This is a genomic window from Streptomyces sp. NPDC101132 (assembly GCF_044759225.1).
In the GTDB taxonomy this organism is placed as follows: Bacteria; Actinomycetota; Actinomycetes; order Streptomycetales; family Streptomycetaceae; genus Streptomyces.
Genome location: NZ_JBIVYX010000008.1, coordinates 1 through 114,005, shown reverse-complemented (window position 1 = coordinate 114,005; position 114,005 = coordinate 1). Strand labels below are relative to the sequence as shown.

Below are 114,005 nucleotides of genomic sequence, written 5' to 3'. Positions count from 1 at the left end.
ACCGGGAGCTGGGCCTCGCCGACTGGTCGTACGACCGGTACGAGGTCGACGAGGCCGGGCTCCCGGCGTTCGTGGCGGGGCTCGACGGCCGCTGGGCCGGGCTCTCGCTGACCATGCCCCTCAAGCGGGCGGTCATGCCGCTGCTGGACGAGGTCAGCGAGACGGCCGCCTCCGTCGAGGCCGTCAACACGGTGGTCTTCACGGAGGACGGACGCCGGGTGGGCGACAACACCGACATCCCCGGCATCATCGCCGCGCTGCACGAGCGCGGCGTCGACGAGGTGCCCTCGGCCGCCGTCCTCGGTGCCGGGGCCACCGCCTCCTCGGCCCTCGCGGCCCTGTCCCGGATATGCACCGGCGAGGTCACCGCGTACGTCCGCAGCCAGGCCCGCGCGGCCGAGATGCGGCACTGGGGGGAGCGGCTCGGCGTGGCCGTGCGCACCGCCGACTGGGCCGACGCGGCCGCGGCGCTCAGCGCCCCCCTGGTCGTCGCCACCACCCCCGCCGGGACCACCGACGCCCTCGCGGCGCGCGTCCCCGACGCCCCCGGCACCCTCTTCGACGTGCTGTACGAGCCCTGGCCCACCGCCCTCGCGGCCGCCTGGGACCGGCACGGCGGCCAGGTCGTCGGAGGCCTGGACCTCCTCGTCCACCAGGCCGTGCTCCAGGTGGAACAGATGACCGGCCGCCCCGGCCCGCTCGCCGCCATGCGGGCCGCCGGAGAGCGGGCTCTGGCCGCCCGATAGGCTCCTCACCTGCGACGACGCAGGTGAACCCGAGGGGGAGCGGTCATGGACGGGACGGCGGGCACGGTGCTGGCGGGCAGGTTCGAATTCCTGTGGGACCTCGGAGCCTGGATCCCGGCCCTCCTCAGACTGGCCTTCGGCAACGCCCCGGACTGGGCCAGGTACACCGTGCTCGCCGTCATCGGCGGCTGCCTCCTGTGGGCCGGCATGCGGTGGATCCAGCGCCGCGGCGCCGTGGTCAGGACGCCCCGGGCCGGTTCCACGGATGAGACGGGCGTCCGATAGCTGGACCAGAGATCGGTCCGGCACGCTGGACGTGGGAGGATTCGGGTACGGCGGGCCAGGGCCGCGCACCCGGACCGACCGTGGCAGTTCCAGGCGCGAGCATGAGGAGCATCGTTGAGCAGGTTGCGTTGGCTGACCGCTGGGGAGTCGCACGGACCCGCGCTGGTCGCGACGCTGGAGGGGCTTCCCGCCGGCGTTCCGGTCACCACTGAGCTGGTGGCCGACCACCTCGCGCGGCGACGCCTGGGCTATGGCCGCGGTGCGCGGATGAAGTTCGAGCAGGACGAGGTGACCTTCCTCGGTGGTGTCCGGCACGGGCTGTCGCTGGGTTCGCCGGTGGCGGTGATGGTCGGCAACACCGAGTGGCCCAAGTGGGAGAAGGTCATGTCCGCCGATCCGGTGGACCCGGCGGAGCTGAAGGAGACCGGTCGCAACGCGCCGCTGACCCGTCCGCGTCCCGGTCACGCCGACCTGGCCGGCATGCAGAAGTACGGCTTCGACGAGGCCCGCCCGGTCCTGGAGCGGGCCAGCGCCCGTGAGACCGCCGCGCGCGTCGCCCTCGGCGCGGTGGCCCGGTCGTTCCTGAAGGAGGCCGCGGGCATCGAGATCGTCTCCCACGTCGTGGAACTGGCCGCCGCCAAGGCGCCGTACGGCGTGTACCCCACCCCGGCCGACGTGGAGAAGCTCGACGCCGACCCGGTGCGCTGCCTCGACGCCGACGCGAGCAAGGCGATGGTGGCCGAGATCGACCAGGCCCACAAGGACGGCGACACCCTCGGCGGCGTGGTGGAGGTGCTGGCGTACGGCGTTCCCGTCGGTCTCGGCTCCCACGTCCACTGGGACCGGCGGCTGGACGCCCGTCTGGCCGCGGCGCTGATGGGCATCCAGGCCATCAAGGGCGTCGAGGTCGGCGACGGCTTCGACCTGGCCCGGGTCCCCGGCTCGAAGGCCCACGACGAGATCGTCGCCACCCCCGAGGGCATCAAGCGCACCTCCGGGCGCGCCGGCGGCACCGAGGGCGGGCTGAGCACCGGCGAACTGCTGCGCGTGCGCGCCGCGATGAAGCCGATCGCGACGGTGCCGCGGGCGCTCGCCACCGTCGACGTGGCGACCGGCGAGGCCGCCGCGGCCCACCACCAGCGGTCCGACGTGTGCGCGGTGCCCGCCGCGGGCATCGTCGCCGAGGCCATGGTGGCGCTGGTCCTCGCCGACGCGGTGCTGGAGAAGTTCGGCGGCGACTCGGTCGCCGAGACCCGCCGCAACGTCACGTCGTACCTCGAGAACCTCCAGATCCGGTGACCGGCGGACCCCTGGTCGTCCTCGTCGGACCCATGGGATCCGGCAAGTCCACGGTGGGCGCGCTGCTGGCCGAGCGGCTGGGCGCGCCCTACCGGGACACCGACGCGGACATCGTCGCCGCGCAGGGCCGGGAGATCTCCGAGATCTTCGTGGACGAGGGCGAGCCCTACTTCCGCGCGCTGGAGAAGGCGGCCGTCGCGGCCGCCGTCGCCGAGCACCGGGGCGTCCTGGCGCTCGGCGGCGGTGCCGTCCTCGACGCGGACACCCGAGAGCTGCTGGCCGGGCAGCCGGTGGTCTACCTGTCGATGGACGTCGAGGAGGCCGTGCGCCGGGTCGGCCTCGGCGCCGCCCGCCCGCTGCTCGCCGTCAACCCGCGCCGGCAGTGGCGCGAGCTGATGGAGGCCCGCCGCCACCTGTACACCGATGTCGCGCGCGTCGAGGTGGCCACCGACAACCGCACCCCCGAAGAGGTCGCCGAGGCGATCCTCGACGCACTGGAGTTGAAGGACGTATGACGGACGTGACGCGGATCCAGGTCGGCGCGAGCGCAGGCCACGACCCGTACGAGGTCCTGGTCGGCGAGCAGCTGCTCGGCGAGCTCGCCGGTCTCATCGGCACGAAGGCCAAGCGCGTGGCGGTGATCCACCCGGAGGCGCTCTCGTCCACCGGCGAGGCGCTCCGCGACGACCTGGCCGAGCAGGGCTACGAGGCCATCGCCATCCAGGTGCCCAACGCCGAGGAGGCGAAGACCGCCGAGGTCGCGGCGTACTGCTGGAAGGCGCTGGGCCAGTCCGGCTTCACCCGCACCGACGTGATCGTCGGCGTGGGCGGCGGCGCCACCACGGACCTGGCGGGCTTCGTCGCGGCCACCTGGCTGCGCGGGGTGCGCTGGATCGCCGTACCGACCACCGTCCTCGGCATGGTCGACGCGGCCGTCGGCGGCAAGACCGGCATCAACACCGCCGAGGGCAAGAACCTCGTCGGCGCCTTCCACCCGCCGGCCGGTGTGCTCTGCGACCTGGCGGCGCTGGAGTCGCTGCCGGTCCACGACTACGTGAGCGGCCTGGCGGAGATCATCAAGGCCGGCTTCATCGCCGACCCGGTGATCCTGGACCTCGTCGAGGCCGACCCGGAGGCCGCCCGCACCCCGGCCGGCCCGCACACCGCCGAGCTGATCGTCCGCTCCATCCGGGTCAAGGCCGACGTGGTCTCCAGCGACCTGAAGGAGTCCGGCCTGCGGGAGATCCTCAACTACGGCCACACGCTCGCCCACGCGATCGAGAAGAACGAGCGCTACAAGTGGCGGCACGGCGCGGCCGTCTCCGTCGGCATGGTCTTCGCCGCCGAGCTGGGCCGCCTCGCCGGCCGCCTGGACGACGCGACCGCCGACCGGCACAAGTCGGTGCTGGCCTCCGTCGGCCTGCCGCTGACCTACCGCGGCGACCAGTGGCCCAAGCTGCTGGAGACCATGAAGGTCGACAAGAAGTCCCGCGGCGACCTGCTGCGGTTCATCGTCCTCGACGGGCTGGCCAAGCCCACCGTCCTGGAGGGCCCCGACCCGGCCGTCCTGGTGGCGGCGTACGGCGAGGTCTCCGCGTGAGCCGGCGGGTGCTGGTCCTCAACGGGCCGAACCTCGGCCGCCTCGGCTCCCGCGAGCCCGACGTGTACGGGGCCACCTCGTACGCCGGGCTGGTGGACACCTGCCGGAAGCTCGGCGCCGAACTGGGCTTCGACGTCGAGGTCCGCGAGACCAACGACGAGGGCCAGATGATCCGCTGGCTGCACGAGGCCGCCGACGGCCGGCTGCCCGTGGTCATCAACCCCGGCGCCTTCACGCACTACTCGTACGGGATGCGCGACGCGGCGGCCCAGCGCACCGCGCCGCTCATCGAGGTGCACATCTCCAACCCGTACGCCCGGGAGGAATTCCGGCACACCTCGGTCATCGCGGCCGTGGCGACCGGGACCGTGGCCGGCTTCGGCATCGGCTCCTACCGGCTGGCCCTGCGGGCGCTCGCCGACGAGCTGGCCGACCAGCTGGGCGATTGACCGGCCGATTCCGGACGAATCCCGGACAAGGGGCACTCCCGGCCGTCCCCGGCCGTTCTTCGCAGGACGGCCGGGGACGGTAACGTTTCCGCATCAGTGGCGCGGTACGGACGGAGTGGCAACGGATGCAGCACGCAGTGGGGGGCTGGGGCCAGCCGGGACAGCACCCGGCGGCGCAGGTTCCGCCGGGGGGCCCGGCGGCCCTGGGCCGGACCGACCCCACGGGGCACCTGGCACTGCCGCCGGGAGGCCCCGTACCGCACCCGGCGCCGCCCGCGCAGGGCACCGGCCACGCCACCCTCGCCGTCCTGCTCATAGGCCCGGCGGGCGCGGGCAAGACCACCGTGGCCCGCCACTGGGCCGCCACCCGGCCCGTGCCCACCGCCCACATCAGCCTCGACGACGTGCGCGAATGGGTCTGCTCGGGCTTCGCCGACCCGCAGGCCGGCTGGAACGAGCACTCCGAGGCGCAGTACCGGCTGGCCCGCCGCACCTGCGGCTTCGCCGCCCGCAACTTCCTGGCCAACGGCATCTCCTGCATCGTGGACGACGCCGTCTTCCCCGACCGGCCCGTGGTGGGCCTCGGCGGCTGGAAGCGGCACGTGGGCCCGGGCCTGCTGCCCGTGGTCCTGCTCCCGGGGCTGGAGATCGTCCTGGAGCGCAACGCGGAGCGCAGCGGCAACCGGCGGCTGTCCGACGAGGAGGTCGCCCGGATCCACGGGCGGATGGCCGGCTGGTACGGCTCCGGCCTGCCGATCATCGACAACTCGCAGTACGACGTGGAGACCACCGCCCGCGCCCTGGACGAGGTGCTGGCCCGCGCGATCGCGGCCCCGCCCGGCTGGTAGCCGCCCGGCCGGCAGCCCGCCCGGCTGGTGGCGCCCCGCCGGCAGCAGCCCGCCCCGCACCCCCGTCCGGACGCGCTCGGCAGGCCGGTCGGCCCGCACGCTCGTACGCTCGGAAACATGTCAGAGGTGTACGCGGTCCGCCGCGGCCTGCTGCGCGACCGGTTCACCGCCGCCGGCAGCCAGGCCGCCCTGATCTCCCGTCCGGCCAACGTCCGCTATCTCGCCGGCGCGGCCCCCCGGGGCGCCGTGCTGCTGCTCGGCCCCGGCGAGGACCTGCTGTTCTGCCCCGACAGTCCGACCGGCGAGCCCGAGGAGGGCCGCCTGGACGAACTGCTCAAGGTCTCCGTCCTGGCGCGGCCGGGCGGTGATCCCGCCGTCGCCGCCGCCGACCTCGCGGCCGGCGCCCGGGCCGACGGCCTGGCGGTCGAGGAGCACCACCTGACCGTGGCCCGGCACCGGGCCCTCGGCTCCGTCGCCCCCCGCCTCCGGCTGGCCGACCTCGGCCTCGCCGTCGAGCAGCAGCGGCTGGTCAAGGACGAGGAGGAGATCGCCTGCCTGCGGATCGCCGCCGAGATCGCCGACCAGGCCCTCGGCGAGCTGCTGGAGTCGATCCTCGTCGGCCGCACCGAGCGGCACCTCGCCCTGGAGCTGGAGCGCCGGCTGGTCGACCACGGGGCCGACGGCCCCGCCTTCCGCACCTCCGTGGCCACCGGACCGCACTCCGGCCGCTCCGGCCACCGCCCCACCGACCGGCGGGTCGAGGAGGGCGACTTCCTCTCCGTCTGCCTCGGCGCCAACTACCGGGGCTACCGCTGCGAGATCGGCCGCACCTTCGTCATCGGCACCACGCCCGCCGACTGGCAGATCGAGCTCTACGACCTGGTCTTCGCCGCCCAGCGGGCGGGCCGCGAGGCCCTCACCCCGGGCGCCGCGTACCGCGACGTCGACCGCGCCGCACGCCAGGTGATCGACTCCGCGGGCCACGGCGAGGCCCTCGCGCCCTGGACCGGACACGGGGTCGGACTCGAAATCGACGAGGACCCGCAGCTCGCACCCGACGCAATGGGTAAACTGGACGCTTGCGTGCCGGTCACCGTCGAACCGGGGGTCCACCTCCCGGGCCGGGGCGGCGTCCGGATCGATGACACGCTCGTCGTACGCCCCGAGGCGGACGGCGGACCCGAGCTACTCACCATTACGACCAAGGAGCTGCTCGCGCTGTAGCCGCTCGTGCGGCACGGGCGCGCGCCCGTGGTCTTTCAGTCCAGGAGATTTGGCAACCGTGGCTTCCACGAACGACCTCAAGAACGGCATGGTGCTCAAGCTCGACGGGGGCCAGCTCTGGTCCGTCGTCGAGTTCCAGCACGTCAAGCCCGGCAAGGGCCCGGCCTTCGTGCGCACCAAGCTCAAGAACGTGCTGTCCGGCAAGGTCGTCGACAAGACCTTCAACGCGGGCGTGAAGGTCGACACGGCCACGATCGACCGCCGCGACATGCAGTTCTCCTACATGGACGGCGAGTACTTCGTCTTCATGGACCTGGAGACCTACGACCAGCTGCACATCGACCGGAAGGTCGTCGGCGACGCCGCGAACTTCCTGATCGAGGGCTTCGAGGCCTCGGTCGCCCGCCACGAGGGCGAGGTGCTGTACGTCGAGCTCCCGGCCGCCGTCGAGCTGACCATCCAGCACACCGACCCGGGCGTCCAGGGCGACCGCTCCACCGGCGGCACCAAGCCCGCCACCCTGGAGACCGGCCACGAGATCCAGGTGCCGCTCTTCGTCACCACCGGTGAGAAGGTCAAGGTCGACACCCGCAACAGCTCCTACCTCGGCCGGGTGAACGACTAACCGTGGCTGCCCGCAGCAAGGCCCGCAAGCGCGCCTTCCAGATCCTCTTCGAGGCCGATCAGCGCGGCGAGTCCGTGCAGACCGTCCTCGCGGACTGGATCCGCCACTCGCGGTCGGACGACCGGCAGCCGCCGGTCGCGGAGTACACGATGCAGCTCGTCGAGGGGTACGCCGACAAGGTGGCCCGGATCGACGACCTGATCGTCACCTACGCGAAGGACTGGGACCTCGACCGCATGCCGGTCGTGGACCGGAACATCGTCCGGCTCGCCACGTACGAGCTGGTGTGGGAGGACGACACCCCCGACGCCGTCGTGATCGACGAGGCCGTGCAGCTCGCCCGGGAGTTCTCCACCGACGACTCCCCGGCCTTCGTGAACGGCCTGCTCGGCCGCTTCAAGGAGCTGAAGCCGAACCTGCGTCGCGAGGCCTGAGCGCCTCCCGACGGTTCCGCGGACACGGAAGGGGCCCGCAGCATCCGCTGCGGGCCCCTTCCGTGCGTCCGGGACGGCTCCCGCCCTCAGGCTCCCGCCCTCAGGCTCCGCGCTTCCGGCCGTTGGTCCGGACCGGGCGCGCCTTCCGGCCAAAGGCGCTGGGGCCCCTTGAGGCCCACACGTCACCGGTGACATATTCGGGGCGCACTCTCCCGGTGGAAATCCGACAGGCACACACGGGGTGACAGCGATGCCGGACACGGTTCCGAGGGCCCTCCAGGACGACGTACCGACCGCCCTCCACGACGACTTCCTCAGCCGGCCCGCCGCGCGGGCCGCCGACACCGCGTGGCTGGAGCGCCGGCGCCGCGGCATCCACGCCCGGGCCAGGGACCGGTGTACCGGCCCGCCCGGGGAGACGGCGGAGGCGGAGGCCCTCTGGGCCGCCCGCTCCTACCCCGTCCTCGCTGTCCTCGCGCCCGTGATGAGCACGCACGAGGAGAAGATCGAGTTCCCCGGCGACCCCATGTGCCTCTACACGGCACTGAGCCACGCCATCGCCCGCATCGCCGAGGTGCGCGCCTCGGGCGCGCTGACCGTCGACGGGTACAACGACTTCTGTCCGGCGCTGGGCCGATTACCCTCGCCCGACTACCGATTACGGGCCCCGGAGGGAGCCGTCCGCTTCACTCCGGAAGACCTCGCCGCCGGCGAGCTCACCACCGACCAGTGCGTGTTCGACCCGCGCGTGTGGAACGCCGGGGCCGAGGCCTGCTTCCGCGAGCGGGTCCTGCGGGTCCTGCGCCCCCGCGCCGTCCTCATCAGCACCGTCTCCCCGGGCCACCGCTACGCCCTCGCCATGGCGCGCGTGGTCAAGGAGGAACTCCCCGACTGCCTCGTCGTCCTCGGCGGCCGCCACGTCGACGAGACCGTCCGCTACGACGCCCGCGCCCGCCGGGTCCGCCTCGCTCCCAGCAGCCCCCTCGTCGCCGACCGGCCCCGCGGCTCCCTGCCGGTCGACCTGCTGTGCGCCGGCGAGGGCTCGTACGCGCTGGACCTGCTGCTCCGCGCCGTCTCCCTGGCCTGCGACCCCGTCACCGGCGTGCCCACCACGGACCGCACGGTGGCCGCACTGGAGCTGCTCGCCCGGCACGAGAAGGAGGTCAGGGGCACCGCCCTGATCCTCGCCCTCGGCACCGCGGACGGCCGCCGGCACGCCTTCCCCCTGGACGGCGAGCGCATCGCGCTGGAGAGCCTGCCCGCCCCGTACGCCGCCTTCGCCGTCCGGGCCCGCTTCCCCGTCTTCACGCGCCCCGACGGCGGCACCATGCTGACCGCGCACCTGATGGTGACCAACGCCTGCCCGTACCACTGCAACTTCTGCTCCGAGGGCGCCCTGGTCGTCGGCGGTCTCCGGCGCTTCCCGCGGCACGCCGTGGCCGCGGCCGTCGAGCGGGTCGCCGAGTACGTGTCGTACGGCGCCGAGTCCCTCTTCTTCGACGACTCGATCCTGTGGGCCGGGGACCTCACGGCCGTGCGGGCCTTCTGCGCGGAGCTGTCCGCCCTGCGCGCGGCCGCACCCGGGGACGCGCTCCCCGGCAGCCGGCTGCTGCGCACCCCCGCCGACCGGGACCGGCTGCGGGCCCTGAAGTGGGGCGCCCAGTTCACCGTCGACTCCCTCACCGGTCTGCGCTCGCCGGAGGAGGTGCGGGAGACCCTCGCGGCGCTGCGGGCCGCCGGGTGCACGTACGCCTACGTCGGCATCGAGAGCCTCGCGCCCGAGGTGATGCGGCACATCCACAAGAACCTCCGCCGGGACGACCCGGAGAGCTGGGAGGAACGCGTCCGCGCCGCCCTCGGCCTGCTCCGCGGGGCCGGCATCGAGGTGGGCAGCTCGGTGCTGTTCGGCCTCGAAGGGGAGACCCGCGCGACCATCGACCACACCATCGCCGGGGTGTCCCGGCTGATCCGCGACGGGCTGCTGTCCATCGCCAGCCCCAACATCCTCACCTACCACCCCGGGACGCCGCTGACCCGGCAGCACGGGATGGCGGACCGGCTCGACTACCACAGCCCGGACGTGGAGAGCCGCCCTCCGTACACCTACTTCGAGGAGGCCTTCCCCGGTGTCGTCTCGCGCGCCCTGACCGAGGAGGACATCTGGCACATCCACCGGGCCGCCCAGGCCGCCTGGGGCGCGCACCGCAACTCCCAGGCGATGGCCGACACCCTGCTCCGGCCCTGACCCCCGCTCCCGACCCCCGTCCCTCACCACCGACGCATCGCGAGGACCTGCCGTGATCTCCTTCCTGACCGACTACGGGCTGTACGACGGCTTCGTCGCCGCCTGCCACGGGGTGATCGCGCGGATCGCCCCGGACCAGCGGATCACCGACATCACGCACCTGGTGCCCGCGCGCGACGTGCGGCGCGGGGCGGCCGTGCTGGCCGAGACCGTTCCGTACCTGCCCGACGGCACCGTGCACGTCGCGGTGGTCGACCCGGGCGTGGGCACCGGCCGCCGGGCGGTGGCACTGGTCTCCGCGCGGGGCGACCTGCTGGTGGGGCCCGACAACGGCCTGCTGCCGGAGGCCGCCGGGGCGCTGGGCGGAACGGCGGCCGCGTACGAGATCAAGAGCCCGGCGGTGCTGGCCGCACGGGTCTCGCACACCTTCCACGGGCGGGACGTGTTCTGCCCCGCGGCCGCCCGTCTCGCGGCCGGCACCCCGGTCGCGGAGGTGGGGCCGGAACTGGACCCGGCCTCGCTGGTCCGGCTGCACGCCCCGGTCTGCCGGCGCGATCCGGCGACCGGGGAGGTGGTGGGGGAGGTGCGCACGGTCGACCACTTCGGGAACGTGCAGACCGCGATCGGGCCCGGGCCGCTGGCGGAGTCGGGGCTGGAGCCGGGGCGCGGGGCGGCCGTGCTGCTGCGGCTGACCGGCCGGGCCCAGCCGCTGCGGGTGCCGTTCGGGCGGACGCTCGGCGACGTGCCGCCGGGGGAGCTGGTCGCGTTCCTCGACTCCGCCGGGCTGTTCACGGTGGCGGTGAACTGCGGCGACGGCGCGTCCCGGCTGGGCGTGCGGCCCGGCAGCACGGTGGTGGTGAGCCCGGCCCGCTGAGCCGGGTCCGGCGTTGTGGCGTACGACGAGATCCCGGCCAGGAGGGCCCGATGGACTTCGGCATCAACTTCTTCCCCGCCGTCAGCCCGGCCGAGAAGGCCGCCTCCCGGTACTTCGCCGAGGCGCTGGCCCTGGTGGAGCTGACGGAGGACCTCGGCTTCGGCCATGTGAAGGCGGTGGAGCACTACTTCTTCCCGTACGGCGGCTACAGCCCCGACCCGGTGGCCTTCCTGGCCGCCGCCGCGGCCCGGACCAGCCGCATCCGGCTGGTCACCGGGGCCGTGATCCCCGCCTTCAGCCATCCCGTGCAGCTGGCCGGAAAGCTGGCGATGCTGGACAACCTCGCGCACGGCCGGCTCGACGTGGGCGTGGGGCGGGGCTTCCTGCCGGGGGAGTTCGAGGCCTTCGGCATCCCGATGGAGGAGAGCCGGGACCGGTTCACCGCCGGGGTCGACGCCGTGCGGCGGCTCTGGAGCGAGGAGGAGGTGCGGGTCGACGGACCCTGGTTCAGCTTCGGCCCGGTCACGCTGCTGCCCCGCCCGTACCAGCGCCCGCACCCGCCGCTGCTGGTGGCCGCGGCGGTGTCGGCGGAGTCGTGCCGGGCGGCGGGCGCGGCGGGACACGGGCTGATGCTGGTCCCCTCGGTGGCGCCGCGGGAGACGGTCCGGTCGATGATCGACGTGCACCGGGAGGCCTGGCGGGCCGCCGGCCACCCGACGGGCGGGGAGCGGGTGCACCTGACGTACGACTGCTTCGTCCACGAGGACGGGGCCGCGGCCAGGGCGGCGGCGCGCGCCTACGCGGGCCGCTACCAGGAGCGCTTCCGGGCGGCCCTGACCGGCTGGGGCGGCGCCGACCGGCCGGGCTACGAGGGCTACCGGCGGCTGGTCGAGCAGGTCGGTACGGGCGACCCGGACGCGGCGGTGCGCGAGGACCGGGTGCTGGCGGGCACCCCGGACGAGGTGCTGGCGCAGCTGACCCGGATCCGCGACTGGTTCGGCGACGTCGCGGTGAGCCTGAACCTGGGGACCGGCCGAACCCCCGGCGGAGGCCGAGCGGACGGTCCGGCTGCTGGGCAAGCACGTGCTGCCCGCCTTCCCCGAGCCGGCCTGAGCCCGGCCCGGGCCCCCTGGGCCCCGCCCGCCCAGGGCCCCGGGAACGCCGAAGGGCCGGCGGGAAGCCCGAACGGGCTCCCGCCGGCCCCGGCGGTACGTTTCTGCTGGGTCCTGCGAGGGGTTACGCGTCCTCGTGGGTGACCGCGCGGCGCGCGTCGGCGTCGAGCACGCCCCAGCTGATCAGCTGCTCGGTCAGGACCGAGGGGGACTGGTCGTAGATCACGGCCAGGGTGCGGAGGTCGTCCTGGCGGATCGACAGCACCTTGCCGTTGTAGTCGCCCCGCTGGCTCTGGATGGTGGCGGCGTAGCGCTGCAGCGGGCCGGCCTTCTCGGCGGGCACGTGCGCCAGACGCTCCAGGTCGAGACGCAGCTTCGGCGGCGGCTCGGCGGCGCCGCCCGGGGTCGTACCCGGCAGCAGCTCCTGGACCGGCACCCCGTAGAAGTCCGCGAGCTCGGCGAGCCGCTGGACGGTCACGGCGCGGTCCCCGCGCTCGTAGGAACCGACCACGACCGCCTTCCAGCGGCCCTGGGACTTCTCCTCGACACCGTGGAGGGAAAGCCCCTGCTGGGTGCGGATCGCGCGGAGCTTGGCCCCGAGCTGTTTGGCGTATTCGCTGGACATAAGGCTCCCGGACGCTGTGACGACGTGCGGCTCCGCCGCGCGGCTGGTAACTCACTGTGAGGTTACGCAGCGTTACGTGGATGCGTCAAGCCGAATGGTCGCCGCCGCCCCCTTACGAGCCGGCTGCGGACCGGTGTCCGAAAAGCCTGGCGGGGGGCCTGATCGACTTCACACCCCGGTTCACCCCCCAGCGTGCCGGGACCCCGCGGCGCGGCCGCCCTCCGCGTGCTGGTACGGTGGACGACGTACATCAGACGTCCTTTAAATGCCGTCCCGTGAGGCGGAGAAGGAGGTCCGCTTTCATGGACACCAGCACGACCGATGCGGCCCGGCCCGTTCTCGAGGGCCCGGACATCGCGCGGGTTCTGACCCGCATCGCCCACGAGATCGTCGAGCGCGCCAAGGGCGCGGACGACGTGGTGCTCCTCGGCATCCCGACGCGCGGCGTCTTCCTCGCCCGCCGGATCGCCGCCAAGCTCGAAGAGATCACCGGTGCCAGGATCCCGGTCGGCTCCCTCGACATCACGATGTACCGCGACGACCTGCGCATGAAGCCGGCGCGCGCCATCGGCCGCACCGAGATCCCCGGCGACGACATCGACGGCCGCCTCGTGGTCCTCGTCGACGACGTGCTCTTCTCCGGCCGCACCATCCGCGCCGCCCTCGACGCCCTGGGCGACATCGGCCGGCCCCGCGCCGTCCAGCTCGCGGTCCTCGTCGACCGCGGCCACCGCGAACTCCCGATCCGAGCCGACTACGTCGGCAAGAACCTCCCCACGTCGCTGCGGGAGACGGTCAAGGTCCAGCTCCAGGAGGAGGACGGCCGTGACGCCGTCCTGCTCGGCCAGCGGACCGACACGGCAGACCAGCGCTAGCCCGTCCGGGTGATGGACCCTTCCCCGCGCCCGACGGCCGGAGGAACCGGGTCCACGCCGAGGCCTGCCCGCCCGCATTCCCGAGCCACCCTCCTCCACACCCACGGAGCACCCAGATGAAGCGCCACCTCATCTCGGCCGCCGACCTCACGCGCGACGACGCCGTCCTGATCCTCGACACCGCCGAGGAGATGGCCCGGATCGCGGACCGGCCGATCAAGAAGCTGCCCACCCTGCGCGGCCGCACGATCTGCAACCTCTTCTTCGAGGACTCCACCCGCACCCGGATCTCGTTCGAGGCCGCGGAGAAGCGCCTGTCGGCCGACGTCATCAACTTCGCCGCGAAGGGCTCCAGCGTCTCGAAGGGCGAGTCCCTCAAGGACACCGCCCAGACCCTGGAGGCCATGGGCGTCGACGCGGTCGTCATCCGGCACAGCGCGTCCGGAGCCCCGTACCGCCTGGCCACCTCGGGCTGGATCGACGCCCCCGTGATCAACGCGGGCGACGGCACCCACCAGCACCCCACCCAGGCCCTGCTGGACGCCTTCACCATGCGCCGCCGCCTGGTCGGCAAGGACGCGCTCGGCCAGGACCTGGCCGGCAAGCGGATCACGATCGTCGGCGACGTGCTGCACAGCCGCGTGGCCCGCTCCAACGTCGACCTGCTGCACACCCTCGGCGCCGAGGTCACCCTGGTGGCCCCGCCCACCCTGGTCCCGGTCGGCGTGGAGAACTGGCCCTGCCAGGTCAGCTACGGCCTCGACGAGGTGCTGCCGAAGTCGGACGCGGTCATGATGCTGCGTGTGCAGCGCGAACGCATGAACGCCGCCTTCTTCCCGACCGAGCGCGAGTACAGCCGCCGCTACGGCCTCGACGCCGTGCGCATGGGGAAGATGCCGGAGCACGCGATCGTGATGCACCCGGGCCCGATGGTCCGCGGCATGGAGATCACCGCCGAGGTCGCCGACTCCGACCGCTGCACGGTCGTCGAGCAGGTCGCCAACGGCGTCTCGATCCGCATGGCCGTCCTGTACCTGCTGCTCGGGGGCTCCGAGCCCGCCGTCACCACCCCCGCCGCCCCCACCGCCACCGCCACCGAGGAGACGAAGTAACCATGAGCAAGATCCTGATCCGCGGCGCGAAGGTCCTCGGCGGCGAGCAGCAGGACGTCCTGATCGACGGCGAGACCATCGCCGAGGTGGGACAGAACCTCCCGGCGGAGGGCGCGCAGGTGATCGAGGCCGAGGGCCGGATCCTCCTGCCGGGCCTGGTCGACCTCCACACCCACCTCCGCGAGCCCGGCCGCGAGGACTCCGAGACCGTCCTCACCGGCACCCGCGCCGCCGCCTCCGGCGGCTACACCGCGGTGTTCGCCATGGCCAACACCTTCCCCGTCGCCGACACCGCCGGCGTGGTCGAGCAGGTCTACCGCCTCGGCCAGGAGCACGGCTACTGCGACGTGCAGCCCATCGGCGCCGTCACCGTGGGCCTGGAGGGCAAGCAGCTCGCCGAGCTGGGCGCCATGCACGAGTCCGCCGCCGGCGTGAAGGTCTTCTCCGACGACGGCAAGTGCGTGGACGACGCGGTGATCATGCGCCGCGCCCTGGAGTACGTGAAGGCCTTCGGCGGCGTCGTCGCCCAGCACGCCCAGGAGCCCCGCCTCACCGAGGGCGCCCAGATGAACGAGGGCACCGTCTCCGCGGAGCTGGGCCTGGGCGGGTGGCCGGCCGTCGCCGAGGAGTCGATCATCGCCCGCGACGTCCTCCTCGCCGAGCACGTCGGCTCCCGCGTGCACATCTGCCACCTCTCGACCGCCGGCTCCGTCGAGATCGTCCGCTGGGCCAAGTCCCGCGGGATCGACGTCACCGCCGAGGTCACCCCGCACCACCTGCTCCTCACCGACGAGCTGGTCCGCACGTACAACCCGGTCTACAAGGTGAACCCGCCGCTGCGCACCGAGGCCGACGTGCTCGCCCTGCGCGAGGCCCTGGCCGACGGCACGATCGACATCGTCGCCACCGACCACGCCCCGCACCCGCACGAGGACAAGGACTGCGAGTGGGCCGCGGCCGCCATGGGCATGGTGGGCCTGGAGACCGCGCTGAGCGTCGTCCAGCAGACCATGGTCGACACCGGACTGCTCGACTGGGCCGGCGTCGCCGACCGGATGTCCTTCGCCCCCGCGCGCATCGGGCGCCTCGACGGACACGGACGTCCCGTCTCGGCAGGTGAACCCGCCAACATCACGCTGGTCGATCCTGCGTACCGTGGTGTCGTGGACCCCGCAGACTTCGCCTCCCGCAGCCGCAACACGCCCTACGAGGGCCGCGAGCTGCCGGGTCGTGTCACCCACACCTTCCTGCGGGGCCGGGCAACGGTCGTGGACGGGAATCTCGCGTGACACCTGAAGCAATCCTTCTGGCCGCAGGGGCCGCCGAACGTGAGTCGGCGCAGGTGACGGACTGGGGCGCACGCATCGCGTGGGTCATCGGCCTGGTCGTCTTCATCGCGTTCGTGTACTGGCTGATGCGCCAGGGCTGGAAGTGGCGCGGCGCGCTCCAGGGCGACCTGCCCGAGCTGCCCACCGCTCCCGACGGGCTGCCGGCCCACCGGCTCGCCCTCACCGGCCGGTACCACGGGTCCACCACGGCAGGTCAGTGGCTGGACCGGATCGTGGCCCACGGCCTCGGGGTCCGCAGCCGCGTCGAGCTCACCCTCACCGACGCGGGCCTGGACGTGGTCCGTCCGGGTGCCACCGACTTCTTCGTACCGGCCGCCCAGCTGCGCGGCGCCCGCCTCGACAAGGGAATCGCGGGCAAGGTACTGACCGAGGGCGGACTGCTCGTCGTCACCTGGGCGCATGGCGACAAGCTGATCGACTCCGGTTTCCGCTCCGACCGCGCGGCCGAGCACGCCGCCTGGGTCGAAGCCATCAACTCCATGAACCAATCCATCACGACGGAAGGCGCCGAACGATGACGACCTCCACCAGGGGAGCTGTGAAAACTCCCGCCGTACTCGTCCTGGAGGACGGCCGCATCTTCCGCGGACGCGCCTACGGGGCCGTGGGGGAGACCTTCGGCGAGGCCGTGTTCTCCACCGGCATGACCGGATACCAGGAGACCCTGACCGACCCCTCGTACCACCGCCAGGTCGTCGTCATGACCGCCCCGCACGTGGGCAACACCGGCGTCAACGACGAGGACCCCGAGTCCTCCCGCATCTGGGTCTCCGGCTACGTCGTCCGCGACCCCGCCCGCATGCCCTCCAACTGGCGCTCGCGGCGCTCGCTGGACGAGGAGCTCGCCGCGCAGGGCGTGGTCGGCATCTCCGGCGTGGACACCCGCGCCCTCACCCGCCACCTGCGCGAGCGCGGCGCCATGCGCGTCGGCATCTTCTCCGGCGAGGCGGTCGCGGACGACGCGGTGCTGCTGGCGAAGGTCCAGGAGCAGCCCCAGATGAAGGGGGCCGACCTCTCCGCCGAGGTGGCCACCAAGGAGGCGTACGTCGTCCCCGCGATCGGTGAGAAGAAGTTCACCGTTGCCGCGGTCGACCTGGGCATCAAGGGCATGACCCCGCACCGGATGGCCGAGCGCGGCATCGAGGTCCACGTGCTGCCCGCCACCGCCACGGCCGAGGACGTCTACGCGGTCGACCCGGACGGCGTGTTCTTCTCCAACGGCCCGGGCGACCCGGCCACCGCCGACCACCCGGTCTCCGTCATGCAGGCCGTGCTGGAGCGCAGGACGCCGCTCTTCGGCATCTGCTTCGGCAACCAGATCCTGGGCCGCGCCCTCGGCTTCGGCACGTACAAGCTGAAGTACGGCCACCGCGGCATCAACCAGCCGGTGCAGGACCGCACCACCGGCAAGGTCGAGGTCACCGCGCACAACCACGGCTTCGCCGTGGACGCGCCGCTCGACAAGGTCTCCGAGACCCCCTACGGCCGCGCCGAGGTCTCCCACGTCTGCCTGAACGACAACGTGGTGGAGGGCCTCCAGCTGCTCGACCAGCCGGCCTTCAGCGTCCAGTACCACCCCGAGGCGGCCGCGGGCCCGCACGACGCCGCGTACCTCTTCGACCGCTTCGTTTCTCTGATGGAGGCCGAGCGTGCCTAAGCGCACCGATATCCAGTCCGTCCTGGTCATCGGCTCCGGCCCGATCGTCATCGGCCAGGCCGCCGAGTTCGACTACTCCGGCACCCAGGCCTGCCGCGTCCTCAAGTCCGAGGGCCTGCGGGTCATCCTGGTGAACTCCAACCCCGCGACGATCATGACCGACCCGGAGATCGCCGACGCCACGTACGTCGAGCCGATCACCCCCGAGTTCGTCGAGAAGATCATCGCGAAGGAGCGCCCCGACGCGCTCCTGCCCACCCTCGGCGGCCAGACCGCGCTCAACACCGCCATCTCCATGCACGAGCAGGGTGTGCTGGAGAAGTACAACGTCGAGCTGATCGGCGCCAACGTCGAGGCGATCAACAAGGGCGAGGACCGCGACCTCTTCAAGGAGGTCGTCGAGGAGGTCCGCCGGAAGATCGGCCACGGCGAGTCCGCCCGCTCGGTCATCTGCCACTCGATGGACGACGTCATCAAGGGTGTGGACACCCTCGGCGGCTACCCCGTCGTCGTCCGCCCCTCCTTCACCATGGGCGGCGCCGGTTCCGGCTTCGCGCACGACGAGGAGGAGCTGCGCCGCATCGCCGGCCAGGGCCTGACGCTCTCCCCGACCACCGAGGTGCTCCTGGAGGAGTCCATCCTCGGCTGGAAGGAGTACGAGCTGGAGCTGATGCGCGACAAGGCCGACAACGTCGTGGTCGTCTGTTCCATCGAGAACTTCGACCCGATGGGCGTGCACACCGGTGACTCGATCACCGTCGCCCCGTCGATGACCCTCACCGACCGCGAGTACCAGCGCCTGCGCGACATCGGCATCGCGATCATCCGCGAGGTCGGCGTCGACACCGGCGGCTGCAACATCCAGTTCGCGATCAACCCGGACGACGGCCGCGTCATCGTCATCGAGATGAACCCGCGCGTCTCCCGCTCCTCGGCGCTCGCGTCGAAGGCCACCGGCTTCCCGATCGCCAAGATCGCCGCCAAGCTGGCCATCGGGTACACCCTCGACGAGGTCCCGAACGACATCACCGAGAAGACCCCGGCCTCCTTCGAGCCCACGCTCGACTACGTCGTGGTCAAGGCCCCGCGCTTCGCCTTCGAGAAGTTCCCGCTCGCCGACGCCACCCTCACCACCACCATGAAGTCGGTGGGCGAGGCCATGGCCATCGGCCGCAACTTCACCGAGGCCCTCCAGAAGGCCCTGCGCTCCCTGGAGAAGAAGGGCTCGCAGTTCACCTTCACCGGCGAGCCCGGCGACAAGGACGAGCTGCTGCGCGTCGCGGTCCGCCCGACCGACGGCCGCATCAACACCGTCATGCAGGCGATCCGCGCCGGTGCCACCCCCGAGGAGGTCTTCGACGCCACGAAGATCGACCCGTGGTTCGTGGACCAGCTCTTCCTGATCAAGGAGATCGCCGACGACCTGGCCGACGCCGAGAAGCTCGGCCCCGAGCTGCTCGCCGAGGCCAAGCGCCACGGCTTCTCCGACGCCCAGATCGCCGAGATCCGCGGCCTGCGCGAGGACGTCGTCCGCGAGGTCCGGCACGCCCTCGGGGTCCGTCCGGTCTACAAGACGGTCGACACCTGCGCCGCCGAGTTCGCCGCCAAGACCCCGTACTTCTACTCGTCCTACGACGAGGAGACGGAGGTCGCGCCCCGCGAGAAGCCCGCGGTGATCATCCTGGGCTCCGGCCCGAACCGCATCGGCCAGGGCATCGAGTTCGACTACTCCTGCGTCCACGCCTCCTTCGCGCTCAGCGACGCGGGCTACGAGACCGTGATGGTCAACTGCAACCCGGAGACCGTCTCGACGGACTACGACACCTCCGACCGCCTGTACTTCGAGCCGCTCACGCTCGAGGACGTGCTGGAGATCGTGCACGCCGAGTCCCTCGCGGGCCCGATCGCCGGCGTCGTCGTCCAGCTCGGCGGCCAGACCCCGCTGGGTCTCGCCCAGGCGCTCAAGGACAACGGCGTGCCGGTCGTCGGCACCTCCCCGGAGGCCATCCACGCCGCCGAGGACCGCGGCGCCTTCGGCCAGGTCCTGCTGGAGGCCGGCCTGCCGGCCCCGAAGCACGGCACCGCCACCACCTTCGCCGGAGCCAAGGCCATCGCCGACGAGATCGGCTACCCCGTCCTCGTACGCCCCTCGTACGTGCTCGGCGGCCGCGGCATGGAGATCGTCTACGACGAGGCGCGCCTGGAGGCGTACATCGCCGAGTCCACGGAGATCTCCCCGACCCGCCCGGTGCTGGTCGACCGCTTCCTCGACGACGCGATCGAGATCGACGTCGACGCGCTGTACGACGGCCACGAGCTCTACCTCGGCGGCGTCATGGAGCACATCGAGGAGGCCGGCATCCACTCCGGCGACTCGGCCTGCGCCCTGCCCCCGATCACCCTCGGCGGCTTCGACATCAAGCGCCTGCGCGCCTCCACCGAGGCGATCGCCAAGGGCGTCGGCGTCCGCGGCCTGATCAACATCCAGTTCGCGATGGCCGGCGACATCCTCTACGTGCTGGAGGCCAACCCGCGCGCCTCCCGGACCGTCCCCTTCACCTCGAAGGCGACCGCGGTCCCGCTGGCGAAGGCCGCCGCCCGCATCTCGCTGGGCGCGACCATCGCCGAGCTGCGCGCCGAGGGCCTGCTGCCGAAGACCGGCGACGGCGGCACCCTGCCGCTCGACGCGCCGATCTCCGTCAAGGAGGCCGTGATGCCGTGGAGCCGCTTCCGCGACATCCACGGCCGCGGCGTGGACACCGTCCTCGGCCCGGAGATGCGCTCGACCGGCGAGGTCATGGGCATCGACTCCGTCTTCGGCACGGCGTACGCCAAGTCGCAGGCGGGCGCCTACGGCCCGCTGCCGACCAAGGGCCGCGCGTTCATCTCCGTCGCCAACCGCGACAAGCGTTCGATGATCTTCCCGGCCCGTGAGCTGGTCGCCCACGGCTTCGAGCTGATGGCCACCTCCGGCACCGCCGAGGTGCTGCGCCGCAACGGCATCAACGCCACCGTGGTGCGCAAGCTCAGCGAGGGCGAGGGCCCGAACGGCGAGAAGACCATCGTCCAGCTGATCCACGACGGCCAGGTCGACCTGATCGTCAACACCCCGTACGGCACCGGCGGCCGCCTCGACGGCTACGAGATCCGCACGGCGGCCGTGGCCCGCAGCGTCCCGTGCCTGACGACGGTCCAGGCGCTGGCCGCCGCCGTCCAGGGCATCGACGCGCTCAACCACGGCGACGTGGGCGTGCGCTCCCTCCAGGAGCACGCGGAGCACCTGATCGCGGCCCGCGACTAGCAGCCCGTACGAAAGGGGGGCACCGGCGAGAGCGACCGGTGTCCCCCCTTTCATGAGGTCTTTCCGAGCGCACAACGGACTCAAGGGATAAACCGGACGATGTACAAGCTGTTCTTCAACCTGGTCTTCAAGCGGATGGACCCCGAGCAGGCCCACTACATGGCCTTCCGCTGGATCCGCCTGGCAGCCCGCACCCCCGTGCTGCGCACCTTCGTGGCCGCCTACCTCGCCCCCCGCACCAGGGAACTGCGCACCGAGACCCTGGGCCTGCGCTTCCACAGCCCCTTCGGCCTCGCCGCCGGCTTCGACAAGAACGCCGTCGCCATCGACGGCATGGCGATGCTCGGCTTCGACCACGTCGAGATCGGCACCGTCACCGGCCAGGCCCAGCCGGGCAACCCCAAGAAGCGGCTGTTCCGCCTGGTGCCGGACCGCGCCCTGATCAACCGCATGGGCTTCAACAACGAGGGCTCCGCCGCCGTGGCCGCCCGCCTCGGCGCCCGCCGCCCCGTCTTCAAGCCCGTGGTCGGCGTCAACATCGGCAAGACCAAGGTCGTCCCCGAGGCCGAGGCCGCCGCCGACTACGTGGTCTCCACCGAGCACCTCGCCCGGCACGCCGACTACCTGGTCGTCAACGTCTCCTCGCCCAACACCCCCGGCCTGCGCAACCTCCAGGCCACCGAGTCGCTCCGGCCGCTGCTGACCGCCGTGCGCGAGGCCGCCGACCGCACCGTCACCGACCGCCGCGTCCCGCTGCTGGTCAAGATCGCCCCCGACCTCGCCGACGAGGACGTGGACGCCGTCGCCGACCTCGCCGTGGAGCTGGGCCTGGACGGCATCATCGCCACCAACACCACGATCGCCCGCGAGGGCCTCGGCCTGAAGTCCGACCCGGCCCTGGTCAAGGAGACCGGCGGCCTCTCCGGCGCCCCGGTCAAGGAGCGCTCCCTGGAGGTCCTGCGCCGCCTCTACGCGCGCGTGGGCGACCGGATCGTCCTGGTGGGCGTCGGCGGCATCGAGAACGCCGAGGACGCCTGGCAGCGGATCCTCGCCGGCGCCACCCTGGTCCAGGGCTACAGCGCCTTCATCTACGAGGGCCCCTGCTACGCCCGCGCCATCCACAAGGGCCTCGCCGCGCGCCTGGCCGCCAGCCCGTACGCCACGCTCGCCGACGCCGTCGGCGCCGAGACCCGGAAGGCCTCCCTGTGACGCTCCCCTTCGGAACCCGCCTCCGCCAGGCCATGGACGCCCGTGGCCCGCTCTGCGTCGGCATCGACCCGCACGCCTCGCTGCTCGCCTCCTGGGGCCTGAGCGACGACGTGGCCGGCCTGGAGCGGTTCTCCCGCACGGTGGTCGAGGCGCTGGCCGACTCCGTGGCGGTCTTCAAGCCGCAGGCGGCCTTCTTCGAGCGCTTCGGCTCCCGGGGCATCGCCGTGCTGGAGCGCACGGTGGCCGACGCCCGCGCCGCCGGCACCCTGGTGCTGATGGACGCCAAGCGCGGCGACATCGGCTCGACCATGGCCGCGTACGCGGAGACCTTCCTGCGCAAGGACTCCCCGCTCTTCTCCGACGCCCTGACCGTCTCCCCGTACCTCGGCTACGGCTCGCTCAAGCCGGCCGTGGACCTGGCCCGGGAGTCCGGATCCGGCCTGTTCGTGCTGGCCCTGACCTCCAACCCGGAGGGGGCCGAGGTCCAGCGCGCGGTGCGCGAGGACGGCCGGACCATCGGCGCCACCATGCTGGCCCACCTGGCCGACGAGAACGCCGGCGCCGAGCCGATGGGCTCCTTCGGCGCGGTGGTCGGCGCCACCCTCGGCGACCTGTCCTCCTTCGACCTGGACATCAACGGACCGCTGCTGGCCCCCGGCATCGGCGCGCAGGGCGCCACCGCGGCCGACCTGCCGGCCGTCTTCGGCCCGGCCGTCCGCAACGTGGTCCCGAACGTCTCGCGCGGCGTCCTCGCACAGGGCCCCGACGCGGCCGCGCTGCGCTCCGCCTCCGACCGGTTCGCGGACGAGATCCGCGCGGCCGTCGCCGGGTAGCGCCCACCCCGGGAAGGGGGGTGCGGGGAAGGCTCCCGCACCCCCCTTCCGTGCGTCCGCCCCCGGGCCGGAGCGGCCGGGGCGGCCCGTTCGAGCGGCGGTCGATGATGGCCGGAAACACACCCCCGGGACCGGCCCGTGCGGCGCCCGGATTCGACACGGCGCGCGACGGTCCGGCGTTCGGACCGGCCCGGGCCCCGGCGCACCGGGGCGCTCCGGTGGCGCTCCGTGGCCCCGCCGCCGCGCTCCGGAGCCGCGGCGACCTGCGCGGGAGCGCCGGCAGGCACCGAATTTCGTCATTCCGCGTGTCGCTCGCGCCCGGCTCCCGGCCGTCTTGACGAAATCCTCACCCAAAACCGGGGTGTTTTGTCTGTGATGTACGGTTCAGTGGAGGCTGACCAGGACTTTTCGTCTGTTCTCGCTGACTGGAGCGGCCTTGGCCGCTAGTCTCCGACCAGAGCGAACGCACACGAGCGTTGTGTGCAGCTCGCCTGGTGGGGTGCCCTGTGGTGCTCCGCCGGTCCGTATCCGACAGTTCGACATCCGAGGTGACGTAGGCGTGGCTCTTCCGCCCCTTACCCCTGAACAGCGCGCAGCCGCGCTCGAAAAGGCCGCCGCGGCTCGCCGGGAGCGGGCCGAGGTGAAGAATCGACTCAAGCACTCCGGCGCCTCCCTGCACGAGGTCATCAAGCAGGGCCAGGAGAACGACGTCATCGGCAAGATGAAGGTCTCCGCCCTCCTCGAGTCCCTTCCCGGCGTGGGCAAGGTCCGCGCCAAGCAGATCATGGAGCGCCTCGGCATCTCCGAGAGCCGTCGTGTCCGCGGTCTCGGTTCCAACCAGATCGCCTCCCTGGAGCGCGAGTTCGGCGGCAGCGGCGCCTGAGGCGTCGCCCCGAGTTGTCCGAGTGTTCTCAGGCAGTCCTGAGAACCGGGATAATCGCTCCATGGCAGCAGAGGTTCGTCCGCGGCTGACCGTGCTCTCCGGCCCCTCCGGGGTCGGCAAGAGCACGGTCGTCGCGCATATGCGCAAGGTTCACCCCGAGGTGTGGCTCTCGGTGTCGGCCACCACCCGCAAGCCGCGACCCGGCGAGCGGCACGGAGTCCACTACTTCTTCGTCTCCGACGACGAGTTCGACAAGCTGATCGCCAACGGCGAGCTGCTGGAGTGGGCCGAGTTCGCGGGCAACCGCTACGGCACCCCGCGGGCCGCCGTCGGCGAGCGCCTCGACGCGGGCGAGCCCGTGCTGCTGGAGATCGATCTCCAGGGTGCCCGGCTGGTCCGGGAGTCGATGCCGGAGGCCCAGCTGGTCTTCCTCGCCCCGCCGAGCTGGGACGAGCTGGTCCGCCGCCTCACCGGGCGCGGCACCGAGGCCCCCGAGGTCATCGAGCGCCGGCTGGAGGCCGCGAAGGTCGAGCTCGCGGCCGAATCCGAGTTCGACACGACCCTGGTCAACACCTCCGTCGAGGACGTAGCACGTGAGCTGCTAGCCTTGATGGAAGTTGTTTGATCGTTGTTTGATCTTTTACCCATCTTCGGAAGGTAGAGCGTGTCCTCTTCCATCACCGCGCCCGAGGGCATCATCAACCCGCCGATCGACGAGCTGCTCGAGGCCACGGACTCGAAGTACAGCCTCGTGATCTACGCGGCCAAGCGCGCGCGTCAGATCAACGCGTACTACTCGCAGCTCGGTGAGGGCCTGCTGGAGTACGTCGGCCCGCTGGTGGACACCCACGTCCACGAGAAGCCGCTGTCGATCGCCCTGCGCGAGATCAACGCGGGTCTGCTGACCTCCGAGGCCATCGAGGCCCCGGCCCAGTAAGGCGCGAGCAATACCTTCACCACAGGCCCGGCGGCGCAGCTGCCGGGCCTGTGGTGTGTCATGGGTGGGAACAGGGAGAACCGATGCCGGGGAGCGGAGTCGCAGTGGACAAGCCGAAGGTCGTCCTGGGGGTCAGCGGCGGGATCGCCGCCTACAAGGCGTGCGAGCTGCTGCGGCGGCTGACCGAGTCCGGGCACCACGTCCGCGTGGTGCCGACCGCCTCGGCGCTGCACTTCGTGGGCGAGGCCACCTGGTCGGCGCTGTCCGGCAACCCGGTCTCCACCGAGGTCTGGGACGCCGTCCACGAGGTGCCGCACGTCCGCATCGGCCAGGGCGCCGACCTGGTGGTCGTGGCCCCGGCCACCGCCGACATGCTGGCCAAGGCCGCCCACGGGCTCGCCGACGACCTGCTGACCAACACCCTCCTGACCGCCCGCTGCCCCGTGGTCTTTGCCCCCGCGATGCACACCGAGATGTGGGAGCACCCGGCCACCCGGGAGAACGTGGCCACCCTGCGCCGCCGCGGCGCCGTGGTCATCGAGCCGGCCGTGGGCCGCCTCACCGGCGTCGACACCGGCAAGGGGCGGCTGCCCGATCCCGAGGAGATCTTCGAGGTCTGCAAGCGCGTCCTGGCCCGGGGCACCGCCGAGCCCGACCTGCTCGGCCGGCACGTCGTGATCAGCGCCGGCGGCACCCGCGAGCCGCTGGACCCGGTGCGCTTCCTCGGCAACCGGTCCTCCGGCAAGCAGGGCTACGCGCTGGCCCGCACCGCCGTCGCCCGGGGCGCCCGGGTCACGCTGGTCGCCGCCAACACCGCGCTGCCCGACCCCGCCGGCGTGGACGTCGTACGCGTCGGCACGGCCGTCCAGCTGCGCGAGGCGGTCCTGAAGGCGGCGGCCGACGCCGACGCCGTGGTGATGGCCGCCGCGGTGGCGGACTTCCGCCCGGCCGCGTACGCCGAGGGCAAGATCAAGAAGAAGGACGGCGAGGAGCCGGCGCCGGTCGCCCTGGTCCGCAATCCGGACGTGCTGGCGGAGATCTCCGCAGACCGTGCCCGGCCGGGGCAGATCATCGTGGGCTTCGCCGCCGAGACCGACGACGTTCTGGCCAATGGATGGGCGAAACTCCGCCGGAAGCAGTGTGATCTTCTCGTCGTGAACGAGGTCGGCGAGAGCAAGACCTTCGGTTCCGAGGAGAACGAAGCGGTCATCCTGGCATCCGATGGCGTCGAGACGGCTGTGCCTTATGGCCCCAAGGAGGCGCTCGCGGACCGGATTTGGGACCTCGTGACCCCGCGACTCGCCTGACCGAGGGACCTTGTTCCGTGCGTTCGGCGTGGGCCACAATGGAGTGCCGCAGGTCACAGCCCTTCCATTAGGCGAGACGCGTGGTCCGGCGCACGGGAGCGCCCGATAAACTAAACCCGGAACCGGCCGGGCGCAGCCTCCGGGCGGCTCCGCCAAATGATCAGCCAGCAGCCGCTGCAACCCCAGGGAGCGATGTGTCCCGCCGCCTGTTCACCTCGGAGTCCGTGACCGAGGGCCACCCCGACAAGATCGCTGACCAGATCAGCGACACGATCCTCGACGCCCTGCTCGCCGAGGACCCGACCTCCCGCGTCGCCGTGGAGACGCTCATCACCACCGGCCTGGTCCACATCGCGGGCGAGGTGACGACGAAGGCGTACGCGCCGATCGCCTCCCTGGTCCGCGACAAGATCCTGGAGATCGGCTACGACTCCTCGAAGAAGGGCTTCGACGGCGCCTCCTGCGGCGTCTCGACGTCCATCGGCGCGCAGTCCCCGGACATCGCGCAGGGTGTCGACACGGCGTACGAGCAGCGGGTCGAGGGCGACGAGGACGAGCTCGACAAGCAGGGCGCGGGCGACCAGGGCCTGATGTTCGGCTACGCCACCGACGAGACCCCGAACCTCATGCCGCTGCCGATCGAGCTGGCCCACCGGCTCTCGCGGCGCCTGTCCGAGGTGCGCAAGAACGGGACCATCCCGTACCTGCGCCCCGACGGCAAGACCCAGGTCACCATCGAGTACGACGGCGACAAGCCGGTCCGCCTCGACACGGTGGTCGTCTCCTCGCAGCACGCCTCCGACATCGACCTGGACTCGCTGCTCGCGCCCGACATCCGCGAGTTCGTCGTCGAGCACGTGCTCAAGGAGCTCGTCGAGGACGGCATCAGCCTGGAGACCGACGGCTACCGCCTGCTGGTCAACCCGACCGGCCGCTTCGAGATCGGCGGCCCGATGGGCGACGCCGGCCTCACCGGCCGCAAGATCATCATCGACACGTACGGCGGCATGGCCCGCCACGGCGGCGGCGCCTTCTCCGGCAAGGACCCGTCGAAGGTCGACCGCTCCGCCGCGTACGCGATGCGCTGGGTCGCCAAGAACGTCGTGGCCGCCGGCCTCGCGGAGCGCTGCGAGGTCCAGGTCGCGTACGCGATCGGCAAGGCCGAGCCCGTCGGTCTCTTCGTCGAGACCTTCGGCACCGCCAAGGTGGACGTCGCCAGGATCGAGCAGGCCATCTCCGAGGTCTTCGACCTCCGCCCGGCCGCGATCATCCGCGACCTCGACCTGCTGCGCCCGATCTACGCCCAGACCGCCGCGTACGGCCACTTCGGCCGTGAGCTGCCGGACTTCACCTGGGAGCGCACCGACCGCGTCGACGCGCTGAAGGCCGCCGCCGGCCTGTAGCCCGCGCGGACGTCGTGACGACGGCCCCGGACCCCTGTGGTCCGGGGCCGTCGGCGTTCCTCCGCTGTCGGTGTCCTTTGGTAAGAATGCTGGTGTGAGCAGCGAGAACGAATCAGGCGAGCAGGCCGGGGGGCCGCCCGAGCAGCTCGCGCTCATCCGGGAGACCGTCCGCGCCGCGAAGGCCGCCGCGCCCAAGGCCAAGCCGCGCACCTGGCGGGGCGCGGCCCTGGCCAAGGAGCTGCCGGTGGCGCGGATCCTGGTCAACAAGGGGGTGCTCCACCTCGACCAGCTCTGGGACTACGCCGTCCCCGCCGAGCTGGACGAGGCCGCGCAGCCGGGCGTGCGCGTCCGGGTGCGGTTCGGCGCGGGCGCCCACCACGTCCGGGAGGGGCGCCGCGAGGGCGGCGGCCTCATCGACGGCTTCCTGGTCGAGCGCCGGGCCGAGTCGGACTACAACGGACCGCTGGCCGCGCTCGCGCACGTGGTCTCCCCGGAGCGGGTGCTCACCCCCCGGATGCTGGCCCTGACCCGGGCCGTCGCCGACCGCTACGCCGGCAGCCTGGCCGACGTGCTCCAGCTCGCCCTCCCGCCGCGGAACGCCCGGGCCGAGTCCCGGCCCTCGCCCGAGCCGCTGCCGGCCCCGCCCGCGCCCGAGCCGGGCGGCTGGGAGCGCTACCCGGCGGGGCCCGCCTTCCTGCGGGCGCTGGCCGCCGGGCACAACCCGCGCGCCGTCTGGACGGCCCTGCCCGGCCCCGGCTGGCCCGACGAGCTGGCCCGCGCGATGGCCGCCGCCCTGGCGTCGGGGCGGGGTGCGCTGGCGGTGCTGCCCGACGGCCGGTCGGTGGCCCGGCTGGACGCGGCGCTCACGGACGTGCTGGGGCAGGGGCGGCACGCGGTGCTCACGGCCGAGTCCGGTCCCGAGAAGCGGTACGGCCAGTGGCTGGCCGTGCACCGGGGCTCGGTGAAGGCGGTGATCGGCACGCGGGCGGCGATGTTCGCGCCGGTACGGGACCTGGGGCTGGTGGCCGTCTGGGACGACGGCGACTCCAGCCACAGCGACGACAACGCGCCCTTCCCGCACGTGCGCGAGGTGCTGGAGCTGCGCTCCGCGCACGACGACTGCGGCTTCCTGCTGGGCGGCACGAGCTGCACGGTGGAGGCCGCCCAGCTGGTCGAGTCCGGCTGGGCGCGGCCGCTGGCGGCGGACCGCGAGCGGGTGCGGGAGGCCGCGCCGCTGGTGCGGACCGTGGGCGAGGAGGACCTGGCCCGGGACGAGGCCGCGCGGGCGGCCCGGCTACCGAGCCTGGCCTGGCAGGCGGTGCGGGAGGGCCTGAAGACCGGGCCGGTGCTCGTCCAGGTGCCCCGGCGCGGCTACGTGCCCCGGCTGGCCTGCGAGCGCTGCCGTACGCCGGCCCGCTGCACGGCGTGCGCCGGTCCCCTGGAGGCGCCGGACCAGCGGGCGCTGCGGTGCGGGTGGTGCGGGCGGGACGAACCGTCCTGGCAGTGCGGGGAGTGCGGCTCGGTGCGGCTGCGGGCGAGTGTGATCGGCGCGCGGCGGACGGCCGAGGAGCTGGGGCGAGCGTTTCCGGCGGTGCCGGTGCGGACTTCGGGGCGGGACCACGTGCTGGACGGCGTACCGGACCGGCCGGCGCTGGTGGTGAGCACGCCGGGTGCCGAGCCGGTGGCCGAGGGCCCGGGGTACGCGGCCGCGCTGCTGCTGGACGGCTGGGCGATGCTGGGGCGGCCCGACCTGCGCGCGGGCGAGGAGGCGCTGCGGCGCTGGATCGGCGCGGCCTCGCTGGTGCGGGGGAGCGGGACGGTGGTGGTGGTCGCGGAGCCGACGCTGCGGCCGGTGCAGGCCCTGGTGCGGTGGGATCCCGTGGGGCACGCGGTGCGGGAGCTCGCGGAGCGGGCCGAGCTGGGCTTCCCCCCGGTGTCGCGGATGGCCGAGGTGACGGGCCGGCCGGAGCCGCTGGCCGAGTTCCTGGCGGGGGCGGCGCTGCCGGGGGACGCGGTGGTGCTGGGGCCGGTGCCGGTGGCCGCGCGGGGCGGTGCACGGGTGGAGGAGGCGTACGAGAGGGCGCTGGTGCGGGTGCCGCCGGGGTCGGGGGCCGCGTTGGCTGCCGCGCTGAAGTCCGCCCAGGCTGCGCGGCTGGCCGCCCGCGGCACGGCCGACCCGGTCCGGGTCCGCATCGACCCGCCGTCCATCGGCTGACGCCGCGCCGACCGCGTCCGCCCGTCCCGTGTTGCCTCGTGCTGGCCCCTCGGTACGGGCCGCGACCCGTGTCCCGCCCGCCAGGTGCGGGCCGTGTGGTGTGGGCCGCGCCCGCGGTGCCGGGCTCGGGCCTGCGGCTCGGGTGGTACCGGGTGCGGTGCCGCCTGCGTGGGGGCGCGGCCAGGGCGCGGGACGGGTTCCCTGCGGGGCAGTTCCCCTACCCGCCCTTCTCCCGTTCACCGGGGCTGCGCCCCGGACCCGCCGGGCTCACGGGGCTGCGCCCTGGGCCCGCGTGGGGCTGCGCCCCGGAACCGGCGGGCTCACGGGGCTGGCGCCCCGGGCCCGGGGCTCACGGGGCTGTGCCCCGGGCCCGCGGGGCTGCGCCCCGTATCCGGCGTGCTGACGGGGCTGTGCCCTGGGCCCGCGTGGGGCTGCGCCGCGGATCCGGCGGGCCCACGGCTCGGTTCCGCGGGGTTCCGCCCCGGGTCCTCGTGGGGGTGGGGGAACCGGCCCGCGGGGGTCCGGGCGGTTCACCACCGCCCGGCACCTCCGCCGGAGCGTCGCTGCCCACGGGGCGGACCCGGGACCCCGTGGGGGCGGGTCCCGGGGTGTCGTGCCGGCACCCGCGTCGTCCGGGGCGGATGCCGGGTGGGGTCAGCCGGTGCGGGGGCCCGGGAAGGCCGGGGAGCGGGGGGTGGTGTCCTCGCGGAGGGACTGCGAGGCAGGAGTCGGCTGGGGCGGCATCGAGCGGGCCGCCGGGATGCCCAGCGTGCGCGGTGCGGCCGTGCCCTCGGCCAGCGGCTCCGCGGCCTCCGCCGGGGCCGCCGTCACGGCGCCCGCCCGGCGCGCCCCGTACCGGCGGTGCACCGCCTGCTTCGTCACCCCGAGGGCGGAGCCCACCGCGTCCCACGAGAAGCCGAGCGAGCGGTCGAAGTCCACCGCGGCGGTCACCAGCGTCTCCACGCTGTCCCGCAGCTCCTGCGCGAGACGGACGGTCGGCGCGGGTGCCCGGCCGTAGACGACGAAGCCCGTGGAGGGGCCGGAGCGACGCGGGCGGTAGACGTTGCCGAGCTGGGCGGTGAGGGTACGCAGGGCATCCACCTGTCGGCGGACCCGCTCGATGTCCCGCACCAGGAGATGCAGGCTGGCCCTCGCTTGGGCGTCGTGGGTGGCGTGGTCGGCCATGAACAAGCCTCTCGAACCGGGGGGTTGAAACGGATCGGGCCGGCTGCACAATGCGGCCCGTTTCGGTCAATCTCTCTTGACCAACGCTCCATGCGGCACGGAGGTCACGCCCCAGGGGCGTGTCGGCATATGCGAGAGGCGCGCGTGTGTGCGTACGCCCCCCGCCCCGGCCGGGCGGGCCGGGCGCCGCGGCCCATAGACTGGGCCGTTGCTCCTCATTCGTCTCATCCGTCGTCTCCAACGGCCCGCCGCAAAGCGAGGTATGACCCAAGTGAAGCTCGTCTTCGCAGGAACCCCCGAGGTGGCCGTGCCCGCCCTCGACGCCCTCATCGCCTCCGGCCGCCACGAGGTCGCCGCCGTCGTCACCCGGCCCGACGCCCCCGCCGGCCGCGGCCGGCGCCTGGTCGCCAGCCCGGTCGCCCAGCGCGCCGAGGAGGCGGGCATCGAGGTGCTCAAGCCGGTCCGCCCCCGCGACCCGGACTTCCTCGCCCGGCTCGCCGAGATCGCCCCGGACTGCTGCCCGGTCGTCGCGTACGGCGCCCTGCTGCCCAAGGCGGCCCTCGACATCCCGGCCCGCGGCTGGGTCAACCTGCACTTCTCCCTGCTGCCGGCGTGGCGCGGCGCCGCCCCCGTCCAGCACGCGGTCATGGCCGGCGACCAGGTCACCGGCGCCTCCACCTTCCTCATCGAGGAGGGCCTGGACTCCGGCCCGGTCTACGGCGTGCTCACCGAGGAGGTCCGCCCCACCGACACCAGCGGCGACCTGCTCACCCGCCTGGCCTTCGCCGGCGCCGGACTGCTCGCCGCCACCATGGACGGCATCGAGGACGGCACCCTGCGCGCCGTGCCCCAGCCCGCGGACGGCATCACCCTCGCGCCCAAGATCACCGTCGAGGACGCGCAGGTGAACTGGGCCGACCCGGCGCTGCGCGCCGACCGCGTCGTACGGGGCTGCACCCCCGCGCCCGGCGCCTGGACCCTCTTCCGCGGCGAGCGGCTCAAGCTGGTCTCCGTCGCGCTGGTGCCCGAGCGCACCGACCTCGCGCCCGGCGAGCTGGCCCCCGCCAAGAACAACGTGTACGTCGGCACCGGCTCGCACGCCGTCGAGCTGCTCTGGGTGCAGCCCCAGGGCAAGAAGCCGATGAAGGGCGCCGACTGGGCCCGCGGCGTGCGCATCGCCCCCGGCGAGCGGCTCGGCGCGTAGCCCCCGCGCACCCCGACGTACGCTGAAGACGCGCCCGCCGGCGCCTTCAGGCCTCCCCGTTCCACCACCCCTCAGCGGAGCACCTTTCACGTGACCGACCAGCCCCGTCGCCGTCCCGCCCAGCAGCACAAGCCCTACCGGCGTCCCCAGAAGGACCCCGTCCGCATCCTCGCCTTCGAGGCCCTGCGGGCCGTGGACGAGCGCGACGCGTACGCCAACCTCGTCCTGCCGCCCCTGCTCCGCAAGGCGCGGGAGGCCGCGGCGGCCAAGGGCGGCTCCTTCGACGCGCGCGACGCGGCCCTCGCGACGGAGCTGGTGTACGGCACGCTGCGGCGCCAGGGCACGTACGACGCGATCATCGCGGCCTGCGTGGACCGGCCCCTGCGCGAGGTCGACCCGCCGGTGCTCGACGTGCTCTCGCTCGGCGCGCACCAGCTGCTCGGCACCCGCATCCCCACCCACGCCGCGGTCTCCGCGAGCGTGGAGCTGGCCCGCGTGGTGCTCGGCGACGGCCGGGCGAAGTTCGTGAACGCCGTGCTGCGCCGGATCGCCGCGGAGGACCTGGACGGCTGGCTCGCCAAGGTCGCCCCGCCGTACGACGAGGACGCCGAGGAGCACCTCGCCGTGGTCCACTCCCACCCGCGCTGGGTGGTGTCGGCCCTGTGGGACGCCCTCGGCGGCGGCCGGGCCGGCATCGAGGACCTGCTGGAGGCGGACAACGAGCGGCCCGAGGTGACGCTGGTCGCCCGGCCCGGCCGCGTGGAGCCCGGCGAGCTGGTCGAGGCGCTGGGCGAGGACTCGGTGCTGCCGGGCCGCTGGTCCCCGTACGCCGTCCGGCTGGCCGAGGGCGGCGAACCGGGCGCCATCGAGGCCGTCCGCGAGGGCCGCGCCGGCGTCCAGGACGAGGGCAGCCAGCTGGTCGCCATCGCCCTCGCCAACGCCCCGGTCGAGGGCCGGGACGAGCGCTGGCTGGACGGCTGCGCCGGCCCCGGCGGCAAGGCCGCCCTGCTGGGCGCGCTGGCGGCCGGCCGGGGTGCCGCGCTGCTCGCGTCCGAGAAGCAGCCGCACCGGGCCCGGCTGGTCGAGCGGGCCCTCGCCGGCAACCCCGGCCCGTACCAGGTCATCGCCGCCGACGGCACCCGGCCGCCGTGGCGGCCGGGCTCCTTCGACCGGGTGCTGATGGACGTGCCCTGCTCGGGCCTGGGCGCGCTCCGCCGCCGCCCGGAGGCCCGCTGGCGGCGCCGGCCCGCGGACCTGGAGGGCTTCGCCCCGCTCCAGCGCGCGCTGCTGCGGGAGGCGCTCGGCGCGGTCCGCGTGGGCGGCGTCGTCGGGTACGCGACCTGCTCCCCGCACCTCGCGGAGACCCGGGTCGTCGTGGACGACGTGCTCAAGGGCCGGGGCGGCGCGGCCCCCTTCGAGGCGGAGTGGATCGACGCGCGTCCGCTGCTGCCCGGCGTCCCCGCGCTCGGCGACGGCCCGGACGTCCAGCTCTGGCCGCACCTGCACGGCACGGACGCGATGTACCTGGCGCTGCTGCGCCGCACGGCCTGAGCCGCGGCCCCGGCTCCCTCCCCGGGGGCCGGGGCGACGGCCGCGTCCGGGTCCCCGGGGCCGGTTTCGGGGGTGCCACCTGCGGAGGCCCGGCGGCATGGCACGCTTGGGGGCATGGCCGTTCAGATCAATCCCAGCATCCTGTCCGCGGACTTCGCCCGACTAGCCGACGAGGCGAAGGCGGTCGAGGGTGCCGACTGGCTCCACGTCGACGTCATGGACAACCACTTCGTCCCGAACCTCACGCTCGGCATGCCGATCGTGGAGTCCCTCAGCCGCGCCACGGACATTCCGCTGGACCTGCATCTGATGATCGCCGACCCGGACCGCTGGGCCCCGCAGTACGTCGAGGCCGGCGCCGGGTCGATCACCTTCCACGCCGAGGCCGCGGGCGCGCCCGTCCGGCTGGCGCGGGAGATCCGGGCCAAGGGCGCCCGCGCCTCCATGGCGCTCAAGCCCGCCACGCCGATCGAGCAGTACGAGGACATCCTCCCCGAGCTCGACATGGTGCTGATCATGACGGTCGAGCCGGGCTTCGGCGGGCAGCCCTTCCTCGACGTGATGCTGCCGAAGATCCGCCGTACCCGGGAGCTGATCGCCAAGCACGGCCTGGAGGTGTGGCTGCAGGTCGACGGCGGCGTTTCGGCGTCCACCATCGAGCGCTGCGCCGAGGCCGGCGCGGACGTGTTCGTGGCCGGTTCCGCCGTGTACGGCGCCGTGGACCCGGCCGCCGCGGTACGGACGCTGCGCGAGCAGGCGGGGGCCGCGATCGCGGCCGCGCCCTGGGCCTGCGAGCACTGAGGGGCGCCTGGGGCGCCGCGGAAGAAGGCTCGGTGAACAGCTCGATGAACGGGAGCTGTCCGGGCTGATCAACGGCCGCCGGATCTGACAGGATGAACGGCGAGTCGAGAGTGTGAACAGCAGTGAGGAGATCGCGGTGTCTGGTGTGTCGGCGGGACGCTCAGCCCTGCGGATGGGACCCGCGGAGCTGGTGCAGGCGGCGGCCATGGCCCGTCGCTTCTACCTGGAGGGCAAGTCCAAGATCCAGATCGCCGAGGAGTTCGGCGTGAGCCGCTTCAAGGTGGCCCGGGTCCTGGAGACCGCCCTGGAGCGCGACCTCGTCCGGATCGAGATCCGGGTGCCGGCCGAGCTGGACGCGGAGCGCTCCGACGCGCTGCGCGCCCGGTACGGACTGCGCCACGCGGTCGTCGTGGAGTCCCCGGCCGACACGGCCGAGGACGCCCCCGACCCGGAGAACCTCGGCGCTGTCGCGGCCGACCTGCTGGGCGAGCTGGTCAGCGAGGGCGACGTGCTCGGACTGGCGTGGGGCCGGTCGACCATCCACATGGCGGCCGCCCTGCACCGCCTGCCGCCGTGCACCGTCGTCCAGCTGACCGGCGTGTACGACGCCGGGACCGCGGAGCGCGGCTCGGTCGAGGCCGTACGCCGGGCCGCCCAGGTCTCGGGCGGCGACGCCCACCCGATCTACGCGCCGATGCTGCTGCCGGACCCCGCCACCGCGGCCGCACTGCGCAACCAGACCGGCATCGCCCGGGCCTTCGAGTACTTCGACAAGGTCACTGTCGCCGCGGTGTCCATCGGCTCCTGGGAGCCGGGCATCTCGACCGTGCACGACATGCTCTCCGACGAGGAGCGGGCGCACTACGCGTCGCTCGGCGTCGCCGCCGAGATGTCCGCGCACCTCTTCGACAAGGACGGCCGCCGGGTCGGCCGGGACCTGGGCGAGCGGTGCATCACCGTCGAGGCCGACCGGCTGCGCCGGATCCCGGAGGTGGTGGCCATCGCCGGCGGCCTGCGCAAGGCGGCGGCGATCGGCGCGGTGCTGCGGTCCGGGCTGGTGACGAGCCTGGTGACGGACACCGCCGTCGCCGACTACCTGCTGACCGAGTCGGTGCCGGGGGCGCGGCCGGCGCTGGAGCGGGCCGACCCGGACGACGGGGCCATCGCGTCGGGCCGCTGAGCGGTGGGGCCGGGGCCCTGATCGGTCCTGCCGGACCGCTGGTCCGCGAGCCGGTCGGCAGGGGCGGGTCCCCGCAGGGTGGTACGGGCGGCCGGGGCCGTGGGTCGGGCCGGGCCGGGTGACCGGGGCGCCCCGGCGCGTGGCCGGCTCGCCGGTGCGCCGGTTGTTTGGCAGCATCGGTGCATGATCTTGCGGAGCGTGCCCCGGCTCCTGGGGGCCGTGTTCCTGGCGGTGCTGCTGGGGACCGTCGCGGCGTGCGGCGGGGGCGGTGGCGGCTCCGGCGGGGCCGACCGGGCCGCCGCTCCGGTCACCCCGGGCGCGGGCGCCCCGAGCACGCCCGGGTGGGCGCGGGGGATGACCGTCGTACGGGCCGCCGACCTGCCCGTACAGGCGCGGGAGACGCTGGCCCTGATCGATGCCGGCGGGCCGTACCCGTACCGTCAGGACGGCACGGTCTTCGGGAACTTCGAGCGGGCGCTGCCCCGGCAGAAGCGGGGCTATTACCACGAGTACACGGTACGGACGCCGGGGGAGCGGGACCGGGGCGCGCGGCGCATCGTGACCGGGCGGGGCGGCGAGTTCTACTACACGGACGACCACTACCAGAGCTTCCGGGCGGTGCTGCGATGACCCTCGACGCGTTGTCCGGGCCGCCGGGCCCGCGGGTGTGGCCCGCGGACGAGCCGCTGGAGCCGGCGCTGGCCGCCGCGCGGGGGGCCGGGTGGACCACGGTGGTGCTGGAGCTGGACGGCGTACGGTCCAAGACGGCGCTGATGGACCGGTGCGAGCGGGCGTTCGGGCTGCCGGGGTGGTTCGGGCGGAACTGGGACGCGCTCGCGGACTGTCTGACGGACCTGTCCTGGGCGGGGCCGGCGGGGGGCGCGGGGTGGCTGGTCGCCGTCACGGGGTGGGGCGGTTTCGCGCGGGCGCGGGCGCGTGATGCCGGGGTGCTGCGTGAGGTGCTGGAGGGGGCGGTGGAGTTCTGGGCGGAGTCGGATGCGGGGCCCGGGTTCCGGGTGCTGCTGGTCGAGGGGCGGGGCTGAGACCGGGCCCTCGCCGGGCGGAGGTCCGGGTCCTGCGGGTGCCGGTCCCTGCGGGGCGGAGGTCCGGGTCCTGCGGGTGCCGGGTCCCTGCGGGGCTGTCTCCCCGCCCCACCCTTCTCCCGTTCACCGGGGCTGTGCCCCGGACCCCCTCGGGCTGCGCACGGGCCCCCTCGGGGCTGTGCCCGGACCCCCTCGGGCTGCGCCCGGACCCCCTCGGGGCTGTGCCCCGGATCCCCTCGGGCTGTGCCCGGGCCCCCCTCGGGCTGTGCCCCGGGGCTTCCCCCCGGACTTCGTCCGGGGGGGGGATCTCCTGGGCTGCCGTGGCGGAGGGGCTAGGAGCCCGTCCACGGTGGGGTCTGGCCCCAGGACCAGACGGGGACCTTGGCCGCGTCCACCGGTGGCGGGTCGTCGCCCGAGTAGATCAGGGCCATCCGGGTGCCCCACTCGATGTAGTAGACGAACACCGCGCGGAACTCCGGGTCCGTCGGGAGACCGACCTCGTCCGCGGTGTCGAGGAGGAGGTCCACCCAGCGGCGGCGCTGCTGTTCGGTGATGCCGCGGCCCAGGTGCTTGGTGGCCATGTGCTGGTGGCCGCCGTGGTGGGCGGTGTAGTCCGCCGGGCCGCCGAAGACCTCCGACAGCCAGGCCGCCACGTGCTGCGGGTGCCCGGGGTCCATGCCCGCGAACACCGGGGCGAGGACCTCGTCCCGCAGTGCGTGGCCGTAGAAGGCGTCGGTGAGGCGGTTCATCGCCTCGCTCCCGCCCATCCACTCGTAGATCGTGGGGGTGCTCATCGTGCCTGCCTCACTGTCCCGCGGCCTTGCCCGTGCCGACGACCTCGGTGACCTGGTAGTGCTGCATCTCCTCGATCGCGGTCACGTAGGGCCGGATCGCGCTGAAGAAGGCCGGGAAGTGCTCGCCCCGCCGGAAGCCCTGGAGGTGCGCCTCGGTCGAGGTCCAGCGGATCCGGAGGATGTAGCGCTCCCGCTCCTCCTCGCAGTGCGCCAGCTCGTAGTCCACGCACTCGGGAGCGGCGGCCAGCGACTCCGCCGCCTTGCGGTACGCGTCCTCGAAGGACTGCTGCTCGTCTAACGCGATGCGGTAGCGGATGTACTCGACGGTGGTGGCCATGATGGTCTGCCTCTCCGTGGTGATCAGCTGCTGCGGCTACCCTGACGCGATCATCGGTGCCCGTCAGCCGAATGCGTCATTCCTGGTCGGACTCCATGGAGTCGGGGCCCTGGGCCCGGACCCGGCCGACCTCCTCCAGGGAGGCCCGCAGGTCCGCCAGCCACGTGTCGGTGTTGCGGCCCACCAGCCGTACGCACCAGGCCAGGGCGTCCGCCCGGCTGCGTGCGACCCCGCCGGCCACCAGCGTGTCCAGCACCTGCCGCTCGGACTGGCGCAGCCGGGTCATCACCGGGACGGCCAGATGGGTGAAGAGCGTCCGCTCGCCGCCCTCGCCCTCCACGCCCCAGGCCACCTTGCGGCGGTAGAGCTCCTCCGCCTCGCGGGCGACCGCGATCCGCTGCTCGCGGGTGCGGGCCCGGAACTCCGCGGCCGTCTCACCCGCCGGGACGCGGCCGATCACGGTGATCTCCTCGCGGTCGACCACGACGTCGGCCACGCTCTCGTAGACGTCCTCCGGCAGGCGGTCGGCGAACCAGCCGCGGAGCTGCTCTCTCTGCTCGGCTGTAATCATGTAATCAACGTTGCATCCGTTCGCGCGTTGATCGCAAGGGTGCGCTCCGCCTTCCGCCGCCGGCGAACGCTCAGCCCATCGCGCGGTACCGGTGGACGAGGGAGACGGCCATCGCGCCCTCGCCGACGCCGGAGGCCACCCGCTTGACCGAGTGGGCGCGGACGTCACCCGCCGCGAAGACGCCCGGCACGCTCGTCTCCAGGGGGTACGGGGCCCGCTCCAGGCTCCACTCGGCCGGCAGCTCCCCGCCGTTGGCGATCAGGTCGGAGCCGGTCAGGACGAAGCCGAACTCGTCGCGTTCCACCACGCCGGCCAGCCAGTCGGTGTGCGGGCGGGCGCCGATGAAGGTGAACATGAACCGGCACGGGGTCTCGGTGTCCTCGCCCGTCTCCGCGTCGTGCAGGGTGATGCGCTCCAGGTGTTCGCCGCCGTCGAGCGCGACCACGGTGGTGCGGACCTTCACCTCGATGTTCGGGGTGCGGCCGATCTCGTCGATCAGGTAGCGGGACATGCTGGCGTCCAGCGACTCCGCGCGGACCAGGATCGTGACCCGGGCGGCGTACTTCGCGAAGTGCACGGCGGCCTGGCCCGCCGAGTTGGCGCCGCCCACGATGAAGACGTGCTGGGAGATGCAGGCGGAGCTCTCCGTGGTGGCCGCGCCGTAGTAGAGGCCCGCGCCCTCGAAGCGGTCCGCGCCGGGGGCCTGGAGGCGGTTGTACGCGACGCCCGTGGACAGCAGCACCGTCTCGGCGCTGATCTCCGTGCCGTCGGCCAGCGTGAGGATCTTCGCCGGGTCGTCGCGGGTGAGCGAGACGACCTCCACCGGGTGCAGGATCTCCGCGCCGAAGCGGGACGCCTGGATGGTGGCCCGGCGGGTCAGGTCGCCGCCGGACAGGCCCGAGGGGAAGCCGAGGTAGTTCTCGATGAGGCTGGAGGTGCCGGCCTGGCCGCCGGGCGCCCGCGAGTCCAGCATCAGCGTCGACAGGCCCTCGGAGGCCGCGTACACCCCGGCCGCGAGGCCCGCCGGGCCCGCGCCCACGATCACGCACTCGTAGTGCGGGCGGGAGGCCGTGGTGGCCAGGCCCAGCCGCTCCGCGAGCTCGGCGTCCGTGGGGGCCGAGAGCACCTCGCCGCCCGGGAAGCGCACCAGCGGCAGGGGCGCGTCCGGCCGTTCGGCGATCAGGGTCAGGGCCTCGGGGTCCCGCTCGACGTTCAGGAAGCGGAAGGGCTGGCCGTTGCGGGTGAAGAAGTCCCGCACGGCGTGCGTGCCGGGGGCCACCAGGTGGCCGGCGACGATGATCCCGTCGTACGCGGGCCGGTAGGCGGCCAGCCAGTCCGACAGCAGGTCGTCCAGGACCGGGAAGAGCCGCTCGTGGGGCGGGTCCCAGGGCTTGAGCAGGTAGTAGTCCAGCCGCACCCGGTTGATCGCGGTGATGGCCGCGTCGGTCTCCGCGTACGCCGTCAGCAGCACCCGGCGCGCGTCCGGGAAGCGGCTGACCGCCTCCAGCAGGAACTCCACCCCGGTCACGTCCGGCATGCGCTGGTCGACCAGGAAGAGGGCCGGGTCGTGGCCCCGCTCGTCCAGGGAGTCCAGGATCTTGAGCGCGTCCGCGGCCGAGGAGGCGCCGAGCACGCGGTACCGGTCCCCGTAGGCGCTGCGCAGGTCCCGGCGCACGGCGCGGAGCACCTGGGGGTCGTCGTCCACGGCCAGGATCACCGGCTTGCGGCCCTCGCGCTCCTCACGGGCCGGGGCGCTCTCGCGCGCGGTGCTCATGCGCGCTCCAGCATCAGCTTGTCGGCGTAGCACCACGCCCAGTCCTCGCCCGGCTCGTGCGAGGCGGCGATGGGGTGCGCCGTGGTGCGGAAGTGCGAGGTGGCGTGCCGGTTCCGGGAGGAGTCGCAGCAGCCCACGTGACCGCAGCTCAGGCACATCCGCAGATGCACCCAGGAATCACCCGACGCAAGGCATTCCGCGCAGCCCTCGGTTCCCGCCGACACCGGGCGTATCTGATCGACGTGCAAACACCTGCTGTCCATCGGACCCCGTCCTTCTCTTGTGCCGCACGGAGCTCCCGAGCCCTCGCGGCGACCCGTCCCGGAGAATCTCCACGACCATAGATCGGGGATTTCCCGGCGGTTCACTTATTCGGCCGAGGTCAGGAAGTCCCCCGGGTACTTCCTGACCTCGGCCGCCGACTTCCTGAGGTGCCCGGAACACCTGGTCCGCTACCTCACGAAGTCGTGTGTGCGGCCTTTGACGCCGCCCCGGCCGACCAGCAGTGTGGGGTGCGCCAACGACAACAGGCGGCGCCAGGAGGAATACGTGAGCAGAAAGATTCTGGTCATTGTCTCCGAACACGGTTACTGGGCCGAAGAACTCATCGGTCCGGTTTCCGAGTTCGATGCGCGTGGCTACGAGGTCGTCTTCGCGACGCCCACCGGAAAGCGGGCGCACGCCCTTCCGCCGAGCCTCGACGCGAACTACGTCGACCCTCCGCTGGGCCGCTCGGTGACCACCGAGGAGAACGCGCGGCTGGGCCGCGAGTTCGAGCGCTCCAGCCGGCTGGACGCGCCGCTCGACATCGAGGCGTGGGTGCCCGAGCGCCCGTACACCAGCGACGACGGGTACCTGTGCAAGCTGGAGCAGTACCACCGCGACCTCGACCGGCTCGACGCCGACATCGCCTCCTACGACGCGGTCCTGATCGTCGGCGGCAGCGGCCCGATCGCCGACCTCGCCAACAACGAGCGCGTGCACGCGCTGATCCTCGCCTTCCGGAAGGCCGGCAAGGTGGTGGCCGCGGAATGCTACGGAGTGGCCTGCCTGGCCTTCGCCCGCGACTGGGACGACCGGCGCAGCATCATCTGGGGCAAGCACGTGACCGGGCACTGCAAGGAGTACGACTACAAGGACGGCACCGGGTTCCTCGGCACCGACTTCAACATGGGCCCGCCGCCGTATCCGCTGGAGTACATCCTGCGCGACGCCACCGGGCCGGACGGCGCCTATCACGGGAACTTCGGAAAGCCGGTGTCGGTGATCGTCGACTACCCGTTCGTCACCGGCCGGTCCACCCCCGACTCGTACCTCACCGGACAGAAGATCGTGGAAGTCCTGGAAGAGGGGCTCACCCGCTGGGGATGGTGATCCTGAATTCGGCGGGAGCGTCCGTCCGGTAAACCAGCCGGGAACGAGGGGGAATTCATGAAAGCGACTCCGGGCCGGGAAAGGCTCATCGAGCAATTCAAGGCCGACGGCCTCGACGTGATGTTCGGAAATCCCGGCACGGTCGAGCAGGGGTTCCTCGACGCGGCCGACGCCGCCGAGGGCTTCCAGTACGTCCTCAGCCTCCAGGAGACCGTGGCCGCGGGCATCGCCGACGGCTACGCGCGGGCCACCGGCGGCGCCGCGCTGCTCCAGCTGCACTCCGGCGTCGGTCTGGGGAACGGCATCGGCATGCTGTACCAGTCCCTGCGCGGCCACACGCCCCTGGTGGTGGTCGCCGGAGACGCCGGGGTGCGGTACGACGCCATGGACGCGCAGATGGCCGCCGACCTGGTCGCGATGGCGCGGCCGGTCACCAAGTACGCCACCCGCGTCACCGATCCCGCCTCCGTGCTGCGCACGGTGCGCCGCGCGGTGAAGATCGCGCTCACCCCGCCCCGCGGGCCGGTCTTCGTGGCCCTGCCGATGGACGTGCTGGACGAGCTCAACGCCGAGCCCGTGCTGCCGGCCGTCGTGCCCGACACCGACGTGGCGCCCTCGGACGCCGCCGTCGGCCGGGCCGCCCGGCTGCTGGCCGCGGCGGAGCGCCCGCTGGTCCTGGTCGGCGACGGGGTGGCCCTCTCCGGGGCGCAGGCCGAACTGGCCGCCGTCGCCGAGCTGCTGGGCGCGGACGTGTACGAGGTGGACTCGTCCGAGGTGAACATCCGGGCCTCCCACCCGCTGCGCCGCGGCCAGCTCGGCCACATGTTCGGCGCGCACAGCGCGGAACTGGTGCGGGACGCGGACGCGGTGCTGATCGTCGGCACGTACGTCTTCCCGGAGGTCTTCCCGGAGCTGGTGAGCCCCTTCGCGGAGGGCGCGCGGATCGTCCACGTCGACCTCAACACGTACGAGATCGCCAAGAACCACCCGGTGGACCTGGCCCTGGCCGCCGACCCCCGGCGGACGCTGCGCGCCCTGGCGCCCGTACTGGAGCGGGAGCTGAGCCCCGTACGGCGGGCCGCCGCGGCCGCCCGCCTCGACGTCCGCACGCGGGAGCGCGCGGTCGCCGACCGGACGGGGGAGCGGGACCGGGACGGCACGCCGATGGCCGTCTTCCTGCGCACCCTGGCCGAGCGGACCGGGGGCGACCTGATCGTCTTCGACGAGGCGCTCACGACCTCCCCGCTGGTCACCGCCCACCTGCCGGCCGAGCGGCCGGGTGACTACCACCTGACGCGCGGCGGTTCGCTGGGCGTCGGCTTCCCGGGCGCGGTCGGCGCGAAGCTGGCCCACCCCGACCGGCTGGTCGTCGGCTTCGCCGGCGACGGCGGGGCGATGTACACGTACCAGGCGCTGTGGACCGCGGCCCGGCACGGCATCGCCGCGAAGTTCGTGGTCTGCAACAACCGCAAGTACCGGCTGCTGGACGACAACATCGCCCAGTACTGGCGGGAGCGGGACATCCCGGAGCACGCCTTCCCCGGTTCCTTCGACCTGTCCCACCCGGAGATCGACTTCGCCGGGCTGGCGCGCTCCCTCGGCGCGGGCGGCACCCGGGTGGAGAAGCCGGAGGAGGCCGCGGCCGCGGTGCGGCTGATGCTCGATCACCCCGGCCCGTTCCTCGTGGACATCCAGATCTGACACCACATCACAGGGAGGCGCGCATGCCCGCCGAGCGGCTGACCGAGGACGCGATCCGCACCTTCGCGGGGGCCTGGTACACGGCCCTCGACCAGCACGTACCGCTCACCGACGTGCTGGACTTCATCACCGGCGACCTGGAGTTCAAGGTCCCCGAGGACACCTTCCTCGGCCACGAGGGCTTCGGCCGCTGGTACGAGGCCGTCACCCACCGCTTCTTCGACGAGGTGCACACCGTCACCAAGGTCGAGCCGGTGATCGACGGCGACCGGGCCGAGGTCCGGGTGCTCGTCAACTGGCAGGCCAAGGTCTGGGACCCGCCGGCCGCCCGCAGCGTCTGGCTCGGCTTCGACGCCGACCAGACCTGGACGGTCGTACCCGGTCCGTCCGGCCCGCGGATCAAGACGTACACCGTCAACGAACTGGCCCCGATGCCCGGTTCGGCCTCCCTCTGACCTCGCGACAGGAGAAGCGGACCATGACCCACGTGACGCGCCAGCGCGTCGAGGCGGCCTACCGCGCGCTCGGCTGCGGCGACCGGGCCAGGATCCTGGAGTACTACTCCGAGGACCTGCGCTGGCTGGTGCCCGGCAACCACCCGCTCGCCGGCTGGTACGAGAGCCTGGACGCCTTCCTGGAGCTGATGGGCCGGACCCACCGGCTCACCGACGGCACCTTCCGGATGGACATCGAGTACGTCCTGACCGGCCCGGACGTCTCGGCCGACGTGTGCCGCAACACCGGCCTGCGGGCCGGCGCCAAGGAGGACGCGCAGTCCCCGTACGAGCGCATGGACTACCAGGTCTTCCACTTCATGCGCTGGCGGGACGGGCGGATCGTCGAGGGCCGCGACGGCCTCTTCGGCGACACCGCCAGCGCGTTCAGCAGCTTCTGGGCGCCCTTCGCGCCGGACGGCATCCGCAGGGACCGATAGAGGGGGGACGACCGCGATGGACGCACACCAGATCCTGACCAGGTACTACGAGTACGCCAACGCCGGCGACTGGGACCGCTGGTGCGACCTGTTCGCCGACGACCAGGTCATGGACGAGCAGCTCGCCGGGCACATCGAGGGGCTCGACACGCTCCGCTCGATGATGAAGGGCATGGGCACGATGTACCGGGTCTTCCGGAACGAGCCCCTGCACCTCCTCGTCGACCGGCCCGCGCCCGGCTCCGGGACGCCCGGCACCGTCAAGGCGGCCGCCGTCTCGCACCTGACCGCGGTCAGCGCCTCGGGCGAGGAGATCACCGCCGAGGTGATGAACTTCTTCAAGATCGTCGACGGGAAGATCGCCTACATGGCGAACTTCCACGACACGGTCCCCTTCCAGGTCCTGGCCCAGGACTGAGGGGGCGGCCGTGACGGAGTACGACTACGTCGTCGTGGGATCCGGTACGGCGGGCAGCGTCCTGGCGAACCGGCTCTCGGAGGACCCGGACGTCTCGGTGCTCGTCCTGGAGGCCGGCGGCGGCCGCATACCGCCCGAGGTCGACGACCCCTCGTCCTGGTACAAGCTGCTCGGCGGCCCCGTCGACTGGGGCTACCAGAGCGTCCCGCAGCCCGGCCTCGACGGCCGCCGCACCTACGAACCGCGCGGCAAGGCCCCCGGCGGCAGCAGCAACCTCTACATCATGATGCACATCCGGGGCCACGCCTCGGACTTCGACAACTGGGCCTACCAGGGCGCCGCGGGCTGGTCCCACCAGGACGTCCTGCCGTACTTCGCCCTGCTGGAGGCCCAGGAGGACCGGACCGCCGCCACCACCGGCACCACCGGCCCGCAGCGGATCACGAACGCGGGCCGGCACGGCCCCAACCCGGTCTCCCGCGCCTTCATCGACGCGGCCGTCGAGCTGGGCCACGAGGAGATCGCCGACTTCAACACCGACGGCCCCCGCCGCGGCCTCTTCGGCACCGGCTGGCACCACATCGACGTGGCCGACGGCAGACGGCAGGGCACCCTCGCCGCCTACCTGGAACCGGCGCTCGGCCGGCCCAACCTCACCCTGCGCACCGGCGCCCAGTCCACCCGGCTGCTGGTGGAGAACGGCACCTGCACCGGCGTCGAGTACGTCCAGACCGCGCCGCCCGCGGACTTCCCGGGCCGGGACGTCCCCGCGGCGGCCCCCCGGGAGCCGGGCCTGCACACGGTCCGGGCCCGCCGCGAGGTGATCGTGGCGGCCGGGGCCATCGAGTCCCCGAAGCTGCTGCTGCTCTCCGGCATCGGCCACCCGGAGCAGCTCGGCCGGCACGGCATCGAGGTCACCGCGCCGCTGCCCGGCGTCGGCGAGAACTTCCACAACCACGTGCTCACCGGCCTGATGGCCGAGGTCACCCAGGAGCTCCCGCCGCCCGCGCAGAACCTCTCCGAGAGCGCGCTCTTCCTGGCCTCGCGGCCCGGACTGCCCGCCCCCGACCTCCAGATCGCCTTCGTCCACGTCCCGTTCGACGTGATCGTCGGCCAGTCGCACCCCAACACCGTCAGCATCCTGCCCGGCGTGGTCCGGCCGGTCTCCCGGGGCTGGATCCGGCTGGCGAGCGCCGACCCGCTGGCCCACCCGCTGATCCACCCCAACTACCTGGGCGACCGCTGGGACCTCGACCGCATGGTCCAGGGCGTGCGGCTGGCCCGCGAGATCTTCGGCACCTCCGCCTTCTCGCCCTGGTACAAGCAGGAGCTCCAGCCCGGCCCCGGCACCGTCACCGACGACGAGCTGCGCGCCTTCGTGAAGCGGAAGTCCGAGAGCTACCACCACCAGGCCGGCTCCTGCCGGATGGGCGTGGACGACCTCGCCGTCGTCGACCCCGAACTGCGCGTCCACGGCGTACGGAACCTCCGCGTCGCCGACGCCAGCGTCATGCCCGCGGTCCCGTCGGGCAACTGCCACGCCGCCATCGCGATGATCGCGGAACGGGCGGCCGACTTCCTCAAGGGGGTGTCCCGTGCCGGGTGACGTGGTGCTGCGCGAGGGAGCGCTGACCGGGACGCGGATCGCCGTACTCGTCGAGAGCGACTTCTACGAGCCGGAGATCTTCTACTACCAGCGCCGGTTCGCCGAGGAGGGCGCGCGCGTCGACTTCCTCACCCGGCTCTGGGGCCAGGAGTCGATCACCTTCACCGGCCACGAGTACCGGGCCCCGTTCACCGCGGACCAGAGCCTCGAAGGCCTCTCCGACGAGGAGCTGCGCGGGTACGCCGCCCTGATCGTGCCCTCCGGCATGGTCGCCGACCGGCTGCGCTACACCGAGGACGTGGACGTCCTGGCCCCGGCCACGGAGCTGCTGCGCCGCGCCTTCGAGGAGCCGGCCGTCCTGAAGGGGATCATCTGCCACGGCACGTGGCTGGCCTCCTCCATCCCGGACAAGGTGGCCGGCCGCAAGGTCGTCTGCCACAACAACCTCATCGGCGACGTGCGGAACATGGGCGCCCAGTACGTGGACGAGGACGTGGTCGTCGACGGCGACCTGGTCACCGGCCGCACCGGCGCCCACCACCACCTCTTCGCCCGCCGGATCATCGAGCTGCTGACGGCCGGCCGGGGCCGGAGGGCCGACTGATGCGCTGGTCGCACGTGGGCCTGAACTGCGCCGACCAGAAGGTCACCGAGGAGTTCTACACCCGCTGGTTCGGCTTCGCCCGGGCCCGGGTCGTCGACCTCGGGGACACGCAGATCGTGTTCCTGCGCAAGGGGGACGCGTACCTGGAGCTGTTCCCGGCCGGCACCGGGCCGGCGAGTCCCGGGCAGGACGACGGGCCGCAGGAGCCGGGCCGGATGCGCCACCTGGCCTTCCAGACCGACAGCGTCGACGCGTTCCTCGCCGACCTCGGGGACGCGGCCGACGTGACCCTGGGCCCGCTGGACTTCGACGACTTCATCTGCGGCTGGCGGACCGTCTGGCTGCGCGACCCCGACGGCGTGGTCGTCGAGGTCAGCCAGGGCTTCGCGGACGAAGCCGACACCCACGACAAGGAAGGTGCCCGACATGGCTGACGCCGTGAGCTTCTCCTTCTCCGACACCATCGCCGGATACGTCGGACACTTCGACTCCGAGGCCCGGCTGCTGCGGCTGACCACCGCCGACGGCCGCGCCTTCGACGTGTCGCTGGCCGGCGGCCCGAGCGCCGAGCTGGTCCGCAACCTCGACGAGCCGTACATCGACGCCTCGGGCCACATCGACGAGATGCTGTCCCCGGGCCGGTTCCTCTTCGCCTACGGGGTGCACTACCCCGAGCGGGGCGGCCGCTTCGAGGCCAAGCGCCTGGTGTTCCTGGGCCGCGGAGCCGAGGACTACCGCTTCGAGGAGGCCGGCTGGTGGGTCAAGCAGATCGAGTCCCTCGCCGCCTTCTACAAGCGCGCCCAGTTCGGTGACGGCCCGGTCGACTTCACCGAGTACCGCACCGAGATCCGCCTCGGCGGCGACAAGACCGCCAGCCACGTCCAGGAGACGGACACGATCTCCCGGCTGGTCTACGGCATGGCCTCCGCGTACCTGCTGACCGGCAAGGACGAGTACCTGGAGGTCGCCGAGCGCGGCACCGAGTACCTCCGGGCGCACATGCGGGTCGTGGACACCGAGGAGGACGTCGTCTACTGGTACCACGGCATCAGCGTGGACGGGGACGCCGAACGCAAGCTCTTCACCTCGGAGTTCTACGACGACTTCGACGCGATCCCGATGTACGAGCAGATCTACGCGCTGGCCGGCCCGGTCCAGACGTACCGCGTCACCGGCGACCGGCGGATCAAGGACGACGCCGACGGCACCATCCGGCTCTTCGACAAGTTCTTCTTCGACCGCGAGCAGGGCGGCTACTACTCGCACGTCGACCCGATCCTGTTCAGCGCGGACCACGAGTCCCTCGGGGAGAACCGCGAGCGGAAGAACTGGAACTCGGTCGGCGACCACGCGCCCGCGTACCTCATCAACCTGTACCTGGCGACCGGTGACCAGAAGTACGCCGACTTCCTGGAGTACACCTTCGACACCATCGCCGAGCGCTTCCCGGACTACGGGAACAGCCCCTTCGTCCAGGAGCGCTTCTTCCGCGACTGGTCGCACGACACCGCGCACAGCTGGCAGCAGAACCGCGCCGTGGTCGGCCACAACCTGAAGATCGCCTGGAACCTCCTGCGGATGAACTCCCTGAAGGCCAAGCCGGCCTACGAGGAGCTCGCGAAGAAGATCGGCGAGCTGATGCCCGAGGTCGGCAGCGACCTCCAGCGCGGCGGCTGGTACGACGTGGTCGAGCGCCTCAAGGAGGGCGACCAGGAGACGTATCGTTTCGCCTGGCACGACCGCAAGGCCTGGTGGCAGCAGGAGCAGGCGATCCTCGCCTACCTCATCCTGAACGGCACGGTCGGCGGGGAGCACTTCCGCAAGGAGGCCCGCCAGGCGGAGGCCTTCTACAACACCTTCTTCCTCGACCACGACGAGGGAGCGGTCTACTTCAACGTGCTCGCCAGCGGCACGCCGTACCTGCTCGGCACCGAGCGGCTCAAGGGCAGCCACTCGATGTCCATGTACCACTCGGCGGAGCTGTGCTACCTCGCCGCCGTCTACAACAACCTGCTCATCAACGGCCGGGAGATGGACTTCCACTTCAAGCCCGACCCGACCGACCTGCCCGGGCGCGTGCTGCGGGTCTCGCCCGACCTGCTGCCCGCCGGCGCAGTGCGCATCGCCTCCGTCGAGATCGACGAGAAGCCGTACGACGACTTCGACGCCGAGGCCCTCACCGTCACGCTCCCTGACGTCCAGGGGCGGGTCAAGGTCAAGGTCCGGCTGCGGCCGGTGGCCAAGTAGCGCTCAACGGGGGCGCCCCACAGCAAGGGGATGGGAAATGACTCTGACCATCAAGGAACGCCGGACCAAGGCCGCGACGGTGCTCGCCGCCTCCGGTGAGATCAACAGCGAGACCTCCGGACAGCTGCTCGACAAGCTGCTCCCGCTGGTCCGCGACGGCCAGACCCTGCGCATCGACCTCAAGGCCGTCACGTACGTCTCCAGCGCGGGCCTGCGCACCCTCCTCGTGGTCTACCGCGAGGCCCAGCACGCCGGCGTCGCCGTCACCCTGTCCGGGGTGAGCGACGAGGTCCGGTTCGTGATGTCGGCGACCGGCTTCCTCGACTTCTTCGAGACCGGCGAGGCCGCCGAGGCCGAGGCCGCCCGCAAGGAGCGGCTCGCCGCGAGGACCACCCGGTGAGCCCCGAGGCCGCCGCCCGCGCCGACCAGGTCCGCATCGACGCCTACCCGACCCACGACGTGGCCGGGTACGGCGTCCGGGCCGGCAAGCCCTATCCCTTCGGGGCCTGGGTCGTCCCCGGGGGCGTGAACTTCTCCGTCTTCTCCGACCAGGCCACCTCCATGACCCTGGTCCTCTACAAGCGGGGCGAACCGGAGCCCTTCGCCGAACTGGAGTTCCCCCAGGAGTTCCGGACCGGCAGCGTCTTCGCGATGACGGTCTTCGGGCTCGACCACGAGAACATCGAGTTCGGCTACCGGGCCGACGGACCCTTCGACCCCGTCACCGGGCACCGCTTCGACGCCCGGCAGGTGCTCTCCGACCCGTACGCCCGGCTCATCGCGGGCCGGGACGTGTGGGGCACCGAGCCCGACTACAGCCGCGGCTACCAGTACCGCTCCCGGGTCTGCCTCCAGGACTTCGACTGGGGCGACGACGCCCCGCTGCGGATCCCCGCCGAGGACCTGGTGGTGTACGAGACCCACGTGCGCGGCTTCACCCGGCACCCCTCCTCCGGGGTCACCGCCCCCGGCACCTTCGCCGGCCTGCGGGAGAAGATCCCGTACCTGAAGGAGCTCGGGGTCAACGCGATCGAGCTGCTGCCGATCTTCGAGTTCGACGAGACCGACAACCCGCGCACCAACCCGCTGACCGGCGAGAAGCTGTACGACTACTGGGGCTACAACACCGTGGCCTTCTTCGCGCCCAAGGCCGGCTACGCGGCCACCGGACGCTACGGCATGCAGGGCGACGAACTGCGCACCCTGGTCAAGGACCTGCACGCGGCCGGCATCGAGGTCATCCTCGACGTGGTCTTCAACCACACGGCCGAGGGCAACGAGATGGGCCCGACCATCTCCTTCAAGGGCCTCGACAACGCCACGTACTACATGCTCACGCCCGAGGGGTACTACTTCAACTTCAGCGGCACCGGGAACACCGTCAACTGCAACCACCCCGTGGTGCGCAACTACGTCCTCGACTGCCTGCGCCACTGGGTCGCGGACTACCACATCGACGGCTTCCGCTTCGACCTCGCCGCGATCCTCGGCCGGGCCCTGGACGGCACCCCGCTGCCCAACCCGCCGCTGCTCGAATCGCTCGCCTTCGACCCGGTCCTGCGGCACACCAAGCTCATCGCCGAGGCCTGGGACGCCGCCGGACTGTACGAGGTCGGCAACTTCCCCGCCTACGGCCGCTGGGCCGAGTGGAACGGGAAGTACCGCGACACCGTGCGCCGCTTCCTCAAGGGCGACCCGGGCGTCACCGGCGAACTGGCCACCCGCCTCGCCGGCTCCCCGGACCTGTACTCCACCCGCGGGACCGCCGCCTCCGTCAACTTCCTGACGGCGCACGACGGTTTCACCCTGGCCGACCTGGTCTCGTACAACGACAAGCACAACGAGGCCAACGGCGAGGGCAACAACGACGGCGCCAACGACAACAACAGCTGGAACTGCGGCGCCGAGGGCCCCACGGACGACCCGGAGATCAACGCCCTCCGGCTGCGGCAGATGAAGAACGCCGTCGCGATCCTGCTCACCAGCCAGGGCATCCCGATGCTGCTGTCCGGCGACGAGGTGGGCCGCACCCAGCAGGGCAACAACAACACCTACTGCCAGGACAACGAGCTCTCCTGGTTCGACTGGGACCAGGTCGACGACAACGCCGAACTGCTCCGCTTCGTCCGGCAGATGATCGCCTTCCGCAAGCGCCACCGCGAACTGCGCTCCACCACCCACCCCACCGGAGCCATCCGCGAGGGCCTGGGCCTGCCGGACATCAGCTGGCACGGCGCCCGCGCCTGGCTCCCCGACTGGTCGCCCGAGTCCCGGCTGCTGGCCGTGGCCCGCTGCGGCGCCGGCGACGACGACGTGGTCTACGTCGCGATGAACTCCCACTGGGAGGCGCACGACCTGGAGCTGCCGGCGCTGCCCGGCGGCCGCAGCTGGCACCTGTTCGCCGACACCGGAGCCGAGGCGCCGTACGACATCCGCACCCCGGGCGCGGAGAGCGAACTGGACAACGCAGGCAAGTACCTGATCGGACCGCGCTCGGTCGTGATCCTGGTGGGCCGCGTGCCCACCGAGGACTGACCGGCGCGCCCTGGACCCCGTACGCCCGAAGGAGCCTGACATGCCGCTTTCCGTGTCCCTGAGCATCGCCGGCGACACCACCGTCATCGAGCTCAGCGGAGAACTGGACGCCAGCACCGCGCCGGACTTCCACCAGACCATCGAGAAGGCCGCGGGGCACGGCACCAACACCGTGGAGATCCGGATGGCCGGCGTCGGCTACATGGCCAGCGCCGGACTGCGCTCCCTGGTCTTCGCGCAGCAGAAGGTCGCCCCGAACGTCACGATCAAGGTGGTCGGCGCGATCGACCCGGTGGCCCGGACCATCAGGACCGCCGGTCTCCACCACAGCATCGTCCTCTCCGATGGGTGACGGGGTACGGCTGGCCCGGCGGGCCGCGGAGCTGGAGGTGCCGGCCACCCTGGCGGCACTGGCGGACATCGCCGCCTTCGTCCGGGACCTGGCCCGCCGGGCCGGGCTCGGCAAGGGGGCCGCGTACCGGCTCCGGCTGGCGGTGGACGAACTGGCCACCAACGTGGTGACCCACGGCTACCGGGGCGGCGACGGGCGGATCACCGTCCGGGGCCGCGCCGGGGCCGGCCGGGTCAGCGTCGTCATCGAGGACACCGCACCGCCCTTCGACCCGGTCGCCGGGTGCCTGCCGCCCGCGACCGGGGTCCCCCCGGAGCGGCGGCGGGTCGGCGGGCTCGGCATCCACCTCGCGCTGACCAGCGTCGACGAGTTCAGCTACGTACGCAGTGAGGGCCGCAACACCAGCACCCTGACGGTCCTCGCCGATGAGGCAGACGGGATGCGGCCATGCCCTCCACCACCGTGATCATCCTGGACGAGTACCCTCCACCGCCCCAGTCCCTGCTGGACGCCCTGACCGGGATGGACGCGGCCTGCTCGGCCCGGACGCTGAGCCAGCTGCTGCACGGCCCCGTGGCCGGCCTGCCGGAGGCGGACGTGCTGCTGGCGCCGGCGCGGGTTCCGGGGGAGGGGGTCCGCAGCGCGGTGCGCAGGCTCCGGCTGCGGGCCGGGGCGCCGACCGCGGTGGTGTGGACCGTGGACGACTTCGAGGCCCTGGAGGCCCACGTACGACTGGGCCACGACTACCTCGTACCGCCCTTCCTGCCGGCCCTGGTCGGCGCCCGGCTGCAGAGCTGCTCGGAACGCGCCGAACTCGGCCGCACCCTGCGGGAGGCCGACGCCCGGGCGGAACTCATGAGCTACGAGAAGGAACTGGAGATCGGCCGGGAGATCCAGGCGGGCTTCCTGCCGGAGGCACTGCCCGTCCCCGAGGGATGGGAGATCGACGTGTGCTTCCGCCCCGCCCGGCAGGTCGCCGGCGACTTCTACGACGTCTTCGAGCTGGTCCACCGGCGCCGGCTCGCCCTGGTCGTCGCCGACGTGTGCGACAAGGGCGTGGGATCGGCCCTCTTCATGGCGCTGATCCGCTCCCTGCTGCGGCACACCGCCGAGAACAGCGGGCTCCAGCACCTGGTCGCCGCCGGCCGCTCCGGCGGGGCGATCCCGGTGGTCGGCGCCACCCCGCTGCTCAACGCGGTGACCGCCACGAACGGCTACCTGACCCGCAACCACCTGCGCCAGGGCTACTTCGCCACGCTCTTCTTCGCGGTGCTCGACCCGCTCACCGGCAGCCTCGTCTACATCAACGGCGGCCACAACCCGCCGCTGCTGCTGCGCGGCGACGGGTCCGCGCCGGTCCCGCTGGAGCCCACCGGCCCGGCCGTCGGCGTCCTGCCCGACTGCAGCTACGCGCTCGCCCACACCCGGCTGGAGCCCGGCGACACCCTCTTCGTCTACACCGACGGCGTGCCCGAGGCGCGCTGCCCGGACGGCCGCTTCCTGGGCGACGACCGGATGCTCGACCTGCTCTCACGGCACACCGGGAGCGGCCGCGCCGTACTGGACCGGGTGGACCTGGCCGTGCGCGAGCACACCGGGGAGGCCGAACAGCACGACGACGTGACCATGCTGGCCCTGCACCGGCCACGTGCGGCGCGGGGGCCGCACGCGACGGGGAAGGCGGTGGCCTGATGGCCCGCACCATCGTGATGCACTCGCACCGCGGCGGCACCGGCAAGTCCACGGTGCTCGCCAACCTCGCCCTGCTCATCGCGGCCGAGGGCCGCCGGGTGGCCCTCGTCGACACGGACATCCAGTCGCCGACGCTCGACGTGCTCTTCCGTACCGGCCCGCGGGTCTTCTCGCTCACCGACTACCTGCTCGGCCGTTGCGAGATCGAGGCCGCCGCGCACCCGGTGGGTCCGCCCGGCCTGTGGCTCGTGCCGGCCAGGACCACCACCGACTCGCTGCCGGAGATCATGGCCACCGGGTACGACGTGGGGCTGCTGCCGGAGGCCTTCGGGCGCCTGATCGACCGCTACGCCCTGGACGTGCTGCTGCTCGACACGCACGCCGGGCTGAACAACGAGACCGTCACCGCGATGGCCAGCGCCGACGTGCTGGTGATCATGGCGAGGGCGGACCGGATCGACCTGTCGGGGGTCGAGGAGACCCTCGCCCTGGTCGGCCGGCTCGCCTGCCGGCGCACGCTGATCATGAGCATGGCGCCGGCGGGAATCGACCGCGAACTCGTACGGGACCGGGCCGAGCGCGTCTACGGCGCACCCCTGGCCGGAATTCTTCCGTACGTGCCGGAAATGGCCGCCCTCTGCGGTGAACGCATATTCGCGGAAGCCCGTCCCGACCACCCCCTGGTCGATGAATTCCGGCACATCATCGCGGTACTCGACGCACGTGACGAAGTATCGCGGGCCTGACCGCAGACCCTCGCGCGCCCCAGAACCGGCGTGTTGAATCGGCACCACTCCAGAAAGAGGAGAAAGAGTCATGAAGATTCTCGTCGTCATGACGGCCAAGGCCACGCTCCACCTCCTGGACGGGGAACTCCACCCCTCCGGATTCTGGGCCGAGGAATTCGTCGTTCCGTACCAGCTCTTCCGCGCCGCCGGCCACAGCGTCGACGTGGCGACGATCGGGGGCCGGGCCCCCACGGTCGACCAGACCAGCATCGACCCGAACTTCCTGAAATGGGTGCGGCCCGAGGGCTCCGCGGACGACGACGCGGCCAACGCGGCCGAGTACGTCCGGGTCATCGAGAGCACCCCGCAGCTCAAGGCGCCGCTCGCCCTGGAGGACCTCGGCGAGAAGGACGTCGCCGGCTACGACGGGATCTACGTGAGCGGCGGCCACGGAGCCATCGGCGACCTGCCCAAGTCCGACGAGCTGGCGCAGATCCTGCGCTGGGCCATCGCCCAGGACAAGCCGCTGGCCACGGTCTGCCACGGCCACACCTCGCTGCTCGCCCTGCGCGACGGCGAGGGGCGCTGGCCCTTCGAGGGCTACCGGATGACGGCCTTCTCGCACAGCGAGGAACTGGTCACCAACATGGCCGGCCGGCTGCCCTTCATCCTCGAGGCGGAGCTCACCCGGCTCGGCGCCCGCTACGAGAAGGCCGACCTCATCTGGGACTCCCACGTGGTCGTGGACCGCAACCTGACCACCGGTCAGAACCCGTACTCCTCCAAGGCCCTGGCCGAGACGTTCTTACGGCAGCTCGGCAACTGAGGCCCGTGGGGGCCTCCCGAACCCCCCACCCACACCGGAAGGCAGCCATGACGAAGCTCGCGCTCAGCGACCAGCCCCTGGCGAACCCGGGGAAGCTGTTCATCGGCGGCGAATGGCGTGCGGCCCAGGACGGCCGCACGGAGCCCGACCTCAGCCCCGTCGACGGACAGGAGATCGTGCCGGTGGCCCAGGCCACCGCCGCGGACGCCGACGCCGCCGTGGCCGCCGCCCGGGCGGCCTACGAGGAAGGCCCCTGGAGCAGACTCTCCGCCCAGGAGCGCGCGCTGCGGCTCAACCGGGTCGGTGAGCTCATCGAGCGCGACCTGGAGGAGATCGCCCTGCTGGAGACCGTGGACATGGGCAAGCCGTTCGCGTTCTCCAGCACGGTCGACGCCCCCATGGCCGCCCAGCTGATGCACTACTACGCCGGCGCGGTCACCCGCGTCGACGGCTCCTCCCGCAACCCCGCGGGCGGACAGCTCGCCTACACCCTGCGGGAACCCCTGGGCGTGGTCTGCGCGATCACCCCCTTCAACTTCCCGCTCCTGCTGTCGATGACGAAGATCGCCCCGGCGCTCGCGGCCGGCAACACGGTGGTGCACAAGCCCTCCCCGGCCACCCCGCTGACCGCGCTGAAGATCGCCGAGCTGTTCCAGGAGGCCGAGATCCCCGACGGGGTGCTCAACGTGGTCACCGGGCCCGGTGTCGAACTGGGCGAGACCCTCACCGGCCACCCCGGCATCGACAAGATCGCCTTCACCGGCTCCACGGCGGTGGGCCAGAGCATCATCCGCCGCTCCGCCGGCACCCTGAAGAAGGTCACGATGGAACTCGGCGGCAAGTCCGCCAACATCGTCTTCGCCGACGCGGACCTCGACCTCGCCGAGGAACTGGCCTTCTTCGGCATCTACTACAACAAGGGCGAGATCTGCACGGCCGGCTCCCGGCTGCTGCTCCAGCGCCCGATCCACGACGAACTGGTCGAGCGCCTGGTCGCCCGGGCCGCCGCGCTCCGTCCCGGCGACCCCCGCGACCCGGCCACCCTCTTCGGGCCGCTGGCCCACCGGGGCCAGTTCGAGAAGGTCAGCTCGTACATCGAGACCGGCCAGAAGGAGGGCGCCACCCTCCGCACCGGGGGCACCGGCTGGACCCCCGAGGGCGCGTCCTCCGAGGGCCTGTACTTCCTCCCCACGGTCTTCACCGGGGTCGACAACTCCATGCGGATCGCCCAGGAGGAGATCTTCGGCCCGGTCCTGTCCGTCATCCCCTTCGACACGGAGGAGGACGCGGTACGGATCGCCAACGACAGCGCGTACGGGCTGGCCGCCGGCGTCCACACCCAGGACCTGCGCCGCGCCCACCGGGTCGCCTCGCAGATCAAGGCCGGCACCGTCTGGGTCAACTGCTACAACCAGTACGACCCGGCGGTGCCCTACGGCGGCTACAAGGCCTCCGGCTTCGGCCGCGAGTGCGGCCCCGAATCCCTCGAAAGCTACACCCAGACCAAGTCGGTCTGGATCGGCATGAGCTGAGGAGACATGGACACTGGCGTCATCGGCACCGGGCGGATCGGATCCACCCTGGCCCGCATCCTCGTCGCGGCAGGCCACCGCGTCGCCCTGGCCAACGCGAGCGGCCCGCGGTCGCTGGGCCCGCTTCTCGCGGAACTGGGCCCCGCCGCCACCGCCGGCACCCCGGCCGAGGTGGCCGAGGCGGCCGAACTCCTGGTGCTGATGGTGCCGTTCGACAGCGCGCGGGGGCTGCTGCCCGCCGCCGCGGTCCGCGGCAAGGTCCTGGTGGACGCGATGAACGCGTTCACCGGACCCGGCCGGCCGCGCGACCTCGGTGGCCGGGGCTCCAGCGAGCTCACCGCCGACTGGTACCCCGGCGCGCGGCTGGTGAAGTCGCTCAACACCATGCACTTCGTCACGCTCGGCTCGGCCGGCACCACCGGAAAGCCCGAGGAGGAACGCCTCGCGCACCACGTCGCGGGCGACGACCCGGAGGCCAAGGAAATCGTGGCGGGAACCGTCAGGGGACTGGGATTCGCGGTCCTCGACACCGGCTCGCTGCACACGGGCGGAATCCTCCAGCAGCCCGGCGGTCCGCTCTTCAACCGGACGCTCACGGCGGAGCAGGCGCTCGCCGCAATCGGCGCGCGGTGACAGCGCACGCGGCCGGCGGAACACGCGCGCGCGAAAGCGCCCGCGCCCACGACGGCACGCGGTCAACGGAGCACAGCGAAGGGGCGTGGTCATGAATGTCGAACTGAACGTCAACGGCGTGCCGGAACGCTTCCCGGCCGAACCGAACGAGCTGCTCGTCGAGCGGCTGCGCGACGGACTCGGCCTCACCGGCACCAAGGTCGGCTGCGACACCGGCCAGTGCGGCACCTGCGTCGTCCGCCTCGACGGCAGGTCCGTCAAGAGCTGCCTCCTGCTGACCGTGCAGGCCGACGGCAGCGAGGTCACCACCATCGAGGGCGTCGCCGCCGGCGACGAGCTCACCGGCCTCCAGGAGGCCCTGCGCCAGGAGCACGGCACCCAGTGCGGCTTCTGCACACCCGGCATGGTCATGTCCCTCGGCGAGCTGCTCGACGTCAGCCAGGACGGACCCGCGCCCACCGAGCCCGAGATCCGCGAGTGGCTCACGGGCAACCTGTGCCGCTGCACCGGCTACCACAGCGTGGTGCGCGGCGTGCAGCGCGCCTGCGCCGCGGCGGCCGCGGAGCCCGCGGCCGCCGCCCCCAGACCGGCCGCCACGACGGAGGGATGACCGCGATGACCACCGTGGTGGGGGACCACAACCGACCGCTCGGCGCGCCGCTCGACAGCCGCGAGGACCCGCAGCTGCTGCGCGGCCGGGCCACGTACGTCGCCGACATCGAACTGCCCCGCATGGCCCACATGGCCATCCTCGGCAGCGACCGCGCCCACGCGCGCATCCTGGGCATCGACACCAAGGCCGCCGAACAGCTGCCCGGCGTCCTGAAGGTGGCCACGGCCGCCGACTTCCAGGACGTCATGCCGCTGCCCTGCATCTGGATACCCGGCGGGGTGGAGAGCCACTTCCCGCCCCACCCGTACGGACTGCCCGGCGCCCGCCCGGTGCTCACCGGCGACACCGTCCGCCACGTCGGCGACCCCATCGCCGTCGTGGTCGCCGAGACCCCGAAGCAGGCGCACGCCGCGCTGCGCGCCATCACCGTCGAGTACGAGCCGCTGCCCGTGGTCACCCGCGCCGACCACGCCCTCGAAGAGGGCGCCCCGCAGCTCCACGAGGCCGTCCCCGGCAACCTCAACGCCTACTGGACCTGTGGCGACCGGGAGCGCACCGACCGCGCCATCGCCGAGGCCGAGGTCGTCGTGGAGCTCGACCTCGTCAACCAGCGCACCATCAACAGCCCCATCGAGCCCCGCGGCGCGGTCGGCGAGTACGACGCGGCCACCGGCGAGTACACCCTGCACGCCTCCACCCAGGGCCCGCACAACCACCGCTTCCTGCTGTCCGCGCTGGTCCTCGGCATCCCGTTCAACAAGCTCCGGGTCGTCGCCCCCACCGTCGGCGGCAGCTTCGGCACCAAGGGCTACCTCTACCCGGACATGGCCCTCGTGCTGAAGCTCGCCAAGGCCCTGGGCCGCCCGGTCAAATGGGTCGACACCCGCACCGGCCTGATGAACTCCACCGTCCAGGGCCGCGACCACCGCCAGCACGTCACCCTGGCCGGCACCCGCGACGGCCGGATCACCGCCGTGCGCTGCACCAGCCACGCCAACCTCGGCGCGTACCCGTCCACCATCGGGCCCGGGGTGGCCACCGCCCTGATGGGCCGCTCCATCACCGGCATGTACGACGTCGACGCCGCCTTCTGCGAGGTGTACGCGGCCTTCACCAACACCGTGCCGCTCGGCGCCCAGCGCGGCAGCGGCCGCGCCGAGGCCGCCTTCCTCATGGAGCGCCTGGTGGACCGGTACGCCGCCGAGATCGGCCAGGACCCCGCGGCCGTGCGCCGCAAGAACCTGGTCCCGGCCGAGAAGTTCCCGTACGACAACGGCCTCGGCTGGACCTACGACTCCGGCAGCTACCAGGAGAACTTCGACAAGGCCCTGGCCCTGGCCGGCTACGCCGACATGCCCGCCCGCAAGGCCGAGGCCCGCACCCGCGGCCGGCGGCTCGGCGTCGGCCTGGCCACCTACGTCGCCATCTGCGGGGTCGGCCCCTCCACCCGGATGTCCCAGGAGGGCATGCTGGGCGGTACCTGGGAGAGCGCCAACATCCGCGTCCACCCCACCGGCGAGGTCACCGTGACCGTCGGCTCCGCCTCCACCGGCCAGAGCCACGGCACCGTCTTTGCCCAGGTCGCCGCCGACGTGCTCGGCATCGACCCGGAGCTGGTCCAGGTGTACGAGGGCGACACGCTCAAGGCCCCCTACGGCCAGGGCACGTACGGCAGCCGCTCCTTCAGCATGGCCGGCCCCTCGGTCGCCCTCACCGCCGGCAAGGTGAAGGAGAAGATGCGCCGGGCCGGAGCCGCGCTGCTGCAACTCCCCGAGGACCAGGTCGTGTACGAGGGCGGCCGCGTCTTCGAGCGCGCCAACCCGGAGAACGGCAAGGCCTTCGCCGACCTCGCCATGGCCTGCTGGTACGGCTGGAACCTCCCGCCGGAGATCGAGCCCGCCATCGACGAGACCACCCACTTCGACCCGCCGGGCTTCAACTACCCCTTCGGCACCCACGTCGCGGTCGTCGAGGTCGACGAACTCACCGGCGAGACCGAGGTGGTGGCGTACACCGCCGTCGACGACGCCGGCAACATCGGCAACCCCAAGATCGTCGAGGGCCAGATCGAGGGCAGCATCCTGCACGGCCTCGGCCAGGCCCTGATGGAGGCCGCCGTCTACGACGACGAGGGCGTCCTGATCAGCAGCGACCTGCGCAGCTACGCCCTGCCGCGCGCCGCCGACGCGCCGTTCTTCGCCCTGGACAAGACCGTCACCCCCACCCCGCACAACGTCCTGGGGGCCAAGGGCGCCGGCGAGATCGCCACCGTGCCGCCCGCCGCCGCGGTCGTGAACGCCGTCGTCGACGCCCTGTCCGACCTCGGGGTCACCCACATCGACATGCCCCTCACGCCGGAGAAGGTCTGGCGCCGCCTGCGAGGAGAGGCCCAGTGATCCTCACCGAGTTCGACTACGCGCGCCCCGCGACCCTGACCGAGGCGCTGGCGCTGCTCGGTTCGGCCGAGGGCGCACGGGTCCTGGCCGGCGGCCAGAGCCTGCTCGCCGACCTGCGCACCGGGGACGCCGTCTTCCCCGGCCGCGGCTCCCGGCTCCTGGTGGACGTCCGCCGGCTCGACGAACTGCGGGGCATCCGCCGGACCGACGGCGGGGGCCTGCGGATCGGCGCGGCCACCACCCTGGCCGAACTCGCCGCCGACCGGCGGGTACGGCAGGCCGCTCCGGCCCTGGCGGCCGCGGCCCGCGCCAACGGCGACCCGCAGGTGCGCAACCTCGGCACCGTCGGCGGCAACCTGGCCGCCGCGGGCCGGCCCACCGACCTGCCGGTCGCCGCCCTGGCGGCCGACGCCCGGGTGCTGCTGGCCGGGCCCGGCGGGCGGCGGTCCGTACCGGCCGAGGAGTTCGCGCTGGCGGGCCCGCCCGCCGGGTCCGTGGTCACCGCGATCACCGTGCCGCCCGCGCCCGCCACGGCCTTCGAGAAGACCGCCGACCGCGCCACCCGCTACCCGGTCTGCGCGGTCGCGGTACGGGTGGGGCCCGACGGCCTCCGTGTCGCGGTCACCGGCGCCACCGCCCGGCCGGTCCGGCTGCGCGGCGTCGAGGACCGGCTGCGGGGCGGCGGCCTGGACACCGCGACCGTGCTGGCCGCCTTCCGCGAGGAGCCGCCGGACCGCTTCGTACCGGGCCGCGGCGTGTCGGCGGAGTACCTGGGCCACCTGGCGGGGGTCCTGACCGCCCGGGCCCTCGCCCGTGCGGCGGCCGCCCCGCGGGGTTAGCACCCGCCGTCGTACCGGTCCCGGGGACGCCCCCGGGACCGCTTTCCCGGGGGCGCCGCCCCCAGCCGCCCCCGGCCGCCGCCGGGGGAACCCCGCCCCTCGAACGCCGCCAGGGGCCGGGAGCAACCACAGTCGGGGGAGTAGCCGTGCTGAGCGAGACGTCCAAACGGCAGACCGGCGGTGCCCACCGGGCCCGCCGGGAGGCACGGGCGGGCAACGGGTTCCGGGTGGTCGGGGCGGTCCTGGTGCTGCTCATGCTGTCCTCGTCCGTGCCCTCCGCGCTCTACGTGCTGTACCAGCAGAAGTGGGGCCTGTCCTCCGGTGCGGTCACCGTGGTCTTCGCCGTCTACGCGGTGACCGTGCTGGCCGGGCTGCTCGGCTTCGGCTCGCTCTCCGACACCCTCGGCAGACGGCCGGTGCTCGGCGCGGGACTGGTGCTCGCCATCGTCTCCATGCTGCTGTTCGCCGGGGCCCAGGGCCTCGGCTGGCTGCTGGCCGCCCGCGCCGTGCAGGGCCTGGCGGTCGGGCTGGCCACCGGCGCGATGGGCGCCGCCCTGCTGGAACTGGCCCCGCCCGCCCGGCCCGCCCTCGGGGCGCAGGTCAACAGCGCCGGCCCCACGGTGGGCATCGGGCTCGGCGGGCTCGGAGCGGGCCTGCTCGTCCAGTACGCCCCGGCCCCCACCGCCCTCAGCTACCTGCTGCTCGTCGGCGCGTTCGCCCTGGCCCTGGCCGGGGTGGTCCGGATGCCGGAGAGCGCGCCGGGTGCCGGCGGCGGGATGCGGATCGTGCCGCACCGGATCCGGGTGCCCGCGGGCGTACGGGGCCGGTTCGCCGTACTCGTCCTCACCATCGTCGCGGTCTGGTCGGTCGGCGGCTTCTACCTCTCCCTCGGCCCGCACCTCGCGCTCTCCCTGCTGGAGAGCACCGACTACCTGGTCGGCGGGGCGACCGTGGCGCTGCTCGCCGGGGCCGCCACCGCCGCGCAGCTGCTGCTCGGACGGGTGGCCCCGCTGCGCACCGCCCTGCTCGGGCTGGCGCTGATGGTCGCCGGCCTCGGCCTGGTGCTGCTCGCCCTCTCGCTGCGGTCGCCCGCCGTGTTCCTGGGCGCCACCGCCGTGCTGGGCAGCGGCTGGGGTGCCGCCTTCCTGGGCTCGTTCCGCGCGCTGAGCGCCCTGGCCGAGCCGGCCCACCGGGGTGAACTCACCGCTGCCGTCTACGTCTTCGCGTACCTCGCCATGAGCGTCCCGGCGGTGCTGGCCGGGCTGCTGACCAACATCCACGGACTGCACCGCACCTCGGTCGGCTTCATGGCCGCCGTGGCCGGGGTCTGCCTGGTCGCCCTCGTGGCGACGCTGCGGCTGGCCGCCCGGGTGCGGCGCGAGGAGGCGGCCGGATGAGCGACCTGCGCGCGACCCTGCGCTCCCTCGAACTCTTCGAGCGGCTCACCGAGGAACAGCTCGACTGGCTGGTGTCCGTCTCCCGGCCGCGCACCCTCGCCGACGGCGAGGTGCTGTTCCACGACGGGGACCCGGACGCCGAGTTCCACGTCCTGCTCTCCGGCGGGCTGGTCGTCACCAAGGTGGTCGACGGCCGCGAGGAGGTCCTCACCCGGCACTCCACGGAGGAGGAGGGCGCCGACGGGCACGACGGGAAGCCGTCCGCCGCCCACCGCTTCACCGGCGAGCTGCCGCTGCTCACCGAGGGCGGCTACGTCGCCACCGCGGCCGCCTCGGGACCGGCGACCAGCGTGGTCACGTACCCCCGGCAGGTCTTCTTCGAGATGCTGGGCCGCTGCCACGGCGTGGCGGCCGTGCTGCTGCCCGTCCTCGCCTGGCGGATCAAGTCCTCCGAGGTCCAGGCCCGCAAGCGGGCCACCGTGGAGGCCCTCGGCACGCTCGCCGCCGGCCTGGCCCACGAGCTGAACAACCCCGCCGCCGCGGTGGCCCGGGCCGCCCAGGAACTCGGGCCCGCCGTCGAGCGGCTCGTCCGCACCGCGCACAGCTGGGGCGCGGTCGCGGACGGCGCCCAGCGCGCCGTGCTCGACCGGCTCGCCGCCGCCCTCGACACGCTTCCGCCGCCGGCCACCAGCGACCCGCTCGCCCAGGCCGACGCCGAGGAGGAGCTGGCGGACTGGGCCGAGGAGACCGGCGCGGAGAGCGCCGGTCTCCTCGCGGCGGGCCTCGCCGACCTCGGCCTGGAGCTGGGCTGGCTGCTGGAGCGGCTGGAGGGCGTCACCGAGCCGGCCCTCCCCGCCGCCCTGGACCACCTGGCCGCCCTCCTGGAGACCCGGGCGCTCACCGCCGAGCTGCGCGCGGCCGGCCCCCGGATCTCCCAGCTGGTCGCCGCCACCCGGGACTACGCCAACCTCGACCGGGCGCCGGAGCAGCGGTTCGCCGTCACCGACGGCCTGGAGAACACCCTCGTCGTGCTGCGGGCCAAGCTCACGGGTATCACCGTCGTCCGTGCGTACGAAGAGAACCTGCCCGAACTGACGGGCTATCCCAGTGAGCTCAACCAGGTGTGGACCAACCTCGTCGACAACGCCGCCGAGGCCATGGAGGGCTCCGGGACGCTCACGCTCCGCGTCCGCGCCGAGGGCGGCTGCATGGTCGTGGAGGTCGCCGACACCGGCCGCGGCATCCCGGAGGAGTCCCTGCCGCGGGTCTTCGAGCCCTTCTACACGACCAAGGACGTGGGCAAGGGCACCGGTCTGGGGCTCCACCTCTCGTACCGGATCGTCACCCAGCGCCACCGCGGCTCGCTCACCGCCCGGTCCGTGCCGGGCGACACCCGGATGACCGTGCGCCTGCCCCTCGCACCGGGGCGGTCCGCGGGTCCGTCCATCCAGTCCAGCCAGTCCAGCCCGTCCAGTGAGTCCCGTCAGTCCAGTCCGTCCAGAGGGAGTTGACATGCCCAAGTACGAGATCGAGAAGCTGCACCCGGTGTTCGTTCGCCAGATGGAGGCCCTGGCCGCCCTCGACATCGACGCCGTCATGAAGAACTACACGGACGACGCCGTGCTGCTGCGCTTCGAGGGCGTCTCCACCGGCATCGACGCCGTACGCGAGACGTTCACCGGCTATCTCACCCTGAAGCCGGCGCTGGTCGAACTCCAGGAGTACATCGAGACCGACGACACCATCTTCTACCGCGCGATCATGAACCTCAACGGCGAGCCCGAGCACGCGTTCGGGACGCTCGTCGTCCGCGATGGCCGGATCTGGCGGCAGACCGCCGGCTTCGGAAGCTGAACCGGTTCCGTGGGTAGGCGTGTGCGGGGAGGGACCGGGAAACCCTCCCCTCCCCGCACACCACGACAAACGAATCCAGGGACGGTCATGGAGCAGGAGACCAACCGCGTCGAGGCGTTCAGCGACGGCGTGTTCGCCATCGTCATCACGATCCTGGTGCTGGAGATCAAGGTGCCCGAGGAAGGCGGGCACGAACTCTGGCACGCCCTGTGGGAGCAGTGGCCGCACTACGCCGCGTACGTCGTGAGCTTCCTCATCATCGGCGTCATGTGGGTCAACCACCACACGATCTTCAGTCACCTCAAGCGGGTCGACCGGCCGCTGCTGTACCTCAACCTGCTGGTCCTGATGGTCGTCTCGGTGATCCCGTGGACGACCTCGGTACTGGCCGAGAACCTGAACGACCCCGAATCGGACAATGCCGCGGCCATCCTCTACAGCGCGTGGACGGTCGTATACGCCCTGGCCTTCCTCGGCTTCTGGTGGTACGTGACCCGCGTGGGGCACCTGTTCCACGAAACGGTGGACAAGGAGGGGGCGCGCGCCACCCGGATGCGGTTCGGACTGGGCGCCGTGGCGTACCCCTTGACCGTCATCCTGTCCTTCTTCTCCGCTCCCGCCACACTGGTCGCACACGGGCTCATCGCCGTCTACTACGCGGCGAACCAGATCCCCGTTCCGCTCGTGGTGGGGGAAGAGCGGCTCGAAAGCGCCAGCGACCTCAGGAAGTAACCTCGGTGGCCTACGGGCGTTCGAAACGGTCAAGTAGGGTATTGGATCTAGAAGTTGGCGGGGGAGGCGCAGATGGCTCGCGGAGTCCTGCCGGAGGAATCCACGAAGGAGCTCTCCGAATTAATCGACGTACTGATTCCATTGTTCTTCGAATCATTACCCAGGCGGGACCAGCGGAACTGGGCCCGCGTCTATCTCAACGGCCTGGTTTCCACCGAGGGTAAGAAGACCATCCGCAATATCGCGGGCGCGGGGGCCAGTTCCGTGGAACAGAGCCTCCAGCAGTTCATCAGCAAATCCCCGTGGGACTGGACCCCGGTACGCCGGTCCCTCGCCCAGCACCTCGAACGCACCGCGCAGCGGCCCCTGGCCTGGGTGGTCCGCCCCATGGTGATCGAGAAGGCGGGCGACCGGTCCGTCGGCGTCGGCCGGCAGTTCGTACCGCAGCTCGGACGCACGGCCAACTGCCAGCAGGCGGGCGGCATCTGGCTCGCCTCCAGCGAGGCCAGCTTCCCGGTCGAATGGACCCTCACCCTCCCGGGTCCCTGGACCAGCGAGCTCCTGCGCAGACGGCGCGCCGGCATCCCGGACACCGCCCGCTCCCTGACCCCCTCCCAGGACGCCGTGCACGCCGTCCAGCGGATGGCCGCCACCTGGCAGCTCCAGCGCCGCCCGGTGGTCATGGAGGTCGGCAACTCCGAACTCCCCGGCACCATCGACGCCCTGGGCGTCCAGGACATCCCCTTCGTCCTCAAGGTCGACGGCTCCCTGCCGGTGGCCTTCGGCGGCGCGGGCCGCCACAAACCGGGCTTCCACCTGGCCCCCGCCCGCGAGCTGATCGACTCCCTGCGCTCCCAGCGCCGGGTGGTCGAATGGACCAGGCACGGCCGCACCGAGGGCGCGGTGACCCTGCTGACCTCGGCGACGATCCTGGGCACCCACTGCGAGGAGCGCAGCGGCCCGCCCCACCCGCCGCTGCTGCTGATCGGCGCGTGGACCGAGGCGACGCTGCTGCCCAGCGAGTTCTGGATCACCAACATCGGGGACCGGCCGCTGGCCCAGCTCTTCCTGCTGGCCAAGCTCACCGACCGGGTCCAGCTCGACTTCGCCGAGGTCTGCGAACCCGTCGGCATCCGCGACTTCGAGGGCCGCTCCTTCCGTGGCTGGCACCACCACGCCACCCTCGCCAGTGTCGCCCACGCCGCGACGCTGCTGTCGGCCCGCCGCCGGAGCGAGAGCTCCTTACGGGCCGGCACCGGCACCCTCGACCCGGGGGCGTACGGGTCCCGGCGGACCGGACCGGTCCTGCCGCCCCGCCCCCTGATCCCCGGCCAGAGCGCGCGCCGCGCCTCCATCCGCTGACGGCCGCCGTGCTGGACATCGCATCGGAACTGCACGCGTGGTGTGTGGCCCCGCGGGAGTTCGCGCTGGCCACCGTGGTCGCGGTCAGCGGCAGCGCGCCCCGCGGGCCCGGGTCCTCCCTGGCCGTCGACGACCGGGGCACCGCCCTCGGGAGCGTCTCGGGGGGCTGCGTCGAGGGAGCCGTGCACGAGCTGTGCCTGGAGGCCATCCGCACCGGCACTCCCGGTGTGCACCGCTTCGGGTACAGCGACGACGACGCCTTCGCCGTGGGGCTGACCTGCGGGGGAGTGCTGGACGTGCTGGTCGCCCCGGTGCGGACCGGGGACCCCGTGCGGCCGGTGCTCGGGTCGGTGCTGGCGACCGCCGCGCGGGGGGACCGGGCCGCGCTGGCCCGGGTGGTGGCCGGCCCGCCGGAGCGGCTGGGGCGGGCACTGGCCGTGCGGGACGACGGCTCGTACGAGGGCGGGCTCGGCGGAGGTGCGGCACTCGACCGCGCCGCCGCCGGGCGGGCCCGTGCGCTGCTGCTGGCCGGCCGGACCGGCACCGCCGAGCTGGGGCAGGCCGGGGGCCTGTGCGGGGAGCCGCTCACGCTGCTGGTCGAGTCCGCCGCCGCTCCGCCCCGGATGCTGGTGTTCGGGGCCGTCGACTTCGCGGGCGCGCTGGCCCGGGCCGGGTCCTTCCTCGGGTACCGGGTGACCGTCTGCGACGCCCGGCCCGTCTTCGCGACGCCCGAGCGGTTCCCGGGCGCCGACGAGGTGGTCGTGGACTGGCCGCACCGGTACCTGGCCGCCGAGGCGGAGGCCGGCCGGCTGGACGCCCGTACCGCCGTCTGCGTGCTCACGCACGACGCCAAGTTCGACGTACCGCTGCTCGCCCTGGCCCTGCGCCTGCCGGTCGGCTACGTCGGTGCCCTGGGCTCCCGGCTCACGCACGACCACCGGCTGGCCCGGCTGCGCGAGGAGGGCCTCCCCGAGGAGGCCCTCACCCGGCTGCGCTCGCCCATCGGACTGGACCTGGGCGGCCACACCGCGGAGGAGACCGCCCTGTCCGTCGCCGCCGAGATCGTCGCCCTCCGGCACGGCGCCCCGGGCACCCCCCTGACCGGCGCCACGGGCCCCGTCCACCGCCGCCCCACCCTCCCCACGAGCCCCGCCAGGACCAAGGTCCCGTAGGAAACGACCAGCCGGCCCGGTATGTCCTGGACGATCGTCCCGGGAGTCGCAATGGTCCGGACATGGGAGAATGAAGTACGTGCGTTTTGCCTCGGCTGCCGCCCTGTCGAGGTACCTCCGAACGACTGGGATGTCTGCACGTGCGTTTCCTCAATGACCTCAAGCCGCCGTACGACCTGACGTACGACGACGTATTCATGGTGCCGAGCCGCTCCGCGGTCGGCTCCCGCCAGGGCGTCGACCTCTCCTCGCCCGACGGCACCGGTACGACCATCCCGCTGGTGGTCGCCAACATGACCGCGATCGCGGGCCGCCGCATGGCCGAGACCGTCGCGCGCCGAGGTGGCCTCGTGGTCATCCCGCAGGACATCCCGATCGAGGTCGTCACCGACGTCATCTCCTGGGTCAAGACCCGGCACCTGGTGCTGGACACCCCGATCGTGCTGGCCCCCACCCAGACGGTGGCCGATGCCCTCTCGCTGCTGCCGAAGCGCGCCCACGGCGCCGGCGTGGTCGTGGACGAGGAGCAGCGCCCGGTCGGCGTCGTCACCGAGCACGACCTGACCGGTGTCGACCGCTTCACCCAGCTCTCCGAGGTCATGTCGAGGGAGCTGCTGCTCATCGACGCCGACATCGACCCGCGCGAGGCCTTCAACAAGCTCGACGCCGGCCACCGCAAGCTGGCCCCCGCGGTCGACGCGGACGGCCGCCTGGTCGGCATCCTGACCCGCAAGGGCGCGCTGCGCGCGACCCTGTACAGCCCGGCGGTCGACGCCGACGGCAAGCTGCGCATCGCCGCCGCCGTCGGCATCAACGGCGACGTGGCGGGCAAGGCCAAGCAGCTGCTCGACGCGGGCGCGGACGTGCTCGTGATCGACACCGCGCACGGCCACCAGGAGAAGATGATCGAGGCGATCAAGCTGGTCCGCGCGCTGGACCCGCAGGTCCCGATCGTGGCCGGCAACATCGTCGCCGCCGAGGGCGTCAAGGACCTCATCGACGCCGGCGCGGACATCATCAAGGTCGGCGTGGGCCCCGGCGCCATGTGCACCACCCGCATGATGACCGGCGTCGGCCGGCCGCAGTTCTCCGCGGTGCTGGAGTGCGCCGCCGAGGCGAAGAAGTACGGCAAGCACGTGTGGGCCGACGGCGGCGTCCGCCACCCGCGCGACGTGGCGATGGCCCTGGCCGCCGGTGCGTCGAACGTGATGATCGGCTCCTGGTTCGCGGGCACGTACGAGTCCCCCGGCGACCTCCAGCAGGCCGCCGACGGCCGCCTGTACAAGGAGTCGTTCGGCATGGCCTCCGCGCGCGCCGTCCGGAACCGCACCTCGGACGAGTCCTCGTACGACCGCGCCCGCAAGGCGCTGTTCGAGGAGGGCATCTCCACCTCGCGGATGTTCCTCGACCCGTCCCGTCCGGGCGTCGAGGACCTGATCGACTCGATCATCGCGGGCGTCCGCTCCTCCTGCACCTACGCCGGTGCCGGCTCGCTGGCCGAGTTCGAGGAGAAGGCCGTCGTGGGCATCCAGTCCGCGGCCGGCTACGCCGAGGGCAAGCCGCTGCACGCCTCCTGGAGCTGACCGCTCGCTCCGTGACGACGGACCCGCAGCCGGGGCCGGAACCGCACCCCGCGGCTCCGGCCCCGACGCGTTCCGCCACCGGCCCCGCCGCCCCGGGCCGGTGACCGGATCCAGGCGTTCGACACCGGCTACGCGACGAAGCCCTCCTCGCGCAGGGCGCGGGCCACGGCGGTGCCCAGGCGGGCGTGGCCCTCGTCGTTCGGGTGGAGGCCGTCGGCCAGGTGCTCCGGGGCCAGCAGCGGCAGCCCCGGCAGCACCGCCAGCCGTCGGTCGCCGGCCAGGATGCGCTCCCGGGCGGCCCGTTCCATCGCGGCCCGCAGCTCGGCCAGCGTGGCGCCCAGCTTGTTCGGCACCCGCTCGGCGTCCGGCCGCAGCACCGGGGAGACCAGCAGCAGGGGGGTCTCCGGGTGGCCCTGCCGGATCAGGTCGAGGAAGGCCCGCGTGGTCTCGTACAGCAGCGGGGCCGAGAACGGCACGCGGGACCAGCAGTTGGTGCCAAAGGCGAGGGTCAGCAGGTCCGCGGGGAGGCCGGCCAGCTGCTCCGCGGTGGGGAGTTCGCCGCGCGCCGCCCCCGCGTACCCGAGGTTCACCGTGTCGAGGCCGAGGGCGCGCCCGGCCACCGCCGGCCAGCCGTGGGCGGGACGGGTGGACCACCAGCCCTCCGTGATGGAGTCGCCGTGCACCACCCAGCGCGGGGCGCGCGGGGCGGGCCGCAGCTCCCCGCCGATGCCCCGCAGTGCGAGGATCAGCGGGGACTGGGTCTCCGGGGGATGGATGGTGAACGGGCCCAGCCCGGTGGGGAGTTCTATCCGCACCACCGCCTCCGCGGCCGGCTCGGTGAACACCTCCAGGAGGGGGCCCTCCCGGTTCCACAGCGCGAAGCCGTGCGCCAGGTCCCGGAGCGAGTCGGTGGGCCCCGGCACGGTCGCCCGGTACCGGATCTCCACCGCCTCCGCGGACGGCGCGGCGAACTCCAGCCGAACGCCGATGGGCAGGGTGGCCCGCTCGCCGGTGTCCCAGGGCAGCCGGGCGGCGTCGGCCGGGTCGGCCCGCACCGCCCGGCCGCCGTCCAGCCAGGCCACGCCGCGCAGGAAGGGGACAGGGTCCAGCCATGCGCTCACCGGTCGCCTCCGATCGTCGGGTTCGGGAAGGTCGCGCCCACGCCGCCGTCCACCCCCAACGTCTGCCCCGTCGGGGACCCCGCCATGGGCGGGGGCGGCGAATTCCGGCGCCGCGGCGACGCCGGGGCGGGCGCACCTTCCGCCATATCTGACGAAGTGTCAAGCATGATCGCTGAGCGTTACCGCGCAGTGATCTTTCACTCGCGTGCAACAAACACCCATCCTGGACAGATGTGCGCAATGATCGTGCGCCAATATGCAAGGATGGTGCATTACGGGCGGTTACCGGCTGCTCGTAGGCTCACTCGCTGTACGTGGAGTGGCGCGACCGCCTGCTCGGCGGTCCCCATGCTCCTGCCTGCCCAGGCACTGCTCTGCTCCGGACCGCCGCGGTCGATGCCTTTCCCGATCCGCGACGACAAGGAGTCCCCCCGTGCTGGACCACGGCCAGGCACCCCCCGCCACCGGGCACCCGCAGCCCGCCGGCAACCCGCTCTTCCGGCGCAAGCCGGTCGAGCGGCTGGTCGCCGAAGGCGGCCAGGGCGAGGGCGGCGCCCTCAAGCGCTCCCTCACCATGTGGCAGCTGACGATGATCAGCATCGGCGCCACCCTGGGCACCGGCATCTTCGTCGTCCTCGGAACCGCCGCCCCCAAGGCCGGCCCGGCCGTGACGATCTCGTTCGTCATCGCCGGCCTGACCGCGCTGTTCTCCGCCCTCTCCTACGCGGAGCTGGCCGGTTCCGTCCCGGTCTCGGGCTCCTCGTACTCGTACGCCTACGCGACCATGGGCGAGTTCATCGCCTGGATCTGCGGCTGGTGCCTGGTCCTGGAGTACGGCGTGTCCGTGGCGGCGGTCGCCGTCGGCTGGGGCGGCTACCTCAACGAGCTCCTCGACGGCACGATCGGCGTCACCATCCCCGAAGCCGTCTCGGCGCCGCTGGGCGAGGGCGGGTTCATCAACCTGCCGGCGCTGGTCGTCGTCCTGCTGTCGATGGTCTTCCTGATGCGCGGCGCCAAGGAGAGCGCCCGGATCAACTCGATCATGGTCGCGGTGAAGATCGTCACCCTGCTGCTCTTCATCGGCATCGGCTTCATGGGCATCAAGGCCGGCAACTACGCCCCGCTCGCCCCCCTCGGCATCACCGGCATCAGCGCCGGTGCCGCCACCCTCTTCTTCTCCTACATCGGCTTCGACGCCGCCTCCACCGCCGGTGAGGAGGCCAAGAACCCCAAGCGGGACCTGCCGCGCGCGATCATGCTCTCGCTGCTGATCGTCACCGTGCTGTACGTCCTGGTCGCCTTCGTCGCCGTCGGCGCCATGCCGTGGCAGGACTTCGAGGGCACCGAGGCCGCGCTCGCCCAGATCATGACCGACGTGACCGGCCACAGCTTCTGGGGCGTCGTCCTCGCCGCGGGCGCCGTCGTCGCCATCGCGTCCGTGGTCTTCGCCGTGCTGTACGGCCAGACCCGCATCCTCTTCGCCATGTCGCGCGACGGCCTGGTCCCCAAGGCCTTCGCCAAGGTCGACGCCAAGTCCGGCGCTCCCCGCGCCAACGTCGTGATCGTCTCGCTCTTCTGCGGCGTGCTCGCGGCCTTCATCCCGCTCGGCAAGCTGGCCGACGCCACCAGCATCGGCACGCTCTTCGCCTTCGGCCTGGTCAACGTCGCCGTCGTGGTGCTGCGCAAGACCCGCCCGGACATGCCCCGCACCTTCAAGGTGGCCCTCTTCCCGGTCACCCCGATCCTCGGCGTCGCGGCCTGCATCTACATGATGTTCAGCCTGGACACCGCCACCTGGATCGTCTTCGGTGGCTGGATGGCCGTCGGTGCCGTGATCTACTTCCTCTACGGCATCCGCCGCTCGGAACTGGCTACCGCAGAGAAGTGATCCACCCGCAGTGCGACTGAACGATCTCGACGAACGCATCGTCCACGCCCTCGCCGAGGACGCCCGCCGTTCCTACGCGGACATCGGCTCCGAGGTGGGCCTGTCGGCGCCGGCCGTGAAGCGGCGCGTCGACAGGCTGCGGGCGGAGGGGGCCATCACCGGCTTCACCGTCCGCGTCGACCCCGCCGCCATGGGCTGGGAGACCGAGGGCTTCATCGAGATCTACTGCCGCCACAACACCTCGCCGGACGACATCCGGCGCGGTCTGGAGCGGTACCCGGAGGTGGTGTCCGCGTCGACCGTGACCGGCGACGCGGACGCCCTGGTGCAGATCTTCGCCTCCGACATGCGGCACTTCGAGCGGGTCCTGGAGCGGATCGCGGGCGAGCCCTTCGTGGAGCGCACCAAGTCCGTGCTGGTCCTCTCCCCGCTGCTGCGGCGCTTCTCGTCGGGCTCGCCCGCGTAGCGCCCGTACGCCCCCACGGCGCCCGTACCGCGTACGGCCCGGAGGCCGCGCACACCCGGACCCCCGTCCCGGTCGTGCGCGGCCTCCGGTGTCCTCCGGCCCTACGCCCCGGCCTGCGGGTACTCCGGGATCCAGGGCAGCACCTTCCAGTCCCCCGAGCCGGCCTTGACCTTCTCGAAGGGCGCGGCGCTCGTGCAGGGCAGCGGCTCGCCCTCGCCCGGTACCCCGGTCGCGGCCCAGCTGTAGCCCAGCCGGTCGTGGCCGCCCAGGTCGTGCACCGTGACGCCGACCCGCTTGCCCACGGCGCCGGCGGCGACCCCGTCCGCCTTGGTGACGACGCCGGTCACCACCGCGACCTTCCCGCCCGTGATCAGGCAGTCGACCTTCACCTCGGCCGCGGCGCCCCAGGTGTCGGTGTAGTGGCTGAACCGGAAGGTGCCGGTGGCCGCCCGGGGGTCCATGTTGTGTTCCTTGGCCAGGTGCGCGTCGAACGTGAAGGTGATGTCGTCCCCCGCCGGCCGGTACAGCTTGGCCGTGCCGGTCAGCGCCGCCGCCTCCCGGGCCCCGCCCCGGCCCGGGGCGTCGTCACCCGACGCAACGGCCGAACCCGCGGCGCCGGCGGTGATCAGCAGGGCCGCGCCCAGGGCGGCGATCTTCGTGCGGCGGTGCGCGATGCGGTTCATCTTCGGTCCCTTTCAGCTGGTGAGAGGGGGTGTCCCCCCGACACGCACCACTCTGTCGGGCCCGGCGTCCGGCGGCATCGGACGCCGGTCGGGTCCCTCCTCCGCCGCGCGGCGGGGCCCGCTACGCCTGAGGTACGACAGGAACCGCGCAACGAATCGCCGTGGACCACCCCGAACACGCAACGAATCGATCAGCGCCGCGCAACGCTGGCGCCTTGTCCGGGCCGAACGGCGACCCGTACGGTCTAGAAGTCCCCAGGAACATACTTTCGCCCCAGAGGTACGCCCATGCCCCCGCTGCGCACCGCACTCCTCCAGAGCTCCGGACGGATCGGCGACGTCGCCGAGAACCTGAAGGCGCTCGACGAGGCCGCCGGACGTGCCGCGGCCGCGGGCGCGGGCCTGCTGGTGACCCCCGAGATGTTCCTGACCGGCTACGCCATCGGCGAGGACGTCCCCCGGCTGGCCGAGGCCGCCGACGGCATGTCCGCCCGCGCCATCGGCGAGATCGCCCGCCGCCACGGCCTGGCCGTGCTCTACGGCTACCCCGAGCGCGACGGCGAGACGGTCTACAACTCCGCGCAGCTGATCGGCCCCGACGGCGGTTCGCTGGCGAACTACCGCAAGACCCACCTCTTCGGCTGCTTCGAGCAGGAGAGCTTCACCCCCGGTGACACCACGGTCGTCCAGGCCGAGTACGCGGGCCTCACCATCGGCCTGCTGATCTGCTACGACGTCGAGTTCCCGGAGAACGTCCGCGCCCACGCCCTCGCCGGAACCGACCTGCTGCTGGTGCCCACCGCACAGATGCACCCGTTCCAGTTCGTGGCCGAGCAGGTCGTCCCGGTGCGCGCCTTCGAGAACCAGATGTACGTCGCGTACGTCAACCGCACCGGTCCCGAGGGCGAGTTCGAGTTCGTCGGCCTCAGCTGCCTGGCGAGCCCGGACGGCGCCACCCGCACCCGCGCCGGACGCGGCGAGGAGATGGTGTTCGGCGAGGCCGACCCGGAGCTGCTGCGGGCCTCGCGGGAGAACAACCCCTACCTCCGCGACCGCCGGCCGGGCCTGTACCGGTCGCTGATCTGACCCCGGCCGACCGGCCCGCACCCCGTCCCCACCCCGGGGCGTCCCCGCTCACGCCCCCGCCTGCCACACCACCCCCGCGCAAGGAGCCGTACCCCATGACGTCCACGGTGCCCACGACCGCCGTTCCGCACAGCGACGGCCAGCCGCCGATCACGATGTTCGGTCCGGACTTCCCGTACGCGTACGACGACTTCCTCGCGCACCCGGCCGGCCTGGGCCAGATACCGGCGACCGAGCACGGCACCGAGGTCGCGGTGATCGGCGGCGGCCTGTCCGGCATCATCTCCGCCTACGAGCTGATGAAGATGGGCCTCAAGCCCGTCGTCTACGAGGCGGACCAGATCGGCGGCCGCCTGCGCACCGTCGGCTTCGAGGGCCAGGGCACCGAGGGCCTGACGGCGGAGATGGGCGCCATGCGCTTCCCGCCCTCCTCCACCGCCCTCCAGCACTACATCGACCTGGTGGGCCTGCAGACCGAGCCCTTCCCGAACCCGCTGGCCGAGGCCACGCCCTCCACGGTCGTCGACCTCAAGGGCGAGACGCACTACGCCGAGACCATCGCCGACCTCCCGCAGATCTACCGCGACGTCGCCGACGCGTGGAACGCCTGCCTCGAAGAGGGCGCCGACTTCTCGGACATGAACACCGCGATGCGCGAGCGGGACGTCCCGCGCATCCGCGAGATCTGGGCCAAGCTGGTCGAGAAGCTCGACGACGAGACCTTCTACGGCTTCCTCTGCAAGTCCGAGGCCTTCAAGTCCTTCCGCAAGCGCGAGATCTTCGGCCAGGTCGGCTTCGGCACCGGCGGCTGGGACACCGACTTCCCGAACTCCATCCTGGAGATCCTCCGCGTCGTCTACACCGAGGCGGACGACCACCACCGCGGCATCGTCGGCGGCTCGCAGCAGCTGCCGCTGCGCCTCTGGGAGCGCGAGCCGGAGAAGATCGTGCACTGGGCCCAGGGCACCTCGCTGTCCTCCCTGCACGACGGCACCCCGCGCCCCGCGGTGACCCGCCTGCACCGCACCGCCGGCAACCGCATCACCGTCACCGACGCCAACGGCGACATCCGCACCTACCGGGCCGCGATCTTCACCGCCCAGTCCTGGATGCTGCTGTCGAAGATCGAGTGCGACGACACGCTCTTCCCGATCGACCACTGGACGGCGATCGAGCGCACCCACTACATGGAGTCCTCCAAGCTCTTCATCCCCGTGGACCGGCCGTTCTGGCTGGACAAGGACGAGGAGACCGGCCGCGACGTCATGTCGATGACGCTGACCGACCGGATGACCCGCGGCACGTACCTGCTGGACAACGGCCCGGACCAGCCGGCCGTGATCTGCCTGTCGTACACCTGGTGCGACGACAGCCTGAAGTGGCTGCCGCTGTCCGCGAACGAGCGGATGGAGGTCATGCTGAAGTCGCTCGGCGAGATCTACCCCAAGGTCGACATCCGCCGGCACATCATCGGCAACCCGGTCACCGTGTCCTGGGAGGACGAGCCCTACTTCATGGGCGCGTTCAAGGCCAACCTGCCCGGCCACTACCGCTACCAGCGCCGCCTGTACACCCACTTCATGCAGGACCGTCTCCCCGAGGACAAGCGCGGCATCTTCCTCGCGGGCGACGACATCTCCTGGACGGCGGGCTGGGCCGAGGGCGCCGTGCAGACCGCGCTGAACGCGGTGTGGGGCGTCATGCACCACCTGGGCGGCGAGACGGACACCACCAACCCGGGCCCGGGCGACGTCTACGACGAGATCGCCCCGGTCGAACTCCCCGAGGACTGACACCAGTCCGCCTCCGTGTGACCCCACGGACCACGTGACAACGGGCCGTCCCCGCGCAAACATCGCGGCGACGGCCCGTTTCCACGTCCGGGTCCCGGCAGCGGCCGACTCCCTCAGCGGCCCGACGGGGTCAGGAGGCAGCGGCCCACCAGGCCCACGCCGGCCGCGAGGGAGTCGGTGATCTCGCGGGCGAAGTCGGGGCGGTCGCGGAGGGTCCACAGGAGGCGGGCCGAGGACCAGGCCGCGTCGCGGGCGCGGTCCAGGCTCCACGAGCCCAGCAGGTGGGTGAGCGGGTCGGCCACCTCCAGCAGGTCCGGGCCCGGCATCAGGTCCTCGCGGATGCGTTCCTCCAGGGCGACCAGCGTGTCGCCGACCCGGTCGAAGTCCGCCTCCAGGGCCCGCGGTTCGCAGTCCAGCTCACCGCACGTGGCGACCACCGCGATCGGCAGGTCGTGGCCGATGTGCGCGTTGATGCCGGCCAGGGCGTGCTGGAGGGGCCGTACGCCCGGGTGCCGCCGGTACTGGAAGAGCGGGCGCCAGCAGGCCGGTACCCGCTCGCCGTCGGAGGCCGCGTCCACGGCCGCGAGGTAGCGCTCGGCGAACCGCACCGCCAGGGTCTCGGCCGTCCGTACGACCGGGAACCCGCCGTCCCCGATCCGGCGCCCCAGCTCCTCCGTGACCGCCAGGTACACCCGGTTGAACACCGCCACGCCGTCCCGCGGGTGCAGGCGCCCGTCCAGCGCGCGCATCCGCGCCACCACCGGACCAAGCGACACCCCGACCGTCATCTGCGCCATGCCCCAGAGGGTCCCAGGCGCGGGCCCGCGGACGGGGGACTTGGCCGCGCGCTTCGCCGGATCGGGCGAAAGCCGGGCTACGGCGCCCCGTCGCCGCGCTCCTCGTCGTACGCCGAGGTGCCCGCGTCCAGCAGCGGTTCCTGGTCCTTGAGGTGCGCCGGGGCGAACAGCCGCAGCGCGTGGTAGCCGACGATCACCACGATGGTGCCCAGCGCGATCCCGCCCAGCTCGAAGCTGTCGGTGATCTTCAGGCTGACGCCGCCGACGCCGATGATGATGCCCGCGGCCGCCGGCACCAGGTTCAGCGGATTGCGCAGGTCCACCCGGCCGTTGATCCAGATCTGCGCGCCGAGCAGGCCGATCATGCCGTACAGGATCACGGTGATGCCGCCCAGCACCCCGCCGGGGATCGCGGCCACCACCGCGCCGAACTTCGGGCAGAGGCCGAAGAGCAGCGCGAAGACCGCGGCGGCCCAGTAGGCGGCCGTGGAGTAGACCCGGGTCGCCGCCATCACGCCGATGTTCTCGGAGTACGTGGTGTTCGGCGGCCCGCCGACCGCGGTGGACAGCATGGACGCGGCGCCGTCCGCGGCGATCGCGGTGCCCAGCCGGTCGTCGAGGGAGTCGCCGGTCATCTCGCCGACCGCCTTCACGTGCCCCGCGTTCTCCGCGATCAGGGCGATCACGACGGGCAGCGCCACCAGGATCGCCGACCACTCGAAGGCCGGCGCGTGGAAGGACGGCAGACCGATCCAGTCCGCCTTCGCCACGCCCGAGAAGTCCAGCCGCCAGTGGTCCACGGCCTCGGCGCCGCCCGCGGGGGAGTGGATCTGGCCGAAGAGCCGGTCGAAGAGCCAGGAGACCGCGTACCCGAAGACCAGCCCGAGGAAGATCGCGATCCGCGACCAGAAGCCGCGCAGGCAGACCACCGCGAACCCGGTGAAGGCCATCACCAGCAGTGCGGTCCACTGGTCCTGCGGCCAGTACGTCGAGGCGGTCACCGGCGCCAGGTTGAAGCCGATCAGCATCACCACCGCACCGGTCACCACCGGCGGCATGGCCGTGTGGATCACCCGCGCGCCGAACCGCTGGACCGCCAGGCCCGCGAGGAACAGCACCGCGCCCACCACGAAGACCGCGCCCGTGACGGTGGCGCTGTCGCCGCCGCTCGCCCGGATGGCCGCGGCCACGCCGACGAAGGACAGGGAGCAGCCGAGGTAGCTGGGGATCCGGCCGCGCGTCGCCAGCAGGAAGATCATCGTGGCGACGCCGGACATCATGATGGCGAGGTTGGGGTCGAGCCCCATCAGCACCGGGGCGACGAAGCTCGCCCCGAACATCGCGACCACGTGCTGGGCACCGAGCCCGGCGGTCCGCGGCCACGACAGCCGCTCGTCCGGCCGGACCACCGCTCCGGGGGCGGGGGTCCGCCCGTCACCGTGCAGGGTCCAGCGCACGCCGAGGCCCATTCCCACTCCATTCGCCGTCGCGACCGTTCATGATCGGCCGCGGTACGGCCAGCGATATATTACGGCCGGATTCTTTCCGGTTCGTCCTGCTTGACCAGGACCTCCGTCCCGCCGTTCGTCCTCTGTCGCAGCACGCCGGCCCCCAGCGTCAGCGCACACGCCAGCGCGGTCACCAGGGCGAAGGACACCACCAGCGACGTGGCGTCGGCGACCGCGCCGATCGCGGACGGCGCGATCAGGCCCGAGGTGTACGTGACGGTCGCGACGCCCGCGATGGCCTGGGCCGGGGCCGGGCCGCTGCGCGCCGCCGCGGCGAAGGCCAGCGGCACCACGACCGCGATCCCGAGCCCGGTCATCGCGAACCCCGCCATGGCGGCGGCGGGTTCGCGGACCAGTACCACCAGCAGCCCGCCCGCCGTGGCCAGCAGGCCCCCGGCCCGTACCGTCCGCACCGGCCCGAACCGGTCGACCACCCGGTCGCCCGCCAGCCGGGCGACCGCCATGGTGAGCGCGAACGCGGTGGTGGAGGCGGCGGCCAGGCCGGCGTCGGTGTGCAGCACGTCGCCGAGGTAGACGGCGGACCAGTCCAGGCTCGCGCCCTCCGCGAACACCGCGCAGAAGCCGATCGCCCCGATGAGCACCGCGGACCTCGGCGGCAGCGCGAAGTGCGGCGGCGGCTCCTCGTCCGCCTCGCTCCGCAGGTCCAGCACCCCGCGCACGGCGACCAGGCCGAGCGCCGTCAGGGCCAGCGCGGCGACCAGGTGGTGGGTGCGCGCGTCCGTACCGGAGTGGGCCGCGACCGTGCCGGCGGCCGAGCCGAGCAGGGCGCCCACGCTCCACATGCCGTGCAGCGAGGACATGATCGACCGGCCCAGCCGGTTCTCGGTCTCGACGCCGAGGGCGTTCATCGCCACGTCCGACATCCCGGCCGAGGCGCCGTACACGAACAGGGCCAGGCACAGGACCGGCAGGTTGGGGGCGAGGCTCGGCAGGATCAGGGAGAGGGTCCACATCGCGAGCAGCCCGCGCAGTGCGGCGCGGGCGCCGAAGCGGTGGTTGATCCGCCCCGCCAGCGGCATGGCCAGGGCCGCGCCGACGGCCGGGAAGGCGAGCGCGAGGCCGAGGGCGCCCGCGCTGAGGGAGGCGTGGTCCTGGATCCACGGGATGCGGGTGGCGAAGCTGCCGGTGACCGCACCGTGGACGAGGAAGACGGAGGCTACGGACGTGCGGGCGCGCCGGAGGCGCCGCAGGCTGAGGTCGGGTTCGCCGAGCGACATGCCGATAAACTATCAGGGAACCTGCCTGATAAATAACCCCCGTGATCTGACGCCGATTAGGATTCCGCCATGCGTCCCGCCTCCCCGAGCACCGCGCGCGCCCTCAACGACCGGCGCGCCCTGAGCCTCCTCCAGGACCGGGGCCCCCTGACGGCCACCCAGCTCAAGGAGGCGACCGGGCTCTCCCGGCCCAGCGTCGCCGACCTGGTGGACCGGCTCCGCGAGGCCGGCCTGATCGAGGTCGTGGGGGAGTCCGGGGAACAGCGCCGCGGCCCGAACGCCAAGGTGTACGGGATCGTCGCGGACCGGGCCCACCTCGCCGCCCTGGACGTGCGCACCGACAGTGTGCACGCCGTGGTCGCCGACCTGCTGGGCCGCCCGGTGGCCGCCGCGGAGCTGCCGGCGGACGCCGTGGACGAGGCCGTGGCCGCGCTGGTCCGGGTCGCCGCGGAGGCCCGGGCCGCACTCCACACCGTGTGCGTGGGCGCCCCGGGGCTGGTGGACCCCGAGACCCGGGAGCTCCGCGACACCGCCAAGCTGCCCGGCTGGCACCGGGAGCTGACGGGCGCCCTCCAGCGCCGGCTGCCCGCCGCGGTGATCGTGGAGAACGAGACCAACCTGGCGGCGGTCGCCGAACGCGACGAGGGCGCCTGCCGCGACCTGGACTCCTTCGTGCTGCTCTGGCTGGGGGAGGGCGTCGGCGCGGCCGTCGTGCTCGACGGGAGGCTGCGCCGGGGCGCCTCGGGCGGCGCGGGCGAGATCGGCTTCCTGCCGGTGCCGGGCACCGGCACGCTGCCCTCGGCCACCGGGTGCGACGGCGGCTTCCACAGCCTGGCCGGCGGGGCCGCCGTACGGGAGCTCGGGCGCGCGTACGGGTTCCCCGGCGACGCGGGAGCGGTGGTGCGCGGCGCCGTCGCCGCCGGGCCCGACGGCAAGGCCCTGCTGGACGCCCTCGCCGAGCGGATCGCCCTGGGTGCCGCCGCCGCGGCCGCCGTCCTGGACCCGGGCTGCGTGGTGCTGGGCGGGCAGACCGGGCACGCGGGCGGCCCGGTGCTCGCCGCGCTGGTCGCCGAACGCCTGGCCGCCCTGACCCCGGTGCCCACCGAGGTGCGGGCCACGGACCTCGGCGACGCGGCGGTGCTGCGGGGCGCCCTGCTCACCTCCCGCGCGGCGGCCCAGGACGCCCTGTTCGCACCGCCCGCCTAGCGCACCGCCGGGCCTCGCGCGCGTGCCGCTTGGGCGGTGCTCGTGCCGTCCGCCCGACGCCGGCACCGCCCGCCTGGGCTCGTACCGCCCGCGTCACGCGCGTACCGCCATCCGTGAAGCGCCACACCCGCGTGCCGCCACACCCGCGTGCCGCCACCCCCGCGGCGCTCAGCCCTGTGCCGGGTGCCGCTCCGCGAGGTAGTGGGCGAAGGTGCCCGTGCCGACCGCGTGCGCCGGGGCCAGGTTGCCGCCGCGCCGGAAGCCCGCGTACGCCTTGCCCGCCAGCGGCACCTCCACCACCCTGCGGGTGCTGCCGTGCGCCGCGAGCCAGGCCCGCACGAAGTCGGCCAGGGTGTGCGTCTCCGGCCCGCCCATGTCCGCCACCCGGCCGGCCGGCGGTGCCGCCGCCAGCTCCGCGAGCCGTGCCGCGACCTCCTCGGCGGCGACCGGCTGCACCCGTACGCCCTTCGGCACCGGCACGACCGGCAGCTTGGCCAGCGTCTCCGCGAGCACCGCGACGAGGTCGTGGAACTGGGTGGTCCGCAGGATGGTCACGCCCAGGCCGGACTCCTCCAGCATCCGCTCGACCCGGAACTTCCGCCGGTAGTAGCCGAGCGGGACCCGGTCCACGCCCACGATCGAGATGTAGACGAGGTGGCGCACCCCGGCCCGCCGCGCGGCGCCGATCAGGTGGCGGGCCGCCTCGTCGTCGCCCCGGCCCGCGCCCCGGGTGTTGCTGGCGCAGTGCACCACGGTGTCCGCGCCCGCGATGGCCGCGTCCAGTCCGGAGCCGCGCCTGAGGTCGACGGGGTGGTGGGCGGAGCGCCGGCTCAGCGCCCGGACCTCGTGCCCGGCCGCGCGCAGGCGTCCGGTGACGAGGCTGCCCAGGGTGCCGGTGCCGCCGGTGACGAGAATGGTGCTCATGGTTCGGTCCTTCCTCGGGGTCGCTTCCCCAGTGGAGACCGGGCACCCGTCAGGAACGTGACATCTGGCGCTGTACGCATCCCAGCTTGTCCGGCTCGACCACGGCCCGCAGCCCGGGGACCGCCCGCCGGCCACGTCCGCGGGCGTGCCGGAGGGCCCGGCGGCACGCGGCCGCCGGGCCCTCCTCGTCATTCGGCCCGTCCCGCGTTCGGCGGGTCAGGCGATCAGCAGGCGCCGAGGTCCTCCCAGACGCCCCACTGGCCGGTGGTGCCGGGCTCCTCGTTCTGCGTCCACCACTTGGCCTTCCAGTTGCGGCTCTTGTGGGAGACGAGCGCGCCGCCGTTGTAGACGTTGCCCGCGACGTAGGCCGGGTTGGCGCAGGTGCCACCGCCGCCGGTGGTCCCGCCGGTGGTCCCGCCCGTCGTCCCGCCGGTGGTGCCGCCGGTGGTCCCGCCCGTGGTGCCGCCGGTGGTGCCGCCCGTCGTCCCGCCGGTGGTGCCGCCCGTGGTCCCGCCCGTGGTGGAGCCGGACCCCGGCTCCACCACGGTGGTCCCGCGGGCCAGGTCGTCGGCCAGCGCGTAGCTCGTCCCGTTGATCTTCACCGTCCAGTTGGAGGGGGTGGAGACCGGCAGGTAGTAGTTGAACGTGACGTCGACCGACGCGCCCGGGGCCAGCGACTGCCAGCTCGGCAGCTTCAGCGAGACCCGGTGGAAGTCGCCCTTCAGGCCGCCCACGTTGTTGCCGGTGTGGCCGGTGCTGACGATGGCGGTCCCGAAGCCGGACTGGTCGGAGGCGTTGGCCGGCGCCGAGGTGGAGTAGTCGAACTGGAACTCCGTGCCACCCGGCAGCGTCGTCTGCGTGTTGTTGGTGATCTTGATCTTCGGGGTGATCGGGTAGTTCTGGTCACCCAGCTTGAAGTCGGTGAAGTCCACGCCGACCTTCACGGCCTGCGTCGGCAGGGCCGTGGCGCCCGCCTTCTTCGCGCCGTACGGGGTGGCCGCCTTGAACTTCTGGTACATCGCGTTGGTCAGGGTGTCGCCCGGCTCGTACTGGCCCTTGGCCGCGTTCCAGGAGTAGTCGCCCGCGAGCTCCCAGACCATGGTGCCGCCGATGCCCTTGTCGACCACGTAGTCGGCCTTGGCGTTCACCGACTGCTCGTCCTCGGTGGAGAGGAAGACCTTCTTCTGGGCGTTCCACAGCCAGGGCGCCACCAGGGTGGAGTCGTAGTTGCGGACGTAGGTGCCGGTCAGGGTGGTGTTCGCCGGGAAGCCGTACTTGGTGACGTAGTCGCCGACGACGCCCCGCTCCAGGTTCTTGGCGTGCCACATCGGGTTCGAGCCCGCGGGGGACTCGACGCCGTTGGTGTCCTTGTCGTGCCACAGGTTGTCGATGCCGACCGCGCCGTCACCGCACTTGGTCAGGCCCGCGCCCGCCGGGCAGCTGGTGGCCGCCGCCTTGCCCCAGAGGCCGTTGGTGCCGCCCTGGACGTTCTTGAAGCCGCGGGTGTAGTACGGCAGGCCGATGTTGATGCGGCCCGACGGCATCGAGCCGCGGAAGTAGTGGTAGGCCCAGTCGGTGTTCAGGTAGCCGATTCCGCCGTACTGCGAGGTGCTGTACACGCTCGCGGCCGCCAGCTCGCCGTCCTTGCCGTCGTCGAAGAGCGAGGCGTTCGGGCCGACGTACTCGTTCCAGGCGCCGTGCAGGTCGTACGACATGATGTTGACGTAGTCCAGGTACTTCTGGACCTGGAACGTCTCCATGCCGCGCAGCAGGTAGCCGGAGGACGGGGCGGCGACGGAGAGCAGGTAGTGCTTGCCGTCGGCGGCGCCGGCCGCGTCGAGCTTCTCGCGCAGGGTCTTCATCAGCGCGGCGTAGCCCTTGACGAGGCCCGCGCGGCGGCCGTTGGCCAGCTGCCAGTCGAGCGGGTTGCCCGCGTCCTTCATCGTCGTCGGGTACTCGTAGTCGATGTCGACGCCGTTGAACCCGTACTTGCGGACGAACTCGACGGAGGAGTCCGCGAAGGTGTTGATGCCCGCCTGGTTCACCGAGCCGTCGGCGTTGGTGGCCATCGAGTAGAAGCCGCCGGAGGCCACGCGGTCGCCGTTGTCGGCGAAGTAGCCGCCGGTCTCCGCCCAGCCGCCGACCGAGATCAGCGTCTTGACGTTCGGGTACTGCTTCTTGAACTTGCCGAGCAGGTTGAAGTGGCCCTTGTAGGTGTACGCGGGGTCCATCTCGGCCCCGGCCACGCCCGGCCAGGTCATCCCGGTCGCGGCGTTGTTCGGGCCGTCGGTGCCGACCGAGATCTTGTTGTCGGAGCCGACGTGCGCGAAGGCGTAGTTGAGGTGGGTGACCTTGCCCCACGGGATGTTGTTGGCGAGGTAGGCGGGGGTCCCGTCCTTGCCGGTACGCCAGCCGGTGAAGTAGCCGATGACGCGGCGCTGGTGGTCGGCGCCCATCTTCTCGCGGCCCTCGGTGTCGTAGACCGAGCAGTAGGGGACGTCGACGCCGGGGGTCTTGTACAGACCGTCGGGGCGACACGCCTCGTTGTCTGCGGCGTGCGAGACGCCGGTGGAGAGCGTGCTGATCAGCAGGCCCGCGACGGCGGCTCCCGCGGCCATCAGCGTGGCCCTCGTACGCGTGGGGGACAGCATTGTGCCTCCTGGGGAAGGGAGGTTGGCAGGACACAACGAACAGGCGGAGCACAACGAACAAAGGGGTGGCGCGTGTTGACCCGTGATGTGCGCACATCTGACGGGCTGTCTCCCTGGGAATGTGAAGGAGACATTAAGGAGGACTAGACCACCAGTCAATAGGTCTGGACCATCTCTGGAACCTCGGCCCCGCCGACGGCACGGCGCGCGGGAGGCGCCCTCGCGGAACGGTGGAATCCGGCCAGTCTGTGAGCCAGCACACAGTGGATCGCCCGCATGGGTGTCGATCAGCCGTGGCAGACTGGTTTCAGTACCAGTAGCAGCGCACTCCGGGGTCGGTGTAATTCCGAACCGGCGGTTATAGTCCGCGACCCGTCCGCAGCCAGCGGCCGGTTGACCAGGTGGAATTCCTGGACCGACGGTTAAAGTCCGGATGGGAGGCAGTGCGCGGCGGGCCAGTCACGGTACGCCGCCTTCGGCGGTTCACGGGCGTACGAGCACGTACGCGGCGGAACCGTCGGGCCCCGGCGTATCCCGTGTGCGTCCCGCTCATCTGTCGTATCGACAGGCCCCGGAGTCCGTGCCCGACGAGGCAGGAGGACCCGGTGGCCACCACCGCCGACGCAGCAACCGCCATGCGGCGCGCCATCGCGCTGGCCGCCCGCGGCCTCGGCGCCACCAGCCCCAATCCCGTCGTCGGCTGCGTCATCACCGCCCCCGACGGCAGCATCGTCGGCGAGGGCTGGCACCAGCGGGCCGGCGGCCCCCACGCTGAGGTCCACGCCCTGCGCGCGGCCGGCGAGGCGGCCCGCGGCGGCACCGCGTACGTCACCCTCGAACCCTGCAACCACACCGGCCGCACCGGCCCTTGCGCCCAGGCCCTCGTCGAGGCCGGCATCGCCACCGTCCACTACGCGGTCGCCGACCCGAACCCGCAGGCCACCGGCGGTGCCGCGACCCTGCGCGCGGCCGGCGTCGAGGTGCACGGCGGGCTCCTGGAGGAAGAGGCCGAGGCCGGCAACACCGCCTGGCTCACCTCCGTACGCCTGGGCCGCCCGCACGTCACCTGGAAGTACGCCGCCACCCTGGACGGCCGCACCGCCGCCGCCGACGGCACCAGCCGCTGGATCACCTCGGCCGCGTCCCGCGCCGACGTCCACCGGCTGCGCGCCGAGTCCGACGCCGTCCTGGTCGGCTCCGGCACCCTGCGCGCCGACGATCCGCACCTCGCGGTCCGCGGCGTCGAGGGCGCCGTCCAGCCGCTGCGGGTCGTCCTCGACACCCACGCCCGCATCCTGCCGACCGCCCGCGTCCTCGACGACGCGGCGCCGACCCTGCTCGTCGTGGGGGAGGACGCCGACACCCGGCACCTCCCCGAGGGCACCGACATCCTCCGGCTCCCCCTCACCGACGGCCGCATCGGCATCCACGACCTTCTTCCCCGGCTGTACGCGCGCGGCGTGCGCTCCCTCTTCCTCGAAGGCGGCGCCACCCTGGCCGGCGCCTTCGTCGAGGGCGGCGCCGTCGACCGCGTCGTCGGCTACCTCGCACCGGCGCTCCTCGGCGAGGGCCCCGCGGCCCTGACCGGCGCCGGCATCGCGACCATCACCCAGGCGCTCCGCCTCGACATCACCGACGTCGTCCGCCTGGGCCCCGATCTCCGCATCACCGCTGTCCCCACCACCGCCCCCAAGGAGCACTGAGTGTTCACCGGAATCGTCGAAGAACTGGGCGAGGTCACCGCCATCGAGCGGCTCGCGGACGCCTCGCGCTTCCGCCTGCGCGGCCCCGTCGTCACCGAGGGCGCCAAGCACGGCGACTCGATCGCCGTCAACGGCGTCTGCCTGACGGTCGTCGAGACCGAGAACGGCGAGTTCACCGCCGACGTGATGCAGGAGACCCTCAAGCGCTCCAGCCTCGGCGCGCTGGAGCCCGGCTCCCGCGTCAACCTGGAGCGCCCGATGGCCCTCGGCGGCCGGCTCGGCGGACACCTGGTCCAGGGCCACGTCGACGGCACCGGCACCATCCTCGACCGCACCCCCTCCGAGCACTGGGAGATCGTCAAGGTCTCGCTCCCGGCGGAGCTGGCCCGGTACGTGGTCGAGAAGGGCTCCATCACGGTCGACGGCGTCAGCCTCACCGTGGTCGATGCCGCCGCCGACCACTTCACCATCAGCCTGATCCCCACCACCCTCGCGCTGACGACCCTCGGCACCAAGCAGGCCGGCGACCCGGTCAACCTGGAGGTCGACGTCCTCGCCAAGTACGTCGAGCGCCTGCTCGCCGCCGGCGTCGACCCGCTGACCGCGAAGGAGACCGACCGGTGAGCGCGCTGAGCTGGCTCAACTCCGAGGCCTTCACCGTCTTCGACCAGCACATCGTGTGGTCCGACATGATCGGCAACACGATGGGCCTGATCGCCCTCGCCCTCGGCTGGCGCCGCTCCATATGGACCTGGCCCACCCAGTTCCTCTCGGGCGCGGTCCTCTTCACCGCCTTCGCCGCCGGCCACCTCTCCGGCAGCGCCGGCAAGCAGGTCGTCGTCATGCTCGTCGCCGCCTGGGGCTGGCTCCAGTGGACCCGCGGCCGGCAGCAGGCCCAGGACGGCTCGCTCGCCGTCCGCTTCGCCACCTGGAAGGAGCGCGGCGCCCTCCTCGGCGCCGCCGCCCTCGGCACCGCCGCCGTCACCGGGCTGTTCACCCTGTACCCCTGGATGAGCTGGAACCCGCTGCCGGACGCCTACATCTTCGTCGGCACCATCGTCGCCATGTACGCCCAGGCCAGGGGCATGGTCGAGTTCTGGTTCGCCTGGCTGCTGGTCGACGCCGTCGGCGTCCCGCTCGCCTACACCAGCGGCTACGCCTTCTCCGCCTTCGTCTACGTCATCTACGGAGCGCTCGTCGTCTGGGGCGCCTACGACTGGTACCAGCGTTCCCGCACCACCACCCCCGCCACGGCCCTGGAAGGAGCGACGGCATGACCTCCGTCAAGCCCACCCTCACGCCCGTCCCGGACGACTACGAGGCCTTCCGCCTCGACCCCGTCGAGCAGGCGATCCGCGACATCGCCGCGGGCCGGCCGGTCGTCGTCGTCGACGACGAGGACCGCGAGAACGAGGGCGACCTCGTCATCGCCGCCGAGAAGGCCACGCCCGAGATCGTCGCCTTCATGATGAGCGAGTGCCGCGGCCTGATCTGCGCCCCGATGGAGGGCCCCGAGCTGGACCGGCTCGAACTCCCCCAGATGGTCCAGAACAACACCGAGTCGATGAAGACCGCCTTCACCGTCTCCGTCGACGCCACCGCCGCCCACGGCGTGAGCACCGGCATCTCGGCCGCCGACCGGGCCACCACGCTGCGGCTGCTGGCCGCCGGCAGCTCCACCGCCGAGGACTTCGTACGCCCCGGCCACATCTTCCCGCTGCGCGCCAAGCCCGGCGGCGTGCTGGTCCGCAACGGCCACACCGAGGCCGCCGTCGACCTCGCCCGCCTCGCGGGCCTGCGCCCGGCCGGTGCCATCGTCGAGATCGCGGGCGAGGACGGCGTCATGCTGCGCCTGCCCGAGCTGATCCCCTTCGCCCGCAAGCACGGCCTGACGATCATCTCCATCGAGGACCTGATCGCCTACCGCCGCTCCGCGGAGCCCACCGTGCGCCGCGAGGCCGAGGTCAGCCTGCCGACCGCGTTCGGCCACTTCACCGCCTACGGCTACCGATCCACCGTCGACGGCGTCGAGCACGTGGCCCTGGTCCACGGCGACCTCGGCGACGGCCGGGACATCCTGGTCCGGATGCACTCGGAGTGCCTGACCGGCGACATCTTCCAGTCCCAGCGCTGCGACTGCGGCCCCCAGCTGCACGCCTCCATGGAGCGGATCACCAAGGAGGGCCGCGGCGTCGTGGTCTACCTCCGCGGACACGAGGGCCGGGGCATCGGACTGCTGTCCAAGCTGCGCGCCTACGAGCTCCAGGAGCGCGGCCGCGACACCCTGGACGCCAACCTCGAACTCGGCCTGCCCGCCGACGCCCGGGACTACGGCGCCGGCGCCCAGATCCTGGCGGACCTCGGCGTCCGCGAGGTCCGGCTGCTGACCAACAACCCCGAGAAGGCCGACGCCCTCGTCCGGCACGGCATCGCGGTCACCGACCGCGAGCCCATGCCCGTCGAGGCCGGCGAGCACAACCTGACGTACCTGCGCACCAAGCGCGACCGCATGGGCCACGACCTGCCCTGGCTGGACGGCGGCCCGGTCGCCACCGCCTGCGGCAACCAGTAACACGCACCACACCACCGAACACCACCGGCAAGAACCACCGAGGAGAGCTGTGAGCGGCAAGGGCGCACCCGAACTGAGCGTGAAGAACTGCGGAGACCTGCGGGTGGCCGTGATCGCGGCGCAGTGGCACGAGAAGGTCATGGACGGACTGGTGGACGGCGCCCTGCGCGCCCTCCACGAGCTCGGGATCGACGAGCCCACCCTGCTCCGCGTCCCGGGCAGCTTCGAGCTCCCGGTCGTGGCGAAGGTCCTCGCCGAGCGCGGCTACGACGCGATCGTCGCCCTCGGCGTGGTCATCCGCGGCGGCACCCCCCACTTCGACTACGTGTGCCAGGGCGTCACCCAGGGCCTGGTGCAGGTGTCGATCGACACCGGCGTCCCCGTCGGCTTCGGCGTGCTCACCTGCGACAACGAGGAGCAGGCGCTGGACCGCGCCGGCCTGGAGGGGTCGAACGAGGACAAGGGCCACGAAGCGGTCACCGCCGCCGTCGCCACCGCCACCACCCTCCGCACGGTCAGCGAGCCCTGGCGGTAGTCCACGGAGTGAACCCCGGCAACGGGGCACCCGGGTGAAGCCGTACCCTAAGGGCATCATGGCGAACAAACCCCTTAAGAGTTTCGAAGAGCTCTTCACCGAGCTCCAGCTCAAGGCCGCCAACGGCGACCCCAGCACCTCCCGCACCGCCGAGCTGGTGGGCAAGGGCGTCCATGCCATCGGCAAGAAGGTCGTCGAGGAGGCCGCCGAGGTCTGGATGGCCGCCGAGTACGAGGGCAAGGAAGCCGCCGCCGAGGAGATCTCGCAGCTGCTGTACCACGTCCAGGTGATGATGGTCGCGCGCGGGATCTCCCTCGACGACGTCTACGCCCACCTCTGACGCACCCCCCTCCCGGCCCCGGCCGGGAGGACCGCGTCCACCCCTCCCCACCCGCTCCGCACAGCGCTCCCCACGCGAACAAAGGAACCGACCTCATGCTGCGCATCGCCGTCCCCAACAAGGGTTCACTGTCCGGACCTGCGTCGGCGATGCTCCATGAGGCCGGCTACCGCCAGCGCAAGGAGTCCAAGGAGCTCGTCACCGTCGACCCCGAGAACGAGGTCGAGTTCTTCTACCTGCGGCCCAAGGACATCGCGATCTACGTGGCGTCCGGCAAGCTCGACATCGGCATCACCGGCCGCGACCTGCTGCTCGACTCCGGCGCCAACGCCGAGGAGATCCTGCCGCTGAACTTCGGCCGCTCCACCTTCCGGTACGCCACCAGGCCCGGCACCGCGAAGGGCCCCGAGGACTTCCACGGGATGACGATCGCCACCTCGTACGAGGGAATCGTCGCCAAGCACCTCGCCGAGCAGGGCATCGACGCCTCCGTCGTCCACCTGGACGGCGCGGTCGAGACCGCCATCCAGCTCGGCGTCGCCCAGGTCATCGCCGACGTCGTCGAGACCGGCACCAGCCTGCGCAACGCCGGCCTGGAGGTCATCGGCGAGCCGATCCTCAAGTCCGAGGCCGTGGTCGTGCGCCGCGAGGGCGCCGACACCGACCACCCGCAGGTCCAGCAGTTCCTGCGCCGCCTCCAGGGCGTCCTGGTTGCCCGCTCGTACGTGATGATGGACTACGACATCCGCGCCGAGCACCTGGAGCGCGCGGTGGCCCTCACCCCGGGCCTGGAGTCCCCGACCGTCTCCCCGCTGCACAACGAGGGCTGGGTCGCGGTCCGGGCCATGGTCCCGGCCAAGGAGGCCCAGCGGATCATGGACGACCTGTACGAGCTGGGCGCCCGCGCGATCCTCACCACCTCGATCCACGCCTGCCGGCTCTGACCCACCCCGTCGTCCCGGCTCGTCACGTCATCGCAAAGGCCTCAAGAACACCATGAGCGAGTCCGCCGCCCGCGCCGAAGCACCCGCCCTGCCGGTCACCTTCCGGCCGACCCGTACCCGGGCCGTCCTGCTGGGCGTCGGGCTCGCCATGTTCACCACCATCACGGTCATCGCCCTGATGCTGGAGCGCCTGAGCACGGGCGAGCGGATCAGCTTCGTCTTCACGGCCGTCCTGCTCTCCTCCGTGCTGGTGCTGCTCAGCCGCCCCAAGGTCGTCGCCGACGACGGCGGCGTCACGGTGGTCAACCTCACCACCAAGCGGCGCCTGGAGTGGGCGCAGATCCTGCGCGTCAACCTCCGCCCCGGCGACCCCTGGGTCTTCCTGGACCTCAGCGACGGCACCAGCCTGCCCGCCCTCGGCATCCAGCCGGGCGTCGCCCGGCAGCAGGCGGTCGCCGACGCCCGGGCGCTGCGCGCCCTCGCGGAATCCCGCGGCACCGGCGCGCACGACAACTGACCGCCATTGCGGTCGGGACCCCAATGACTACCCTGGTGGCGGGGCGCACGCGCGTGCCCCCGCCCCGCGCCCCGGGACCCCGTGGCCCGTGGGCTCCTGCGACTTGAGGAGTGACTCCCTCCAGCAATGGACGGATCGTCCGGTAGTACCCGCGCCGCCACCTCCCCGGAGGCGGCGGCATGACCATTCCGCTACTGCTTCTCGCGGCGGCCTTCGCCCTGATCCTCGCCAACGGCTTCTTCGTGGCCGCCGAGTTCGGCCTCGTGACCGTGGACCGGCCCGACGCCGAGCGCGCCGCCGCCGAAGGCGACCGCAGGGCGCGCACCGTCGTCAAGGCCCTGGGTGAGCTGTCCTTCCAGCTCTCCGGCACCCAGCTCGGCATCACCCTCACCTCCCTGGTGACGGGCATGCTCGCCGAGCCCGCCCTCGCCGCCCTGCTCACCGGCCCCCTCCGGGCGACCGGCCTGCCCGGAGGCGCCGTACCCGGCGTCGCCGTGCTCGTCGGCATGCTCCTCGCGGCGGCCGTGCAGATGGTGGTCGGCGAACTGGTGCCCAAGAACTGGGCCGTTTCCCGTCCCCTCCAGGTGGCCCGCTTCGTCGCCGGCCCCCAGCACGCCTTCTCGCGGGCCTTCCGCCCGGTCATCGCGGCCCTCAACGCCGTCGCCAACCGGCTGGTGCGCGCCCTCGGCGTCGAACCCGCCGAGGAGCTGGCCTCCGCCCGCACCCCCGGCGAGCTGGTCTCCCTCGTCCGCCATTCGGCGGAACAGGGCGCCCTGGAGCAGGACACCGCCGACCTGTTCGTGCGCACCCTCTCACTCGGCGGCCTCACCGCCCAGCACGTCATGACCCCCCGCGTGAAGGTCAGCGCCCTCCAGTCGACCGCCACCGCGGCCGACGTGCTGAACCTGACCCGCGCCACCGGCCTGTCCCGCTTCCCGGTCTACCGCGAGCGCATCGACGAGATCGTCGGCGTGGTCCACCTCAAGGACGCCCTCGCCGTGCCGGAGGCCGACCGCCTGCACAGCACCGTCGGCCGGATCTCCGTACCGCCCCTGCTGGTCCCGGAGACCCTGCCCGTCCAGCCGCTGCTCGAACGCCTGCGCAACGAGCAGCCGATGGCCGTGGTCGTCGACGAGTACGGCGGCACGGCCGGCGTCGTCACCCTGGAGGACATCGTGGAGGAACTCGTCGGCGAGGTCCGCGACGAGCACGACCGGGCCGAGGCGGAGACCCCCGAGCTGGCCACCGTGCCGGCCGAGGACGGCCGCCCCGCCTGGGACGCCGACGGCAGCTGCCGCGTGCACACCCTGCGCCGGATAGGCCTGGACGTACCGGAGGGCCCGTACGAGACGGTCGCCGGCCTGGTCGCCGACCTCCTCGGCCGCATCCCCGCCCCCGGGGACCACGCCGAACTCCCCGGCTGGCAGCTCTCGGTGCGCCAGGTCCGCCGCTACCGCGCCGACCGGGTCCGCCTGGTGCGCACCGCGCCAGCCCCCGGGAGCCCCGGCGGTCCCGGCGGTTCGCCCGAGGCGGAGATGGCGGTCAGCCGGTGAACACCCTCCAACTCCTCTTCGCGCTGCTGCTCGTGCTCGCCAACGGCTTCTTCGTGGCCGCCGAGTTCGCCCTCGTCTCCGTACGGCGCAGCCAGATCGACCCGCTGGCCGCCACGTCCGCCCGCGCCCGCCGGGTGCTGTACGGACTGGAGAACCTGCCCCGGATGATGGCCGCCGCGCAGTTCGGCATCACCCTCGCCTCCCTGACCCTCGGCGCGGTCGCGGAGCCCACCGTGGCCCGCCTGCTGGAGCCCGTCTTCCACTGGGCCCACGTGCCGCAGGGCCTGATCCACCCCCTCGGCTACGCCGTCGCCCTCGCCGCCGTGGTCTTCCTCCACCTCGTCGTCGGCGAGATGGTGCCGAAGAACCTGGCCATGGCGGCCCCCGAGAAGGCGGCCCTCTGGTTCGCCCCCGGGCTGGTCGGCTTCGCCCGGATCTGCGGCCCCGTCACCACGGCCCTCGGGGCCTGCGCCCACCTGGTGCTCAAGCTGTTCCGGGTCGAGCCCAAGGACGAGGTGGAGGCCGTCTTCACCAGCTCCCAGCTGGGCCGGCTGGTGGAGGACTCCCGCCAGGCCGGTCTCCTGGAGCCGGTCGAGCAGGAGCGCCTGGAGGACGCCCTGGAGCTCGGCAGCCGCCGGGTCACCGACGTCCTCCTGGACAGCGCCCACCTGGTCACCGTCGCCCCCTCGGCCACCCCGCGCGAGATCGAACAGCTCACCGTCCGCACCGGCTACTCCCGGTTCCCGGTACGCACCGACAGCGGGGCCTTCATGGGCTACCTGCACGTCAAGGACGTACTGGACCTGGACGACCGGGAGCGGGCCGTGCCGCAGCACGTCTGGCGGCGGATGACCACCCTGTGCGCCAACCTCCCGCTCGACGACGCCCTGACGGTCATGCGCCGGGACGCCACCCACCTGGCCCAGGTCGCCGACCAGGGCGGCCGGATCATCGGCCTGGTCACGCTGGAGGACGTCCTGGAGATGCTGGTGGGCGAGGTCCGCGACCCCGCACACCGCACCTTCCGGCTCGCCCGCGTCTGAGGCCCGGGACGTCCCGGCTCCCGGACCGGCGGTCCGGGACCGGGGGTCCGGGACCAGAGGGTCGGGGTCCGGGGGGTCCGGGCCGCCGCCTACAGGGGCGGCGGTTCGGACCGTCCCCGGTCCTGCGGCCCCCTGCCGGACAGCACCTCCCCGTACGCCTGCATCAGGTCCGGCAGGCGCAGGGTCGCGAGGTCCTCGCGGGTGGGGCTGCCGGCGTACCCGGCGAGCCGCAGGTCCCGGTAGGCGCAGCTCTTCTCGTACAGCGTGCGCAGGAACCTGCCGTTGCCCAGTTCGTCGATCCAGCCCTGGTCGACCACGTGCCCGCTGATGCTGCGCAGTTCGTCCAGGGCCTCCTCGTCCCACCGGTCGCCGTTGCCGTCGGCCAGCACCTCGCCGATGGCGGTCAGCTCCAGGGGGCGGTAGCTGGGGAAGTCCACCCGGGTGGTGAAGCGGGAGGACAGGCCCGGGTTGGTGGCGAGCAGCCGGTCCATGCCGGCCGGGTACCCGGCGAGGATCACCACGAGGTGGTCGCGGTTGTCCTCGGCGCGCTTGAGGAGCACCTGGAGCGCCTCGTCCCCGTACGCGTCGCCCTTGCTGTAGCCGGAGTTGGAGAGGCTGTACGCTTCGTCGACGAACAGCACCCCGCCCAGCGCCGAGTCGATCAGCTCGTTGGCCTTCACGGCGGTCTGCCCGAGGAACTCGCCCACCAGGTCCGCCCGCTGGGCCTCCACCAGGTGGTCGCCGCCCAGCAGCCCCAGCGCGTAGAAGACCCGGCCGAGGATCCGGGCCACCGTGGTCTTGCCCGTACCGGAGGGCCCGGAGAAGACGAAGTGGCGTTTCGGCGGCTGGACCGGCAGCCCCTGGCCGGCCCGCAGCCGGGCCATGTGCAGCTGCGCCGAGAGCGCCTTCACCTGCCGCTTGACCGGCTCCAGGCCGACCATCCGCTCCAGCTCGGCCAGCGCCTCCGCCAGCAGCGCGGGATCGGAGGGCCCGGCCGGCAGCCCCGACGGCGCCGCCTGCGGGGGTACGGAGAACCGGCGGCGCACCCCTTCGCGCGGCACCCCCGAGCCCACCGGTTGCCCGCCGAGCCCCGGACCGAAGCGCGGCTCGCGTCCGTCGGGCGGCTCCCCGCCCCCGGCGCCGTCCGTCTCCGCGGCGCCGTCCAGGGCGTCCTGCCCGAGGCTGCCGGAGAGCGCCACGGCGGCCAGGTCGACGCCCGGCTCGTAGCCGCCCAGCCCGTCCGTGCCGTCCAGCCCGTCGCCCTCGGCGATCGCGGTCAGCCGGGCGGCGGTGTCCATGAAGGCCGGGTCCACCCGGTGCACCGCGCGGTACAGGGGGAGCGCGGCGGCACTGCGGCCGGTGCCCTCGTGGGCCCGGGCCAGCCAGTAGCGCAGCTCCTTGCGCTGGGGCTGCTCGCTGCGGCAGCGCATCAGCGCCGCCGACAGCATCGGTTCGGCCTGCCCGTACATCTCCAGCCGGACCCGTGCCATGCCGCCGAACAGCCCGGCCTCGATGCCCAGCAGCGCGTCGTCCACCAGCGGCTCGGTGTGCCGGACCAGTTGGTCCCAGTCCTTCACCAGGTACGCCCGGCAGGCGTGCAGGAAGCGCACCTGCGGGTCGGCGTCCACCGGCGGCAGGCCGGCCAGCGCCTGGTCCAGCTCGGGTACGTGCCGCCCGTCCAGCCAGTGCGAGGCGTGCGCGAGTAACAGGTCCCGGCGGCTCTCCAGCACCGGCTGCACCCACCAGCCCAGCCAGTACCAGGAGTTCAGCGTGCGCCGGTGCCGGGCGCGCTGCTCGCCGAAGCGCTCGCGGTGGGCGTACATGCGCAACAGCGCGTTCGTGGTGTCCACGCGCAGCGCGTGCAGCCCGAGCCACGCGTCGGCCATCGCGGGATCGAGTCGTACGGCCGACCTGAACTCCTCCTCGGCCTGCGGGTAGGCGCCCATCGTGTAGGCGTCCACTCCCCGCAGCCAGGCGAGTTCGGCCGGGGCGTGCGGGCTGCCCTGCGTGCCGAAGTCCATCCCATCCCCCACAAGCCTGCCCCCGTGGTGCGCGACCGAGCCCCTGCCCGGCTGCCGGATTGACCAAACCTCCGCGTCGAGGACGGGAGTTGCGCGACTGAGCCGTGAAATCCGTCGCATCGTACCTGCGGTGACGGTCCTTACACAGGCTGTCGTCGCCACGTTCCCGCGCGGGACCCGAGCGGCGGTGGTGACGGAGGGTGAGGGAAGAGAGGGGTGGGGATGGCCGGAAAGCGCCCCGGGACAGAACGAAGCCCCCGATCACGGGGGAACAATCGGGGGCTTCGTGTCCGTGTCGGTCGTGGAAGACCGCACATTGAGAACGTAAGACCTCCCCACGGGCCAGGTCAAGCGGGCGCGGAGGGCTCCCTGAGGTGCCTCCGCGGGCTCCGCTCAGGCCCGGGGCAGGTCGTGACCCTGAGTGACGGAACCGAGGATTCCCGGCGTCGCAGGAGCCCCGGAAGTCCACTCGTATCCCGTATCCCTCTGGCGCACCAGAGTGTCGGCGAAGGGGCGCGAAGGGTCGTCCGCGAAGTGCGCGCGCTCCGCGCGCTCCCATCCGTCCCAGAAACCGGACAGCTCCGCGCCGTCGCGCCGGCGGCCGCGCCCCCAGGACTCGGCCCGGGGCGTCTCCATCCACAGCAGCCCCGCCAGGTACGGGCGCAGCTCCCGCCGCCCGGCCCCGACGCCCTCCATCAGCACCACCGGCGCCGGCTCCAGCACCCGCTCCGGCCCGAAGCGGCGCGCCACCCAGTCGTACGGGGACCAGTGCGCCGCCCGCCCCGCGGACAGCGGCTCCAGCACCTGCGCCCGCAGCCGGCCGGTCCACGCGAACAGCTCCCCGTGCGTGGCCACGTCGTCCAGGTGCAGCACCGGCGCCCCGCCCAGGGCCGCCGCCAGCCGCCCGGCGAAGGTGCTCTTGCCCGAGCCCGCGTGGCCGTCCACGGCGATCAGCCGGACCGGGCCGAGGGAGGGGGGCAGCGCGGCCAGCCCGGCGGCCAGGTCTTCGAGTCGGTGCACGCCCTCAGCGTACGCCGGGCCCCGACACGGCCCGCGACACGAGCCGCGGACCCTGGCAGCGGCCCCCACGGGCCGGGATAGTGGCGGGGGTGCCGCGCGGGCGCCGGCGGGCACCGTACGCGCACGCCGCACCCGCGGCACCCGCCGCACCCGCCGCACCCGCGGCACCCGCCGCGCGGGCGGCGTCCGCATCCCGACCACACCCGCTGCCCGACCGCACCCCGCCGCCCGACCACCCCGACCTGATCCGACTGGGGGACCCCCGCCGATGACCGCAGCCACACCCCGCCGGGCCGTCCTGGCCGCCGCCCTCGCCGCCGCCACGGCGGCCTCCGTGCCCACCGCCGCCGGCGCGGACCCACAGCCGGGGGACGGGGCGGCGCCGGACGACGAGCGGGAGACGGACGCCCCCACGGTCGACAACCGGTTCTGGTACGCCTACTCGCACTGGCGGTCGGGCGAGCACCACGGCACCGCCGCCGTCGGCGGACGCCGCCCGGGCCTGCTGATCGCCGCGCCGGAGGGACGTACCGACTACACCGACCCGCACACGGGCCGGACCGCCGCCTGGGAGTACGCGAGCTGGACCTCCCCCCTCCACCGGCCCGCGGTGCCCGCCACCGAGCTGATCGCCTCCTGGAACGCCTGCACCCCCGAGGGCACCTGGATCCAGGTCGAACTGTGCGCCGACTACTCCGACGGCACCACCACGCCCTGGTACGTGATGGCCCGCTGGGCCTCCGGCGAGACCGACATCCGGCGCACCTCCGTCGACGGGCAGAAGGACGGCAGGAGCACCGTCTGGACCGACACCCTCTCGGTGGACGACCCGGCGGCCGGGCTGCGCCTGACCGGCTACCGCCTCCGGCTGACCCTCCACCGCGCACCGCGCTCCGGGCTCACCCCGGTCGTCTGGCTCGCCGGGGCGATGGCCTCGGACGTGCCGGACCGCTTCACGGTGCCCGCCTCGGAACCGGGACCGGCGCACGAGCTCGACGTACCGCGCTACTCGCAGGAGATCCACGCCGGCCGGTACCCGGAGTACGACAACGGCGGCGAGGCCTGGTGCAGCCCGACCTCCTCGCAGATGGTCGTCGAGTACTGGGGGCGCGGACCCTCTGCGGAGGAGCTGGCCTGGGTCGACCCGTCGTACGAGGACCCGCAGGTCTGCCACGCGGCGCGGCGCACGTACGACGCCCAGTACAAGGGCTGCGGCAACTGGCCCTTCAACGCCGCCTACGCCGCCACCTACGAGGACCTGGCCGGCGTGGTGACCCGGCTGCGCTCCCTGACCGACCTGGAGACCCTGGTCCGGGCCGGCATCCCGGCGATCACCTCGCAGTCCTTCCTGGCGGGGGAGCTGACGGGCGCGGGCTACGGGACGGCCGGCCACCTGATGACGGTGATCGGCTTCACGGCCGCCGGCGACGTGGTGGCCAACGACCCGAACTCGGCCTCGGACCCGGCCGTCCGCCGGGTCTACGCGCGCCGGGAGTTCGAGAACGTCTGGCTCCGCACGAAGCGGCACAACGCGGCCGGCAAGGTGGTCTCGGGGTCCGGCGGCGTCTGCTACCTCTACGCCCCCGCCCGCCCGACCCCGCCCCAGCTCGCCGCCCTGCGCGAGGTGGGCGTCCTCTGACCGATTCGCCTGCGGCGGGCACGCTCGGTGCGGCTGAATGGTCGGATCGGGACCGACGAGGCGACGGGGGCGGGCGGTGTTCCGACACATGCGGGGGCCGGGGGACGGGCCGAGGCGGCGGCCGGGACCGGACGGCCCGGACGGGCCCGAGGGTCCGGAGGGGCCGGACGGGCCCGAGGGTCCGGAGGGGCCGGACGGAGCACCGCGGCCGCCGCCGCGGCCGCCCGGATCCCTCAGGGGACGGCGGCGCTGGCCTCCCGCCTCCTCGCCGCAGGCCGCGACCACGACGCCCTCACCGTGCTCCGCCCGGACCCAGGGCCCGCCCCGGCGTGACGAACGTCTCTACCCGCGCACCCGGATGGACTGGCACATTGGACGGACGTCGGGGGACGTTCACTGCCAGACGACCACAAGCGAGACATCATGACCGCGAACACCGCTGCCCTCACCCGCGCCCGGAAGCTCGTCCGCACCGGCGGTCCCAAGGACGGCCACAAGTGGCTCGAGCACGTCGCCGGCTGGACGCTGGTGGTCGTCCTCGCGATGTTCGTGACCCAGACCGGCCTGCTGTAGCCCTCCGCCCCGGCCCCGGCTGCCATACTGCGGGCAACCTGAGGCAGTTCGAGGCTGGGGCGCCCGATTGAAGAGAAGTCGACAGCGCGGAACCACCGAGCGTTCGCAGGCCCGCAGGGCCGAACTCATAGCGACCGGACGGAAGTTGTTCGCCGACACGGCCTACGACGCGCTTTCCGTGGACGACATCGCCCAACACGCCGGTGTCGCCAAGGGATTGATCTACTACTACTTCAAGAGCAAGCGCGGCTACTACCTCGCCATCGTCGAGGACTCCGTCGCCGAACTCGTCGCCCGCGCCGGCAGCGACACCGACCTCCCCCGCGGAGAGCGGGTGCGCCGCACCGTCGACGGCTACCTCCACTACGCCCAGCACCACCAGGCCGCCTACCGCACCATCGTGACCGGCGGCGTCGGCTCGGACGCCGAGGTGCTCGCCATCCGCGACGCGGTCCGCGAGGAACTGGTCGCCACCATCGCCGAGGGCGCGTACGGGAGGCGCTCCGTACCCCCGCTGGCCAGGCTCGCCCTGATCGGCTGGCTGAGCGGTGTCGAGGGGGTCACCCTCGACTGGATCGCGCCCGGCACGCCCGGCCCGGTACCCCCTCGGGAGGAACTCGGCGCCCTCCTGGTCCGGACCTTGCGGGGCACCCTGACCGTGATCGAGGAGTTCGTCCCGGAGTGCCCCGCACCCCCTCCTTCCTAGGGTTTCCCGCGGTTACCCGTAGTCGATCTTGGACCCGTGACGCGGCGGGGATTGTCGGGCATACTCGACCCGCCGCAGCCGCTGATCAGCCCCTTCCGCGACCCGGGAGGGCAGCATCGGCTGTGAGAGCACAGAACATCCGGCGCCGCGGCCGAACCCTGGACGCGTCGTCGCCGTGCCCGACCAGGGAGGAGAGCGCCGCCATGACCGACCGCGCCCCGCAGCCGGTGGACCGACAGCTGCCGACCGAGGAGTCCCGTGACCTCCTCGCGCTCGTACGCGACATCGCGCAGCGAGAGATCCGGCCGCGCGCCGCCGAGGAGGAAGAGGCCGGGCACTTCCCGCGCGAGGTCTTCTCCCTGCTGTCCGAGGCCGGGCTGCTCGGTCTGCCGTACTCGTCCGACTTCGGCGGCGGCGACCAGCCGTACGAGGTCTACCTCCAGGTCCTGGAGGAGCTGGCCGCGGCCCGCCTGACCGTCGGCCTCGGCGCCAGCGTGCACACCCTGGCCTGCCACGGGCTCGCCGGCTTCGGCAGCAAGGAGCAGCGGGCCGAGCACCTGCCGGCCATGCTCGGCGGCGGCCTGCTGGGCGCGTACTGCCTCTCCGAGCCCTCCTCGGGCTCCGACGCGGCCTCCCTGAGCACCAAGGCCGTGCGCGACGGCGGGGGAGACTGGGTGATCAACGGCACCAAGGCCTGGATCACCCACGGCGGCATCGCGGACTTCTACACCGTGCTCGCCCGCACCGGCGGCGAGGGCCCGCGCGGCATCACGGCCTTCCTGGTCCCGGGCGACGCCCCCGGCCTGACCGCCGCCGCCCCGGAGAAGAAGATGGGCATGAAGGGCTCGCCCACCGCCCAGCTCCACTTCGACGACGTACGGGTGCCCGACTCCCGCCGCCTCGGCGAGGAGGGCCAGGGCTTCACGATCGCCCTCGCCGCCCTCGACTCGGGCCGCCTCGGCATCGCGGCCTGCGCGATCGGCGTCGCGCAGGCGGCGCTGGACGAGGCCCTGACCTATGCGGGCGGGCGCCGGCAGTTCGGCCGGCCGATCTCGGACTTCCAGGGGCTGCGCTTCATGCTGGCCGACATGGCCACCAAGATCGAGGCGGGCCGGGCGCTCTACCTGGCCGCGGCGCGGCTGCGGGACGCGGGCAAGCCGTTCTCGCGGCAGGCGGCCATGGCGAAGCTCTTCTGCACCGACGCGGCGATGAGCGTGACCACGGACGCGGTGCAGGTGCTGGGCGGCTACGGCTACACCCAGGACTTCCCGGCGGAGCGGCTGATGCGCGAGGCGAAGGTGCTCCAGATCGTGGAGGGCACCAACCAGATCCAGCGCATGGTCATCGCCCGTCACCTGGCGGGCCCGGAGAGCCGCTGACGCGGCGGCGGCCCACGGTCCGGCCGTCTCAGAACGGGTCGCGGCCGCCGGGCCAGACCGGGGACGAGGTGAGCCGGGACCACTCCGGGTCGCGGCGCCCCGGGAGGGTGCGCCCGTCCGTGGCCCAGCGGGCGAGCAGGGCGCGGTAGATCGGCGGGTCGGCCGGGTGGTGCTGAACCGATTCTTCGTAACCGGGCGACGTCGGCTTGCGTCGTCGCCCGGTGCTGGGAGCGGACTGCAGCATGGTCATGACCGGCCAACGCGTCCCGCACCCCCCAGGTAATCCCCTCCAGAGGGGGCCCATCCGTTCGACGGGTACCCAGGGCCGCCCGGGGCCGGGCGTGCTCGTGCCGCCCCGTCCACTCGCACCGGGGGTTCCGGCGCGGGAAGACGGCCAGGGGCCGATGCGCGCGTACGCGTGCCGCGGGCGCGGGTCGCTCCGGCGGTCCGGTCCGCAGCCGCCGTCCACGCGGATCCGCGGGCCGGCGGGGTCGTCGAGCAGGACCGCCCGCGCGTACGCGTGCCGCGGGTGCGGGTCGCTCCGGCGGTCCGGTCCGCAGTCGCCGTCCACGCGGATCCGCGGGCCGGCGGGGTCGTCGAGCAGGGCCGCGAAGGCCCCCCAGGCTGACCGGGCCCCCACGGGCCGACCAGCCCCCCAGGCCGACCGGCCCCCCGGGCCGACTCGGCCGGCCGTAGGCCCGAATCCGAGTCGCGCACCAGCGCGAGCACCTCCCGCCGGACCCGTGCGTCAGCGCGCCCCGCCGGCCGCCCCCCCGCCGCCGGGCACGGCGGCCACCGCGCCCCGGACGTCCGGTCCGGAACCGCGCGCGAGCGCGCTGAGGGTGCGGCGCCGACCCCGTCCGGCTCCTGCCGGACGGCACTACCCCGCCGCCGCACGCCGTGGCCCCGGTTCACGGGCGCCATCCGGGCTGCCGGCGTGCTGACGGCGCCCCGGCGCGTGGTCCCCGCCACCGCCCGGCCCGCCTGCTTCCCGCTCCCGCGAGCCGGCTCGGCCGCGCTCCGCCAGCCCGTGGCGTCGCCCGGCGCGTCGCCGCTGTCTCGCTCCCGTCCGGCCCCCTCTCCTCTTCCTGCCGCGCGCCGCGCTCGTGGGTACCGCCCCGGCCGGGTGCGTTCCGGCCTGTCTGCGGTCGGGTCGGCCGCCCCGGCCGGGTCCCGGTCGTCGTGGGGAACCTCGCCCGTCCGGCCGGTGCCCGCGCCTCGGGGACCTCCGCCGGTCCCCTCCCCGTCCCCGCACGGTTTCGTGTCAGCGGGTGACACGAGTATGGTCCGGCGGCACTTTCTGACGTACCGTCATATCCGCTTGCCCGCCCGTAGCCAGGAGGTTTGACGTGCCCGCGGACCGTCCCATCGCGCTCGACGAGTACCCGATCCACCAGGCCCCGCTGTCGATGAAGCACGTGGTCACCGGCGACCGCAACGCCTATGACCGGTGCATCTTCCACGTGTTCGACCACGCGGGCCGGGCCGTGCTCGTCGTGGGGCTCGGCGTCTACCCCAACACCGGGGTCATCGACGCGTACGCCACCCTCCGCCGCGGTGACCAACTCCTCGCCGTCCGCGCCTCGGACGCGCTCGGCGACGACCGCATGAACCTCTCCGTGGGCCCGCTCCGCATCGTCGTGGACGAGCCGCTGAAGCGGATCACCCTCCGCTGCGAGCCCGACCCCGGGGACCCCGACGGCCTCGCGTACGAGCTCACCTGGACCGCCGACTTCCCCGCCGTCTGGGAGCCCCACCACGTCCAGCGGCGCGGCGACCGGCTGATGCTGGAGGGCCGCCGCTTCGTCCAGGCCGGTCACGTCACCGGCCTGATCCGGGCCGGGGGAGAGGAGTACGAGGTCACCGCGGAGCAGTGGACGGGCACCCGCGACCGCAGCTGGGGCGTCCGGCCCATCCCCGGCGAGGACGGCGGCCGCGCCGCCGAGGAACACCGGCCGGAGGGCTTCCACTGGCTCTGGATCCCGGTCCGCTTCGAGGACCGCTTCCTGATGGTCATCGCCCAGGAGGACGCCGACGGCCACCGCACCCTCAACGAGGCCCTGCTGGTCCACCCGGACGGCAGCGGCCGCCCCGACGTCCAACTCGGCTGGCCGCACACGGAGATCACCTACCGCTCCGGCACCCGGCACCCCGAGCGCGCCGTCGTCCACCTCACCGACCCCATGCGCAAACCGCTCGAACTCGGCGTGGAGATCCTCGCGTCCAACCCGATCGCCGTCGGCGCCGGCTACCCGCCCGCCACCGACTGGCAGCACGGCACCTGGAAGGGCCGCGGCTGGACCGACCGCCGCGTCTACGACCTCTCCGACCCGGCCGCGCACCCGATGGCCGCCTTCGGCGTCACCGACCACTCGGCCCGCTTCACCCTCGACGGGCAGACCGGCTACGGGATCTTCGAGCACGGCAGCTTCGGCCGCCACGACCCGAGCGGCTTCACCGGCTACGACTCCGTCGCCCCCTGAGCCCCACCCGAATCCGCCGACACCAGCCGAGGGGAAACACCGCATGGCAACCGCGCCCCGCCCCCGCACCTCCACCCGCGACCCCGAGGAACTCGGCAGGCGGCTCACCGCCTGGCTCGGCCGGGAGCTCCCCGGCGCGCGGGTGGCCAACGTCTCCGTCCCCGCGTCCAACGGCATGTCCAGCGAGACCCTGCTCTTCGACATCGAGCACCCCGACGCCCCGCTCCGCGCCTGCGCCCTGCGGCTGGCCGCCGACCCCGAGGCGTACACGGTCTTCCCGACCTACGACCTGCCCCGCCAGTACCGGGTGATGAGCCTGGTCGCCCGGCACACGGACGTGCCCGTGCCCCGGGTGCGCTGGCTGGAGGAGGACCCGGGGCCGCTCGGCGCCCCGTTCTTCGTGATGGAGCGCGCAGAGGGCCGCGTACCGCCCGACGTCATGCCCTACACGTACGAGGGCAACTGGCTGCACGCCGCCACCGACGCCGAACGCGCCCGGCTCCAGGAGTCGAGCATCTCCGTCCTCGCGCGCCTGCACGACCAGTTCCCGGCGAAGGAGGCCGAGTTCCTGCTCCCGGAGGGCGCCGGCAGCCCGCTGCGCCGGCACGTCGAGGCCCAACGCGCCTACTACGCATGGGTGGTCGACGGCCTGTCCCGCTCACCCCTGATCGAGCGCGCCTTCGACCGGCTGGAGGAGCTGTGGCCCGCGGACGAGGGCCCCGCCGTCCTCAACTGGGGCGACGCGCGCATCGGGAACATCGTCTACGACGGCTTCGAGCCCGCGGCCGTGCTCGACTGGGAGATGGCCGCCTTCGCCCCGCGCGAGGTGGACCTCGGCTGGACCGTTTACCTGCACCGCTTCTTCCAGGACCTGACCGTCGGCTTCGGACAGGCCGGGCTCCCCGACTTCCTGCGCCGCGAGGACATCGAGACGCGGTACGCGGAACTCACCCGCCACGCCCCGCGCGACATGGAGTTCCACACCCTCTACGCGGCCCTGCGGCACGCGATCGTGATGCTCCGGATCGCCTACCGCCAGGCCCACTTCGGCGAGGTCGCCGTGCCCGCCGACCCGGACGGGCTGATCCTGCACCACGCGAGCCTGGCGGCCATGGTGGAGGGCACCTACTGGTGACGCCGCGGCCCGCAGGGTCCGTACGGGCCGCGGCGCAGGAGCCGTCGGTGCGTACGGGCCCTCAGGCGGCCTGTACGTGCTGCCGCATCTGGGGCAGCTGCATCCGGACCGGGCGCGAGCCCGGCCCGCCCACGTGCGAGAACGGCTGGGTACGCCAGTCCAGCCCCTGGGGGAGCGTCAGCAGGACGACGTCCAGCTCCCCGGCGTCCTCGGCGCCCTCGGCGGGCTCGGTCTCGACGGCCGGCCGGCCGGTGCCGCGGCAGACGGTGAGCCCGAACGGGTTCCACGGGGACAGGCAGAGCCCGTGCTCCGGCAGGAACTCCTCGTCCGCGACGAGGGCGATCGACTGTCCGCAGTCCGGGCAGGTCGCGTGGTGGACCTCGAACGAATCGTAGGTCTCGGACTCGTCGTCGGCGAGGACGTCGCTATCGAGGGGCTCCGGTTCGGTGCGCCCGGAACGCTTGGTGTTCGGCATGGATGTACTCCCCCTTGGGTGGGCCGGGCAGACGGTTCGGGCCTCGGCCACAGCAAGCACTTCCCGCCACGCGGCACGAGTAACCACAACACTCCGGCGTACGCGTTCATACCCTTGTGGCATTGGTCACATGCCTGCCGCAGGTGCCACTTCCGGGGCCGTCGCCACTGTGCCGGGAGCGCCCCGGGGCAATAGGTTGGGCGGCTATGAGCGCAATGGAGGAATTGGACCGGCAGATCGTGGATCTGCTCGTCAGAGACGGGCGGATGAGCTACACGGACCTGGGCAAGGCCACCGGCCTGTCCACGTCGGCGGTCCACCAACGAGTACGCCGCCTGGAGCAGCGTGGGGTGATCCGCGGGTACGCCGCGGTCGTCGACCCCGAGGCCGTCGGGCTCCCCCTGACGGCGTTCATTTCGGTCAAGCCCTTCGACCCCAGTGCCCCGGACGACATCGCCGAGCGCCTGGCCGGAGTGCCCGAGATCGAGGCCTGCCACAGCGTGGCCGGCGACGAGAACTACATCCTCAAGGTCCGGGTGGCGACCCCCCTGGAGCTGGAGGACCTGCTGGGCCGCCTGCGCGCCCTGGCCGGGGTGTCGACCCGTACCACCGTGGTCCTGTCCACCCCCTACGAATCGCGGCCACCCCGCGTCTGAGCCCCACCCGCCCCCGCACCGGCCGGCCCGCGCCGGCCCCGGAGGCCTCACCCGGCCGAACAGCATCACCGCCCCCCCGGTGGCGACCGGCGCCCCACGAAGGCGCGAGACTGTTCCGCATGACCGAGCGCACCACCACCCCCGCGGGCACCCCCGCAGCCGGAACCGACCGCACCGTCCTGCTCCGCAGAGGAGAGGTGCACAGCCCCGCCGACCCGTTCGCCACCGCGATGGTCGTCGAGCGCGGGGAGATCGCCTGGGTGGGTTCCGAGGGCGCCGCCGACGCCTTCGCCGACGGCGTGGACGAGGTCGTCGACCTCGACGGCGCGCTGGTCACCCCGGCGTTCACCGACGCCCACGTGCACACCACCGCCACCGGCCTCGCCCTGACCGGGCTGGACCTGTCCGGCGCACCCACCCTGGGCCGGGCCCTGGAACTCGTACGCGAACACGCCGACCGGCGGCCCGGCGACCGGGTCCTGCTCGGCCACGGATGGGACGCGGCGCGCTGGCCCGAACGGCGCGCGCCGCGCCGCGACGAGCTCGACGCCGCCACCGGCGGCCGCCCCCTCTACCTCACCCGGGTCGACGTGCACTCCGCGGTCGTCACCACGGCCCTGCTCGACCTCGTCCCCGGCGTGCGCGACCGCACCGGCTTCCTGGACGGCGAGCCGCTGACCGGCGACGCCCACCACGCCGTGCGCGCCGCCGCCTACGCGGCCCTCACCCCCGCCCAGCGCACCGAGGCCCAGCGCGCCGCCCGCCACCAGGCGGCCTCCCTCGGCATCGGCACCCTCCACGAGTGCGGCGGACCCGAGATCTCCTCGCCCGAGGACTTCACGGGCCTGCTGGAGCTGGCCGCCGCCGAGCCCGGACCCCGGGTGTTCGGCTACTGGGCCGAGCAGGACGTCCACAAGGCCCGCGAGCTGGGTGCCGTCGGCGCGGCCGGCGACCTCTTCGTCGACGGCTCCCTCGGCTCCCACACCGCCTGCCTGCACGCCTCGTACCAGGACGCCCCGCACACCGGGGTGGCCCACCTGACGACGGCCGACGTGGCCGCCCACGTGGTCGCCTGCACCGAGGCCGGGCTCCAGGCCGGTTTCCACGCCATCGGCGACGCCGCCGTCTCCTCCGTGGTGGACGGCTTCCGGGCCGCCGCCGAGAAGCTCGGCACCGGCCGGATCCGGGCCGCCCGGCACCGCGTCGAGCACGCCGAGATGGTCACGCCCGGGACCATCGCCGCCTTCGCCGAGCTGGGCCTCACCGCCTCCGTGCAGCCCGCCTTCGACGCCGCCTGGGGCGGCGAGGACGGCATGTACGCCGACCGGCTGGGCGCCGAGCGGGCCCGTACGCTCAACCCCTTCGCCGCGATGCTGCGCGCCGGCGTGGCCCTGGCCTTCGGCTCCGACGCCCCGGTCACGCCGCTCGACCCGTGGGGCACCGTGCGCGCCGCCGCGTTCCACCGCACGCCCGAACACCGGGTCTCCGTACGGGCGGCCTTCACCGCGCACACGCGGGGCGGCTGGCGGGCCGTCGGCCGGGACGACGCGGGCGTCCTGGTGCCCGGCGCCCCCGCCGACTACGCCGTCTGGCGGACCGGGGACCTGGTGGTCCAGGCGCCGGACGACCGCGTCGCCCGCTGGTCCACGGACCCCCGCTCCGGCACCCCCGGCCTGCCCGACCTGACCCCCGGGCAGCCGCTGCCCGAATGCCTGTCCACGGTGGTCGGCGGACGCACGGTGTACGTACGCCCGCAGGGGTGAGCAGCCGTGTTGACAGGCGGCGGCGGTCCCCGGGTACCTTCTGCGGCGTCCACCACAGGACGTCCGACTCGGCAGGACCCGTACGACCGCGCGCCCGCGCCTCGGGGGCGAGGGAAAGGTTTCACCGAGTGGGGGTCCCCCCTGCTGCCGAGGGCCCGGGGGACGGTGCGAACCGGGTGGGGCCCGGCTCCAGTAGACAACGGCCCCGGCCGCCCGCAGCCGGCGGGCGTCGGGCCGGCCCGAAGGACTCCGGGCCCCGATCCGCGGAACCGGCGGCCCGCCTCGCTAAGGTGGGGACCCTGTGAACGGACGCGTTAAGGGGTATCAGTGAGCGACGGCGGTGTGGGGATCCCCGCGGACGGAGTCCGGGGGAGGAAGTACGGTCCCCTCGGCACGGCACTGGTGATCATTCCGACCTACAACGAGGCGGAGAACATCGGGCCGATCGTCTCCCGGGTCCGCGCGGCCGTACCGGAGGCGCACGTCCTGGTCGCCGACGACAACAGCCCCGACGGCACCGGCAAGATCGCCGACGAGCTGGCGGCCGAGGACGACCACGTCCAGGTGCTGCACCGCAAGGGCAAGGAGGGCCTCGGCGCCGCCTACCTCGCGGGCTTCCGCTGGGGCATCGAGCACGGTTACGGCGTGCTGATCGAGATGGACGCCGACGGCTCCCACCAGCCCGAGGAACTGCCCCGGCTGCTCACCGCGCTCAAGGGCGCCGACCTGGTGCTGGGCTCGCGCTGGGTGCCCGGCGGCCGCGTCGTGAACTGGCCCGCGCACCGCAAGCTGCTCTCCCGCGGCGGCAGCACGTACTCCCGGCTGATGCTGGACGTGCCGATCCGGGACGTGACCGGCGGCTACCGCGCCTTCCGCAAGGAGACCCTGGAGGGGCTGGGCCTGGACCGGGTCGCCTCCCAGGGCTACTGCTTCCAGGTCGACCTGGCCCGGCGGGCCGTCGAGGCGGGCTTCCACGTGGTGGAGGTGCCGATCACCTTCGTCGAGCGCGAGTTCGGCGACAGCAAGATGAGCCGCGACATCGTGGTGGAGGCCCTGTGGCGGGTCACCGCCTGGGGACTGGCCACGCGGGCGGGGAAGATCCTGGGGCGGCGGGGCTGAGCTCCGGCGGGGCTGATGCCCCGCGGGGCCGGTGCCCCCGCGGGGCCGGTGGCCGGCCTCCTCGGCCGTCGGGCCGAACCGACCGCTTTATGCCGCTCCGGCAGGGTGGCGGGCACACTGGGAGCATGATGACCGGCGTTCCCACCTCGACGGCCCCCAAGCGCTCCCGAGCACGTTCCCTGCTGCCCCTCGCCGTGGCGGCCTGGGTGGTGCTGGAGATCTGGCTGCTGACCCTGGTCGCAAACGCGGCCGGTGGCCTGACCGTCTTCGCCCTGCTGGCCGGCGGCTTCGTGCTCGGAGCCGTGGTCATCAAGCGGGCGGGCCGGCGGGCCTTCCGGAACCTGACGGACGGCATGCGGCAGGCCCAGGCGCAGATGCAGGCGGGGGAGAGGCCCACGGCCCCGCCGCCGGCCAGGGGCAGCGGCAACGCCATGACGATGCTGGGCGGCCTGCTGCTGATGGTGCCGGGCCTGCTGTCCGACGTGGCGGGGCTGCTGTGCCTGGTCCCGGGCGTTCGTGAGCGGATCGCGAGGATGCTGGGACGGACCTTCGAGCGCCGGATCGCCGCGGCGGGCTCCGGGAGCCTGGGCGGCGCCTTCCGGCAGGCCCGCATCCACTACCCGGACGGCAAGGTCGTCCAGGGCGAGGTCATCCGCGACGAGGACCGGCCGTACGACCGTCCGCGTCCGCCGCTGACCCCGTAGGGGCGACGCGCACAACGAGCCGAGGGCCGTGCCACCAGGTGGCACGGCCCTCGGCTCGTTGTGCGGTGCGTACGCGGATTACGCGGACTTGCGGCTGTCGCGCGGGTGCACGGCGATGTTCATGGCGCCGGATCGAAGGACCGCCAGCCGCTCGGCCAGCACCTCTTCCAGCTCTTCGCGGGTACGCCGCTCCATGAGCATGTCCCAGTGCGTTCGCGCAGGCTTGCCCTTCTTCTCTTCGGGCCCGTCCCCGTCCACCAGGAGTGCCTGGGCGCCACACGCCTTGCACTCCCACTCCGGCGGAATCTCCGCCTCTACCGAGAACGGCATCTCGAATCGATGTCCGTTCTGGCATGCGTACTCCACCGCCTGGCGCGGGGCCAGATCGATGCCACGGTCCGTCTCGTAGCTGGTAACCACGAGCCGCGTGCCGCGGAGAGCTCGCTCACTCATGAATCGTGCCTCCCGGGCTTGTCGCCCACAGGACAGGTGTCGCTGTCGTCGTCATCCGGACAACGTCCGGTCGGCGGTATAGATTCCCGCTCCGGGTCATGCGTCGCCCGTCGTGCCGCCCCTTGTTGTACCCACCAATGCCCGTTTTGTCACATCTGGCAGCAGATGTCACCCAACGTCTTCACTTCTTCAGCACGCAGTAACGGTCCGCCTGGCAGGCCAAAGGCGTACACTACCGGCCTTTGACTTCGACGTCTAAATCCGGTCCGGAACCGGGTTTCCGGCAGCCTCCACGGCGCGCCGTACGGGCACCCGTGCGAGCAGTACGAACCCCAGCGCGAAGAAGGCCACCAGCGAGATGATCGCGTCCCGGTAGCTGCCGGTCAGCTGGTACGTCAGACCGAACACCAGGGGCCCCACCCAGCTCACCCCGCGGTCGCTCATCTCGTACGCGGAGAAGTACTCGGCCTCCTTCCCGCGCGGCACCAGGTGCGAGAACAGCGAGCGCGACAGCGCCTGGCTCCCGCCCAGCACCAGCCCGATCATCGAGGCCAGCACGAAGAACGCCACCGGCGCCCCGGCCGGCAGGAAGTACCCCGCCGCCAGCGTCAGCGTCCAGGCCGCCAGCGAGCCCAGGATCGTCCGCTTGGCCCCGTACGAGCGCGCCAGGCGCCCCATGCCCAGGGCGCCCACGACCGCGAGCACCTGCACCAGCAGGACCGCCACGATCAGCGTGGACTGCTCCAGCTTCAGCTCCTCGGACCCGTACACCGACGCCTGCGAGATCACGGTCTGCACGCCGTCGTTGTAGATGAGGTACGCCAGCAGGAAGGACAGCGTCAGCGGGTGCTTGCGCATGTCCTTGAGCGTGGCCACCAGCTGCTTCCAGCCGGTGCCGGCCGCCGGGCCCTCGCCCTCGGCCCGCACCACCGCCCGGTCCCGCAGCCGCTTCAGCGGGATCAGCGCGAAGGCGCCCCACCACAGGCCGGCCGAGGCCAGGCAGATCCGCACCGCGGCGCCCTCGGAGAGCCCGAAGGACTCGTGGCCCTGGAACAGGACGAGGTTGAGGACGAGCACCAGCGCGCCCGAGGTGTAGCCGAAGGCCCAGCCCCGCGAGGAGACCGTGTCCCGCTCGTCCGGCTCGGCGATCTGCGGCAGGTAGGCGTTGTAGAGCACCATCGAGACCGCGAGCGAGGCGTTCGCGACGATCAGCAGGAAGCCGCCGAGCAGGTAGCGCTCGCCGCTCAGGAAGAACATCCCGGCCGTGGCCGCCGCACCCGTGTACGCCGCCACCGCCAGCAGCGGCTTCTTCCGGCCCCGCCGGTCCGCGGCGGCGCCCACCAGCGGCATCACCAGCACCGCCACGATCACCGACAGGGAGACGCAGTACGCGAAGAACGACCCGGCGCGCACCGGGACGCCCAGCGGGTGCACGTACCCCTCGGCGTCGGCGGCCGCCCGGGCCACCGCGGTGAGGTACGGGCCCAGGAACACCGTCAGCACGCTGGTCGAGTAGACCGAGCACGCGAAGTCGTAGAAGTACCAGCCGTGCTGCTCGCGCCGCCGCTCGGCCGCCGTGCCCGCGGCCTCGCCGCCGGCCGCGACCGCCTCCGGCGGGCCGTCCGCCCCGTCCGTGGTCTCCGCAGTCACCCGTGCCCCCTCGCTGTCCCCGTCAGGCACGGGAGGAGGTGACCCGGCACGGGGGAGCGGGCGCTCAGGCCCAGGCCCCGCGCTGGTCCAGCACCGTGCGCAAGATGTCGATCCGGTCGGTCATGATGCCATCCACACCCAGGTCGAGCAGAGCCTCCATACGTTGCGGTTCGTTCACGGTCCAGACGTGGACCTGCAGGCCCCGCGCGTGCGCCGTCTCGACGAACCGCCGGTCGACCACGCGGATGCCGGCCTGGGTCTCCGGCACCTGCGCGGCCACCGCGCCGGCCCGCAGGGCGGCCGGGATCGCGTACGAGCGCAGCCGCAGCCCGAGGACGCCGCTCACGCCGTACGAGGTCGCGAGCCGGGGTCCCGCCAGGCGCTGCGCCCGCGCCACCCGGCGCTCGGAGAACGAACCGACGCACACCCGGTCCCACAGGCCCCTGCGCGCGATCAGGTTGATCAGCGGGTGCAGGGCCGACTCGGCCTTGATGTCGATGTTCCAGCGGGCCTCGGGAAAGGCGTCCACCAGCTCCTCGAAGAGCGGCAGCGGCTCCTCGCCCGCGACCCGCGCCTCGCTCACCTCCCGCCAGGGCAGGTCGGCGATCCGGCCGGCCCGGTCGGTGACCCGGTCCAGCGTCGCGTCGTGGAAGGCGACCAGCTTGCCGTCCAGGGTGGCGTGGACATCCGTCTCGAAGTACCGGTAGCCGGCCTCGGAGGCGCGCCGGAAGGCGGCCACCGTGTTCTCGAGCCCGTCCGCCGCCCCGCCGCGGTGGGCGAAGGGGATCGGGGCGGGGTGGTCCAGATACGGGTGGGGGGTGCGTACGTGCGTCACGGCCGCAGTATGCATCCCCGCACGCCACGCGGAACGGCCGGGAGGTGAACAGAGACCAGGCACACACCCCCCTGGTGGTGGGCACAGGCCACATGACACCCTGGGAGCCGGGAAACGCGATCCAATAGCGCCCCTCGGAACGGCCTCGATGGCCAATCGGACGAAGGTGGACCGGACAGCATGGCTCAGTGGACCTCGGCGGTGGGCGCCGCGCAGCTCGCCCGGCTCATCGGCTCCCAGCAGCCGCGCCCGGCCTCGGCCGGTGCCCGCAAGCCCCCCGCGTACCGCTCCCTGGCCGACGGGATCCGGGTGCTGGTCCTGGAGGGCCGGGTCCCGGTCGCCGCCCGGCTGCCCGCCGAGCGTGAACTGGCCGTCGCCCTCAACGTCAGCCGCACCACCGTCGCCGCCGCCTACGAGGCCCTGCGCGCCGAGGGCTTCCTGGAGTCCCGGCGCGGCGCCGGCAGCTGGACCGCGGTCCCCGCGGGCAACCCGCTGCCCGCGCGCGGCCTGGAGCCGCTGCCCCCGGAGTCCCTCGGCTCCCTCATCGACCTCGGCTGCGCCGCCCTGCCCGCCCCCGAGCCCTGGCTGACCCGGGCCGTCCAGGGAGCGCTGGAGGAGCTGCCGCCGTACGCCCACACCCACGGCGACTACCCGGCCGGGCTCCCCGCGCTGCGCCGGATGCTCGCCGACCGGTACACGGCCAAGGGCATCCCGACCATGCCCGAGCAGATCATGGTGACCACGGGCGCGATGGGCGCCATGGACGCCATCTGCCACCTCTTCGCCGGCCGCGGCGAGCGCATCGCCGTCGAGTCGCCCTCCTACGCCAACATCCTCCAGCTCATGCGCGCCGCCGGCGCCCGCCTCGTGCCGGTGGCCATGGCGGACGGCCTGGCCGGCTGGGACCTGCCGGTCTGGCGCCAGGTCTTCCGCGACGCCGCCCCGCGCCTGGCGTACGTCGTCGCCGACTTCCACAACCCCACCGGCGCCCTGGCGGACGAGGAGCAGCGCCGGGCGCTCGTCGAGTCCGCCCGCTCGGCGGGCACCGTGCTGGTCGTCGACGAGACCATGATCGAGCTCCACCTGGAGGCGGACCTGGAGATGCCGCGCCCGGTCTGCTCCTTCGACCCGGCCGGCTCCACCGTGATCACCGTGGGCTCGGCGAGCAAGGCCTTCTGGGCCGGCATGCGGATCGGCTGGGTCCGCGCGGCACCGGACGTGATCCGCAGCCTGGTCGCCGCCCGCGCCTACGCCGACCTCGGCACCCCGGTGCTGGAGCAATTGGCCGTCAACTGGCTGATGCGCACCGGCGGCTGGCAGGAGGCGGTTGCCCTGCGCCGCAGCCAGGCCCGGGAGAACCGCGACGCGCTGGTCGCGGCGGTGCGCCGGGAGCTGCCGGACTGGGAGTTCGAGGTGCCCCAGGGCGGCCTGACCCTGTGGGCCCGGGCCGGCGGGCTGTCCGGCTCGCGCCTGGCCGAGGTGGGGGAGCGGGTCGGCGTGCGGGTCCCCTCGGGCCCGCGCTTCGGCGTGGACGGCGCCTTCGAGGGCTACGTACGGCTGCCCTTCACCGTCGGCGGCCCGGTCGCCGAGGAGGCGGCCGCCCGCCTGGCGGGCGCCGCCCGCCTGCTGGACACCGCGGGCCCCGGCACCGCGGAGAACCTGCGCACCTTCGTGGCCTGACACGCCGCGGCCGGCACCCCGGGTCGTGGGGGGGCGGGGGGGGGGGGGGCGGGCGCGCCCGCGGTTGAACAGGGGGGGGGCCGGCCGTCGGGAACGGCGCGGGCGGGAGGCCCGGGGCGCAGCGCCAAG

108 protein-coding genes and 1 riboswitch (1 of these 109 running past the window's edge) are annotated in these 114,005 nt (G+C 73.1%); of the genes, 87 read left to right on the top strand and 21 right to left on the bottom strand.

The window, feature by feature from the left end; translation table 11 throughout:
• The 13 genes from ACIQUR_RS19815 to ACIQUR_RS19755 all read left to right on the top strand — a co-directional run.
• Positions 1-746 carry the 3' portion of a shikimate dehydrogenase gene (locus ACIQUR_RS19815; RefSeq protein ID WP_403665765.1) on the top strand. Its footprint begins 76 nt before the window's first position, so 746 of the gene's 822 nt are visible here — the last part of the coding sequence; its start codon lies off the left edge, out of view; its stop codon occupies positions 744-746.
• Between the two features lie 45 nt (positions 747-791).
• A complete protein-coding gene (locus tag ACIQUR_RS19810; protein ID WP_403665763.1) occupies positions 792-1,031 on the top strand; it encodes a hypothetical protein in 240 nt (79 codons plus the stop codon).
• Positions 1,032-1,145: 114 nt separating this feature from the next.
• The gene (aroC, locus tag ACIQUR_RS19805; protein WP_403665761.1) at positions 1,146-2,330 is read left to right on the top strand and encodes a chorismate synthase; all 1,185 of its coding nucleotides are present in this window, start codon (positions 1,146-1,148) and stop codon (positions 2,328-2,330) included.
• A complete protein-coding gene (locus ACIQUR_RS19800) occupies positions 2,327-2,845 on the top strand; it encodes a shikimate kinase (RefSeq protein ID WP_403665759.1) in 519 nt (172 codons plus the stop codon). The genes aroC and ACIQUR_RS19800 overlap by 4 nt, the downstream gene beginning before the upstream one ends.
• Positions 2,842-3,930, top strand: a complete 1,089-nt coding sequence (gene aroB / locus ACIQUR_RS19795) for a 3-dehydroquinate synthase (RefSeq protein ID WP_403665757.1) — start codon at positions 2,842-2,844, stop codon at positions 3,928-3,930. The genes ACIQUR_RS19800 and aroB overlap by 4 nt, the downstream gene beginning before the upstream one ends.
• The gene (gene aroQ / locus ACIQUR_RS19790) at positions 3,927-4,379 is read left to right on the top strand and encodes a type II 3-dehydroquinate dehydratase (RefSeq protein ID WP_399947500.1); all 453 of its coding nucleotides are present in this window, start codon (positions 3,927-3,929) and stop codon (positions 4,377-4,379) included. The genes aroB and aroQ overlap by 4 nt, the downstream gene beginning before the upstream one ends.
• Before the next feature lie 125 nt (positions 4,380-4,504).
• The gene (locus ACIQUR_RS19785; protein WP_403665755.1) at positions 4,505-5,227 is read left to right on the top strand and encodes an AAA family ATPase; all 723 of its coding nucleotides are present in this window, start codon (positions 4,505-4,507) and stop codon (positions 5,225-5,227) included.
• Positions 5,228-5,344: 117 nt separating this feature from the next.
• Positions 5,345-6,451, top strand: a complete 1,107-nt coding sequence (locus ACIQUR_RS19780; RefSeq protein WP_403665753.1) for an aminopeptidase P family protein — start codon at positions 5,345-5,347, stop codon at positions 6,449-6,451.
• Between the two features lie 58 nt (positions 6,452-6,509).
• Positions 6,510-7,076, top strand: a complete 567-nt coding sequence (gene efp / locus ACIQUR_RS19775) for an elongation factor P (RefSeq protein WP_399947493.1) — start codon at positions 6,510-6,512, stop codon at positions 7,074-7,076.
• Positions 7,077-7,078: 2 nt separating this feature from the next.
• A complete protein-coding gene (gene nusB / locus ACIQUR_RS19770; RefSeq protein WP_399947491.1) occupies positions 7,079-7,510 on the top strand; it encodes a transcription antitermination factor NusB in 432 nt (143 codons plus the stop codon).
• 250 nt (positions 7,511-7,760) lie between these two features.
• The gene (locus ACIQUR_RS19765; RefSeq protein WP_403665750.1) at positions 7,761-9,755 is read left to right on the top strand and encodes a B12-binding domain-containing radical SAM protein; all 1,995 of its coding nucleotides are present in this window, start codon (positions 7,761-7,763) and stop codon (positions 9,753-9,755) included.
• Positions 9,756-9,807: 52 nt separating this feature from the next.
• Positions 9,808-10,629, top strand: coding sequence for an S-adenosyl-l-methionine hydroxide adenosyltransferase family protein (locus ACIQUR_RS19760; RefSeq protein WP_403665748.1), 822 nt, complete (start codon positions 9,808-9,810; stop codon positions 10,627-10,629).
• 50 nt (positions 10,630-10,679) lie between these two features.
• Complete coding sequence (locus ACIQUR_RS19755; protein WP_403665747.1) at positions 10,680-11,885, top strand: LLM class flavin-dependent oxidoreductase; 1,206 nt, start codon at positions 10,680-10,682, stop codon at positions 11,883-11,885.
• Here ACIQUR_RS19755 and bldD read toward each other — a convergent pair.
• On the bottom strand, positions 11,866-12,366 hold the full coding sequence (gene bldD, locus ACIQUR_RS19750) for a transcriptional regulator BldD (RefSeq protein WP_365034064.1): 501 nt from the start codon (positions 12,364-12,366) through the stop codon (positions 11,866-11,868). The two genes, ACIQUR_RS19755 and bldD, sit on opposite strands and share 20 nt — an antisense overlap.
• 302 nt (positions 12,367-12,668) lie before the next feature.
• Between bldD and pyrR the strand changes: the two genes are divergently transcribed.
• The 14 genes from pyrR to ACIQUR_RS19680 all read left to right on the top strand — a co-directional run bounded on the left by pyrR (position 12,669) and on the right by ACIQUR_RS19680 (position 29,447).
• Positions 12,669-13,241 (top strand): bifunctional pyr operon transcriptional regulator/uracil phosphoribosyltransferase PyrR, encoded by a 573-nt coding sequence (pyrR, locus tag ACIQUR_RS19745; RefSeq protein WP_403665744.1) that lies wholly within the window; start codon positions 12,669-12,671, stop codon positions 13,239-13,241.
• A 116-nt stretch (positions 13,242-13,357) separates the two neighbouring features.
• Complete coding sequence (locus ACIQUR_RS19740) at positions 13,358-14,353, top strand: aspartate carbamoyltransferase catalytic subunit (RefSeq protein ID WP_403665742.1); 996 nt, start codon at positions 13,358-13,360, stop codon at positions 14,351-14,353.
• Positions 14,354-14,355: 2 nt separating this feature from the next.
• Complete coding sequence (locus tag ACIQUR_RS19735; protein ID WP_403665740.1) at positions 14,356-15,642, top strand: dihydroorotase; 1,287 nt, start codon at positions 14,356-14,358, stop codon at positions 15,640-15,642.
• Entirely contained in the window at positions 15,639-16,220 is a 582-nt protein-coding gene (locus tag ACIQUR_RS19730) for a hypothetical protein (RefSeq protein WP_403665738.1), read from the top strand. Before ACIQUR_RS19735 ends, ACIQUR_RS19730 begins: the two co-directional genes overlap by 4 nt.
• A complete protein-coding gene (carA, locus tag ACIQUR_RS19725; RefSeq protein ID WP_403665736.1) occupies positions 16,217-17,359 on the top strand; it encodes a glutamine-hydrolyzing carbamoyl-phosphate synthase small subunit in 1,143 nt (380 codons plus the stop codon). The genes ACIQUR_RS19730 and carA overlap by 4 nt, the downstream gene beginning before the upstream one ends.
• Entirely contained in the window at positions 17,352-20,660 is a 3,309-nt protein-coding gene (carB, locus tag ACIQUR_RS19720) for a carbamoyl-phosphate synthase large subunit (RefSeq protein ID WP_403665734.1), read from the top strand. Before carA ends, carB begins: the two co-directional genes overlap by 8 nt.
• A gap of 99 nt (positions 20,661-20,759) precedes the next feature.
• A complete protein-coding gene (locus ACIQUR_RS19715; RefSeq protein WP_403665732.1) occupies positions 20,760-21,869 on the top strand; it encodes a quinone-dependent dihydroorotate dehydrogenase in 1,110 nt (369 codons plus the stop codon).
• Positions 21,866-22,702 (top strand): orotidine-5'-phosphate decarboxylase, encoded by an 837-nt coding sequence (gene pyrF, locus ACIQUR_RS19710; protein WP_403665730.1) that lies wholly within the window; start codon positions 21,866-21,868, stop codon positions 22,700-22,702. Before ACIQUR_RS19715 ends, pyrF begins: the two co-directional genes overlap by 4 nt.
• A 559-nt stretch (positions 22,703-23,261) precedes the next feature.
• The gene (locus tag ACIQUR_RS19705; RefSeq protein WP_016638838.1) at positions 23,262-23,585 is read left to right on the top strand and encodes an integration host factor; all 324 of its coding nucleotides are present in this window, start codon (positions 23,262-23,264) and stop codon (positions 23,583-23,585) included.
• Between the two features lie 61 nt (positions 23,586-23,646).
• Positions 23,647-24,210, top strand: coding sequence for a guanylate kinase (gmk, locus tag ACIQUR_RS19700; protein ID WP_399947467.1), 564 nt, complete (start codon positions 23,647-23,649; stop codon positions 24,208-24,210).
• A gap of 39 nt (positions 24,211-24,249) precedes the next feature.
• Positions 24,250-24,522, top strand: coding sequence for a DNA-directed RNA polymerase subunit omega (gene rpoZ, locus ACIQUR_RS19695; RefSeq protein ID WP_004948662.1), 273 nt, complete (start codon positions 24,250-24,252; stop codon positions 24,520-24,522).
• A gap of 104 nt (positions 24,523-24,626) precedes the next feature.
• A complete protein-coding gene (gene coaBC / locus ACIQUR_RS19690; protein ID WP_403665728.1) occupies positions 24,627-25,829 on the top strand; it encodes a bifunctional phosphopantothenoylcysteine decarboxylase/phosphopantothenate--cysteine ligase CoaBC in 1,203 nt (400 codons plus the stop codon).
• Positions 25,830-26,023: 194 nt separating this feature from the next.
• Positions 26,024-27,232: a methionine adenosyltransferase gene (gene metK / locus ACIQUR_RS19685; RefSeq protein WP_403665726.1), complete on the top strand. Its 1,209-nt coding sequence runs from the start codon at positions 26,024-26,026 to the stop codon at positions 27,230-27,232.
• Between the two features lie 94 nt (positions 27,233-27,326).
• Positions 27,327-29,447: a primosomal protein N' gene (locus ACIQUR_RS19680; RefSeq protein WP_403665724.1), complete on the top strand. Its 2,121-nt coding sequence runs from the start codon at positions 27,327-27,329 to the stop codon at positions 29,445-29,447.
• A 654-nt stretch (positions 29,448-30,101) separates the two neighbouring features.
• Here ACIQUR_RS19680 and ACIQUR_RS19675 read toward each other — a convergent pair.
• The gene (locus ACIQUR_RS19675; RefSeq protein WP_403665722.1) at positions 30,102-30,632 is read right to left on the bottom strand and encodes a hypothetical protein; all 531 of its coding nucleotides are present in this window, start codon (positions 30,630-30,632) and stop codon (positions 30,102-30,104) included.
• Positions 30,633-30,903: 271 nt separating this feature from the next.
• Between ACIQUR_RS19675 and fmt the strand changes: the two genes are divergently transcribed.
• From fmt to ACIQUR_RS19645, 6 genes are all read left to right on the top strand, one after another.
• Entirely contained in the window at positions 30,904-31,836 is a 933-nt protein-coding gene (gene fmt / locus ACIQUR_RS19670) for a methionyl-tRNA formyltransferase (RefSeq protein WP_403666265.1), read from the top strand.
• 90 nt (positions 31,837-31,926) lie between these two features.
• Positions 31,927-33,387, top strand: a complete 1,461-nt coding sequence (locus tag ACIQUR_RS19665) for an RsmB/NOP family class I SAM-dependent RNA methyltransferase (RefSeq protein WP_403665720.1) — start codon at positions 31,927-31,929, stop codon at positions 33,385-33,387.
• A 114-nt stretch (positions 33,388-33,501) separates the two neighbouring features.
• Positions 33,502-34,188: a ribulose-phosphate 3-epimerase gene (gene rpe, locus ACIQUR_RS19660; RefSeq protein ID WP_403665718.1), complete on the top strand. Its 687-nt coding sequence runs from the start codon at positions 33,502-33,504 to the stop codon at positions 34,186-34,188.
• A gap of 112 nt (positions 34,189-34,300) precedes the next feature.
• Positions 34,301-35,368, top strand: a complete 1,068-nt coding sequence (locus tag ACIQUR_RS19655; RefSeq protein ID WP_403665716.1) for a sugar-binding transcriptional regulator — start codon at positions 34,301-34,303, stop codon at positions 35,366-35,368.
• Between the two features lie 183 nt (positions 35,369-35,551).
• A complete protein-coding gene (locus tag ACIQUR_RS19650; RefSeq protein ID WP_403665714.1) occupies positions 35,552-35,998 on the top strand; it encodes a ribonuclease domain-containing protein in 447 nt (148 codons plus the stop codon).
• Positions 35,995-36,411: a barstar family protein gene (locus tag ACIQUR_RS19645; RefSeq protein ID WP_403665712.1), complete on the top strand. Its 417-nt coding sequence runs from the start codon at positions 35,995-35,997 to the stop codon at positions 36,409-36,411. Before ACIQUR_RS19650 ends, ACIQUR_RS19645 begins: the two co-directional genes overlap by 4 nt.
• 332 nt (positions 36,412-36,743) lie before the next feature.
• Here ACIQUR_RS19645 and ACIQUR_RS19640 read toward each other — a convergent pair whose 3' ends face one another.
• From ACIQUR_RS19640 to ACIQUR_RS19620, 5 genes are all read right to left on the bottom strand, one after another.
• A complete protein-coding gene (locus ACIQUR_RS19640) occupies positions 36,744-37,205 on the bottom strand; it encodes a group II truncated hemoglobin (RefSeq protein ID WP_403665710.1) in 462 nt (153 codons plus the stop codon).
• A 10-nt stretch (positions 37,206-37,215) separates the two neighbouring features.
• Positions 37,216-37,542 (bottom strand): putative quinol monooxygenase, encoded by a 327-nt coding sequence (locus ACIQUR_RS19635; RefSeq protein ID WP_403665708.1) that lies wholly within the window; start codon positions 37,540-37,542, stop codon positions 37,216-37,218.
• A gap of 76 nt (positions 37,543-37,618) precedes the next feature.
• Positions 37,619-38,113, bottom strand: coding sequence for a hypothetical protein (locus tag ACIQUR_RS19630; protein WP_403665706.1), 495 nt, complete (start codon positions 38,111-38,113; stop codon positions 37,619-37,621).
• Positions 38,114-38,183: 70 nt separating this feature from the next.
• The gene (locus tag ACIQUR_RS19625; protein WP_403665704.1) at positions 38,184-39,887 is read right to left on the bottom strand and encodes an FAD-dependent oxidoreductase; all 1,704 of its coding nucleotides are present in this window, start codon (positions 39,885-39,887) and stop codon (positions 38,184-38,186) included.
• The gene (locus tag ACIQUR_RS19620; protein WP_403665702.1) at positions 39,884-40,150 is read right to left on the bottom strand and encodes a UBP-type zinc finger domain-containing protein; all 267 of its coding nucleotides are present in this window, start codon (positions 40,148-40,150) and stop codon (positions 39,884-39,886) included. The genes ACIQUR_RS19625 and ACIQUR_RS19620 overlap by 4 nt, the downstream gene beginning before the upstream one ends.
• Positions 40,151-40,436: 286 nt before the next feature.
• On the opposite strand from ACIQUR_RS19620, the gene ACIQUR_RS19615 reads away from it, so the two are divergent.
• The 28 genes from ACIQUR_RS19615 to ACIQUR_RS19480 all read left to right on the top strand — a co-directional run bounded on the left by ACIQUR_RS19615 (position 40,437) and on the right by ACIQUR_RS19480 (position 69,017).
• Entirely contained in the window at positions 40,437-41,261 is an 825-nt protein-coding gene (locus tag ACIQUR_RS19615; protein WP_403665701.1) for a type 1 glutamine amidotransferase domain-containing protein, read from the top strand.
• Positions 41,262-41,318: 57 nt separating this feature from the next.
• Positions 41,319-42,962 carry a thiamine pyrophosphate-binding protein gene (locus ACIQUR_RS19610; RefSeq protein WP_403665699.1) on the top strand — a complete coding sequence of 548 codons (1,644 nt, stop codon included), beginning with the start codon at positions 41,319-41,321 and terminating at the stop codon, positions 42,960-42,962.
• Positions 42,963-42,985: 23 nt separating this feature from the next.
• Entirely contained in the window at positions 42,986-43,417 is a 432-nt protein-coding gene (locus ACIQUR_RS19605) for a nuclear transport factor 2 family protein (protein ID WP_403665697.1), read from the top strand.
• A 23-nt stretch (positions 43,418-43,440) separates the two neighbouring features.
• A complete protein-coding gene (locus ACIQUR_RS19600) occupies positions 43,441-43,896 on the top strand; it encodes a nuclear transport factor 2 family protein (RefSeq protein ID WP_403665695.1) in 456 nt (151 codons plus the stop codon).
• Between the two features lie 16 nt (positions 43,897-43,912).
• Positions 43,913-44,314 carry a nuclear transport factor 2 family protein gene (locus ACIQUR_RS19595; protein ID WP_403665693.1) on the top strand — a complete coding sequence of 134 codons (402 nt, stop codon included), beginning with the start codon at positions 43,913-43,915 and terminating at the stop codon, positions 44,312-44,314.
• A 10-nt stretch (positions 44,315-44,324) separates the two neighbouring features.
• Positions 44,325-45,920: a GMC family oxidoreductase gene (locus ACIQUR_RS19590; RefSeq protein WP_403665691.1), complete on the top strand. Its 1,596-nt coding sequence runs from the start codon at positions 44,325-44,327 to the stop codon at positions 45,918-45,920.
• Positions 45,910-46,524 (top strand): DJ-1/PfpI family protein, encoded by a 615-nt coding sequence (locus ACIQUR_RS19585; protein ID WP_403665689.1) that lies wholly within the window; start codon positions 45,910-45,912, stop codon positions 46,522-46,524. The genes ACIQUR_RS19590 and ACIQUR_RS19585 overlap by 11 nt, the downstream gene beginning before the upstream one ends.
• On the top strand, positions 46,524-46,958 hold the full coding sequence (locus ACIQUR_RS19580; RefSeq protein ID WP_403665687.1) for a VOC family protein: 435 nt from the start codon (positions 46,524-46,526) through the stop codon (positions 46,956-46,958). Before ACIQUR_RS19585 ends, ACIQUR_RS19580 begins: the two co-directional genes overlap by 1 nt.
• Complete coding sequence (locus tag ACIQUR_RS19575; protein ID WP_403665685.1) at positions 46,951-48,771, top strand: AGE family epimerase/isomerase; 1,821 nt, start codon at positions 46,951-46,953, stop codon at positions 48,769-48,771. Before ACIQUR_RS19580 ends, ACIQUR_RS19575 begins: the two co-directional genes overlap by 8 nt.
• Positions 48,772-48,808: 37 nt before the next feature.
• On the top strand, positions 48,809-49,171 hold the full coding sequence (locus ACIQUR_RS19570) for an STAS domain-containing protein (RefSeq protein WP_399947424.1): 363 nt from the start codon (positions 48,809-48,811) through the stop codon (positions 49,169-49,171).
• Entirely contained in the window at positions 49,168-51,306 is a 2,139-nt protein-coding gene (gene glgX / locus ACIQUR_RS19565; protein ID WP_403665683.1) for a glycogen debranching protein GlgX, read from the top strand. Before ACIQUR_RS19570 ends, glgX begins: the two co-directional genes overlap by 4 nt.
• Before the next feature lie 40 nt (positions 51,307-51,346).
• Positions 51,347-51,658, top strand: coding sequence for an STAS domain-containing protein (locus ACIQUR_RS19560; RefSeq protein WP_403665681.1), 312 nt, complete (start codon positions 51,347-51,349; stop codon positions 51,656-51,658).
• Positions 51,651-52,124 carry an ATP-binding protein gene (locus tag ACIQUR_RS19555; protein ID WP_403665679.1) on the top strand — a complete coding sequence of 158 codons (474 nt, stop codon included), beginning with the start codon at positions 51,651-51,653 and terminating at the stop codon, positions 52,122-52,124. The genes ACIQUR_RS19560 and ACIQUR_RS19555 overlap by 8 nt, the downstream gene beginning before the upstream one ends.
• Positions 52,106-53,350, top strand: coding sequence for a PP2C family protein-serine/threonine phosphatase (locus ACIQUR_RS19550; protein WP_403665677.1), 1,245 nt, complete (start codon positions 52,106-52,108; stop codon positions 53,348-53,350). The genes ACIQUR_RS19555 and ACIQUR_RS19550 overlap by 19 nt, the downstream gene beginning before the upstream one ends.
• Positions 53,350-54,096, top strand: coding sequence for a MinD/ParA family protein (locus ACIQUR_RS19545; protein ID WP_403665675.1), 747 nt, complete (start codon positions 53,350-53,352; stop codon positions 54,094-54,096). Before ACIQUR_RS19550 ends, ACIQUR_RS19545 begins: the two co-directional genes overlap by 1 nt.
• Before the next feature lie 70 nt (positions 54,097-54,166).
• Positions 54,167-54,904 (top strand): type 1 glutamine amidotransferase domain-containing protein, encoded by a 738-nt coding sequence (locus ACIQUR_RS19540; protein ID WP_403665673.1) that lies wholly within the window; start codon positions 54,167-54,169, stop codon positions 54,902-54,904.
• Positions 54,905-54,951: 47 nt separating this feature from the next.
• Positions 54,952-56,436 carry an aldehyde dehydrogenase family protein gene (locus ACIQUR_RS19535; protein WP_403665671.1) on the top strand — a complete coding sequence of 495 codons (1,485 nt, stop codon included), beginning with the start codon at positions 54,952-54,954 and terminating at the stop codon, positions 56,434-56,436.
• 6 nt (positions 56,437-56,442) lie between these two features.
• The gene (locus tag ACIQUR_RS19530) at positions 56,443-57,069 is read left to right on the top strand and encodes an NADPH-dependent F420 reductase (RefSeq protein WP_403665669.1); all 627 of its coding nucleotides are present in this window, start codon (positions 56,443-56,445) and stop codon (positions 57,067-57,069) included.
• Between the two features lie 91 nt (positions 57,070-57,160).
• A complete protein-coding gene (locus ACIQUR_RS19525; RefSeq protein WP_403665667.1) occupies positions 57,161-57,679 on the top strand; it encodes a (2Fe-2S)-binding protein in 519 nt (172 codons plus the stop codon).
• Complete coding sequence (locus ACIQUR_RS19520) at positions 57,676-60,078, top strand: xanthine dehydrogenase family protein molybdopterin-binding subunit (protein ID WP_403665665.1); 2,403 nt, start codon at positions 57,676-57,678, stop codon at positions 60,076-60,078. The genes ACIQUR_RS19525 and ACIQUR_RS19520 overlap by 4 nt, the downstream gene beginning before the upstream one ends.
• The gene (locus ACIQUR_RS19515; protein WP_403665663.1) at positions 60,075-60,917 is read left to right on the top strand and encodes an FAD binding domain-containing protein; all 843 of its coding nucleotides are present in this window, start codon (positions 60,075-60,077) and stop codon (positions 60,915-60,917) included. Before ACIQUR_RS19520 ends, ACIQUR_RS19515 begins: the two co-directional genes overlap by 4 nt.
• Before the next feature lie 146 nt (positions 60,918-61,063).
• Complete coding sequence (locus tag ACIQUR_RS19510) at positions 61,064-62,314, top strand: MFS transporter (protein ID WP_403665661.1); 1,251 nt, start codon at positions 61,064-61,066, stop codon at positions 62,312-62,314.
• Positions 62,311-63,825 (top strand): ATP-binding protein, encoded by a 1,515-nt coding sequence (locus tag ACIQUR_RS19505; RefSeq protein ID WP_403665659.1) that lies wholly within the window; start codon positions 62,311-62,313, stop codon positions 63,823-63,825. The genes ACIQUR_RS19510 and ACIQUR_RS19505 overlap by 4 nt, the downstream gene beginning before the upstream one ends.
• Position 63,826: 1 nt before the next feature.
• On the top strand, positions 63,827-64,168 hold the full coding sequence (locus ACIQUR_RS19500; protein WP_403665657.1) for a nuclear transport factor 2 family protein: 342 nt from the start codon (positions 63,827-63,829) through the stop codon (positions 64,166-64,168).
• A gap of 87 nt (positions 64,169-64,255) precedes the next feature.
• Entirely contained in the window at positions 64,256-64,900 is a 645-nt protein-coding gene (locus ACIQUR_RS19495) for a TMEM175 family protein (protein WP_403665656.1), read from the top strand.
• A 72-nt stretch (positions 64,901-64,972) separates the two neighbouring features.
• Positions 64,973-66,262 carry an IS701 family transposase gene (locus ACIQUR_RS19490; protein WP_403665654.1) on the top strand — a complete coding sequence of 430 codons (1,290 nt, stop codon included), beginning with the start codon at positions 64,973-64,975 and terminating at the stop codon, positions 66,260-66,262.
• A gap of 8 nt (positions 66,263-66,270) precedes the next feature.
• Positions 66,271-67,434, top strand: a complete 1,164-nt coding sequence (locus tag ACIQUR_RS19485; protein WP_403665652.1) for an XdhC family protein — start codon at positions 66,271-66,273, stop codon at positions 67,432-67,434.
• Between the two features lie 134 nt (positions 67,435-67,568).
• Entirely contained in the window at positions 67,569-69,017 is a 1,449-nt protein-coding gene (locus ACIQUR_RS19480; RefSeq protein WP_403666263.1) for a GuaB1 family IMP dehydrogenase-related protein, read from the top strand.
• 128 nt (positions 69,018-69,145) lie between these two features.
• Here ACIQUR_RS19480 and ACIQUR_RS19475 read toward each other — a convergent pair whose 3' ends face one another.
• Positions 69,146-70,138, bottom strand: a complete 993-nt coding sequence (locus ACIQUR_RS19475) for a GDSL-type esterase/lipase family protein (RefSeq protein ID WP_403665650.1) — start codon at positions 70,136-70,138, stop codon at positions 69,146-69,148.
• 433 nt (positions 70,139-70,571) lie between these two features.
• Between ACIQUR_RS19475 and ACIQUR_RS19470 the strand changes: the two genes are divergently transcribed.
• Complete coding sequence (locus ACIQUR_RS19470) at positions 70,572-72,026, top strand: amino acid permease (RefSeq protein ID WP_403665648.1); 1,455 nt, start codon at positions 70,572-70,574, stop codon at positions 72,024-72,026.
• A gap of 10 nt (positions 72,027-72,036) precedes the next feature.
• A complete protein-coding gene (locus tag ACIQUR_RS19465) occupies positions 72,037-72,492 on the top strand; it encodes an Lrp/AsnC family transcriptional regulator (protein ID WP_030199146.1) in 456 nt (151 codons plus the stop codon).
• A gap of 101 nt (positions 72,493-72,593) precedes the next feature.
• Here the strand turns inward: ACIQUR_RS19465 and ACIQUR_RS19460 are convergent, their stop codons facing one another.
• Complete coding sequence (locus tag ACIQUR_RS19460; protein WP_403665645.1) at positions 72,594-73,175, bottom strand: Repetin; 582 nt, start codon at positions 73,173-73,175, stop codon at positions 72,594-72,596.
• Positions 73,176-73,463: 288 nt separating this feature from the next.
• On the opposite strand from ACIQUR_RS19460, the gene ACIQUR_RS19455 reads away from it, so the two are divergent.
• A complete protein-coding gene (locus ACIQUR_RS19455; protein WP_403665643.1) occupies positions 73,464-74,261 on the top strand; it encodes a carbon-nitrogen hydrolase family protein in 798 nt (265 codons plus the stop codon).
• Positions 74,262-74,356: 95 nt separating this feature from the next.
• Positions 74,357-76,054, top strand: coding sequence for a flavin monoamine oxidase family protein (locus tag ACIQUR_RS19450; RefSeq protein WP_403665641.1), 1,698 nt, complete (start codon positions 74,357-74,359; stop codon positions 76,052-76,054).
• A gap of 113 nt (positions 76,055-76,167) precedes the next feature.
• Here ACIQUR_RS19450 and ACIQUR_RS19445 read toward each other — a convergent pair whose 3' ends face one another.
• The 3 genes from ACIQUR_RS19445 to ACIQUR_RS19435 all read right to left on the bottom strand — a co-directional run bounded on the left by ACIQUR_RS19445 (position 76,168) and on the right by ACIQUR_RS19435 (position 79,597).
• Positions 76,168-76,851, bottom strand: coding sequence for a DUF5995 family protein (locus tag ACIQUR_RS19445; RefSeq protein WP_403665639.1), 684 nt, complete (start codon positions 76,849-76,851; stop codon positions 76,168-76,170).
• A 77-nt stretch (positions 76,852-76,928) separates the two neighbouring features.
• The gene (locus tag ACIQUR_RS19440; protein ID WP_403665637.1) at positions 76,929-78,320 is read right to left on the bottom strand and encodes a uracil-xanthine permease family protein; all 1,392 of its coding nucleotides are present in this window, start codon (positions 78,318-78,320) and stop codon (positions 76,929-76,931) included.
• Between the two features lie 59 nt (positions 78,321-78,379).
• Positions 78,380-79,597 carry an MFS transporter gene (locus ACIQUR_RS19435; RefSeq protein WP_403665635.1) on the bottom strand — a complete coding sequence of 406 codons (1,218 nt, stop codon included), beginning with the start codon at positions 79,595-79,597 and terminating at the stop codon, positions 78,380-78,382.
• 69 nt (positions 79,598-79,666) lie between these two features.
• Between ACIQUR_RS19435 and ACIQUR_RS19430 the strand changes: the two genes are divergently transcribed.
• Positions 79,667-80,803, top strand: a complete 1,137-nt coding sequence (locus tag ACIQUR_RS19430; protein ID WP_403665633.1) for an ROK family protein — start codon at positions 79,667-79,669, stop codon at positions 80,801-80,803.
• Positions 80,804-80,971: 168 nt separating this feature from the next.
• Here the strand turns inward: ACIQUR_RS19430 and ACIQUR_RS19425 are convergent, their stop codons facing one another.
• Positions 80,972-81,727 carry an SDR family oxidoreductase gene (locus ACIQUR_RS19425; RefSeq protein ID WP_403665631.1) on the bottom strand — a complete coding sequence of 252 codons (756 nt, stop codon included), beginning with the start codon at positions 81,725-81,727 and terminating at the stop codon, positions 80,972-80,974.
• Between the two features lie 224 nt (positions 81,728-81,951).
• Positions 81,952-84,378: a chitinase C-terminal domain-containing protein gene (locus ACIQUR_RS19420; RefSeq protein WP_403665629.1), complete on the bottom strand. Its 2,427-nt coding sequence runs from the start codon at positions 84,376-84,378 to the stop codon at positions 81,952-81,954.
• 320 nt (positions 84,379-84,698) lie between these two features.
• Positions 84,699-84,829: riboswitch (FMN riboswitch) on the top strand.
• A gap of 184 nt (positions 84,830-85,013) precedes the next feature.
• On the opposite strand from ACIQUR_RS19420, the gene ribD reads away from it, so the two are divergent.
• The 10 genes from ribD (at position 85,014) to ACIQUR_RS19370 (ending at position 93,585) form a co-directional block, all read left to right on the top strand.
• Complete coding sequence (gene ribD / locus ACIQUR_RS19415) at positions 85,014-86,081, top strand: bifunctional diaminohydroxyphosphoribosylaminopyrimidine deaminase/5-amino-6-(5-phosphoribosylamino)uracil reductase RibD (protein ID WP_403666261.1); 1,068 nt, start codon at positions 85,014-85,016, stop codon at positions 86,079-86,081.
• A complete protein-coding gene (locus ACIQUR_RS19410; protein ID WP_403665627.1) occupies positions 86,082-86,705 on the top strand; it encodes a riboflavin synthase in 624 nt (207 codons plus the stop codon).
• A gap of 5 nt (positions 86,706-86,710) precedes the next feature.
• Entirely contained in the window at positions 86,711-87,358 is a 648-nt protein-coding gene (locus ACIQUR_RS19405; RefSeq protein WP_403666259.1) for a nicotinamide riboside transporter PnuC, read from the top strand.
• Positions 87,355-88,653 (top strand): bifunctional 3,4-dihydroxy-2-butanone-4-phosphate synthase/GTP cyclohydrolase II, encoded by a 1,299-nt coding sequence (locus tag ACIQUR_RS19400; protein WP_403665625.1) that lies wholly within the window; start codon positions 87,355-87,357, stop codon positions 88,651-88,653. Before ACIQUR_RS19405 ends, ACIQUR_RS19400 begins: the two co-directional genes overlap by 4 nt.
• 49 nt (positions 88,654-88,702) lie before the next feature.
• Positions 88,703-89,188, top strand: coding sequence for a 6,7-dimethyl-8-ribityllumazine synthase (gene ribH / locus ACIQUR_RS19395; protein WP_399947361.1), 486 nt, complete (start codon positions 88,703-88,705; stop codon positions 89,186-89,188).
• 58 nt (positions 89,189-89,246) lie between these two features.
• Positions 89,247-89,528, top strand: coding sequence for a phosphoribosyl-ATP diphosphatase (locus ACIQUR_RS19390; protein WP_403665622.1), 282 nt, complete (start codon positions 89,247-89,249; stop codon positions 89,526-89,528).
• A gap of 95 nt (positions 89,529-89,623) precedes the next feature.
• Positions 89,624-90,472, top strand: a complete 849-nt coding sequence (gene hisG / locus ACIQUR_RS19385) for an ATP phosphoribosyltransferase (RefSeq protein WP_403665620.1) — start codon at positions 89,624-89,626, stop codon at positions 90,470-90,472.
• A gap of 52 nt (positions 90,473-90,524) precedes the next feature.
• Complete coding sequence (locus ACIQUR_RS19380; protein WP_403665618.1) at positions 90,525-90,989, top strand: PH domain-containing protein; 465 nt, start codon at positions 90,525-90,527, stop codon at positions 90,987-90,989.
• A gap of 179 nt (positions 90,990-91,168) precedes the next feature.
• A complete protein-coding gene (locus ACIQUR_RS19375) occupies positions 91,169-92,542 on the top strand; it encodes a hemolysin family protein (protein WP_403665616.1) in 1,374 nt (457 codons plus the stop codon).
• On the top strand, positions 92,539-93,585 hold the full coding sequence (locus ACIQUR_RS19370) for a hemolysin family protein (RefSeq protein ID WP_403665614.1): 1,047 nt from the start codon (positions 92,539-92,541) through the stop codon (positions 93,583-93,585). The genes ACIQUR_RS19375 and ACIQUR_RS19370 overlap by 4 nt, the downstream gene beginning before the upstream one ends.
• 89 nt (positions 93,586-93,674) lie before the next feature.
• Here ACIQUR_RS19370 and ACIQUR_RS19365 read toward each other — a convergent pair whose 3' ends face one another.
• Together ACIQUR_RS19365 and ACIQUR_RS19360 are read right to left on the bottom strand one after the other, a co-directional pair.
• Positions 93,675-95,606: an AAA family ATPase gene (locus tag ACIQUR_RS19365; protein WP_403665612.1), complete on the bottom strand. Its 1,932-nt coding sequence runs from the start codon at positions 95,604-95,606 to the stop codon at positions 93,675-93,677.
• Between the two features lie 393 nt (positions 95,607-95,999).
• Positions 96,000-96,626, bottom strand: coding sequence for a uridine kinase (locus ACIQUR_RS19360; RefSeq protein WP_403665610.1), 627 nt, complete (start codon positions 96,624-96,626; stop codon positions 96,000-96,002).
• Positions 96,627-96,894: 268 nt separating this feature from the next.
• On the opposite strand from ACIQUR_RS19360, the gene ACIQUR_RS19355 reads away from it, so the two are divergent.
• The 4 genes from ACIQUR_RS19355 (at position 96,895) to ACIQUR_RS19340 (ending at position 100,923) form a co-directional block, all read left to right on the top strand.
• Positions 96,895-98,265, top strand: coding sequence for a peptidase C39 family protein (locus ACIQUR_RS19355; RefSeq protein WP_403665608.1), 1,371 nt, complete (start codon positions 96,895-96,897; stop codon positions 98,263-98,265).
• Positions 98,266-98,688: 423 nt separating this feature from the next.
• Positions 98,689-98,838, top strand: coding sequence for an SCO1431 family membrane protein (locus ACIQUR_RS19350; RefSeq protein WP_403665606.1), 150 nt, complete (start codon positions 98,689-98,691; stop codon positions 98,836-98,838).
• A 67-nt stretch (positions 98,839-98,905) separates the two neighbouring features.
• On the top strand, positions 98,906-99,544 hold the full coding sequence (locus ACIQUR_RS19345; RefSeq protein ID WP_403665604.1) for a TetR/AcrR family transcriptional regulator: 639 nt from the start codon (positions 98,906-98,908) through the stop codon (positions 99,542-99,544).
• Positions 99,545-99,747: 203 nt separating this feature from the next.
• Positions 99,748-100,923 carry an acyl-CoA dehydrogenase family protein gene (locus ACIQUR_RS19340; RefSeq protein WP_403665602.1) on the top strand — a complete coding sequence of 392 codons (1,176 nt, stop codon included), beginning with the start codon at positions 99,748-99,750 and terminating at the stop codon, positions 100,921-100,923.
• Between the two features lie 28 nt (positions 100,924-100,951).
• On the opposite strand, the gene ACIQUR_RS19335 is transcribed toward ACIQUR_RS19340, so the two are convergent.
• Positions 100,952-101,173, bottom strand: coding sequence for a hypothetical protein (locus ACIQUR_RS19335; RefSeq protein ID WP_399947340.1), 222 nt, complete (start codon positions 101,171-101,173; stop codon positions 100,952-100,954).
• 1,159 nt (positions 101,174-102,332) lie between these two features.
• On the opposite strand from ACIQUR_RS19335, the gene ACIQUR_RS19330 reads away from it, so the two are divergent.
• Both ACIQUR_RS19330 and ACIQUR_RS19325 read left to right on the top strand, forming a co-directional pair.
• On the top strand, positions 102,333-103,406 hold the full coding sequence (locus ACIQUR_RS19330) for a hypothetical protein (RefSeq protein ID WP_403666257.1): 1,074 nt from the start codon (positions 102,333-102,335) through the stop codon (positions 103,404-103,406).
• Positions 103,407-103,449: 43 nt separating this feature from the next.
• Positions 103,450-104,541 carry a phosphotransferase family protein gene (locus ACIQUR_RS19325; RefSeq protein WP_403665600.1) on the top strand — a complete coding sequence of 364 codons (1,092 nt, stop codon included), beginning with the start codon at positions 103,450-103,452 and terminating at the stop codon, positions 104,539-104,541.
• 61 nt (positions 104,542-104,602) lie between these two features.
• Here ACIQUR_RS19325 and ACIQUR_RS19320 read toward each other — a convergent pair whose 3' ends face one another.
• Positions 104,603-105,016, bottom strand: a complete 414-nt coding sequence (locus ACIQUR_RS19320; RefSeq protein ID WP_403665598.1) for a hypothetical protein — start codon at positions 105,014-105,016, stop codon at positions 104,603-104,605.
• A 215-nt stretch (positions 105,017-105,231) separates the two neighbouring features.
• Here ACIQUR_RS19320 and ACIQUR_RS19315 point away from each other — a divergent pair, with 215 nt between their 5' ends.
• The 4 genes from ACIQUR_RS19315 to fxsA all read left to right on the top strand — a co-directional run bounded on the left by ACIQUR_RS19315 (position 105,232) and on the right by fxsA (position 109,258).
• Positions 105,232-105,672 (top strand): Lrp/AsnC family transcriptional regulator, encoded by a 441-nt coding sequence (locus tag ACIQUR_RS19315; RefSeq protein WP_399947838.1) that lies wholly within the window; start codon positions 105,232-105,234, stop codon positions 105,670-105,672.
• Positions 105,673-105,791: 119 nt separating this feature from the next.
• Positions 105,792-107,435 carry an amidohydrolase gene (locus ACIQUR_RS19310; protein ID WP_403665596.1) on the top strand — a complete coding sequence of 548 codons (1,644 nt, stop codon included), beginning with the start codon at positions 105,792-105,794 and terminating at the stop codon, positions 107,433-107,435.
• A gap of 342 nt (positions 107,436-107,777) precedes the next feature.
• Positions 107,778-108,554 (top strand): polyprenol monophosphomannose synthase, encoded by a 777-nt coding sequence (locus ACIQUR_RS19305; RefSeq protein WP_403666254.1) that lies wholly within the window; start codon positions 107,778-107,780, stop codon positions 108,552-108,554.
• A 125-nt stretch (positions 108,555-108,679) separates the two neighbouring features.
• Positions 108,680-109,258 carry an FxsA family membrane protein gene (gene fxsA, locus ACIQUR_RS19300; RefSeq protein WP_403665594.1) on the top strand — a complete coding sequence of 193 codons (579 nt, stop codon included), beginning with the start codon at positions 108,680-108,682 and terminating at the stop codon, positions 109,256-109,258.
• A 78-nt stretch (positions 109,259-109,336) separates the two neighbouring features.
• Here the strand turns inward: fxsA and ACIQUR_RS19295 are convergent, their stop codons facing one another.
• From ACIQUR_RS19295 to ACIQUR_RS19285, 3 genes are all read right to left on the bottom strand, one after another.
• On the bottom strand, positions 109,337-109,711 hold the full coding sequence (locus ACIQUR_RS19295) for an RNA polymerase-binding protein RbpA (RefSeq protein ID WP_003959706.1): 375 nt from the start codon (positions 109,709-109,711) through the stop codon (positions 109,337-109,339).
• A 255-nt stretch (positions 109,712-109,966) separates the two neighbouring features.
• Positions 109,967-111,361, bottom strand: coding sequence for an MFS transporter (locus ACIQUR_RS19290; protein ID WP_403665592.1), 1,395 nt, complete (start codon positions 111,359-111,361; stop codon positions 109,967-109,969).
• Positions 111,362-111,425: 64 nt separating this feature from the next.
• Positions 111,426-112,211 (bottom strand): glycerophosphodiester phosphodiesterase, encoded by a 786-nt coding sequence (locus ACIQUR_RS19285; RefSeq protein WP_403665590.1) that lies wholly within the window; start codon positions 112,209-112,211, stop codon positions 111,426-111,428.
• A 165-nt stretch (positions 112,212-112,376) separates the two neighbouring features.
• On the opposite strand from ACIQUR_RS19285, the gene ACIQUR_RS19280 reads away from it, so the two are divergent.
• Positions 112,377-113,876: a PLP-dependent aminotransferase family protein gene (locus tag ACIQUR_RS19280; protein WP_403665588.1), complete on the top strand. Its 1,500-nt coding sequence runs from the start codon at positions 112,377-112,379 to the stop codon at positions 113,874-113,876.
• Positions 113,877-114,005: the final 129 nt, after the last annotated feature.

Excerpts from the sequence above, each read along its gene's own strand:
- ACIQUR_RS19420 (WP_403665629.1), bottom strand. The coding sequence starts at position 84,378 with ATGCTGTCCCCCACGCGTACGAGGGCCACGCTGATGGCCGCGGGAGCC.
- ACIQUR_RS19325 (WP_403665600.1), top strand. The coding sequence starts at position 103,450 with ATGGCAACCGCGCCCCGCCCCCGCACCTCCACCCGCGACCCCGAGGAA.
- ACIQUR_RS19340 (WP_403665602.1), top strand. The coding sequence starts at position 99,748 with ATGACCGACCGCGCCCCGCAGCCGGTGGACCGACAGCTGCCGACCGAG.
- ACIQUR_RS19445 (WP_403665639.1), bottom strand. The coding sequence starts at position 76,851 with ATGGCGCAGATGACGGTCGGGGTGTCGCTTGGTCCGGTGGTGGCGCGG.
- ACIQUR_RS19550 (WP_403665677.1), top strand. The coding sequence starts at position 52,106 with ATGCCCTCCACCACCGTGATCATCCTGGACGAGTACCCTCCACCGCCC.
- ACIQUR_RS19545 (WP_403665675.1), top strand. The coding sequence starts at position 53,350 with ATGGCCCGCACCATCGTGATGCACTCGCACCGCGGCGGCACCGGCAAG.
- ACIQUR_RS19635 (WP_403665708.1), bottom strand. The coding sequence starts at position 37,542 with ATGGCCACCACCGTCGAGTACATCCGCTACCGCATCGCGTTAGACGAG.
- ACIQUR_RS19320 (WP_403665598.1), bottom strand. The coding sequence starts at position 105,016 with ATGCCGAACACCAAGCGTTCCGGGCGCACCGAACCGGAGCCCCTCGAT.
- aroB (WP_403665757.1), top strand. The coding sequence starts at position 2,842 with ATGACGGACGTGACGCGGATCCAGGTCGGCGCGAGCGCAGGCCACGAC.
- ACIQUR_RS19430 (WP_403665633.1), top strand. The coding sequence starts at position 79,667 with ATGCGTCCCGCCTCCCCGAGCACCGCGCGCGCCCTCAACGACCGGCGC.
- ACIQUR_RS19785 (WP_403665755.1), top strand. The coding sequence starts at position 4,505 with ATGCAGCACGCAGTGGGGGGCTGGGGCCAGCCGGGACAGCACCCGGCG.
- ACIQUR_RS19355 (WP_403665608.1), top strand. The coding sequence starts at position 96,895 with ATGACCGCAGCCACACCCCGCCGGGCCGTCCTGGCCGCCGCCCTCGCC.
- ACIQUR_RS19310 (WP_403665596.1), top strand. The coding sequence starts at position 105,792 with ATGACCGAGCGCACCACCACCCCCGCGGGCACCCCCGCAGCCGGAACC.
- ACIQUR_RS19535 (WP_403665671.1), top strand. The coding sequence starts at position 54,952 with ATGACGAAGCTCGCGCTCAGCGACCAGCCCCTGGCGAACCCGGGGAAG.
- ACIQUR_RS19505 (WP_403665659.1), top strand. The coding sequence starts at position 62,311 with ATGAGCGACCTGCGCGCGACCCTGCGCTCCCTCGAACTCTTCGAGCGG.
- pyrR (WP_403665744.1), top strand. The coding sequence starts at position 12,669 with ATGGACACCAGCACGACCGATGCGGCCCGGCCCGTTCTCGAGGGCCCG.
- hisG (WP_403665620.1), top strand. The coding sequence starts at position 89,624 with ATGCTGCGCATCGCCGTCCCCAACAAGGGTTCACTGTCCGGACCTGCG.
- ACIQUR_RS19575 (WP_403665685.1), top strand. The coding sequence starts at position 46,951 with ATGGCTGACGCCGTGAGCTTCTCCTTCTCCGACACCATCGCCGGATAC.
- ACIQUR_RS19640 (WP_403665710.1), bottom strand. The coding sequence starts at position 37,205 with ATGAGCACCCCCACGATCTACGAGTGGATGGGCGGGAGCGAGGCGATG.
- ACIQUR_RS19580 (WP_403665687.1), top strand. The coding sequence starts at position 46,524 with ATGCGCTGGTCGCACGTGGGCCTGAACTGCGCCGACCAGAAGGTCACC.
- ACIQUR_RS19450 (WP_403665641.1), top strand. The coding sequence starts at position 74,357 with ATGACGTCCACGGTGCCCACGACCGCCGTTCCGCACAGCGACGGCCAG.
- ACIQUR_RS19280 (WP_403665588.1), top strand. The coding sequence starts at position 112,377 with ATGGCTCAGTGGACCTCGGCGGTGGGCGCCGCGCAGCTCGCCCGGCTC.
- ACIQUR_RS19390 (WP_403665622.1), top strand. The coding sequence starts at position 89,247 with ATGGCGAACAAACCCCTTAAGAGTTTCGAAGAGCTCTTCACCGAGCTC.
- ACIQUR_RS19605 (WP_403665697.1), top strand. The coding sequence starts at position 42,986 with ATGCCCGCCGAGCGGCTGACCGAGGACGCGATCCGCACCTTCGCGGGG.
- ACIQUR_RS19490 (WP_403665654.1), top strand. The coding sequence starts at position 64,973 with ATGGCTCGCGGAGTCCTGCCGGAGGAATCCACGAAGGAGCTCTCCGAA.
- ACIQUR_RS19780 (WP_403665753.1), top strand. The coding sequence starts at position 5,345 with ATGTCAGAGGTGTACGCGGTCCGCCGCGGCCTGCTGCGCGACCGGTTC.
- ACIQUR_RS19315 (WP_399947838.1), top strand. The coding sequence starts at position 105,232 with ATGGAGGAATTGGACCGGCAGATCGTGGATCTGCTCGTCAGAGACGGG.
- ribD (WP_403666261.1), top strand. The coding sequence starts at position 85,014 with ATGCGGCGCGCCATCGCGCTGGCCGCCCGCGGCCTCGGCGCCACCAGC.
- ACIQUR_RS19440 (WP_403665637.1), bottom strand. The coding sequence starts at position 78,320 with ATGGGCCTCGGCGTGCGCTGGACCCTGCACGGTGACGGGCGGACCCCC.
- ACIQUR_RS19500 (WP_403665657.1), top strand. The coding sequence starts at position 63,827 with ATGCCCAAGTACGAGATCGAGAAGCTGCACCCGGTGTTCGTTCGCCAG.
- ACIQUR_RS19540 (WP_403665673.1), top strand. The coding sequence starts at position 54,167 with ATGAAGATTCTCGTCGTCATGACGGCCAAGGCCACGCTCCACCTCCTG.
- ACIQUR_RS19435 (WP_403665635.1), bottom strand. The coding sequence starts at position 79,597 with ATGTCGCTCGGCGAACCCGACCTCAGCCTGCGGCGCCTCCGGCGCGCC.
- ACIQUR_RS19380 (WP_403665618.1), top strand. The coding sequence starts at position 90,525 with ATGAGCGAGTCCGCCGCCCGCGCCGAAGCACCCGCCCTGCCGGTCACC.
- ACIQUR_RS19330 (WP_403666257.1), top strand. The coding sequence starts at position 102,333 with ATGAAGCACGTGGTCACCGGCGACCGCAACGCCTATGACCGGTGCATC.
- ACIQUR_RS19765 (WP_403665750.1), top strand. The coding sequence starts at position 7,761 with ATGCCGGACACGGTTCCGAGGGCCCTCCAGGACGACGTACCGACCGCC.
- ACIQUR_RS19460 (WP_403665645.1), bottom strand. The coding sequence starts at position 73,175 with ATGAACCGCATCGCGCACCGCCGCACGAAGATCGCCGCCCTGGGCGCG.
- ACIQUR_RS19810 (WP_403665763.1), top strand. The coding sequence starts at position 792 with ATGGACGGGACGGCGGGCACGGTGCTGGCGGGCAGGTTCGAATTCCTG.
- ACIQUR_RS19285 (WP_403665590.1), bottom strand. The coding sequence starts at position 112,211 with ATGCATACTGCGGCCGTGACGCACGTACGCACCCCCCACCCGTATCTG.
- bldD (WP_365034064.1), bottom strand. The coding sequence starts at position 12,366 with ATGTCCAGCGAATACGCCAAACAGCTCGGGGCCAAGCTCCGCGCGATC.
- ACIQUR_RS19755 (WP_403665747.1), top strand. The coding sequence starts at position 10,680 with ATGGACTTCGGCATCAACTTCTTCCCCGCCGTCAGCCCGGCCGAGAAG.
- ACIQUR_RS19625 (WP_403665704.1), bottom strand. The coding sequence starts at position 39,887 with ATGAGCACCGCGCGCGAGAGCGCCCCGGCCCGTGAGGAGCGCGAGGGC.
- ACIQUR_RS19610 (WP_403665699.1), top strand. The coding sequence starts at position 41,319 with ATGAAAGCGACTCCGGGCCGGGAAAGGCTCATCGAGCAATTCAAGGCC.
- gmk (WP_399947467.1), top strand. The coding sequence starts at position 23,647 with ATGGCAGCAGAGGTTCGTCCGCGGCTGACCGTGCTCTCCGGCCCCTCC.
- ACIQUR_RS19735 (WP_403665740.1), top strand. The coding sequence starts at position 14,356 with ATGAGCAAGATCCTGATCCGCGGCGCGAAGGTCCTCGGCGGCGAGCAG.
- ACIQUR_RS19350 (WP_403665606.1), top strand. The coding sequence starts at position 98,689 with ATGACCGCGAACACCGCTGCCCTCACCCGCGCCCGGAAGCTCGTCCGC.
- ACIQUR_RS19715 (WP_403665732.1), top strand. The coding sequence starts at position 20,760 with ATGTACAAGCTGTTCTTCAACCTGGTCTTCAAGCGGATGGACCCCGAG.
- ACIQUR_RS19620 (WP_403665702.1), bottom strand. The coding sequence starts at position 40,150 with ATGGACAGCAGGTGTTTGCACGTCGATCAGATACGCCCGGTGTCGGCG.
- ACIQUR_RS19600 (WP_403665695.1), top strand. The coding sequence starts at position 43,441 with ATGACCCACGTGACGCGCCAGCGCGTCGAGGCGGCCTACCGCGCGCTC.
- ACIQUR_RS19650 (WP_403665714.1), top strand. The coding sequence starts at position 35,552 with ATGATCTTGCGGAGCGTGCCCCGGCTCCTGGGGGCCGTGTTCCTGGCG.
- ACIQUR_RS19555 (WP_403665679.1), top strand. The coding sequence starts at position 51,651 with ATGGGTGACGGGGTACGGCTGGCCCGGCGGGCCGCGGAGCTGGAGGTG.
- ACIQUR_RS19570 (WP_399947424.1), top strand. The coding sequence starts at position 48,809 with ATGACTCTGACCATCAAGGAACGCCGGACCAAGGCCGCGACGGTGCTC.
- ACIQUR_RS19375 (WP_403665616.1), top strand. The coding sequence starts at position 91,169 with ATGACCATTCCGCTACTGCTTCTCGCGGCGGCCTTCGCCCTGATCCTC.
- fxsA (WP_403665594.1), top strand. The coding sequence starts at position 108,680 with ATGATGACCGGCGTTCCCACCTCGACGGCCCCCAAGCGCTCCCGAGCA.
- ACIQUR_RS19530 (WP_403665669.1), top strand. The coding sequence starts at position 56,443 with ATGGACACTGGCGTCATCGGCACCGGGCGGATCGGATCCACCCTGGCC.
- ACIQUR_RS19335 (WP_399947340.1), bottom strand. The coding sequence starts at position 101,173 with ATGACCATGCTGCAGTCCGCTCCCAGCACCGGGCGACGACGCAAGCCG.
- ACIQUR_RS19425 (WP_403665631.1), bottom strand. The coding sequence starts at position 81,727 with ATGAGCACCATTCTCGTCACCGGCGGCACCGGCACCCTGGGCAGCCTC.
- ACIQUR_RS19365 (WP_403665612.1), bottom strand. The coding sequence starts at position 95,606 with ATGGACTTCGGCACGCAGGGCAGCCCGCACGCCCCGGCCGAACTCGCC.
- ACIQUR_RS19525 (WP_403665667.1), top strand. The coding sequence starts at position 57,161 with ATGAATGTCGAACTGAACGTCAACGGCGTGCCGGAACGCTTCCCGGCC.
- ACIQUR_RS19520 (WP_403665665.1), top strand. The coding sequence starts at position 57,676 with ATGACCGCGATGACCACCGTGGTGGGGGACCACAACCGACCGCTCGGC.
- ACIQUR_RS19740 (WP_403665742.1), top strand. The coding sequence starts at position 13,358 with ATGAAGCGCCACCTCATCTCGGCCGCCGACCTCACGCGCGACGACGCC.
- ACIQUR_RS19630 (WP_403665706.1), bottom strand. The coding sequence starts at position 38,113 with ATGATTACAGCCGAGCAGAGAGAGCAGCTCCGCGGCTGGTTCGCCGAC.
- ACIQUR_RS19560 (WP_403665681.1), top strand. The coding sequence starts at position 51,347 with ATGCCGCTTTCCGTGTCCCTGAGCATCGCCGGCGACACCACCGTCATC.
- rpe (WP_403665718.1), top strand. The coding sequence starts at position 33,502 with ATGGCCGTTCAGATCAATCCCAGCATCCTGTCCGCGGACTTCGCCCGA.
- ACIQUR_RS19595 (WP_403665693.1), top strand. The coding sequence starts at position 43,913 with ATGGACGCACACCAGATCCTGACCAGGTACTACGAGTACGCCAACGCC.
- ACIQUR_RS19400 (WP_403665625.1), top strand. The coding sequence starts at position 87,355 with ATGACCTCCGTCAAGCCCACCCTCACGCCCGTCCCGGACGACTACGAG.
- carA (WP_403665736.1), top strand. The coding sequence starts at position 16,217 with ATGACGACCTCCACCAGGGGAGCTGTGAAAACTCCCGCCGTACTCGTC.
- ACIQUR_RS19675 (WP_403665722.1), bottom strand. The coding sequence starts at position 30,632 with ATGGCCGACCACGCCACCCACGACGCCCAAGCGAGGGCCAGCCTGCAT.
- ACIQUR_RS19295 (WP_003959706.1), bottom strand. The coding sequence starts at position 109,711 with ATGAGTGAGCGAGCTCTCCGCGGCACGCGGCTCGTGGTTACCAGCTAC.
- ACIQUR_RS19495 (WP_403665656.1), top strand. The coding sequence starts at position 64,256 with ATGGAGCAGGAGACCAACCGCGTCGAGGCGTTCAGCGACGGCGTGTTC.
- ACIQUR_RS19645 (WP_403665712.1), top strand. The coding sequence starts at position 35,995 with ATGACCCTCGACGCGTTGTCCGGGCCGCCGGGCCCGCGGGTGTGGCCC.
- ACIQUR_RS19455 (WP_403665643.1), top strand. The coding sequence starts at position 73,464 with ATGCCCCCGCTGCGCACCGCACTCCTCCAGAGCTCCGGACGGATCGGC.